This window comes from Sphingomonas sp. DG1-23, assembly GCF_030730875.1.
In the GTDB taxonomy this organism is placed as follows: domain Bacteria; phylum Pseudomonadota; class Alphaproteobacteria; order Sphingomonadales; family Sphingomonadaceae; genus Sphingomonas.
In genome coordinates, this window is the sequence record NZ_JAVAMA010000006.1 from 170,116 (window position 1) to 285,458 (window position 115,343).

A 115,343-nucleotide genomic window follows, 5' to 3' on the forward strand; every position below is an offset into this window, starting at 1 on the left:
GAAGCCGTCGAAGCCGACGACGCCGTCGCCGAGACCGATGGCGTCCGGCTCGCGGTCGATCCGATCAGCCTCGATCTGGTGCGCGGCGCGCAAGTCGATTTCGTCGACAATCTCGGCGGCGCGCATTTTGCGGTGACCAACCCGAATGCCGCCTCGGGCTGCGGCTGCGGCACCAGCTTTTCGGTCTGATCCCGACGCGCCGTCACGGCTGGCGCTGCGCCGCGCACGCCGCTAACCATCGCGCATGAAAATCGTCACCTACAACGTCAACGGGATCAAGGCGCGCATGGAGCGCCTGCTGGAATATCTCGACGAGCAGAAGCCCGATCTCGTGTGCCTGCAGGAGCTCAAGGGCGCCGACGAGACGCTGCCGGTCGGCGCTATCGAGAAAGCGGGCTATGGCGCGGTCTGGCACGGCCAGAAGGGCTTCAACGGCGTCGCGGTCCTCGCGCGCGGCGCCCAGCCGGTCGAGCGCCAGCGCGGCCTCGACGGCGATCCGGAGGATGCCCATAGCCGCTATATCGAAGTCGAGGCCGGCGATCTGGTGATCGCCTCGATCTATCTGCCCAATGGCAATCCGCAGCCCGGACCCAAATTCGATTACAAGCTGAAATGGATGGACCGGCTGGCCGATCGCGCGCGCGCGCTGCTCGCCGAGGAACGCCCGGTGGTACTCGCCGGCGACTTCAACGTCATTCCCAATGACGACGACACCTTTTCGGTGCGCGCGATGGCGAGCGACGCGCTGATGCAGCCCGAATCGCGGCAGCGCTATCGGAGCCTGCTCGCGCAGGGCTGGACCGACGCGCTGCGCACGCGCTTCCCGGGCGGCGGGATCTGGACCTTCTGGGACTATCAGGCCGGCTGCTGGCAGCGCGACGCCGGGTTCCGGATCGACCATCTGCTGCTCAGCCCGCAAGCGGCCGACCGGCTCGTCGGCGCCGGCGTCGACAAGGAATATCGCGGCCGCGAAAGGGCCAGCGATCATGCCCCGACCTGGGCGACGCTGCGCTGAGAACCTGTTTCGCGTCGCCGCGATCGTTCAGATGTCCGCTATCGCACAATCGACACTGTCCCTTTCCGGACACTGCCGCGCCTGAATTCCCAACTCTTGGCGTGTACTGCTGTGTTATGGCGGTGACTTGAATGTGTCACATCCATAACTATTTGAAATTAAACAACTCTGCTGTTTGGCACGGTCGATGCAAAGTATCGGGGGCAGGCGGAACGAGGGAGCGCCTGGTGTCTGAAAGCAGAGGAGTAAAGGGAATGATCACTCGTAACACTGGCCGCGTCACCAGCGTCGCCGCCGCCATGATCGCCGCCGTGGTTCTGGTCGCAGGCGCCACCGCGCCGGCCTATGCCGCCGATCCGACCACCGAAGCGCCCAAGGCGGCCGCCAAGGTGGAGAAAGCCGATCGCTACTGCGTCGTCGAGACCCCGACCGGCAGCCATCGTCGCCAGAAGGTTTGCCGCACCCGCGCCGAATGGATCGCGCGGTCGGGCATCGATCCCGCCGCCGAAGCGCGCAAGTAACTGTCAAAAAGGGCCCGCGGCGCCGGCGTTCCCGCCGCGGGCTCGATCTCAGATCGGCTTCTGGTAGATCACATATTCGCGGTTGATCCGGCTCTCGATCGTATCGGCGATCGCGATCATCCCCTGATTGTCGTCGAGGATCCAGCCGATCTCGCCACGTGCCGCGCCATAATTGGGAACGGCGGAGCGCCGAATATATTCGATCATCATAAAGGCCAGCTGACTTGCCATGCGCGAGCTCTGCAGCCTTTTGACCACGCCCATCAGCGGCACCCGCATCGTCGTCGCCCTGGGCTTGCGCAGCCAGAGCAGCAGCTTCGCCCAGCCGAACGGAAACAGCTTGCCCCTGAGCGGCTTCAGCGGCTCGTTGAAGTCGGGCAGGGTGATCATGAACGCCACCGGCTCGCCCTCGACTTCGGCGATCATGATCAGATCCTCGAAGACCAGCGGCTTCAATTTCTTGCCGACATCGTCGATCTCGGGCTGGGTGAGCGGCACGAACCCCCAATTGTCCGACCATGCATCGTTGAGGATCGCCAGGATGGTCGCGGCTTCCTCGTCGAAGCGCGCCTTGTTGACCCTGCGGATGCGAATCTTGGCGTTTTTCTCGCCGGCCGCGATGATGCGCTGGACCAGCGGGGGAAAGCCTTGGGTGATGTCGAGATCATAGGTCAGCAGCTTCTTGGCGGGGGCGTAGCCCAGCCCCTCGATCCAGCCCTGATAATGCGCCGGATGATGCCCCATCAGCACCGTGGGGGAATGATCATGGCCCTTCACCAGCAGCCCGGGCTCTTCCCAGATCGACAGGCTGACCGGGCCGAGCGCGCGCGTCATGCCCTTGCCCTTCAGCCAAGCCTCGGCCTGTGCGATCAGAGCGGCGGCGGTCTCGGCATCCTCGGCCTCGAACAGTCCCCAGAAGCCGGTACCGGGCCCGAAGCCCTGCTCCGGCGGCATTTCGAGGGCGAGCCGGTCGATGTGCGCCGAGATGCGGCCGACGATTTTGCCGTCACGCTCGGCGAGGAAAAGCTGCGCCTCGGCGTGGCTGAACCAGCCATTCTTCCTGGGATCGATCGTCGCCTTCACTTCGTCGCGGAGCGGCGCCACCCAATGCGGATCACTGCCGTTCAGGCGATAGGCTAGCTCGACGAAAGCATTGGTATCCGCCTTGGTGACGACGGGGCGGATGGCAGGTGCGGGCATGTAGGCAGGCCTTTGACAGAGGTGCGCCGAAGTCCCGCCTGAGGGCGGTGCTTGTCAAGCGGAACCTGCCCGAGCCACGCCAGCCCCCTGTTGTTGCCCATATTGAGCCACTATCTAGAGGCAATGGAAATACCCATGAACAGCTCTATCGCACTGGATTTGCGCGATGTCGCGGCGCCCGACGCCACGGCCGCGCGCGCCGCGGCGGGGCGCATCGCCGACGACAAGGCGATGCTGCGCGCCGCTGCCGAGATCGCACGCGACCTGCACAAGGCGCGCCCGGCCATCTATTGGGCCGATCTGACCGCATCGGCGGTGGTCGGCTATGGCGCGCTCGCGTTGGCGATCACCCTCGCCACGCCGGGCCTCGCCTTGCTTGCCGCCTTCGTGTCGGTGCTCGGGCTCTATCGGGCCGCGAGCTTCATCCACGAACTCACGCACATGAAGCATTCGACCGTCCCCGGCTTCCGCTTCGGCTGGAATGCGCTGATCGGGGTGCCGCTGATGGTGCCGTCGTTCATGTATGAGGGCGTTCACAACCTCCATCACGCCCGCACCCGCTACGGCACGGTCGAGGATCCCGAATATCTGCCGCTGGCGCTGATGAAGCCGTGGTCGCTGCCGATGTTCGTGCTGATTTCGGCGCTGGCGCCGATCGGGCTGCTGATCCGCTACGGCGTATTGGCGCCGTTGTCGCTGGCGGTGCCGGGGCTGCGCAAGATGGTGGTCGAGCGCTATTCGGGCCTGGTGATCAACCCCGCCTTCCGCCGCCGTCCGGCCGAGGGCGCCGCGCGCACCCATTGGCTGTGGCAGGAAGCCGCCACCAGCGTCTGGGCGATCGCCCTGATGGGGCTGACCGCCGCCGGCGTGATCCCGCTGCGGGCCTTCCTGATCTTCCTCGGCGTGGTTTCCGCGACGACCGTGATCAACCAGGTTCGCACCCTCGTCGCGCATCTCTGGGAGAATGAAGGCGAGGCGATGACGGTGACCGCGCAGTATCTCGACAGCGTCAACGTGCCGCCGCCGGCCTTGCTGCCCGCATTGTGGGCGCCGGTGGGCTTGCGCTATCACGCGCTGCACCATCTGCTGCCTAGCGTTCCCTATCACAATCTCGGCGTGGCGCATCGCCGTCTGACCGCGATGGTCGAGCCGGACTCGCCCTATCACAAAGCGAGCTATGCCGGTCTGCCTGGGCTGGTGGGCCAGTTGGCACGCAGCACCATGGGGATCCGCCGCTAGGGCGAGCGATCAGGCTGGAACACTACCGGGCCGGCCCCTTGCGGGGCCGGCCTTTCGTTTGAGGTGCCGGGCAAGAATGAAAAGAGGCGGCCCCGATGACGGAGTCCGCGGCGCCTTAGACCGGGACCGTGAACGCCTGCCGCGCGCGTGCGGCCTCTTCACGGACGACGCAGCCCTCGGCGTGATCGTTGATCAGGCCCATGGCCTGCATGAAGGCATAGACCGTGGTCGGACCGACAAATCTCCAGCCGCGCTTCTTGAGGTCCTTCGACAATGCAATCGATGCGGGCGAAGTCGAAGCGGTCTGCGGGGGTGTCAGTTCTCCGGGGCCGGGCTCGAAACCCCAGATATAGGCGGCGAAGGAGCCGCACTCCGACACGAGTTCCTTCAGGCGCTTCGCGTTGTTGATGACGGCGGCGATCTTGCCGCGATGACGAACGATACCGGCGTCGCCGAGCAGGCGCTCGACATCGGCTTCGGTAAAGGCAGCGATCCGCTCGAAATCGAACGCGTGAAAAGCCGCGCGAAAATTCTCGCGCTTGGCGAGGATGGTGCGCCAGCTCAGGCCGGACTGGAAACCTTCGAGACAGAGCTTCTCGAACAGCCGGCGATCCTCGCCGACCGGAAATCCCCATTCGCGGTCGTGATAGGCAAGGAACTCCGGCGCGGCCGCGCACCAGCCGCAGCGCGGCTGTCCGTCCGGGCCCGGGACCGTGGCGCTCATGAGAGCCCTATTCCTCGGTTCTGAGCAAAACCGCCTCGCCGATCATCAGGAACAGGAGGAAGGGGGCCCAGGCGGCGAGGAAGGGCGGGTAGGCTCCGAGATTGCCCATCGCCAGCGCGAAATTGTCGGCGACGAAATAGAGGAAGCCGAGCGCCATGCCGATCACCGCGCGCACGAACAATTTGCCCGACCGCGCGATGCCGAACGCCGCGACGGCGCCGAGCAATGGCATCAGCACCGACGAGAGCGGCCCCGAAAGCTTGTGCCACAGCGAGCCTTCGAGCGCCTTGGTGGGGCGGCCGGCGAGCTTGAGATCGTCGATCACTTCGCGCAGCGCGCCGAACGACAGCCCGTCGGCGTTGATGTGGCTGAGCGTGAACTGGTCGGGGCGCACCCCGTCGGCGATGCGCATCGGCGCAAGCGGCGCGATCGTCCCCGCCGCGACGTCGAAGCGCTGCACGCCGTCGATCCGCCAGCCCTTGCCGTCGCGGGCGCCATGTTTCGCCGTCAGGATCGCGCGAAGCGACTGGCCGCTGCGCTCGTAGACGGTGATGTTGTACAGCTGCGCCGCCTCGCCCTTGCCGCGGATCTGATCGACCGCGATCAGATTGCTGCCGTCCTTGACCCAGACGTTCGAACGATCGCCGCGATCGATCGGGAGAGGGCCGTAATCGACCTTCTTCCATTGCTCGAGCGTCGCGGTGGAGCGTGCGACGATGCGCTCGTTGAAGGCGAAGGACAAAGCGGCGACGCCGAACGCAGTGAGCAGCAACGGCGCGAGCACCTGGTGCGCCGAGAGCCCCGAGGCCTTCATCGCGATGACTTCGCTGTTCTGGTTGAGCTGCGAAAGCGCGAGGATCGTGCCGAGCAACACCGAGAAGGGCAGGAATCGCGCGATGATCTCGGGGGTGCGCAGCCCGACATAGCGCCAGATCTCGGCCTCGCCATTGCCGGCATAGGCCATGATCTTCCCCGATTCGCTGAGCAGGTCGAGCGCCTGGAGCACCAGCACCAGAGCCGCCAGAATGGCGAAAGTGCGCACGAGGAACATCTTGCCCATGTAGAGCGACATCGTGCGCGACGGGAAGAAATTGACCCAGTTCACGCCGGGATCTCCATGGTCTTGCGGCGGCGGCCGGGAAGGCGCCGGCGGATCACGGTCCAGATCTGGGCGAACGCCTTCTCGAGCGCGCCGATCGGCTGGCCGCCGGGGACATAGGCGACGGTGCGGTACATCCACAGCACCATCCCCGCGAAGATGGCGAACGGCACCCAGAGCGCGATGATCGGATCGATCCGGCCGAGGCTGCCGATCGCCTGCGCATATTCGTTCACCTTGTGATACGTGACGATCATCACGATCGACAGGAATACGCCGAGCGCCGAGGTCGAGCGCTTGGGCGGAATCCCCAGCGCCGCGGCGAGCATCGGCAGCAGGAACATCGACACGACTTCGGCGAGGCGGAAGTGGAAGGCGGCGCGGCTGGTGGCGCGCTGGGTCTCGGTCGCCTGCGGGCTCTTCCCGATCACTGCCAGCTCGGGCAAAGTGAGCTCGAGATTCTTGTCGCCGCGCTTGCGGAACTGTTCATATTTGGGAAGCGGGATCGGCAGATTGTGCGTGTCGAAAGTGAGCACGCGCGGCACCGGCGAGCCTTGCGCGGTGTGGACGAGGGTGCCCTTGGTCAGCCGGAAGATGATCGTGTCGGGATCGTCCGAGCGGAGGAACTGGCCCTTCTCGGCAGTCACCGCGAGCGGCCCCTCCTTCGTGGTCATCCGCACGAAAATGCCCGAGAGATCGCGTCCCTCATTGGCGCTGCCTTCGATGCGCAGCGTCATCTGGCGGCCGAAATTGGTGAACTCGCCGACCTTGATCGACGCGCCCAGCGCCCCCGACCGCAACTCGAAGCGGAGCTGCTCGTAATTGTAGCGCGCGCGCGGCTGAACGTAGCCGACGATCATCAGGTTGAGGATCGCCAGCGCAACCGCATACAGGAAGGGCACGTACAGCAGCCGGGTATAGCTGATCCCGACCGCGCGCAGCACGTCGAGCTCGGACGAAGTGGCGAGGCGGCGGAATGCGAGCAGGCAGCCGAGCATCAACCCGATCGGGATGCCGAGCCCGAGATATTCGGGAAGCAGATTGGCGAGCATCCGCCAGACGACGCTGACCGGCCCGCCTTCGGTCGCGACGAAGTCGAACAGCCGCAGCATGCGATCGAGCACGAGCAGCATCGCCGAGATCAACAGCGTCGAGATCAACGGGACTGCGATCAGCCGCGCCATGTAGCGATCGATGGACTTCATGCGTGGGCCGCGTGCCTGCTCCGTCGTGCCGACGCGAGACGCGCCGCTCGGCTAAAGTAAGAGCCTATACTCGCGGTTCCACCCGGCGCCACCCCGAAACGACGGATGGCCCGTCATGGGGTGACGGATCGGCGGCAACGTCTATATGACGGCCCATGCATTTTCTGGATCAGGCGAAGATTTTCGTGCGCTCGGGCGCCGGCGGCCCCGGCGCGGTGAGCTTCCGGCGCGAGAAGTTCATCGAATATGGCGGCCCCGACGGCGGCAATGGCGGCAAGGGCGGCGACATTATTTTCGAAGCGGTGGCGGGCCTCAACACGCTGATCGACTTCCGCTACACCCAGCATTTCCGTGCCCCGCGCGGGCATGGCGGCTCGGGCTCGAACCGCACCGGCGCGGGCGGTGACGATCTGGTGATCAAGGTGCCGGTGGGCACTCAGGTTCTCGCCGACGACGACGAGCGCACCCTGCTCGCCGATCTGACCAAAGAGGGCGAGCGGATCGTCTTCCTGCGCGGCGGCGACGGCGGACGGGGCAATGCCAGCTACAAGACCTCGACCAACCGCGCGCCGCGTCAGCACGGCACCGGCTGGCCCTATGAGGAAGCGTGGGTGTGGCTTCGCCTCAAGCTGCTCGCCGACGCGGGTCTGGTCGGGCTGCCCAATGCAGGCAAGTCGACCTTCATCAACGCGGTGACCAACGCACAGGCCAAGGTCGGTGCCTATGCCTTCACCACCACGCGTCCCCAACTTGGCGTGGTCCGCCACAAGCAGAACGAGTTCGTGGTGGCGGACATCCCCGGGCTGATCGAAGGCGCGGCGGAAGGCGCGGGGATCGGCGACCGCTTCCTCGGCCATATCGAGCGGTGCCGCGTGCTGCTCCATCTCGTCGACGCCAATGACCCCGATGTCGCCGAAAGCTATCGCATCGTCCGCGACGAGCTCGAGAATTACGGCGCGGGGCTGACCGACAAACAGGTGATCGTCGCGCTCAACAAGATCGACACGCTCGACGACGAACTGATCGCAGCGCTCTCGGCGGAGCTCGAAGAGGCGAGCGGCGCCGAAGTGATCCCGATTTCCGGCGTGAGCGGGGTCGGGGTCGACTGGGTGCTGGATAAGTTGCTCGAGGCGATCGGTCCCGAAGCCAGCGCGGTGAGCGAGGACGACGAGGGCGAGGACGCGATCGAGTGGTCGCCGGTCTGAGATGACCGGGGGGCTGTTTCCGCCTGCGTCGTGTCCGCGGCTGATCGTCAAGATCGGATCGGCGCTGCTCGTCGACCCTGAAGGAGGCGTGCGCCGGGCGTGGCTGGAGGCGATCGCCGGCGATATCGCCGAACGGACGCGGGCCGGGCAGCAGGTCGCGGTCGTCTCTTCGGGCGCCATCGCATTGGGTGCGCGGCGACTGAGGCTCGCCAGGGGCGGCCGCGCCAGTCTCGAGGATGCGCAGGCGGCCGCCGCTACCGGGCAGATCGCGCTGTCGCAGGTCTGGGCGGAGACGCTCGGCGCCAACGGCCTTACCGCCGCCCAGATGCTGGTGACGCTCGACGATCTCGAGCACCGGCGGCGCTATCTGAACGCCGCTGCGACGCTCGACCGGCTGCTCGGGCTCGGCGTGGTGCCGGTGCTCAACGAGAATGACAGCGTCGCTACCGAAGAGATCCGCTTCGGCGACAATGACCGGCTGGCGGCAAGGGTGGCGCAGGCGGCGGCAGCGCAGGGCGTCATCCTGCTATCCGACGTGGATGGGCTGTACGACCGCAACCCGGCGCTGCCGGGCGCGCAGCACATCGCGCGGGTCGAACGGATCGATGCCGCGGTGGAGGCGATGGCCGACAAGGGATCGGCGTCGGGCATGGGATCGGGCGGAATGGTCTCGAAGATCGCGGCGGCGCGTATCGCCAACGCCGCGGGCGCACATCTCGCGATCGCTTCGGGACGAGTCGAACGGCCGCTGTCTGCTGACGCCCGGCATACCTTGTTCGTCGCCGAGAAGGCGGCACCGGCGCGCAAGGCGTGGCTGGCGGGCGGGCTGACTGCGCGCGGTACGATCCATGTCGATGCGGGTGCGGCGACGGCGCTGGCGAGCGGAAAGAGCCTGCTTGCCGCCGGGGCGACGCGGGTCGAGGGCGATTTCGCGCGCGGCGATCTGGTGGTGATCGCCGGTCCCCAAGGCAAGCTGCTTGCGCGCGGATTGGCCGAGTATCCGGTCGAGGACGCAGCGCGGCTGGTCGGGCGACGCAATGACGAGCATGCCGAGATTCTCGGCTATGCGCCGCGTTCGGCGCTGGTGCACCGCAGTCATATGGCGCTGCTGTGAGCATCCTCGCCATCACCGGCGGCACCGGTTTCGTCGGATCGCGATTGATCGCGCTCGCCGCCGCAGCGGGCCATGCGGTGCGCGCGCTCACCCGGCGCGAGCAGGCGGCGCGCGCGCAAATCCACTGGGTCGCGGGTGACCTCGGCAACACTGCTGCGCTGGCGCGGCTCTGCGAGGGCGCCGACGCGGTGATCCACGTCGCGGGGGTGGTCAACGCGCCCGATCGCGACGGCTTTGCGGCCGGCAACATCCATGGCACGCAGAACATGCTAGCGGCCGCCGAGGGGGCGGGGGTGCAGCGCTTCGTCCATGTCTCGTCGCTCGCCGCACGCGAGCCCGGCATGTCCGATTATGGCTGGTCCAAGGCCGAAGCCGAGCGAGCGGTCGAGAATTCCCTGCTCGACACGGTCGTCGTCCGGCCTCCGGCGATCTATGGCCCGGGCGACATGGAGATGCTCGAACTGTTCAAGCTGGCCAGGAAGGGCATCGCGTTGCTGCCGCCGGGTGGGCGGCTCTCGGTGGTCGAGGTCGGTGATCTCGGACGATTGCTGCTCGCTTTGGCCAGCGGCGGCAATGGCGGGCGCTCCTACGATTGCGACGACGGGCGCGAGCAGGGCTGGAGCCACAGGGAGTTCGCGCTGGCGATCGGCACTGCGACTGGCAAGCGCGTGGCGGCGATCGCTTTGCCCCGCCCGCTGATGATGGCGGGGGCGCATCTCGACCGATTGGTGCGCGGCGCCGGCGCCAAGCTGACGCCCGATCGGGTCGCCTATTTCTGTCACGAGGATTGGGTAATCGATGCCGCGCGACGCCCGCCCGCAGCGCTGTGGCGGCCGCAGGTCGAGACGCAAGCCGGGCTCGCCGCTACCGCCGCCTGGTATCGCGAGCAGGGGCTGCTCTAGCGCTTTCCATCCTACAATGGAGGGATGTGGAACGCTCCGATCAAGCTCATCATCTGGGATCTCGACGAAACCTTGTGGCGGGGGACGCTCGCCGATGGCGACGCAGTCGCGCTCCACGCGCGTCGCGCCGAGATGGTACGGGCATTCAATGCGAAGGGCGTGATCTCGTCGATCTGCTCGAAGAACGATTTCGAGACTGCGCGCGCGACGCTCGTCGGGTTCGGCCTGTGGGACGAATTCGTCTTCCCGCACATCGCCTTCACGCCCAAGCCTGCGGCGATTGCAGCGATCATCGAGGACATGCAGCTTCGCCCGGCCAATGTGCTGTTCGTCGACGACAATGCGTTGAATCTCGCCGAGGTCCGCCACAGCCTGCCCGAGGTCCAGACGCTCGATATCACCCGCGTCGATGCCGACGATCAGCTCGCCGGACTGCTCGCGCTCCAGACCGGCGCGCGCAGCCGGGTCGAAGAATATCGCATGCTCGAACGCAAGCAGCGCGACCGGGCGGCCGCGACCTCGCTTTCCAACGAGGATTTCCTGCGATCTTGCGGCATCCGCGCCTGCGCGCCGCAGATGATGGACAATCTCGACTTCGCCGACCGCATCGCGGAGCTGATCAATCGATCGAACCAGCTCAATTACACCGGCTCGCGGGTCGAGCCGGAGAGGCTCGAGCGCGACATCATCGATCTGGTCGGATTCGACAGCTGGTCGATCTTCGCCTGGGACAATTACGGCCGCTACGGGCTGGTCGGTTTCGTCATGGTCGATCGCGCTGTGGAACGCCTCGTGCATTTCACCTTCTCGTGCCGGGTGATGCACATGGGGATCGAGGAATATGCGCTCGCCAAGGTGCGTGCCTTATGGCCGGAGATCGACAGCAGCGCGTGGGATGGCCGGTTCAGCCGCACCGCGCCCGACTGGATCGAGGATGTCAGCTTCCACGACGCCGAGGTGCGCAGCCAGCTCCTTACCGAGCAGTTGCCGGCCGTGGCGGCCGATCCGGCGATCCGGATCATGTTCGATTGCCAATCGGGCGGGATCGCGCATTTCAGCCGCTTTCGCCCTCTCGTCGAGTTCGACAATGCGCCGCGGCTGTTCGCGCTGCGGATGATGACCGACGACAGCCATCTGGAACAGCATTTCCCGCCTCTGCTCGTCTACGGCGCGACGGTCGATTATCTCGACGTGCGCTGGCCGGCGAAATGGCATCTGATCGACATCGGTCTTTACGAGACCTGCGTCATCCGCACCTGCATCTTCCTGATCGAGCGCGGCTTGCGCATGCTGGTGGTGCTGCCGCCCGAGGAAGCGCCGGACGACAAATGGCGCGTCGGGCTCAATCATACGCCCGAGCGCACCCGCCGGTTCAACGCATTATGGCGCAAGGCGGCGCGCGAGAATCCGGCGAATGTCTGGGTGCTCGATCTCGCGCATCTGATCGAACGCGACGACGAGATGGCCGATGTCACGCATTATCACGCTGGCCTGCTCAACAAGATCGCCGGACAGATGGATTGCTGGGTGGAGCAGGTGGCGCTGGGTGTCGGAGCCGAGGCCGAGGCCGCTTAATAAGTGCCGTGGGCGTTCCGCGGATACCACCAGGCGAAGCGCGTCCCGAGATCGCTGGTGCTGAACACGATGTTGCCGCGGTTGCGCTCGAAGCCCATTGCCGGCTTGCCGTTGAGCTGGCCGGCCCACCAGCCGCTATTGGCGCGGCCGACGAAGGTCACGCGGATTCCGGGACCGGTGAAGGTCATGCGGTGGCCGCCGCCCCGACTCGCCTGATCGGTGAAGACGCAGGTCCGCTCGGGACCGTCGTTGAGCGAGCAGCGCACGGTCTCGCGCGATGCGGTGCCTTGCGCGGCGGCGACGGCGGGGAGCAGCGTTGCTGCGCCGAGCAGGATCAGGATTCGCATGCTGGCCGAACGTCGGACGCGACGCCGCGTTCCCGGATCAGCGCGCCATCGCGGCGGCGCGGTCGCCACGGCGGGCCGCTTCGCCGGCGGTATCCGCCGGCCGTTCGTAGAGCCGCGTGACGATCTCCGCGGCCGAGCGCGCGTCGGTGGCGCCGCGCAGCGCGCGGCCGGCGCCGGCTTCGCTGTGGGTCAACTCGTACTGGACGAAGCGGAGCTGCTCGGCGAACGACGAGCCGTGGATGTCATGGCCGGCCCATGCGGCGAAGTCGCGCTGGCGGGGCCCTTCCCATTGCGCGAGGCCATAGCCCGGGCCGCCGCCGTGCTGGCGGACGCCGGCTTCCATGTTGCTCTCGGCATCGAGATTGGCGACGATGCCGATTGCCTGCGCGCGGCTCCAGCCCTGGCTCTCGAAATAGCGGATCGCCTGATCGATCCGCGCCTGCTGGCCGCCCTGACCGGTGGGGACCACCGCGCCACTGCTCTGGGTGCCCGTCGTCCCGGCACCGCCATTGCCGCCCGGCGCCCGCAGGATCACGCCGCCATGGCTCAGTGCCCAGCTGAGATTATTGTGCGAGATGCGTTGGCTGCCGTCCGCATTGACGTTGTTCGAGCCGATCATCTGGCCGGGCCCGGAGACGATCTCGGTGTGCGAGACGCCACCGCCCTGGATGATCACCACGTCGCCGGGTCTGGCCTCGGCGGCAGAAACCGGAGTCCAGCCGCGGTTGCGCAATGTGGTGTTGAGCTGCGCGACTGAATCGGTGTGAAGGTTGCCCGGCAGCTTGCCGGCCTCGGTCAGCACCGCCGAGACGAAGTTCGCGCAGCAGACGTTCGACGGCACGCCGGCGTTCATCGGCAACGCATCGTTGCGATTGACCTTGAGCGCGGAGGCGTTCTGGCCGAGATATTTCTCGGCGATTCGCGCGACGTCGCTCGATCCGCTGCCGGTGCCGCCGACCGGCGGTCCGCCCTCGACCCCGCCGCTGCCATTCGTGCCGCCGGTCCCGCCGGGAATCGTCAGCATCCGGTTGGGGAAGATCAAATCGGGATTGGCGATGTTGTTGGCTTGCGCCAGCGCCTGCCATGTCGTGCCGAAGCGTTCGGCGATCGCGGAGAGCGTGTCGCCGGGTTGGATCCTGTACTCGCGGGACGCCTCGACCGCACCCGAGCCGGCGGGGATGTTCAGATGCTGGCCGGTCCGGATCAGATCGGGGTGCACGATCTGCGGATTGGCGCTGATGAGCGCGCTCAGCGAGACGCCCTTATCGCGCGCGATTGCGCTCAGCGTGTCGCCCGTTTTGACGAAATAGCTGCCATCGCCGCTGCCGCCGGAGGAATTCGTCTGACTCTGCTGAACCGAGGAGACGCCCGTCATGGCTCTTACTCCGCCAAAACCGATTGTGCCGCAGCCTGATAGCCAGGCGCGGCAGTCGGGTCGCTAATCGGAACGCTTAGAGCGGAGGATCGAGTGCGATCCGATAGCGCATCTCGGCCGAGAAGCTGCGCGCGACGGCCTTGAGATTGGCGTCGGTATCGGGATCGCGCTGGATCGATTCGAGCGCCGCGAAAGCGGCAGCGCGGTGACGCTGGCTGCGGAACAACGGGGTCGCCAGCTCGGGCACGCGGCGCTCGCCGATCGGCCAGCTCGCCATGCAAGCGAGATCGGTGACCGCCCGCCGCATCTCGCTCTGTCCGATCTCGACTTTCTTGAGCGTGCCGGTGCGACGATATGCCTTGGGCCACTCGCGCTCGAACGCGTCGAGCGCATTGGTCTGCGCGGCAGGATCGACGGCGCTCGCGGCGCGGCAGGCCGAGGTCGCGACGGCGGGCGCAGATGCGATCGTGCCCGCGCCCTGAGTGATCGTAGCGGTGCGCGGAAGCATGCGGCCATTGGCGTAATGGTATTGGACCAGCGGGCCGCCATTCACCGCCGGCATCGCGACGGTGAAGACACCGCGCCGCAACTGGGGCCGCGCGGCGGCGCTGCACGTGCCAAAGCTTTGGGTGACCTGCGGCTCCTGGCCGGCGCGTGTGACGATCACGGCATAGCGCGCCTGGCATTCGGATCCGCCGTTGCCGCGGATCAGATGCAGGCGTGCGCCGGGCACCGCATAGCTGCCGACCACCGCAAGCCGATCGACCAGTTCGGCGCCGAATGGGCGCGAGATCACGGTCTTGCCGAGCTTGATTGCCTGCTCGCTGCCCGCGGAGATCACCACCGCCTTCTGGTCGGCGGCGAAAGCCGCTCCACCCGCCGACAACAACAAGGAAGCGGCGAGCAGCATCAACGGCCTGGGCATCGAGAACCTCTCAATAGCGGGAGTATAGCGCTAGCACGCACGAAACCGCGCGGGGTTCCGCTTCAGCTGCGATTTTGGGCGGAGAGGTCGGCGGTCGCGGCTTCGAAACGCGCGATGACGCCGTCGAGACCGGCGGGTGCATCGGCGCGCGAGGCGCCGTCGAGCGCGGCGCGGACCCCGCCCACCTGCTGGTCGCCGCTCGCGCCCGACAGGCCGGCGATCTGGATCACGGCTTGCCGGGTGAAATCATCGAGCGCGCGGCGCAGTTCGCCCTCCTGGGCGGGGCTGCCGCCGAAGCGCGACGAGAGTTCGCTGGTCAATGCGCCGAGGCCATAGACGTCGCCACGCCGGGCGAGTTCGCCCATGTCAGGAGCGAAGCCGCTGCCATTGCCGGCGGTCTGGCTCCATGCCTGCGCGCCGCCGCCATTGCCGCCGCTGGCGGCGTCCACCCAGGCGAGGACGCGGTGACCGATCTCGCCCATCGTCTCGATCGCCGCGCCGCGCGCATCGTTCGACGCGCCGAGGCCGGTGGGAGAGAGGGGCGAGAGCCCCGAGATGCGGTCGATGCTGGTCATGATCCTGTTTCCGTGAGCTGCGAACTGACTGTTCAGCGCTTGATGTCAGAGAAGCGATCGAGCGGCGACGGCGTGTCGAGCAATTGCTCGAGGGGGCCGTCCTGCAACAGCTGCGCAGGCCTGCCCGCGTCGCGAATGATGTCCCCGGTCAGCTCCTGCGTGGCTCCGGCTTCATCATTCTTCTGCTGGCGCGGCGAGACAAGCGTCGCGCCGATGTTCAGGTTTCCAAGCTTTGCGCCGATCTCGATCGACATGACTACCTCCGTTCGCAGCCTATTTGGGGGAGCGGGCGGGCACATGCCATAATCGCTATGACTAGCCGTGGCGGTCAGCGCCGGACTTGCGGCCGCGAGCCAGCCAGATGCCGCCGATCAGCCCCGCAGCCGCTGCCGCTGCTGCGGCATAGACGACGGTAGTGTCGCTGCCTTCCTCGCGCGCTGCGGCGACTTGAGCATTGCCTTCCGGACCCGCGGCGGCCTGCTGGTCCGCCTCGTTCTCTGCGGCGCCGACGCTCCCGCCGACAAAGCCATCATCGGTGAGATCCATCCCGTCGAGATTCAGGCCGGAGGCGCGCGCGCCCTGGCGAACAGCGCTCGCGATCTTCCGCAACAGCGCCCGATCGTTCTTCGCATGTTCGAGATAGGCGCCGATCAGCGCGGTTTGAATGAGGTTGGCCTCGGCCATCTCCTGCTTCACTGCATCGCTGGCATTCGCCATTTCCGGTAGAGAGGCCATCGCGCGCGCCGCCTGAGCGCGAACCGCGGCGATCTGCCGCGCGGGCGGCGTATCGGTGCGCTGGCGCGAGGCGAGCCAGGCGTTGAGCCACCACGCGGCATAGGCATCGGCGACATTGTCGGTCCGCATGCCATAAGCGGAAAGCGCCCGTCCCATCTTCGCGATCACGTCGGAAGAGGCGAGTTCCTTCTCGAGCAGCGCGGCGCCTTCGGGATCCTTCTTGCGCGTCTTCGCGACGAACTGGGCGAAATTGGCGCGGCGGCGCTCGATCGAGGGCTTGTAGGTCAGCCGCGCGGTCGGGGCCGGGGCGACGCGGACGCGGCCGCTGCCACGGCGGTTGACCGACACCGATTCCTGTGCCGCCTCGTCCATCGCGGTCCCATGCGCGATGCCCGACATCAGGCCACCCCAATCGACTCCGTCTTGTGCGGCTGCCGGTGCCGCCAGAGCGAGCGCCGAGGCGAGGACGAAGGTGCGGGCGAGGGGACCGGGGCGATGCATGAGCGGCTCCTGAAGTTACGCGTGCGGGAAAAGGGTAACGCCCCGGGATCTTGCGATCCCGAGGCGCATTTTCGCCAGAGGCGGGGGGTTACTGCTTGCGGGCACCTTGTCCGAGCGCCTCGCCGAGGGTCTTGATGACGGTGTTCGAAGCCGAGAAGAACTGGTTGAACTCCTGCGACTTCGCGCTGAACTTGAGATTTTCCGACGCCTTGTTCTCGCCCTCGCCGAGATTTTTGGACATCTTGTCCATCTCGTTGGCGAGCTTGTCGGCGGTCTTGCCCAGTGCTTCGGCGATCGCCATCAGCCAGCTGCGGCCGCCACCGGCCTTGGCTTCCTTGGCTTCCTTGCTCTCCGAGGCGCGGGTCGCGATGTCGGCGATCTCGTCGTTGATGTTGCGCTCGGCATCGGCGCGCTCGAACGGCGACGCGCCGGTGCGGTCGGCGATCTCGGAGACGACCTCGCCGATATTGCGAGTCGCGCCGCGGGTGTCACCCATCGAGGCGCAGAAGGCGCCCTGAGCGAGATCGATAGTCGACTGCGGCAGGCCGAGCTTGTCGCCGATCTGCTGAATGATCTGCTGGCCGACCGCCGACATCAGCGTGCGCGCCGCCATCGCGGCCCAGCCGCCGGGGCCCATTGCCAACATCGCCAGGTTGGTCGGGTTCACTACGCTGCTCAAAATGCCACCAAACATCGCCTTACTCCTACACGAGGGCGGCGCCGCCGCCGGATGGTTCAGGTGCCGATGCGCCTGATCGACCATCACCTTTCAGCATTTTTCCTCGGGCCTTGCTCTCCGCGAAACGATTAGGGACGGCTAGTCGATCCGATTAGGATCAGTCTGAAGGGTAGAAGAGCAGGCCTGCCAGCGCCGCGAGTTCGCGCATGCCGTCGAGTTCGAGCTTGCGCGCGACGTTGGACAAATGGACGCGCACGGTGTTCTCCGCCATCAGCAGCAAGGTCGCGATGTCGCCGTTCGAACGACCCCAGCCGAGAAAGCGGATGCAGGTGATCTCGGTCGGAGTGAGGCGAAGCAGCGCCTCGCGGTGTCGCCTGGGCACGCGGGCGGCCTCGATCATATGCTCGCCCAGGGCGACGCGTTCCGGCGCGCCGGGCATCGCGTCCGCCTTGCGCAGCAACTCGGCGATCGCGGCGAGGCGTTCGTCCTCGGTCATCGGCGCGGAGGCAGGGGCGGCGGCGTTCAATGGATCAGCCCGCGCAGGATGTTGAGGATCAGGTCCGGGCGGCTGAGGATGTCGCGGGTGATCGCCTCGATGAACGAGCCGACCAGCAGCAGCACGATCGCCGTGGCGGCGAAGGCCTTGATCGACATCGACAGCGTGAAGACGTTGAGTTGCTGGGCGAAGCGGTTGATCAGGCCCAGACCGAGATCGATCAGGAACAATACGGTCAGCACCGGCGCGGCGAACAAGGTCGCGAGCACCATCATCCGGCCGAACTCGGCCTCGAACAGCCCGAGCCCGCGGGCGTCGAGCGTCGGCATCGGTGCCGCGACCGGCCAAAGCGCATAGCTTTCCATCAGGACATGGACCAGCAGCGACAGTCCGCCCGAGAAGATGAAGACGATTCCGGCCAGCCGGCCGAGGAACGCGCCGTTGAGCGAGGTCTGGTGCCCCGACAGCGGATCGACGATCTGCGCCATCGTCGCGCCGACCTTGGTGTCGACGATCTGCCCGGCAGCCTCGAGCGCCCAGAGCACCGATCCGAAGAAGAAGCCGATGACCAGTCCGACGAACACTTCCTTGGCGAACATCGTCGCCCATTGGCCCGGGCCGAGCATCGAGACGTCGAGCGTCGGCTGGAGCGTCAAGGAGACGATGCCCAGCGAGACGAGGATCGAATTGCGCACCATTGCCGGGATCAGATCGGGCGAGAAGATCGGCATCAGCATGAAGGCGACCGCGATCCGCGCGGTCGCCACGCCGAGCAGGAGCATCGGATCGCTCCAGCCGGTCACCGCCGGATCATCGCCGGGAACTCGCTGAAGATGCGATCGCTATAGCGATAGAGCGAGGCGCCGATCAGCGACGCAGTCACGAACAGGGTGAGCACGATCGCGAAGAATTTGGCGGTATATTGCAGCGTCTGTTCCTGGATCTGCGTCGCCGCCTGGACGATCGCGACGAGCAGGCCCGCCACCGACGCGACGATGATCGGCGGCGCCGACAGGATCAGCACAAGCCACAGCGCGTCGTTGGTGAGGCTGATGAAGTCGCCGTTCATGCGGACACCTCAGGCATAGGACAGCACCAGTCCGTGGCTGAGCTTCACCCAGCCATCGACCAGCACGAACAAGAGCAGCTTGAACGGCAAGGATATCGTGGTGGGCGACAGCATCATCATCCCCATCGCGAGCAAGATGTTCGAGATGACGAGATCGATGACGAGGAAGGGCAGGAATATCAGGAAGCCGATCTGGAAGGCGAGGCTCAGTTCCTTCACGACGAAGGCGGGGATGACGATGATCAGATCGCGATCGGTCATCTCCCTGGCGTGCTCGGGATTGCCGACGCGCTGCGCGGTGCGCAGGAAAAAGGCGCGTTCGTTGGCGTCGCTGTGCTTGATCAGGAATTCGCGCAGCGGCTCCTTGCCGACGTCGACCGCGGTGCTGATCGACGTGGTGGACTGCATCACGCTGCCTTCGATCTGCCGCGCCGCGATCGCGTCCTGCATCTGCTGCCCGACCGGATACATGACGTAGATCGTCAGGATCAGCGACAGGCCGTTGAGGACGATATTGGGCGGCACCTGCTGGAGCCCGAGCGCATTGCGCAACAGGCTCAAAGTAACGACGATCTTGGTGAACGAAGTGACCATCACCGCGACGAAGGGCGCCAGCGCCAGCGCGACGACGACGATCAGCGCGGAGCCGGGCGTGAAGCTCGAGAGTTCCATCAATCTTCCCCGTCGGCCGAAACTCCGGTGATCAGAACGCCGAAACCTTCGCCGACTGCGACCAGCTCGCCCTCGGCGATGCATTGCTCGCCGGCGATGACCCGCACCGGCAAGGTCCCGCCGGCGGCGGGCAAGGGAAGCACGCTGCCCTTGCCGAGCGTCGCCAGTTCGGCGGCCGTCATCCCCGATCCGATGATCTCGATCGTCGTCGGCAGACGAACCTCGCTCCATCCGACTTCGCCGCCCGAACCGGCGGGCGCGGAGGCCTCGGGCGGTCCCTCCATAGCGGCATCATCCTGCAAAACGAGCACCCCCTCCTTGAATGCGATTCGTGCGCGTGGCGCATCGTTGCGGCCCGGCAATGACAACTTCGCGACCGGCACGGCGGTTCCCAAAAGCAAGAGGTCGCCGCGCGCGATCGAAGCGATGCTCGCGGCGCGGACCTCGGGGCCTTCGAACCGCGCGGTCCAGCGCAGCCTGAGCCCGCCGATCGCAGTGGCGGCGAGCTCGATCTCGGCGAGTGGTTCGACCGCCGTCTCGGGTGGAACCGCGAGCAGGAGCCGGTGCTGGATGACGCCATTGGCCGTAGTCGCGTCGAGCCGCAGCAACACCGGGTCGCCGGCATAGCTTCGGTGCAGGCCCGCGGGCTGGAGCTCGCAGCCGAGCACCAGCTCGAGCGCGCCGACCAGGGGCTCGATCCGTCCGAGCGTCGCGGCGGCGGCGGCGGCGTCGACGCTGCCCTGCGCGCCGGAAACGCGGGCGAGCGCGCCATCGACCAGCAAGGGCGCAATTTGCACGAGATGCTCGCCGCTGCGGAACTGGATCCACGCGATCGCCGCGCGTCGGTCGCGCTCGGTGGCCAGCCGCACGCTGGTCTGCAGGTCGTCGATCAGCCGCCGGTTAAGCGCGCCGATCAACGTGGTCTGCAGCTGCGCCCGGTTCTGATCGATCGTGCGCAGATTGGCGCGGAGCTGTTCGGGGCGCGCATTCACTGGATCGTCTCCGTGGACGGTGTCTCGACTTCCACCGGCGCAGCGGCCGTGCCGCTCCCCCAGTTGCGCAACAGCGAGATCGATCCCGGCGTGACGCCGACGAGCATCAACTCGCCCTCGGTCTCGATCAGCACCAGCCGTTCGCGTTGGCCGACCGGGAGCGCGCGGACGAAGCGGATCTGGCGTTCGGCGGTGCCGTCGCGCCCCCCGAGTCCCCGGTCCTGCCAGCGTCGCAGCGCGCGCAGGCTGACCCAGGCGAGCCCGAGCACCACCGCGAGCGCGATGATCGTCCCGAGCAGCCCGGAAAGCGCAGCGCCGATCGTCGAATCCATCAATGGGGCCTCATTCGTTCGCGTTTATCAGTTCGGGTTCGGTAAGATCGGGCGCGGCCTGGCCGTCGCGGACGCGCTTCGCCCACAGGATGATCTGGGCGATGGCGTCGAACATGTCGCGCGGGATCAGTTCGTCGGGCGCGCCGTCCTCGTAGAGCTTCCGGGCGACCTGGACGTGGCGGATGATCGGAATGCCGGCCTCTTCGGCAGCGGCGCGCATCGCCGCGGCGAGTGGACCTTCGCCCTTGGCGGTCATCATCGGGACCGGGCAACTCTCCTGATCGTAAGCGAGCGCGATGGCGATATGGGTCGGGTTGACGACGAGCACATTGGCGTCGCGCGTCGCGGCGACGGAATTCTGGCTGGCCCATTCTTCATGGAGCTGACGCCGGCTCGACTTGACGAGGGGGTTGCCCTCATTCTCCTTCGACTCCTCGCGGATGTCGCGCATGCTCATCCGTAGCTTCTTGGTGTAGCTGTGCTTTTGCCACGCCATGTCGAGCACGGCGACGAGCAGGAAGACGCCGAAGGTCCACAGCAACGCCGTTCGGACCAGCGAACCGGTGTAGAGCAGCACCGAGGCGGCGGCAGAGCGGCCATCGCTCTCGGCAACGGGAAGCAGCACCGGGCCGGTACGCTCGATGATCTCGGCGAGAGAGCCGCGCAGCACCAGCCAGACGACGAACACGATCAGCGCCACCTTGCCGAGGGTCTTGGCGAGTTCGACGAGGTTGTCGACGCTGAACATCCGCTTGAGGCCCTCGACCGGATTGAGCTTGTCGAGCGTGGGTTTCATCTTCTCGGTGGTGAACACGCCGCCGGCCTGGAGGAATTCGCTGAGCACACCGGTGACTGCAGCGGGGATCAGCGCAACCGCAGTTATGCCGACCAACGCCCAGAGCGCGCTCCAGCCGAGTTGCGACAGCGCCGTATGGAACGGCGCATTGCTGCCGATCAGTACGAAGCCGTCGTCGAACAAGGCGACGATTTGATTACTTGCATAGCCGGCGCCGAACATCAGTACGATCAGCCAGACGAACAAAGTCGCAGTGGCGGTAATGTCGCGCGATTTGGCGACGTCGCCCTTCTTGCGCGCGTCGGCCAGCCGCTTGGGCGTCGGCTTTTCAGTCTTGTCGCCGCCGTTGTTCTTCTCGGCCAATCGCGCCTCCAGCCATACTCGAGCCTCGCCCGAACCACGGACGAGAGGAGAAGCGCCAGATGCGTTTGCGCACCCGCCTGCGAGAGGCGCGGCAGCAAGACTTCAAAGGTTGGAGCGCAGGACCCTGTTGCGTACCAAACGGGGGCCTTTTCTCAAAAGGCTTCACACGGGTCAACTCTCACGGCTTGTACAGATCTGTCACTAAAGCGAAGTAAACTGGTAATTAAACCGCCCCGAATCATTTGGCTCACCACGGTGCTGCGCGGGTCGTTTCGGCATCGATACGGTCGCGGATCGAGCGGTGAACTGCCATGTGGCCGGGATGGGTCGGTCAAAATCCACGACGACCTGACAAAACTAAGGGGTGTTACGTAAGCGTTGATCGAGCTAGTTTTTATTGGCCGGATCAAAGTCCGGATCGCAGGACCCACGTGCGAGCCAAACGATCGTCAGCAAAGTCCAAAGCGGGCTTGCAGGGAGATCGTGTATGCGCTTTTCAAACTCTGTCCCGCTCGGCGCCGCATTGAAGTTGATTGCGGCCGGCGGCGCGATCGTAGCGGCTATTCCCGCGCATGCGGGCAATTGCGACGCTGCGGCGATCGGCACGCGCTATGTCGAGGCGCTGCGTTTCTGTGGTCCGCAGGTCTCGGAAGTTCAGCCCCAGCCTCAGCCCGATTCCGTGGTCCTTCCCGAACGAAGCTCGGTGAGCGTGAGCATGCCCGGATTTCAGAAGCGGCTGGTCCAGGCCACGCGGGCAGTGCGTTCGCGGCGCGGCGGCGCCAACGACGCCCTGATCGCCTCGGTCGCGTATCGCTATCGCATCAACCCGCATCTGCTCGCCTCGATGGTCAATGCCGAATCGGCCGGCCGCCAGCGCGCGGTATCGCACAAGGGTGCGCTGGGGCTGATGCAGGTGATGCCGGCGACCGCGCGGGGCCTTGGCGTCCGCGATCCGCGCGCATTGCTCGACGATCCGGTGCTCGCGATGCACACCGGCGCCAAATATCTGAAGCAGCTGCAGGGCCAGCTCGGCAATAATGTGCCGCTGGTGGTTGCCGCCTATAATGCCGGCCCGGGTGCGGTGATGAAGGCCGGCCGGAAAGTGCCGCGCTATCGCGAGACCCAGGCCTATGTGAAGAAAGTCGTCGGCCGCTATCAGGCCGCGCAAAGCGGCAGGGCGCGCTGAGGCTCCAATGAGCGTCGAGCGGTATCTCGCCAGCAGCAACGCAGCAAAGCCGCTGCCGCTGGCCGCGCGCATCGCGGATCTGTTTCTGGTCGTCGGCGTGATCGCGATCGTCGGGCTGATGATTCTGCCGTTGCCGACGCTGATCATCGACATGCTGGTGGGGGTGAACATCACTTTCGGGGTGATGCTGTTGCTCACCACGCTCTATATCCGCGGCCCGCTCGACTTCTCGTCCTTCCCGTCGATCCTGCTGATCTCGACGCTGTTCCGGCTGGCATTGTCGATCGCGACGACGCGGATGATCCTGGTCGAGGGGCATGCCGGGCACATCATCCAGACCTTCGGCACGATGGTCGCCGGCGGCAACATCGTCGTCGGGCTGGTGGTGTTCCTGATCATCACGATCGTCCAGTTCATCGTCATCGCCAAGGGCGCCGAGCGCGTCGCCGAAGTCGCAGCACGGTTCAGCCTCGATTCGATGCCGGGCAAGCAATTGTCGATCGACAGCGACCTGCGCTCGGGCCTGATCGACAAGGACGAGGCACGCCGCCGCCGCCGCACGCTCGAGCTCGAGAGCAAGCTCCACGGCAGCCTCGATGGCGCGATGAAGTTCGTGAAGGGCGACGCGATCGCCTCGGTCGTCATCGTCATCGTCAACCTGATCGGCGGTCTCGCCATCGGGGTGATGCAGCAGGGCATGGAGATCGGCGCGGCGACCTCCAAATATTCGATCCTGACGATCGGCGAGGGCCTGGTCGCGCAGATCCCGGCGCTGCTCGGGGCGATGGCCGCGGGCCTGATGGTGACGCGCTCGACCGACGAGGAAACCGACACCAATCTCGGCCAGGCGATGCACCGCCAGCTCGTCGCCAATCCGCGCGTGCTGCTGGCAGTAGGCGGGATCTGCTTCCTGATGGCGCTGATCCCCGGCTTCCCCGCCGCGGTGTTCATCGTGCTGGGCTTCGTGTCGATGTTCTCGGGCGCGGCGATGCATCCGCGGCTGAAGCCGCATATGGTCCGCCACGCTGGACCGATGCGCAAGCTGCTCACCGGCGGACGCGAGACGCCGCGGCCGGTTACCTTGCTCGCCCAGCCCGAGGCGCCCAAGGCCGTGGTGCCGCTGCTCCTCCAGATTTCGGGGCCGCAGCCGCCGGTCGACGAGGAGGCGGCGCTGTCCGCGGGGCTCACCGCGATGCTGGAACGGCTGCAATATCGCAGCGGCGTGCCCCTGCCGCGGCTGGCGATCCATTTCCTCGCCCCCGAAGGGCCGCGTGCCTGGCGATTGCTCGCCTTCGAGCTTTCGGTCGGCGCAGGCGAAGGCAGCGATTCCGAGACAGTGATTGCGGCGGTGGAGGCTTTGATCCGGCGCAACCTGCCGCGCTTCCTGGGCGTGCAGGAGGCCGTAGGGCTGCTCAATCGCGTCGGCGACGATTATCCCGAAGTGGTCAAGGAAGCGGTGCGCGCGGTGCCTGCCGCACGCATCGCCGAGGTGCTGCGCCGGCTCGCCGAGGAAGAGGTGCCGCTGCGCAACATGCGCGATGTGCTCGAAGGGCTTACCGACGCGGCGAACCAGGAACGCGAGATCGCGCGCATCGCCGATCTGACCCGGATTGCGCTCAAGCGCTATCTGCTCGATTCGGTCGCGCAAGGCGCGGGCATCCGCGCATTGGTGGTGACCCCCGAGCTGGAGACCCTGGTACGCGAGGCGACGCGTCTGGTGGACGGCGTCGAGCGGCTCGCGGTCAAGCCCGAAGTGGCGCGCGAGCTGGTCGCGACGATCGGGCGTACCGCAGCCGAGACGGGCGCCAACGCTCTCGTCACTTCGTTCGAAGTGCGGCGCTCGGTGCGCAAGCTGATCGAGCCCGATCTGTTCGAACTGCCCGTGCTCGCCTTCAACGAACTCTCGCCGACCACGTCCGTCGAAATGGTCGGCCAGATCGGTCTTCCGCCAGGGGCTTTGGCCGAAGACACGCACGCCGCGCTCGCGGCCGAATAACAACGGAGGGCTGATTGAAGCTGAACAAGAATCCGTCGATGCTGTTGGCTATGGCTGCCATATTGCCGGTGCCGCTCGCCACCAGCGCGCAGACGCCGCCGGCGCAGAACAGCAATCAGGTGTCGATCGTCGCGCGCGACCAGCCGATCGCGGCATTCCTGCGCGATCTGTTCGGTCGCGTCAGCCGTCCGGTGGTGCCGAGCGCGAAGCTGACCGGCACGGTCAACGGCGTGTTCCAGGGCAGCGTCGAGAAGATCTACGCCGACATCGCCAAGGCGTTCAATCTGATCTCTTATTATGACGGCGCCGCGGTCTATGTGTACGCGCCGAACGAGCTCGGCGTGCAGACGCTGCAGCTCGACCGCGCCGGCGCCGAACGCGTCGCCCGGCAAGCGCGGGCGCAGCGGCTGCCCGACCGGCGCAACCTGTTGCGGGTCACCACCGACGGTCTCGTCGTCAGCGGCACCCCGCGTTTCATCGAGCAAGTCGCCGGCATGGCGCGCGGCGAGGGCCTCGCCGACGGCGCACCGGCTGCGCCTGGCGGCGCATTGGGCGGGGGCCGCGGCGGCTATTACGACGCGCCGCGGATCCCGGCGAGCCAGCCGGTCGAATTCCGCGTCTTCTATCTGCGCTATGCGCGCGCCGAGGATACCGTGGTGACCGCCGGCGGCCGCGAGACCCGGGTGCCGGGGCTCGCCTCGATCCTGCAGAACCTCGTGCTCGACCAGAAGCCGGGGGGCAGTGCCGTCACGCCCGCGCTCGGCGCGCGGCTGGTGCGGCAGAGCCAGCCGCGGCTCAAGGGGCAGGGGCTCGACTCGGTGGCGCCCGACAGTTCGCAGGCCGGCAATTACGCCGCGACCGAAGTGCTGGGCGGCGGCGACGGCATGGGGCTGGCGGCACCCCTGACCCAGGACGTGGTCCGGATCGAGCCCAGTGCCTATCTCAATGCGATCATCGTCCGCGACGTGCCCGAGCGCATGGCCGCTTACGACTCGCTGATCCGCGCGCTCGACGTCGAGCCGCAGATCGTCGAGATCGAAGCGACGATCATCGATATCAACGTCGATCGGCTCCAGAAGCTCGGCATCAACTGGCGCTTCGGCAGCGGCGGCTTCGGCGCGCTGTTCGGCGACGGCACCTCGAACGACACGCGGCTGCTGCCGATCCCGGGCAGCAGTCGCCGCGACAACGTCACCAACATCACGCCGTCGGGACAGGGCGGCACGATCTCGACGATCATCGGCAGCCAGCGCGAATTCCTCGGCCGGGTGACCGCACTCGAGAACAAGGGGGCGGCACGCATCGTCTCGCGCCCGCAGATCATGACCTTGTCCAACGTCGAGGCGGTGTTCGATCGGACGCGCACTTTCTACGTCCGCGTCGCCGGGCGCGAGGAAGTCGATCTGTTCAACGTGACCGCGGGCACGGTGATGCGAGTCAATCCGCACGTGTTCCGCGATCACGACCAGACCCGGATCCGCGTGCTGGTCAACATCGAGGACGGCAGCATCAGCCCGAACTCGGCGGTGGAGAACATCCCGATCGTCGATCGGGCCAGCGTCGCGACGCAAGGCATGGTCCTCGATGGCGAGAGCTTGCTGCTCGGCGGCATGACGATCGACGCCGATCTCAACGACGAGACCAAGGTGCCGCTGCTGGGCGACATCCCGCTGCTCGGCGAATTGTTCAAGTTCCGCACCAAGCAGCGCGGCCATACCGAACGGCTGTTCCTGATCACCCCCCGGCTCGTGCCGCTCGCCTCGCGGGCGACGGCGATGGCGCCGGGCGCGCCGCCGCCGGTGGCCAACCAGCCGCCGGCCAAGATCCCCGTACCGGCCAGCGGAAGCCAGACGCAATGACATCGCCGTCCGTTCTTCGCGTGCTCAACGGCCGGCTCGCCGGCACCGAAAAGCAATTGCCGACGAGCGGAACCGTGTCGATCGGCCATCAGTTCTGGCAGGATGTCGTCATCCGCGATCCTGCGACCAAGGGCATCGCCGTCGATCTGCAGGTCGACGGTGAGGTCGGAGCCCGGATCACGGTGCTGACCGGGGAGGCGCTGTTGCTCGGCTCGCATGTGAGCGAAGGGCAGACGGCGATCCTTCCGGCCTATGTACCCTTTTCGGTCGGTGGCGTCGCGCTCGCCTGGGGCGACCCCGAGAGCGCGCGCTGGGCCGAGGCGAGCGACATCGCCGGCACCGCGCCGGCGCCTTCATTGCCGCCGCCTTCGCCGCAGGACGAGGCGATCGCCTTGTTGGGCAAGGCCGGCGAGCAGGTCAGCAGCTGGTTTACCCGGAAGCGGGCGATCGTGGTGGGCGCGGTGGCCACCGTGGCCGCCGGCGCGGCGCTGGCGGTGCCGACGATGGATGCGCTCGGGCTGCGCGGCGACGATGCGGCGCGGGCCGATCATGTTCTGGAGAGCGCGGGCCTTGCTCCGCTGACCACCGCCAACGACACCGCGACCGGCGGGGTGATCGTCAATGGCGTCGTCGCCAATGATGCCGAACGGCTCAAGGCGCAGGAGGCGTTGCGCGATCACGGCATCGAGGCGACGGTCAGTGTCCAGACCAGCGCCGAGCTGGCGCAAGCCGCGGCCGAAGTCGCGCGTATCCACGGGCTGCAGGCAATGGGGCGCCCGATCTCGCGCACCGGCGTCGAACTCCGCGTCACCCGGATGACCGACGATCAGCGCGGCAAGCTTGCCCAGGCGATCCGCACCGACGTCAAGCAGCTCGGCCGGCTGGTCTTCCGCGACGATCTGCCGCCGCGGGACGATACCCCCATCCGCACGGTCGCCGATGCCACCAAAAAGGTCTCGACCGTGGTCGCGGGTGACCCGGCCTACATCCAGACCGTCGATGGTGCGCGCTATTTTGCCGGCGCGATCATGCCGAGCGGGCATCGCCTGATCACCATCCAGGGAGACACGGTGTTCTTCGAGAAGAACGGCCGCGAGACGCAGTTGAAATTCTGACCATTTGTTGTGTGAAGGAGTAGAGTCATGTCGAACACGATCACCAGCGGACTTACCAACCTCTCGGTCTCGCCGCTCACCGGCAACCGGATGAGCAAGGGCAGCGCGCCCGGCACCTGGTTCGAGGCGCTCGCCGATTCCTGGGGCCAGACGCTCGACAAGCAGGCGACCCGCATCGAGGCGATGTCGAACGAGGTCGGCAACAACGGCAGCGACAATCCCTCGCAGATCACCAAGCTGACCGCAGAGTCGATGCGGATGTCCTTTATGGCGAACAGCTCGTCGAGCTCGATCGACAGCGTCGGCAAGGCGCTCGAGACGATGGCCCGCAAGAACTGACGGAGGCGATCATGTCGATCGAAGCCATTGCGGGGGCCATGGCGAGTTCCGCCTTCGTCCCCCCGCCGTCCGATATCGTCCAGGCCGGGCCGAACGCCTCGGTCGCCGACATCACCAGTTTCCAGGGCTCGCTGTCGGCGGTGGGAAGCGGGGGTATCGGCGGTGCCGACGCGCTCGGGCCGGCGATGCAGGCAATGTTCAGCCAGATCGAACGCGTCAACGGCGAAGCCAGGAGCGTGTCCGAATATGCCAAGGCGGCGCAGGCCAGCGGTTCGGAAATGACTCCGGGAGAAGTCGTGGATCTCACGATGAAGTGCCACGAATTCATGTTCCACTGCCAGCTGACCTCGAACATCGCCAACCGCACCTCGGACGGCATCCAGCAGCTGTTCCGGCAGCAATCGTAAGGTCCGTCCTGCCCGGACCGACGGAGAACTGACATGGGCAACCTTGCCCGAAACCTGCGTCCGGCACTGATCGGACTGTGCCTGCTGCTCGCCGCATGCGGTCAGGAGGAGCTATATTCGAAGCTCACCGAGACTCAGGCCAACGAGATGATCGCGGTGCTGCAGAGCGCCGGGATCGGCGCGACCAAGAAGGAGAATGGCGAGGCGGGATGGACGCTGCAGACCGACAAGGGCGATTTCAGCCGTGCGGTCGAGGTGCTTCATTCGCAAGGCTATCCGCGCGAGGAATTCGCCTCGCTCGGAACGGTGTTCAAGCGCGAAGGCCTCGTCTCTTCGCCCACCGAGGAGAAGGCGCGGCTGGTCTATGGGATGAGCCAGGAGCTGTCGCACACCATCTCCGAGATCGACGGCGTCGTGCAGGCGCGCGTCCATCTGGTGTTGCCCGACAATCAGCCGCTGGCGGAGACCGGGCAACCGGCATCGGCGTCGGTGTTCATCAAATATCGCCCGGGCACCAATATCGAGACCCAGATCGGCAAGGTGAAGGCGCTGATCGTCAATTCGGTGCAGGGGCTCAAATATGAGAATGTCTCGGTCGAGACCTTCGCCGCCCAGCCGCTGCCGACCGTTGCGCGCAAGGATGGCGGGGATGTGCTCAACGCCAATCTGGTCGGGGTCGCGATAGCGGGGCTGCTGCTGCTGATTGCGGCGCTGGGCTATCCGGGCCTGCGGCGGTGGCAGCAGCGTCGCGCTGCAATAGCCCGGCGCGAGGGTAGCGCGTGAGGGCGGCCGAACAACGCGCCACGCTCGCCGCGATCGGCAACGATCTGGTCGCGGTGGAGGGCGGGCCCGGCCATCGCCGCGCCGCCTTGCTCCTCAAGCATTTGAACGGCTGCGACGATCCGGTGGCGTGCTTCACCGATCTGCCCAGCGCCCCGGCATGGCTCCGGCTCCCGGCAGCGGCACAGCGCAAGCTCGCCTTGCGCGTCGCCTTGCTGTGGATGGGCGACGCGCTCGCCGGATCGATCGACGGCGCATGGCTGGGCGGTCTGGCCGAGGTCGCCGGCGAGGATCTGCTCGATTGGGCGATCGAGACGATTCCGGCGCTGCCGGCCGCGCCTGCACGTCGCCTCGAGGCGGGCGAACTCGAGATCTATGGTTTCTCGCTGCTGCGCGAGCAATTGCCGATGCCGCTCCGTGGCTATCTGCCATGGCGCGCGGATCATCTGGCGCTTTCCTGTCCGCGCGAGGCGCTCGACGCCTTCGTGACCGCGGCGGTCGCGGCGGCGGTACGCGCATGACCTTCCTCGTGCTCCATGCCGACCGCCTGGCGACGGCGCTTGCCGATGACCCATTGGTGCCTGCGGCCGATGTCGGCCGGGTACAGGACGCGCTCGCCTTGCTCGCCGAGGCCGGCGATTTGCGGCGGGGGGCGGAGGCGACGATCGACGCCGCCCGCGAAGCCGCGCGGATAGAGGGCTTCGCTGCGGGGCGGGCCGAAGGGCTGGCGGCGGCAGAGGCCGAGCGGCAGGCCGAACTCTTTCGCATCGCGCTGCGCGACAGCGAATTGCAACGCGAGCGGCAGAAGGACATTGCGCGGCTCGCGCTGGAAGTGGTCCGGCGGATCGCCGGCGAACTCGACGCGGGCGCAATGGTGGCGGGACTCGCAGAACGCGCGGCGGCGCAGCTGACTCCGGACAGCGTCGCAATGGTCCGCGTGGCGCCGGCCGCGGTCGCGGCGGTGCGGGCGCGGCTGGACGGGCGCGTCGGGCTGAGCGTCGAGGCGGACCCTTCGCTCGAAGGGCAGGATTGCGTGATCGAGACGGCGCTGGGACGCACCCATGCCGGGCTCGACACCCAGCTCGCGCAAATCGAGCGGATGTGGGGCGAGGCGCTCAATGGCTGAGGGGCCCGCCAGCACCGTCGATCAATTGCTCGCCGGGTTGCAGCGCAGCCCGACGGTCGAGCGGCGCGGCCGGCTGGTCGAGGTGCTCGGCACGACGCTCAAGGTGACCGGGATCGCGCCGCGGGTCGGGGATTTCTGCGAAGTGGTCGAGCCATCTACGGGGCGGGTGGTGCCGGTCGAGGTGGTCGGCATTGCCGGGCAGGCGACGATCCTGACTCCGCTCGGCGACGTACGCGGGCTCTCGGTCGACGCCGAAGTGATCGTACGCAGCGGCGAGGATTCGGTGCCTTGGGGTGACGGACTGCTCGGCCGCGTGCTCGACGGGCGCGGGCGGCCGATCGACGGCAAGGGCGATCTCCCGCCGGATTTGAAGCGCAGGCCGCTCCACGCGCCCGCGCCGCAGCCGATGGAACGCGCGCTGATCGACGCGGCGCTGCCGACCGGCGTGCGCGCGATCGATACGCTGCTGACCTTGGGTCAGGGCCAGCGGCTCGGCGTGTTCGCCGCGGCTGGCGGGGGCAAATCGACCTTGCTCGGCATGCTCGCGCGCTTCGCCCAAGCCGATGTGATCGTCATCGCGCTGATCGGCGAACGCGGTCGCGAAGTCCGCGAGTTCATCGAGGATTCGCTTGGCGACGCCGGGCTGGCGCGCTCGGTGATCGTCTGCGCGACTTCCGATCGCGCGGCGATGGAACGGGTGCGCGCCGCGCACCACGCCACTGCCGTCGCCGAGGGTTTTCGCAGCGAAGGCCGCAACGTGCTGCTGCTGATGGATTCGGTCACGCGCTTCGCCCGCGCGCTGCGCGAGATCGGGCTGGCGGCGGGGGAGCCGCCGGTGCGCCGCGGTTTCCCGCCCTCGGTGTTCGCCGAACTGCCGCGATTGTTCGAGCGCGCCGGGAACGACGCCGTCGGATCGATCACCGGAATCTACACCGTTCTGCTCGAGGACGAGGAAGGCGACGATCCGATCGGCGAGGAAGTCCGTTCGATCCTCGACGGCCATGTCATCCTTTCGCGCAAGCTGGGGGCCGCGGGCCATTATCCGGCGATCGACGTGCTCGGCAGTCTCAGCCGGTTGTTCCCCCGGCTCGCCGAGCCGGCGCATCGCGACGCAGCGACGCGGGTGCGCGCGTTGCTCGCCAAGCATGCCGAGATCGAGTTTCTCGTCCAGGTCGGCGAATATCGCGCAGGCGCCGATCCGCTCGCCGATCGCGCGATCGCCGCCAAGCCCGAGATCGATACGTTGCTGCGGCAGGATGCCAACCGGGCCGAGGATTTCCAGACGTCGCTGATGCTGCTGCGTGGAGTCGCCGGCTGATGCGCGCGCGCGATCAGCAGCGGCAGGCGAAGGCGCTGGTCCGGCTGCGCGCGGTGCGAATGCAGAGCGCGGCGGTTGCGCTCGCCGAGGCGCGCGCGGCAACCGCGGCAGCGGAGCGAGAGCGCGCCGCCGCCGATGCCGCTGCCGACTCGGCAGATGCTGCCATGGACGAGGCGCGGGGCGACCTCGCGACCGATCCGGCCGAGGCCGAGCGCTTGCTCGCGGTGGTCGATCGCAGCCATTTCCGGCGCTCGGTGGCGCGCAGCGCGCTCAACGACGCGCGCGAAGGCGAGCGGCTGTGCGCCGAGGCCGAGGCCGAAAGACGCAAGGCGATGATCCTCGCCCGCGCCCGGCACGACCGGCTGGTCGAGCATGCCGGACAGGCGGTACGCCGCTGGGCGCGCCGGCACGAAGAGCGGACCGCGCTCGATAATATGGAGGCAAGGAGGCGATCATGACCCGCGTCAACTCCAATCCGCAGCCGGTTCGCCAGCCCGCGCAGGGCCAGGTGCAGGGCCGCGCGCAACCCGCGCCGGCCGACGTCCGGGCGATGAACGAGGCGTTGGGGATGGCCAAGGCACGGCTCGAGGCGAAGGAGCAGCCGGGAGTGCCGATCCAGCCCAAGGGCGCGAAGGGGCTGGTTCAGGCCGAGCGCCGCGGTGAGGTGCCGGTCCAGCAGCGCGAGGCGTTCGACGATTCTCGCGAGACCGCGCTTCGGCAGGAACGCGAGGCGCGCGAACGGCAGGACGGGCTGTTCGGTTTCGCCGGCCATGCCCAGCCGCAACCGACCGCGATGCCGGCGATGCCTGCCGCGCATGTCGATCCGGGCGCGTTCGCCCAGATGCTCGCCGATCTGTGGACGCGCGAGAACGGCAAGGGGACCAGGGAAGTCACCGTCACCTTCGGCGATCGGGCATGGCCGGCAACCGGCGCCCGGCTGATACGCAACGCCGCGGGAACGCTCGACGTCGCGCTGTTGCTCGGCAATCGGGCACCACCCTATGACGCCACGCTGCGCGAACTCGAGGCGCAGTTGCAGGGGGCAGGAGTGGCATTGGGCAGCCTTTCGACCGAGGCCGCGTTCGGCTGAGCGCCTCGTTCAATTTCAGCTTTTGATCACCCCGAGATCCATCGGGATGACGGATGCAAGCTAGCGCGTCGTCTTCATATTGGCCTTGATCAGCGCGAGCACCGCAGGCGGCACCGGCGCCGCGCCCGCGGCGCGGGCCGCTGCTGGAGGCCAATTGCCGCTCGCCGCCGCGGCGCGCACGTCGCGGAACGAGGGTACCGGTTCCGGCCAGCCCAGCTTCTTGAGCCGCTCGGCCAGCCGGCGCTGCGCTTCGCCTTCCTCGGCCGAATCGGTCAGCATCTTCGTCGTCGCGGCGGTCCCCAGATTGGCCCCGCCGCCGTCGATCGCCCAAGCATCGGCGCCCCGATCGAGCAGCAGCTCGGCGATACGGAAATGCTCCATGTCGAGCGCGGTGTGGAGCGGGCGGTTGCCGGTCGCCTCCATCACGTTGGGATCGGCGCGAAAATCGAGCAGCATGCGCACCGCGCCGAGCGAGTTGAGCGTGATCGCGGTGCGCAAGGGGCCGCTGGGGCTTCCCGCCGGATTGGGGCTGGCGCCGGCGGTGAGCAGGCGATGCGCGAACTCCGGGTCCTTCGCCCGCAGCGCGAGCCGAAGCGGCAGGCCTTTGTCGTCGACGCCGTCGAGCGGGGCACCGCCGCGGACGACGAGATCGACCGAGTCGGCGCGGCACGTGGCGAGCGCGACCGACAGCATGTCGTAATGCGTACCCACCCGGCGGCGGGCGAGGCCGGGGTCGCCGCGCAGCAGCTGGCCGGCGCGCTCGATATTGCCGTCGAACAATGCTTCGGCGAAGTCGCGCGCGGCGGCACCCAGCCGCTGATCGGTCAGCGTGTCGCGGCGGGTGGGAAGTTCGGTGCCCTGCACGAAGCAATCGGCACGCGCGTCACTTTCGCAACCCATCGTCATGAGCGCGAGTGCGGGGCTGAGCAGGCGGAATCTGTGCACACGCCGCACCCTCTGCCTATTGCGGGCAGCGCGTCAACCGCTCAGCGGCCGGCCTGCGCCGCGGTGCCGGCGAGGACCCAATCCATGCTGTGGCGATCGACCGGATTGATCGAATCCCACCAATGCGCGCCCTCGGGACGGACATTGGGAAGCGTGTGCTGCGCGCCATAGGCTTCGGGCAGATCGGTCACCGCCGCGCCGACGATCGCGCCGCCGCCGCTGATCAGGCTGCCCAATCCGGCGCCGATCGCGCGGTCGCCGCCTTCCTGCAGCGTGGTGAGGATCTCGCCGGGGACGCGATAATTGTTGATCGAGGATGCGCCGCGATCGTTCGCCTGCGCCACGGCTTGCGCCTTTTCGATAGTGTTCTGGTGGAGGCCGGCGGCGTTGAAGGTGTCGGCGGGGCGGCCCGAGGCGATCGCCGCTTCGGCCGCGAGACCGCCGCCGAGCGAATGCCCGACGAGCGTGACGTCGGCATCGGTGCGGGCGAGCTTCTTCCCGATCTCGAGCGCATTGGCATAGTGAGTCGAGTTGAAGCCGAGCCCCTGCTGGGCGTTGCTCTTCCAATCGTCGCCGGACTGGCTGCCGCGGAAGACGACGGTGTAATGCTCCTGGCCGGCCTCGCCGCTGACATAGACGCGGGCGCGGAAACTGCTCTCGCCGGGTTGCTCGAGCATGTCGGGCGTGAGGCCGAGGCGTGCGAGATCGGCGTCGCTGGCGGCGCGATAGCCCGCGGGCGGGCTGGGCACGTCGTTATAGACGTCCTTGGCGAGCAGCGCGTTGGTGTGGACCTGCTGCAGGTCGGGCGCGTCGTTCGCGGCGAGACGCGCCTGCGCGGGCGCGACCGGGGCGGTGACCGGCGAAAGCGTGGCGAATTGCGCCGGCTGCACGCCCTGCGCTGCGGGGGAGAACGGTACGACGACCGCGTCGCGATCATTGGCGGCGCGCTGCTGGGATGAATCGGCGCCATCGGCTCGGGGGGGACTGAGTGCCGATGGCGCCGATTGCAGCGCCGGAGTTACGCGCGACGGCTGCCAGTCCGAACGATAGGCCTCGGCATCTCGGGACGATGCGGAAGGCGGGGTCGACGGGGGAGTCGACGCCGTGGAAGCCGGGGCTGCCCTGTTTACTTGCATCACGCCATCCTCACGATCGGACGGTCTCCAGATGGAGCGGATGGATGCCGTGCACCATAATCGATCCGATTATCGCGGCGCGCGCGTGAGGGGCGCATAGGCTTGCGTAAAGAATGGGAGAGTCCGCATGCTCGAGGCCGCCGCAGGCGTTGCAACCCACTTCAATCTGGATTCGCTGCTCGCGGGTAGCGCGGTATCGGTTCCTGGATTCCGCGTGCCTGTCGACGGTGGCGGTGCGGTGGGGAAGGCGGCCGAGGTCCGTTTCGACGCTGCCGATCTCTACGGCGCAAAGGGGCCGCAGGCGGCGGATATTCGGCAGGACGCGCTCGGCGACTGCTATTTCGTCGCGACGCTCGGCGCGCTCGCACAGCAGCAGCCGGATGCGGTTCGCAACATGATCAGCTTCGACGCGAATACCGGCAACTTCACCGTCCGGCTGCACGACGGCGACGGCAATCCTCAGTCGGTGCAGGTGACGCAGGCCGAAGTCGAAGACAATCTCGCGCGGCAGGGGGGCTCGACGGCGGACAATAGCGGCCTCGACGGTCCGATCTGGCCGGCAGTGGCCGAGACCGCTTATGCCAAGATGCACGACAGCAATCCGGCCGACGGGCTGACCGAGGGGTATAACGCGATCGCCAATGGCGGCTGGCCGCAAGATGCGATGCAGGCGATCACCGGCGATCGCGGCGACGAGATCCGCTATTCGGAAGGTTTTTTCGAGAGCGAAAATTCGGCGCTCGACCGGATGGCGGGGCAGGTCGACGCGGCACTTTCCAACGGCCGCCCGGTGACCTTGTGGACCGTTCCCGAGAATCGCAGTTTCTGGGACACCATCCGCGGCAACGAGGGCACGCAGGACGGCCTTGTCGACAATCATGTCTACACCGTCGAAGGCATTCACAAGAACGCCGATGGAGAATGGATGGTGAGCGTCCGCAACCCGTGGAGCACCAACATGAACGTGGGCGAAGGACACGACACCCAATCTCCGACGATGGAAGTGCCGCTGCGCACGCTCGCCGATACCGGCGGAGCCGAGGCCTTCACCGCCGGGCCGGCACCGCGCTGAGCTTCGTGCGTTCAGGGTTGAGCGGCCCGCGACAAGCGGGCAAGCTCGGCACGAAGGACATCCCTTGCTGAAAGCGGCGCTCTTGAGTCTGTTAGCCTTTCTCGGCCTCGTCCGCGGGTTCGACCTTGCGTCGCTGCCGGCGCCTGCCGGCGCGCAACCGGGTGCAAGTGCAGCCGAACGGCAGGCGCTGCACGCGCTGGCCAGCGATGTCTCCCGCGGCGGCGCGACGATCACCGGCGAACGGCTGTTCACGGTGAGCAAGGCGGTTCCATGGGTGGCGATCGCCAAGCGTATCGACAATCTCGCCCGCCAGCGCGGCGCTACGTCGGTAGCTCTCCCCGGCGCCGATCCCGGCAAGAAACTGGCCCAGGCGTGGCGCGGCCGCGACGGCAGCGGGGTAATGGCTGCGATGGTGCCTTCCCCGGCTGGCGGGACCGTCGCCTATTTTGCAGTCAAATTCGCGCAGTGATCGGCTTCGCTATCGCGCGTTCTTTCGCAGGATCGCGAAGAGGATGATCAGGAACGCGACCAGGCGGACCAGATAGACCCAGCTGCGCTGCTCGTCGGGTATCCCACCGAGCGCGAGGATCGCCTGACCCACTCCCAGCAGGAGAAAGGCGGCCGAGAAGGCGAGGAACAGCTCGTCGCGGGTGTCGCGCCAGAAACGCAGGAAGAACAAGGCTGCAGTGGCGAAGCCGAGCGTGACTGCGCCGGACAGGAAGGCGAGCAACGTCATGCGTCTTCCATGTCCCAGACGAAGCCGAACAGCAGGACTGCCACCGCGCCCAGCGACAGCAGCAAACGGAGCAGTCCGAAGTCGATATCGCGAATCAATAGCAGGTCAACGATCACGAACAGGTTGTTCGTTGCGAGCAGTCCGAAGCACAATGCGCTCCACAGCAACAATCGCATCCCGCTGCGCCGATAGGAACGCCCGAGCAGCAGCGCGCAGGCAGCGCTGGTGGCGAAGCACAGCAGATAGACGATCGCGGGGAACCAGGCGCTCATCTCAGTCCCTCCACAACTTGAAGGCGTCTGCGAAGCTGCTGAGGCCCGACGAGGCGGGTGCGACGATGATCCGTCGCACGGCGTCGGGGCGGCTGGCATAGAGCGATTCTGCGGCGCTCGCGAGGCTGTCGACTGCATCCGAGGTCGGCTGGTAGCGGACGAGCTGACCCTCCTCGACCACGACGAGCCCCGCGGCGAGCAACGATTCGACGCTTTGGGACACCACGAGCTCGCTGCCGCGCAGGGCGACGACCAGGTCGGACTGCGGCCATGCCCGGTCGCGATGCTTCTTGAGGAAGCACAGCAACTCGAGCGCCCAGACCGAACGAAAGGTCGAGCGAATGAAGCTGGAGAGCTCTTGTCTGGCCGGCATCCCGGGCGCCGTCTCCCATGCCTGTGTGTCCCCCGCGTTTCGCCGCCCTTCCTAACGGCTGAGAAAAATGCTGCAACCAGCCGCAAATACGTGCGCGCGTTCACTTTTCCTACAGTACAGCTGTTGCTATGCATGTTCCGGGCCGGGGGGTCCGTTCAGCGTTTCAGGGGCGGGGGAATTCATACCAGGAGTGCCAGGTGAACGCCGAACTTACGCTCGACCGCCGTCAACTCGTCGCCGCACTCCGCAGCTTTCGCCGCGGTGATTTCAGCGTCCGCCTGCCCGAGGACCTCCCGGGCACCGATGGCGAGATAGCTGCATTGTTCAACGAAGTCGTCGCCATGGAAGAGGCGATGACCGCCGAATATGAGCGGCTGTCGCGCGTCGTCGGCAAGGAAGGCAAGATTACCCAGCGCGGTCACGTTCGCGGTGCTACCGGCGGCTGGGAGGCCAAGCTCCGCTCGGTCAACGAGCTGATCGAGGACATGGTCCAGCCGACCGCCGAAGTCGCGCGCGTCATCGGCGCGGTGGCCAAGGGCGACCTCTCGCAATCGATGACCGTCGAGATCGACGGCCGTCCGCTGCGCGGCGAATTCCTGCGCATCGGCAAGGTGGTGAACACGATGGTCGAGCAGCTCGCCTCGTTCGCGTCGGAAGTGACGCGCGTGGCGCGCGAAGTGGGCACCGAAGGCAAATTGGGCGGGCAGGCGCGCGTGAAGGGCGTCGCCGGCACGTGGAAGGATCTCACCGACAACGTCAACGCGATGGCGACCAACCTCACCGGTCAGGTGCGCAACATCGCCGAAGTGACCACCGCGGTGGCGTCGGGCGATCTTTCCAAGAAGATCACCGTCGAGGTGAAGGGCGAGATCCTCGAGCTGAAGAACACCATCAACACGATGGTGGATCAGCTCAATTCGTTCGCTTCGGAAGTGACGCGCGTCGCCCGCGAGGTCGGTACCGAAGGCAAGCTTGGCGGGCAGGCGCGGGTGGAAGGCGTCGCCGGCACGTGGAAGGATCTTACCGACAACGTGAACCTGATGGCCGACAATCTCACCGGTCAGGTCCGCAACATCGCCGAAGTGACGACCGCAGTGGCATCGGGCGATCTTTCCAAGAAAATCACCGTCGACGTGAAGGGCGAGATCCTCGAGCTCAAGAACACCATCAACGTGATGGTCGATCAGCTCAACGGCTTCGCCTCGGAAGTGACGCGCGTGGCGCGCGAAGTGGGCACCGAGGGCAAATTGGGTGGACAGGCCCAGGTGCCCGGCGTCGCGGGTACCTGGAAGGATCTCACCGACAACGTGAACCTGATGGCCGACAACCTGACCGGCCAGGTGCGCAACATCGCCGAGGTTACCACCGCGGTGGCATCGGGCGATCTCTCGAAGAAGATCACCGTCGACGTGAAGGGCGAGATCCTCGAGCTGAAGAACACCATCAACGTGATGGTCGATCAGCTCAATTCATTCGCGTCGGAAGTGACGCGCGTGGCGCGCGAGGTGGGTACCGAGGGCAAGCTCGGCGGGCAGGCGCAGGTGCCGGGGGTTGGCGGCACGTGGAAGGATCTCACCGACAACGTGAACCTGATGGCGGCGAACCTCACCGGTCAGGTGCGCAACATCGCCGACGTGACGACCGCGGTGGCCAAGGGCGACCTTTCCAAGAAGATCACCGTGGAAGTGAAGGGCGAAATCCTCGCGCTCAAGGACACCATCAACGTGATGGTCGATCAGCTCAACGGCTTTGCCTCGGAAGTGACGCGCGTGGCGCGCGAAGTGGGTTCGGAAGGCAAGCTCGGCGGGCAGGCGCAGGTCGAGGGCGTCGCCGGCACGTGGAAGGACTTGACCGACAACGTCAACCTGATGGCGGGCAATCTGACCGGCCAGGTGCGCAACATCGCCGAAGTGACCACCGCAGTGGCGCGCGGCGATTTGTCCAAGAAGATCACCGTCGACGTGAAGGGCGAGATTCTCGAGCTCAAGAACACGATCAACACGATGGTGGACCAGCTCAACGGCTTCGCTTCGGAAGTGACGCGCGTGGCGCGCGAGGTGGGTTCGGAAGGCAAGCTCGGCGGACAGGCGCAGGTGCCCGGCGTCGGCGGGACGTGGAAGGATCTCACCGACAATGTGAACGCGATGGCCGCGAACCTCACCGGCCAGGTCCGCAACATCGCCGACGTGACCACTGCCGTGGCGCTGGGCGATCTTTCCAAGAAGATCACCGTCGACGTGAAGGGCGAGATTCTGGAGCTGAAGAACACCATCAACACGATGGTGGACCAGCTCAACGGCTTCGCATCGGAAGTGACGCGCGTGGCGCGCGAAGTGGGCACCGAGGGCAAATTGGGCGGGCAGGCGCAGGTGCGCGGCGTCGCCGGTACCTGGGCGGATCTCACCGACAATGTGAATCTGATGGCGGCGAACCTCACCGGTCAGGTGCGCAACATCGCCGACGTGACCACCGCGGTGGCGCGTGGCGACTTGTCCAAGAAGATCACCGTCGACGTGAAAGGCGAGATCCTCGAACTCAAGGACACCATCAACACGATGGTGGACCAGCTCAACGGCTTCGCCTCGGAGGTGACGCGCGTGGCCCGCGAGGTCGGCACCGAAGGCAAGCTCGGCGGGCAGGCGCAGGTGCCCGGCGTGGGCGGGACGTGGAAGGACCTCACCGACAACGTCAATCTGATGGCGACCAACCTGACCAACCAGGTCCGCGGCATCGCCGACGTCGTCACCGCGGTGGCGCAGGGCAACCTCAAGCGCAAGCTGACCGTGGATGCCAAGGGCGAGATCGCCGCGCTGGCCGAGACGATCAACTTCATGATCGAGACGCTCGCCACCTTCGCCGATCAGGTGACCAACATGGCCCGCGAGGTGGGCATCGAAGGCAAGCTCGGCGGGCAGGCGCGCGTTCCGGGCGCTGCCGGCCTGTGGCGCGATCTCACCGATAACGTGAACCAGCTGGCGGCGAATCTCACCAATCAGGTTCGTTCGATCGCCGACGTGGCGACGGCGGTGACCAAGGGCGATCTCACCCGCTCGATCGCGGTGGAAGCCTCGGGCGAGATGGCGGCGCTCAAGGACAACATCAACGAGATGATCCGCAACCTCAAGGACCAGACCTTGAAGAATGCGGAGCAGGACTGGCTCAAGACCAACCTCGCGCGGTTCAGCCGCATGTTGCAGGGCGAGCGCGATCTCACCACCGTCTCGAACCTGATCATGTCCGAACTCGCGCCGCTGGTGAACGCGCAATATGGCGTGTTCTACGTCACCACGCGCGAGGCCGACGATACCGTGCTCGAACTCGCGGCGAGCTATGGCGCGGAGAACAAGGAGGCACTCAAGGCCAAGTTCGCGTTGCGCGAGGGGCTGGTCGGGCAGGCCGCGGCGGACAAACGCGCGATCGTGCTGGAAAACGTCCCCGGCGACTTCCTGCGCATCGGCTCGGGCCTCGGCCATTCGGCGCCGGCCAATGTCGCGATCCTGCCGGCCTTGTTCGAAGACGACGTCAAGGCAGTGATCGAGCTCGCTTCGTTCGGCGAGTTCAATGAAACCCATCAGAGCTTCCTCGACCAGCTGATGGAATCGGTCGGCATCGTGCTCAACACGATCGCCGCGACGATGCGTACCGAAGGGCTGCTCAAGCAGTCGCAGCTGCTGACCCAGGAGCTGCAGGCGCGCCAGACCGAACTGACCACCAAGCAGGAAGAGCTCCACAACACCAACGAGGAGCTGCAGGAAAAGGCGCAGCTGCTCGAGAACGAGAAGAAGCAGGTCGAGGCCAAGAATCTCGAGATCGAGATGGCGCGCCGCGCGCTCGAGGAAAAGGCCGAGCAGCTCGCGCTCACCTCGAAATACAAGTCCGAGTTCCTCGCCAACATGTCGCACGAGCTGCGCACGCCGCTCAATTCGCTGCTGATCCTGTCGAAGCTGCTTTCGGACAATCCGCAGGGCAATCTCAACGACAAGCAGGTCGAATTCGCGCGGACGATCAACGGCGCGGGATCGGATCTGCTCAACCTGATCAACGACATCCTCGATCTCTCGAAGATCGAATCGGGCACCGTCTCGATCGAGATCGGCGAGATGCCGATGGCGGGGCTCAAACAGCATATGGAGCGGACCTTCCGACAGCTCGCGGCGGACAAGAGCCTGGATTTCAACGTCGAGTTCGATCGTGGTCTGCCCGCGGCGATCAAGACCGACGAGAAGAGGCTCCAGCAGGTCGTACTCAATCTGCTGTCGAACGCGTTCAAGTTCACCGCGCAGGGCAGCGTCACGCTGGCGGTGCGGCCGGCGACCAAGGGGTGGAGCACCAATCATCCGGTGCTGCGCGGAGTCGATACCGCGATCGAGATCGCCGTCACCGATACCGGCATCGGCATCCCGCAGGACAAGCAGAAGCTGATCTTCGAGGCGTTCCAACAGGCCGACGGCACCACCAGCCGCAAATATGGCGGCACCGGGCTAGGCCTGTCGATCAGCCGCGAGATCGCCCGCCTGCTGGGCGGCGAGCTGCAGGTCCGCTCGAAGCCGGGCGAGGGCTCGACTTTCACGCTGTTCGTGCCGCTCCAGGCGATCGCCCCTGCGCAAATCGGCCAGCCAGGAACGCCGGCGCGCTACGACAATAGCGGCGCTACGGTGCCGAGCGCCTTGCCGGGGCCGTTCGACCTGAGCGACGACCGCGACAATCTTGCCGGCGACCGGTTCGTGCTGATCGTCGAGGACGATCCCACCTTTGCTTCGATCCTGCTCGACATCGCGCGCGGGGCCGGGCTCAAGGGTGTGGTCTCGGGGGCAGGCGCCGGCACGCTGGCGATGGTGCGCAAGCTCCAGCCGCATGCAATCACGCTCGATCTCGGCCTTTCCGACATCGACGGCTTCGTGCTGCTCGATCTGCTCAAGCACGACCCGCAGACCCGGCACGTGCCGATCCACGTGATCTCGGGCGCCGACAAGGTCGCCAAGGCGATCGATCTGGGCGCGTTCGGAGTGACCGAGAAGCCAGCCGAACGCGAGGCACTGGTGAAGGTGTTCGAGGATCTCGCCGATCGGGTGACCGCCGGGCCCCAGATCGTCGAACTGGTTCCCGAAGCGGATCAGGTCGTCCAGACGGCGCGCGGCGTGCCCGAACTCGCCGATACGCGGATCCTGATCGTCGACGACGACATCCGCAACATCTACTCGTTGACCAGCGTGCTCGAGAGCTATGGCGTCGAAGTGCTCCATGCCGAGGGCGGCAGGGACGGCATCGTGATCCTCGAGCAGACGCCCGGGATAGACATCGCTCTGATCGACATCATGATGCCGGAGATGGACGGCTATGAGACGATGCAGCAGATCCGCCAGCGCCCCGAACTCGCCGATCTGCCGCTGATCGCAGTGACGGCGAAGGCGATGAAGGGCGATCGGCAGAAATGCCTCGACGCGGGCGCATCCGATTATATCGCCAAGCCCGTCGACATCGATTTGCTGCTGGCCTTGTTGCGGGTATGGATAGCCCGGTCGCGCGACGCGGCGGTGAGCAACGGCTTGATCGTGGCAGAGCGGAGCTGAGGTGCGGATGCGCGCAAAGATACCGCCGACCCGTACCGCAACGATCGCCGAGGCCGTTCTGGTGACTGACTCCGAAGCCATCGAAGATCGTGCCAAGGTGCTGGTCGTCGACGACGACGAACGCAATCTGCTCGCGATCACCCATGTGCTCGAGGACGTCGCCGACGTCGTGGTGGCGACTTCGGGCGAGGAGGCGCTGCGCCAGCTCCTCAAGACCGAGTTCGCGGTCATTCTGCTCGATGTCTACATGCCCGGTATCGACGGCTACGAGACCGCGCAGATCATCCGCTCGCGCGAGCAGACCAAGCGCGTGCCGATCGTCTTCCTGTCGGCGGTCAACAAGGAAAGCGAGCACCTGCGGCGCGGCTATTCGATGGGCGCGGTGGATTACGTGTTCAAGCCGGTCGAGCCGCTCGTCATCCGATCGAAGGTGGCGGTGTTCGTCGATCTGTTCCTGATGACTCGCGAGATCCAGCGCAAGGCGCGGCAGGAACAGGCGCTGCTCGATGCCAATCTGCGCGCCAATGCCGAGCGGCTGCGGGTCGAGCAGGAGCTGCGCCTCGCCGAGCAGCGTCAGGCGGCGATCATCGAATCGCTGCCGATCATCCTTTATCTCGAGGAGATCGACGCCGATCCGCGCATCCCCAAGTTCGTCAGCGGCAATTTTCAGGCGCTGACCGGCTATGCCTTCGAAGACATCCAGCGCACACCGACCTTGTGGGTCGAGCGGCTGCATCCGGCGGATCGCGAACGGGCGGTCGAAGCGCTGGGCGCGCGCCGCTCGGGCCAGTCGCTATCGGTCGAGTATCGCTGGCAATGCGCCGATGGGGAGTACAAGCATTTCCTCGATCAGGCGGTGCTGCTGCGCGATTCCTTCGGCAATCCGGTCGAGTTCGCCGGGACGTTGCTCGATGTCACCGATCGCAAGGACCTCGAGAGCCAGCTCACCCAGGCGCGCAAGATGGACGCGATCGGCCAGCTGACCGGCGGCATCGCGCACGATTTCAACAATCTGCTCGCCGCGGTGCTCGGCGGGCTGGGCATGATCGAGCGGCGCGTGCCGCTGAGCGAGGATCAGGCGAAGATCGTCGGCATGACCCGGCATGCGGCCGAACAGGGCGCCGAACTGGTCAAGCATCTGCTCGCCTTTGCGCGCCGCCAGAAGCTCGAGCCGGCCTCGATCCGGATCCCGCGCCTCGCCCAGACGGTGACCAGCCTGCTCGCGCATACGCTGGGCGGGATGGTCGAGCTCAAATGGGAACTCTCCGACCCGCTTTCGCCGGTCTATGCCGATGCCGCGCAACTCGAACTGGCGGTAATGAACCTGATCATCAACGCGCGCGATGCGATGCCCGAGGGCGGCGTGGTGACCGTCGCGGCCGAGGATCGCGAGATCGTCGAGCAGATCGGCCGCACCGGACTCAAGCCCGGCCATTATGTCGTGATCGGCGTCGGCGACACAGGCTGCGGGATCGCGCCCGAGATGATTCAGCAGGTGCTCGAGCCCTTCTTCACCACCAAGCCGGTAGGCAAGGGGACCGGACTCGGCCTCAGCATGGTCTATGGCTTCGCCCAGCAATCGGGCGGCGAGGTCCGCGTCGACAGCGAGCTCGGCAAGGGCACCTGCGTCGAGATCTGGCTCCCGCGTGCGCCCGAGACCGCGACCGAGATGGTTCTCGCGATCGCGGATGAGGCCATGGATGCGGCCGCCGTGGCCATGAAAATCCTGCTGGTCGACGATCATGACGGGGTCCGCGCAACCACGGCGGCGTTGCTCGAGGACCTCGGTCATCAGGTGATCCATGTCACCGAAGGCGCGCATGCGCTCGACGCTTTCCGGCAGGATCCCGCCGCCTTCGATCTGCTGATCACCGATTATGCCATGCCACGCATGTCCGGGGCGGAGCTGGTTCGGCAGATTCGCGGTGAAAGCGCCGATTTTCCGGCGCTGATCATCACGGGCTATGCGCAGGCCGACCTCGATGCTTCCGAAAATACCGACCTGCGGTTCCTCACCAAGCCCTTCACCGCCGAGCAGCTCAAGGCGGCGCTGCGCGAGCGGCGCTGATCGCGGACAGGCGTCGAGGCCTCAGCGTCCCGCGATAGCAAGCGGTGCGGGCTGGCCCGCCCGGCTGTCGACCCCGGCGATCCAGGTCTCGACGACGCTATATGCCGCGTCGACCGCAACGAGATCGGCGCGATAGCCCGGTGCGATCGCGCCGAGGCCGTCGGCAAGACCGAGAAAGGCGGCGGGTGCATGCGCCGCCATGCAGGCGGCTGCCTCGATCGAGGCTCCGAGCATCTTCACGGTGTTAGCGAGCGCGGAGACCATGTCGAGATGCGAGCCGGCGATCGTGCCGTCGACGTCCCTGCAGATCCCGTCGATCACGCGGATCGTGCGCCCCTGGAGCACGAATTCGGCCGAATCGCTGCCCACCGTGGGCATCGCATCGGTCACCAGCATCAATTGTTCCGGCGGCTTGCAGCGCAGCGCGATGCCGAGCGTCGTCGGGCTGACGTGATGCCCGTCCACGATGATCCCGCAGATGAGTTCCGAACGCTCGAGCGCGGCGCCGGTCAGCCCCGGCGCACGCGACGTGAGCGGCGACATCGCGTTGAACAAATGGGTGATGCCGGTGACTCCGGCTTCGACCGCGGCAACCGACTGTTCGTACGTGGCGTTGCTGTGCCCGGCCGCGACGATCACGCCGGCATCGGTCAGGCGACGGATCGTCGCAGGATCGGTCTTCTCGGGGGCAAGCGTCACCAAAGTGCGTCCGCGCTTGAGCGAGGTCAGTGCGGCGAAGCCCTCTTCGTCGAGCGCGCGGATCTTGTCGGGGCGATGGATGCCCCGGCGCTCGACGTTGAGGAACGGGCCCTCGATATGAATGCCCAGCACCCCTGGCACGCCCTGTTCGATCGCCACCTCGACTGCCGCCACGCCGCGGCGGATCACGTCTATATCGTCGCTGATCAAGGTCGGCAGGAAGCCGGTGGTGCCGAAGCGCCGGTGTGCCGCGCCGATCGCGGCGATACCTTCTACGGTCGGCGAATCGTTGAACAGCACGCCCCCGCCGCCATTGACCTGCGTGTCGATGAAGCCGGGAAGCAGCATCGCGCCGTCGAGATCGTGGCGCACCGCGTCGGCGGGAATTTCGTCCGCCGGAACCACGGCGGCGATTCGATCGCCATCGACCAGCACGGCTTCGCCGTCGCGGAGTGCGCCCGCGCGGAGCACGCGGCCATTGACCAGAGCAGTGACCATCAGACGGTTTCGGTGACCTTGGCGAGCAGGGGAGGGCGATCGGGGTCGAGCCCGCGACGCAGCGAAAGCGCGTTGACCGCGCGGTAGAATGCCTGGACCTGGAGCATCGGCTCGATCGCCGGGTGCGCGGCCGGATGCGGCAGCTGGATCGCACCGCGCACGTCGCCGCCGCTGACCATTACTTCACCGCCCCGTGCGAGCACCTCGGCGACGAGTTCGTCGACGCCGTCGGCGGTCTCGTCCCCCTGGCGGAAGACCAGCAACGGGAAATCGGGGCCGACCAGCGCCATCGGGCCATGGCGGACCTCGGCGGCGCTGAACGCCTCGGCATGGAGGCCGCAGGTCTCCTTGAACTTGAGCGCGGCTTCCTGCGCGATGCCGAAGCCGAGACCGCGGCCGATGACATAGAGGCCTTGTGCCCGTTCGAGCCGCTCGACCATCGGCGACCAGTCGACCGCCCATGCCCGTTCGAGCAGGGCAGGTGCCGCATGGAGTGCCTCGAGCAATTCGCCGTCACCGGCCCATTCGCCGACGAGATGCAGCAAGGCGGCGAGGCTGGCGATGTAGGACTTCGTCGCGGCGACGCTGATTTCGCTGCCCGCATGGAGCGGGAGGAAGGTGTCGGCATCGTCCGCCAGCGGCGAATCGGCGGTGTTGACCAGCGCCGCGGTGCGAGCGCCGCCCTGCTTCGCGGCGCGCATCGCCGAGAGGATGTCGGGGCTCTTGCCCGATTGCGAGATGCCGATCGCCAGCATGCCGGCAAGATTCGCCGAGGCGCCGTACACCGACGAGATCGAGGGTGCCGCGGAAGTGGTCAGCACGCCCAGCCGGGTCTCGATCAGATATTTGCCGAAGGTCGCGGCATGGTCCGAACTGCCGCGCGCGCAGGTGAGCACGCCGCGGGGCGGGCTTGCACGAAGCTGGGCAGCCAATGCAGTCACCGCAGTCTGGTTGGCCGCCAGCTGGCGGCGCACGACGGCGGCGGCTTCACCCGCCTCCTGGAACATCTTCGTCATTTCTGGGCTCGTCACTGCATCAACCCCGCGTGTCGAGTTCGGCGACGAAGTCATAGGCGTCGCCACGGTACCAACTGCGCGTCGCCTCGATCACCCGCCCATCGGCCAGAAACCCGCGACGTTCGATATAAAGCCCCGGCGCACCTGCTTCGATCCCGAGCAATTGGGCCTGCGCGGCATCGAACAGCACTGCGCGAAGCCGCTGGAGCGCGCGCACCGGACGGTTTCCAGTGAGTTCGAGCGCGGCGTAAAGCGATGCGCCGACGACGTCCTCGCTGTCGAGCCCGAAGCCGGGAATCGTCGAATATTCGATCGCCATCGGCGTATCGTCGGCGAAGCGGATGCGATTGAACCGATAGACCGGCGTGCCAGGGCTCAGGCCCAATGTCAGCGCCTCGTCCGGCGTCACCGCGCCAGAGGCGCGACCGACCCACTCGCTGCGCACCATGCGCCCGCGCGCGGCCATATCCTCGGAGAAGGACGAGAGCTTGGCGAACTGTTTCTCAACGCGACCGGCGACGAAAGTGCCCGCGCCCTGGCGGCGGATCAGCAGGCCTTCGTTGACCAAGGTGTCGAGCGCCTTTCGCAGCGTGATCCGCGATACCGACAGGTCGGCGGCGAGATCGCGCTCGGCCGGCAGCGCCTCGTTGGGCTTGAGCACCTGATCGCGCAGCGCATCCCGCAGGGCGTCTTCGAGCCGCCGGTAAAGCGGGCCGCCACCGGTTCCATCGAGAGGACGTATCTTTTCGGCCAGCAGCGGCATTGCGATTCCATCATTGGGCGTCAGCGGGTTCGAGAGCAATAGTAATACCAATGCAAGACCACATGCTACCCTGAAAATGCGATTGGACGTAACATTAGTGAAAGAATCCCTCTTGACGCCTGCATTGGTCTGACGGATGGTCTGCTTAATGGTATGCAACTGGTACAAAAAAGACATGCCACTTGAGAGACTGTCAAAGGGGATGAGACATGGAGATTCGGACTCTACTGGTCGGCACCGCCAGCGCGCTCGCACTGGTTTCGAGTGCCGCTTATGCGCAAACCGCTGACGGGCCGCCGGCTGCCGCCGAGACGCAGGATGGCGAGGAGATCGTCGTCACCGGTTATCGCGCTGCACTTGCCGCTGCGATCGAAACCAAACGCAATGCAGGTTCGATCATCGACTCGATTTCGGCCGAGGACGTCGGCAAATTTCCCAACACCAATGTCGCCGAAGCGCTGACGCTGGTTCCGGGCGTGACCGTCGACCGTCAGTTCGGCCAAGGTGAGAAGGTCTCGATCCTCGGCACCGATCCGGCGCTCAACCGCACCCTGCTCAACGGCCAGACGGTTGCGTCGGCCGACTGGTTCATCCTCGATTCGCCGGGTCGTACCTTCAATTACGCGCTGCTCGCGCCGCAGCTGGTCAGTCGGGTCGACGTGTTCAAGTCGCCCGAGGCGCGGATCGACGAAGGGTCGATCGGCGGGACCGTCAACGTCGTCACCCGCAAGCCGCTCGACCTCAAGCCGTTCACGGTCGCCGGCACGCTCGGCTATCTCTACAATGATCGCTCCGAAAAGGGCGATGTGCAGGGTTCGGCGCTGGTCAGCTGGCGCAACGAGGCCGGCACGATCGGCCTGCTCGCCTCGTTCCAGCGCGCCAAGGACCGGCTTCGCCGCGACGGCGTCGAAGCCTATGGCACGATCACCGCCGATTTCTGGTCGGGCCGCAATGATGCCGGCACCGATTCGCGTCTGCCGACCTTCAATCCGGACGGCAGCGTCGCCACGCCGGCCGATTGCACCGGCGCCTGCGCGACGACGCTGACGGCCAATCCCAAGGCGGTGTTCCCCAACGCCTTCGGCACTTCCTATTTCGAGCAGGGCCGCGAGCGCCTGACCTATTCGGCGGCGGCGCAGTGGAAGCCGGTGCCCGAGCTGACGATCGGCGTCGACTATCTCCGCATCGATGCGACGTACGACAATCTCAATCAGTCGATGTACGCCTTCCCGGGCAACGTCTGGAACAGCGCCGGCCAGCTCAACGCGCTGCAGGTGGAGGACGGGATCGTCACCCAGGCCTCGTTCACCAACGCATTGTCGGTGCTCGACGCGCAATATCGCACCGCCGAGATGCATTCCGAGACATGGCACGGCCAGATCGGCTGGGAGGGCGTCAACTGGAACCTGAACGTCGAAGGCGGCATGTCCGACGCCGATGGCGGCACCAAGAAGCAGGTGTTCCTCGAATTCCTCAACTGGGCGAACTATACCGTCGACATCAGCGGCGCGCCCGGCAGCCCGGGGTCGATCAGCTACAGCACCGACGTGCTCGGCAATCCTGCCGCATTCCGGACCGATCCGGGCTGGAGCGGCAACCTTGTCGAGAAGCCGACCTCCGACAAGGAGCGCTATGGCCAGGCGGATCTCAAGTTCAACTTCGACGGCAGCGTCAAGAGCTTGCAGATCGGCTATAAATATCGGCGCCACGAAACCGGCCAGCGCTATGCCGGCGTGACCGTCGCGGGGGTCAACGTGCCGGCTTCGCAATTCGATGCCAGCCAGGTCAGCGACAATTATCTGCGCGGCTTCAACGGCGTGAACGACCAGATGACCGGCCGCTTCAAGATCGACGGCAATTCGATGGTCGATTATGTCGAGGGCGGCAGCTGGGTGCCCGGGGGCGGTGCTGTCCCGACGCCGTCGCCGTTCGCCGCAATCGAGTTCGCCGCCGGCAATTGGGATGTGACCGAAGACATCCACGCCGCCTACGCGCAGATCGATTTCGCGCAAGGCGCGCTGCACGGCAATATCGGTGCCCGCTACGTCAACACCAGCAGCGAGAGCGCGGGCTATGTCTGCACCCCGGGCACGCTGTGCAACGCCGCGGCGAACTGGACATGGCAGACCACCAGCAAGAAATATGAGAAGGTCCTGCCGACGATCAATATCGCGATCGACCTGAAGCAGGATCTGATCTTCCGCTTCGCGGCGACGCAGGTGATCGCGCGGCCGAACTATGCCGACATGACCAATGCCTTTTGGCTGTCGGACCAGATCCTCACCGGTGCTGGCGGTAACCCCGATCTCGATCCGTACGAGTCCGACAATTTCAATGCCTCGCTCGAATGGTATTTCGCGCCCCGCGCGATCCTCGCCGCCGAGCTGTTTTACAAGAACATCACCAATTACATCCTTCAGCAGACCGCGCCGGAGGCCCATTTCAACACAGCCCAGGGCGTCGTCACGACCTATGATATCAGCCGTCCGTTCAACGCGGGCTCGGCGCAGGTGAAGGGCTTTGCGCTCGCCTATCAGCAGAATCTGCCCTGGGGCTTCGGCGTGCTCGCCAACTACACCTATTCGGATGGACAGGGTCGGGACGGTGCCGATCTGCCGTACAATTCACGGCATCAGGTGAGCTTCAGCCCGTTCTTCGAGAGCGGCCCGTTCTCGATCCGGGGTACCTATACCTGGCGGTCGAAATATTTCACCGGGATCGATCGTGGCGACCAGATGTACGTCCGCGACACGGCGAACGTCGATCTTTCGGCGACGTACAACGTCACCGAAAATATCGGCCTCACCATCTCGGGCATGAACCTGACCGACAGCGAATATTACGCCTATGCCAATACGCCGCGCTTGCCGCGCGGGGTCTATCGCACCGGCCGGAGGGCGCTCGCATCGGTCAACGTCAACTTCTAACCGGGCATCGGCGCATCGAAGGGCGGCGGGATTCTTCCCGCTGCCCTTCTTTGCCGCTCGCCCGGACCGCAGCGAGATTGAGCGGCGCGCGAAACCGCTTAAGCTCGCTTTGCATCATCGTCGGGAGCCTGGTTTGATCTATCTTTCTCGATTGCTGCTCGGGCTGGGTGCCGCGCTGGCCTCCACCCCGGTCGCAGCGCAGGCGCCGAAGCTGTTGCCGTTGCCGGCCGAGTTGCACGCCGGACAGGGCGCGCTCGCCGTGAGCGCGAAGACCGTTCTGCTGGTGCCGGCCGAAGACGCGGGTGCCCGCATTGCCGCCGAACGCCTCGCCGCCTTGATCGCTGGGTCGCGCGGGTTGAAGCTCGCCATCGGCACGCGCAGCGCCGGTGCACCGATCCGCTTCGTCCGCGCCGCGACCGGCAAGGCCGAAAGCTACCGGCTCGAAGTGACGCCGCGCGGTGCTGTGATTACCGCGGGCGACGATGCCGGCCTGCTCTATGGCGCGGTCACCCTGTGGCAGGCGATGACCCAGGCGCCGGGCAAAGGCGCGGTGTCGATCCCGGCCTTCGGCGTGGCAGACGCACCGCGGTTCGGCTGGCGCGGGCTGATGCTCGACAGCGCCCGCCACTTCCAGTCGCCGGCCTATGTCCGGCAGCTGATCGACTGGATGGCGGTCAACAAGCTCAACACGCTGCACTGGCATCTGGTCGACGATCAGGGCTGGCGGATCGAGATCAAGAAATATCCCAAGCTCACCGAGATTTCGGGCTGGCGCCATCCTGCGACTGCGCCGGGCGCGCCGCAACTGCCGAAGATCGGCGGCTTCTACTCGCAGGACGAGATCAAGGCGATAATCGCCTATGCGGCGCAGCGCAACATCACGATCATTCCCGAAATCGAGATGCCGGGCCATGCTCTCGCGGCGATCCGGGCCTATCCCGAGCTGGGCACCGGGGTGCCGATCCCGCCGGGCACCGAGAGCGACTGGGGGGTCTTCCCATGGCTCTACAATCTCGACGACAAGACCTTCAATTTCCTAGAGAATGTGCTCGACGAGGTGATCGCTCTGTTCCCGTCGCGTTATGTCCATGTCGGCGGCGACGAGGCGACCAAGGAGCAGTGGAAGGGCTCGGCCGAAATCCAGGCGCGGATGAAGGCGCTGGGCATCAAGGACGAGACCGCGCTCCAGGCCGCGTTCATGCACCAGATCGGCGAGCATCTGACCAGGCGCGGGCGCAAGCTGATCGGCTGGGACGAGATTCTCGAAGGCGACGACGTGCCGCCCGATGCGACGATCACGTCATGGCGCGGCGTCGAGGGCGCGATCACCGCGGCCAAGGCGGGGCATGACGCCGTGCTCAGCCCGTCGCCGACGCTCTATTTCGACAACCGCCAGGGCTTTAGCGACAGCGAGCCGCCCGGGCGCGGAAACCTGATCGACCTGAAGACGGTCTACGGCTTCGAGCCCGTGTCCGCCGAGATACCGGCGGCGCAACAGCATCACGTCCTCGGCGTGCAGGCCAATCTGTGGGCCGAGCATGTCCGCACCGAAGCGCGTTCGATGTGGATGCTGTTTCCGCGCGCTTCCGCGGTGGCCGAGATCGGCTGGTCGGCCAAAGCGGCGCGCAACTATGACGGTTTCGTCGACCGCCTGATTCCGCAGATGGAGCGGATGCGCGCCTTGAAGCTGGAACCCGCGTCGAGCGCGTTCGCGGTGACGCCGGATTATGGCTATGCGGCGGGAAGCGACGGCGCGACCGTGGCACTCGCCAACCAGTCGGGGCTGGAGATGCGCTACACCCTCGACGGCAGCGCGGTGACGGCCACGTCGCCGGTCTATCGCAGTCCGGTGACGGTGCGTTTTCCGACCCAATTCAAGGCCGCGTCGTTCCACAACGGCCGCGCCTTGCCCGGCGCTCTCGCGGAGACCGTCACCGCGCAGCGGATGCGCTGGCGCAGCGACGAGATGCTCAAGACCTGCACCAGGAAGGTCGTTCTCGCGCTCGAGGACGATTATCCGGCCACGGGCAAGCGCGCGACCTTCGTCACCGACATCTTCAATCCGTGCTGGCTGTGGGAGAAGGCGCCGGTGGGCGACGCGAGGCAGATCGCGATCACCGTCGGGCAAGTGCCGTTCAACTTCCAGATCGGCAAGGACATCGACGGCATCAAATTCGCGGCGCCGGCGACGCCCGAAGGCGAGTTCGAAGTCCGTGCCGGTGGTTGCGAGGGGCCGCGCGTGGCGACCTTGCCGCTGGCGCCTGCGGCGGGCAATCCGGGGCTGACCCGGCTGACCGGCGCGCTCGTGCCGCGCGCCGGCAACGACACTCTGTGCGTTACCTATACCGCCAAAGGGGTCGAGCCAATGTGGGCGGTCGACGCGATCGAGCTGATTCCGTGAGTGGTATGATGGTTGAAATGGTTACGTTGACTGCCCCCTTTGCCGGCTGGCTCGCGCCGCTGGAGGCCGTCCCCGACGCGGTGTTCGCCGAACGGATGATGGGAGACGGCTTCGCGATCGATCCGATCGAAGGCTTGCTGCGCGCGCCCGCGGCGGGCGAGGTGCTGTCGGTTCCGGAGAGCGCGCACGCCGTGACGCTGCGGCTCGACAACGGGGCCGAGCTGCTGCTGCATATCGGGCTCGAGACCGTCGCGCTGGGCGGCACGGGCTTCTCGGCCAAGGTTATCGCGGGGCAGCGCGTCGCGGCGGGCGATGTGCTGATCGAATTCGACATGGACACCGTCGTGGAAGCGGCGAAGGCGCTGATCACCCCGGTGGTGCTCGCCAATGACGGCTATGTCCTGACGCTCGAGGCGACCGATCGTCTCGTCCAAGCAGGCGCGAGCGTCGCCCGGATCGCGCGCACCGCGTCGCGCGAAACGATCCGTAGCGCGGCGGCCGAAGAGCGTTTCGAGCGCGACGTGACCGTCGATGCCACGCATGGAATCCATGCGCGCCCGGCCGCGCGGATCGCGGCGGCGCTGCGGCCGTTCGTCGCCGAAGTCACGCTGGGCGCCGGAGACAAGAGCGCGAACGCGCGCAGCACCGTGGCCTTGCTCGGGCTCGGCGTGGGTTCGGGTGCGACGGTGCGGATCGCCGGCACGGGCGCAGATGCGCGTGCCGCGGTCGACGCGGTCGCCGAGCTGATCCTGTCAGGGCTGGGCGAGCACGGCGCCGCGACTCCCGCAACGCCGGCGATCCGTTCGCAAGGTCCGGTCTGTGCATCGCCGGGCCTCGCGATCGGACAAGCGCTGCAGCTCAGGGCCGCCGATCAGGCGGTGCCGCAGGACGGCGTGGATGCCGCGGCGGAACGCGCTGCGCTGGACGCTGCGCTCGCGCAGATCACCGGGGAGCTGGCCGGCGCCCGCGGCGCCGCGGCCGAGATCGCCGAGGCGCATCGCGCATTGCTCGACGATCCCGAGCTGATCCGCGCCGCCGACGAACAGGTCGCTGCCGGACGCAGCGCCGGCTTTGCGTGGCGCGCGGCAACCGGGCAGGCCGCCGACGCGATCCGCGCGACCGGCGACGCGCTGCTGATGGAGCGTGTCGCCGATCTCAAGGATCTCGAGCGGCAGGTCGTCGCGGCCCTGCTCGGCACACCGGGTACGAGCGTTCCGGCGCTGCGGCCCGATACGATCCTGATCGCCGAGGACCTGCTGCCTTCGCAATTCCTCGCGCTCGATACCGCGAACCTCGCTGGAATCTGCACCGCGGCGGGCGGCCCGACCTCGCATGTCGCGATCCTCGCCGCTTCGGCTGGCATTCCGATGCTGGTTGCGGCGGGCGAGGGGGTGCTGGCGATCGCCGAAGGCACACCGATCATCCTCGATGCGGATATCGCTACGATCGTGGTCGACCCGGCCCCCGAAGCGCTGGCGGAAGCGAGCGAGCGGCTTGCCACAGCGCGCGAACGCCGGGCACGCGACGCCGCCGAGGCGCACCAGCCTTGCCGCATGGCCGACGGCACGCGGATCGAGATCTTCGCCAATCTGGGGTCGGTGACCGACGCCGCGGCTGCGGTGGCCGCCGGCGCCGAAGGCTGCGGACTGCTGCGCACCGAATTCCTGTTCCTCGATCGCGAGACCGCGCCCGATGAAGAGGAGCAACGCGAGACCTTTTCGCGGATCGCCGCCACGCTCGGCGAGCGGCCGCTGATCGTCCGCACGCTCGACATCGGCGGCGACAAGCCGGTGCCCTATCTGCCTTCGGCGCACGAGGAGAATCCGGCGCTCGGCCTGCGCGGGGTGCGGCTGAGCCTCGCCCGGCCCGATCTGATGCGGCTCCAGCTCCGCGCGATCCTGCGCGGGGTGCCCGCGGCGCAATGCCGGATCATGCTGCCGATGGTCGCCGATCTGGGCGATTACCGGCCGGTCCGGGCACTGCTCGCCGAGGTCCAGACCGAACTGGGCGTGGTCGAGCCCGTGCAGCTCGGCGTGATGATCGAGACGCCCGCCGCCGCAATGCTCGCCGGCCAGATCGCGCGCGAGGCCGATTTCCTCTCGATCGGGACCAACGACCTGACTCAATATACTCTCGCCGCCGATCGCGGAAACGCCGCGGTTTCGCAGCGGATCGACGCGTTGCACCCCGCAGTGCTCCGGCTGATCCGCGAAGTGGGCAAGGGCGCGAAGGCGGCCGGGCGCTGGGCCGGGGTCTGCGGCGGGCTCGCTTCCGATCCACTCGCCGCACCGATCCTGATCGGGCTTGGCATTACGGAGCTTTCGGCGACCTCGGCAGCGATCCCCGGGCTCAAGGCAGTGGTCCGCAAGCTTGATTTGAACAATTGCGCCGCATTGGCGGAAAGGGCGTGCGATGCCACGTCCGCTGCCGAGGTGCGCGCGCTCGCCCGTGAGGCACTGGCATGAGTTTCCGACCCGCAACCCTGCTCGCCAAGGCGCAGCCGCTCGGCCGTGCGCTGATGCTGCCGATCGCCGTGCTGCCGATCGCCGCTTTGCTGCTCCGGCTGGGCCAGGCCGACATGCTCGGCATTCCCTTCGTGGCCGCGGCGGGCGAGGCGATCTTCTCCAATCTCGGCCTGTTGTTCGCAGCCGGCGTGTCGGTCGGGCTGGCGCGCGAGAATCACGGTGCCGCCTCGCTGGCGGGCGTGGTCGCCTATCTGGTCGCGGTCGAGGGCGCGAAGGTGCTGCTCCGTCTGCCGCCGGAAATCGCCTCCGCCGCCGCGCTGGAACAGGCTGCGTGGCGCGCCAAGGAAATCAGCAAATTGAGCGTCGCCGCCGGCATTCTCGCCGGGATCACCGCAGGCGTGCTCTATAATCGCTTCTCCGACATCAAGCTGCCCGACTATCTCGCATTCTTCGCCGGCCGTCGCTTCGTGCCGATCGTCGCGGGCCTCGCCGGACTGGTCGGCGCGGTGCTGTTCGGCGTGGGCTTTCCTTGGTTCGAGACCGGCATCAACACGCTCAGCCGCTGGGTACTCGGCGCAGGGCCGATCGGACTATTCCTGTTCGGGCTGCTCAACCGGCTGCTGTTGGTCACCGGGCTGCATCACATCCTCAACAACATCCCGTGGTTCATCCTCGGCGATTTCAACGGCGCGACCGGCGACATCAAGCGCTTCTTCGCCGGCGATCCGAGCGCGGGCGCCTTCATGGCGGGCTTCTTCCCCGTGATGATGTTCGGGCTGCCCGCCGCGTGCCTGGCGATGTACCGCAACGCGCTGCCGGGGCGCCGCAAGGCAGTGGGCGGACTGTTGCTCAGCCTCGCGCTCACCTCGTTCCTGACCGGCGTCACCGAGCCGATCGAGTTCAGCTTCATGTTCCTGGCACCCGTGCTCTACGTCATCCATGCGGTGCTGACCGGCATTTCGATGGTGCTGATGGACGCGCTCGGAGTAAAACTCGGCTTCGGCTTTTCGGCAGGGCTGATCGATTACGTGCTCAATTTCGGGCTCGCCACCCAGCCGCTGCTGCTGCTCCCGGTCGGCGCGGCCTATTTCGCGATCTATTATTTCGCGTTCAGCTGGAGCATCCGGCGCTGGGACCTCAAGACCCCTGGTCGCGATATGGAGGTGACGCTTGCGGCGCAGCAGGCGGCGGTGGGCGCGCGCGGACCCGCGGTGCTCGGTGCGCTGGGCGGCACCGCCAATGTTCGCAGCGTCGATGCCTGCACCACCAGGCTGCGGCTGGTGGTCGGCGATTTCGCGGCGATCGACGAAAATGCCCTGCGCGCCCTGGGCGCACGCGGCGTGCTCAAGCTCGACAATGGCGCGCTGCAGGTCGTGTTCGGACCGATTGCGGATCAGGTGGCGGGCGAAGTGCGCGCGGCGATGGCGGCAGGCCCGGTTGCGGCGCCCACGACGCCTGTCGCCATACCTGCGATGCCGGCCGCCGCGGCGGCTCCCGTGGCTCCGGCGGTGCCTGCTTTCGACGCTGAAGTCATTGCGCGTGCGCTGGGGGAAGGGAATATCCGCGCGGTTCGCGCCCGGGGTACGCGGTTGCTCGTCGAGTTGGCGGATCTTGCGAAGATCGACCGTTCGGCGCTGGCGCGCGGCGGGATTCTCGCGGCGTTGGTCCCCGACGATGCCGCACGGCCGGTGCATTTGATCGCCGGCGGCGCGACTGCCGCGCTGGCGCAGGCGCTTCAGCCGGTCAGGTAGCGCGCCGGATCAGTCCGGCGCGGTCCGCCTCGACGACGTCGGCGTAGGAGACCCGTCCGGTCTCGCTCTCGATCCAGCATTCGGCATCGCCGTACCCGCCCTGCCGCACCAATACGAAGGCGCAGTCGCCGAACGGGCCGAACAACGCCGTGACCGGGCCGCCGCGCGCGGAGGGCCGGTTGACATAGACTTCGGCAAAGGCGCTCATCGGCGGCAGATTGACGGCAGCAGCGCCGCACATCGTGTCCATAACCCCTCCAGGTCCCCGTCCCTTTCTTCCGATTTCCGCGGCTTCTGTGGCTGCGTGCTGAATCGGTTGGACAGGTTTGGAGTATGCCGTGCCATTTCGGCGCGTCAATCGGCAAATCTGCGGCCAGATCGTATAATCTGTCTAACCAATAGGTCTTACACGACTTGGCAGGCCGCTGCGTTTGGGACTATTTTCCGACGAGGGAAGGGGAGGGCCGATTGGCACAGGGAATTGCGCATCCGGGCGAGGGGAGGCTTGCCGATCGCGCCTATGCGCAGATCGTCGAGATCATCAACGGCGGCGATCTCCAGATCGGCGACCGGTTGCCCTCCGAACCGCGGCTCGCCGAGAGGTTCGGCATGTCGCGCACGGTGGTGCGCGAGGCGCTGGTGCGGCTCGCCGCCGACGGCATCACCGAGGCACGGCGCGGCGCGGGCTCGTACATCATGCGGCGCCCCTCCGAGCGGCTCGGCGCGCATATGCCGATGGCCGAATTGTCGGCGACGCTCGGCACCTATGAAGTGCGTTTCGTGCTCGAGGCCGAGGCCTGCCGGCTCGCGGCGATGCGCCGCTCGCCCGAGCAGATGGAGACGATCCAGCGGGCGATGGACGCGCTGCGCGACGCCCTGCATTCGAACGGGCCGGCGCACGAAGAGGATTGGGTGCTCCATCGGTCGATCTTCGAGGCGACCGCCAATCCGGCGTTCGTCGCGGCATTCGATCATCTCGAAGAGGGAATCTACCGGATCCTGCGCGCCGGGGTCGACATCTCGCGGGCAAGGCCCCCGGAAGCGATCGGGGCGATGATCACCGAGCACGAGATGGTGGTCGAGGCGATCCGTGCGCAGGACGCCGACGCCGCCGCACTGGCGATGCGCTGGCATTTGTCGCAGGGGCGGAAGCGGTTGATGCCCTGAGCGGCGGCTAGCGCCAGCCCCCGCCGAGCGCCTTGTAGAGCGCGATCGCCGCCTGACCCTTGGCCGCCTTTGCCTGATCGGCGCGCCGCTCCGCACCGAGCAGCGACTGGCGCGCGCGGGCGAGGGTCAACCGGTCGTCCTCGCCGCTGGTGGCGCGCTTGTCGGCCAGCGCAAAGGCTGCGCGTTCGCGTTCCGCTGCTGCGCCAGCCTCGGCTTCGGCGGTGCGGGCGTTGAGGAAGCGGTTGATCGCCGCCTCGCTGTCCGACAGCGCGCCGAGCACGGCCTTTTCGTAGCGCGCGGCGGCGCCTTGGGCGCGCGCGTCGGCGGCACGGATCTGCGCGCGGATCGTCCCGCCCGAGAAGATCGGCCAGGAGAAGCTCGGACCGATCTGAAGCCGGGTGCTGTCCCCCGAGAAGAGATCGCCTGGCGTCCGCGCCTGCTGGCCGAGGCTGCCGATCAGGCTGAAGCGCGGGAACAGGTCCGCGGTGGCGACGCCGATATCGGCGGTCGCGGCGGCGAGCTCGCGCTCGGCGCGGCGGATGTCGGGGCGGCGCTCGAGCAACTCGGAGCGCACGCCGATCAGGATGCGGTCGGGGCTGGCCGGCAGCGGCGCGGGCTTGCGCAGCGCGGGGGCGATTTCCTCGGGCGGCGCGCCGACCAGGGCCGCGATCCGGTACGCTGCTGCCGCCCCGCGGGCCTCGGCATCGGGCACCGCCGCGGCGCTGGTCCGTGCGGCGCCCTCGGCGCGTTCGAGGTCGAGCCGCGATGCCTCGCCGGCGTCGAGGCGCAGCCGGGTCAGCCGCGCGAGTTCGGCGTCCGAGCCCGCGAGCGCCTGTGCGCTGGCCGCGTCCGCCTGTGCGGCGCGCAGATCGAAATAGCTCCGCGCGACTTCGCCGATCAGGGTCAGCATCACGTCGCGCCGGCCGAACAAGGCCGCCTCGGCGCGCGCGTTCGCGGCTTCGGTCTGGCGGGTGCGGCGGCCCCAGAAATCGAGTTCCCAGCTGGCGTCGAAGCCGAGGTCGAACAGGCGGAACTCGCGGTCGACGCCGGGGATGTTGCCGATCGGCAGCTGGCCGTTCTCGCTCAGCCGGTTCTCGGTGACCGAGCCCTTGGCCTCGAGGCTTGGCAGCCGTCCGCCCGCCACGGCGTCGCGATTGGCGCGAGCTTCGGCGAGGCGTGCTTCGGCTTCGCGCAGGTCGGGGGCGCTGGCCAGCGCACGGTCGACCAGCGCCGCGAGCTGGGGGTCGCCGAACCCGTCCCACCAGGCGAGGTCGACCGCGCCGGGAGTGCCGGGCTCGAGCCACGGCGCCTGGCTCGCCGCGGTGGGCGCGGGGCGCTGATAGTCGGGGCCGACGGTGCAGCCGGCGAGGACGAGGGCGAGCAGGGGCAGGCGGGGCATTCGGGTCACTCCATGCGCGCGCGGAACAGCCAGGCCGATGCGGAGAGCGTCGCGCAGGCGATCAGCGCGAGCGGCCAGAGCTGGTGGAACACGGCGGCGGCGGGCATCGCCTTGAGGAACAACCCCTGGACGATGACGAGGAAATAGCGGGCAGGATCGAGATAGGTCACGACCTGGAGCCAGCCGGGCATGTTGTCGATCGGGCTGGCATAGCCCGAGAGCAAGATCAGCGGCGTGGTGATCAGGAACACCCCGAGAAACGCCTGTTGCTGGGTCCTGGCGATCGCCGAGACGAGCATGCCGAGCCCGATCAATGCGAGCATGTACATCGCGAGGCTGAGGAAGAAGAGCAGGAGCGATCCGGTGAACGGCACCCCGAACACCAAAGGCGCGATCACCAGATAGAGGCTGCCGTTGATCATCCCGATGACGAAGGGCGGGACCATCTTGCCGATCAATATTTCGTGGACCCGCAAGGGCGAGACCATCAGCTGGTCGAACGTCCCCAATTCGCGTTCGCGCGCCACCGATTGCGAAGTGATCGCGAGGCCCGCGACCGAGGTGATGATCGCCACCAGCGACGGCAAGGTGAACCAGATATAATCGAGCGCGGGATTGTACCAATTGGTGATCACGCTCCCCGGCGGCGCCGACGGACCCGGCCGGGCGACGAGATCCGCACCGACGCTGCCGACGATCTGGGTGAGATAGCCGTTGACGATCTGCGCGGCGTTCGACCGGCGGCCGTCGAGCACCACGCCGACCGTCGCCGGCTTGCCTGCGGCGACCCGCCGATCGAAATCCTCGTCGATCACCAGCGCGGCGATGACCTTCTGGTTGTCGATCGCCTCGCGCAATTCGTGCGGGCTGCGCAGCGGCACGATCTTGCGGAAATTGGGGCTGCCGGCGATGCGGCTGACGATCTCCGCCGAATGCGCCCCCGAGCTGCGGTCGAAGATCGCGACGTCGACATTCTTGACGTCGAGCGTGGTCGCGAAGGTGAAGATGAACAGCTGCATCAACGGCGGCACGAACAATACGATGCGCGACTTGGGATCGCGCAGCACCGCCCACATCTCCTTGACGATCATGGCCAAGAGCCGGCGCATCTAGTCGAGACTCCGGCGAGTGACGCGGAACGAGAGCAGGAAGAAGACCAGCCCGAAGCCGAGCATGATACCGATATTGGGTAGCAACAGCGCCCATTGGTCGCCGGCGAGGAACACCGATTCGAGACAGGGAATCAGGTAGCGCGCGGGGACCAGATAGGTCAGCGCCTGGATCGGCCATGGCATCGAACTGATCTCGTAGATGAAGCCCGAGAGCAGGAAGGTCGGCAGGAATGCGGAGAGCAAGGCGATCTGGCTCGCGACGAACTGGTTCTTGGTCGCCGAGGAAATGAACAGCCCGAGCCCCAATGCGGGCATCAGGAATGCCGATCCGACGATGAACAATGCGAACACCGATCCGCGGAACGGCACGCCGAACACGAACACACCAATGACGGTGCACAGCGCCATCGAGGCGAGCGCGAGCAGGTAATAGGGGATCACCTTGCTGGCGATGAACTCGGCCATCGAGATCGGGGTGGCCATCATCGCCTCCATCGTGCCGCGCTCCCATTCGCGCGCGACGACCAGCGCCGTGAGCAAGGTGCCAATCATCGTCATGACGTTGGCGATCGATCCGGGGACGAGGAAATAGCGGCTCTTGAGCTCGGGATTGTACCAGAAGCGCGCCGACAGGCTGACCGGCGGTCCGGCGGCGGCGGGGTTGCGCTCGAGCCCTTCGGCCGCCGCCCATTGCGCCCGCACCCCCTCGGCATAGGCCGCGGCGAAATTGGCGGTGTTGGGCTGCGATCCATCGGCGATGATCTGGATCGCGGGCGCGCGGCCGCGCTTGACGCCCTCGCCGAAATCCTGCGGGATGACGATGATCGCGCGCAGGTCGCCGGCGACCATCGCCTCGCGCACCGGCTGGATCGTCCGCGCCATGCGGACCTCGAAATAGCGCGAGGTCTGATAGGCCTGCGCCAATCGCAGCGCCGGCGCGCTCGAATCCTGCAGCACCACGCCGATCCGCGTCCGGCTGCTGTCGAGCGACACCGCATAGCCGAACAGGAACAACAGGATCATCGGCAGCACGAAGGCGATCAGGAAGGTCGAAGGATCGCGCAAGATCTGCGCGGCTTCCTTGCGGACGAGCGCGGCGAGGCGGCGGGCGGAGAAGGTGCTCATCCCGATCTCACAATAGTGCTCCTGCTTTCGCAGGAGCACGCGCGAGGAGACGTGATGGCTTCTCACGCCGCCTCCCTTTCGCCGCGGTTGCGATCGAATTCCTCGATCAGGGCGATGAAGGCGTCTTCCATCGTCGGATCGTCGAGGCCTGCCAGCTTGCCGGCCTGCGCCTTGAGCTCGTCGGGGGTGCCGGTGGCGATCTGTTCGGCGCGGTAGATCAAGGTGACGCGGTCGCAATATTCGGCCTCGTCCATGAAATGGGTGGTGACCAATACGGTCACCCCCTTCTCGACCAGCCCGTTGATATGGGTCCAGAACTCGCGGCGAGTCACCGGATCGACGCCCGAAGTCGGCTCGTCGAGGAACAGGACCGGCGGCTCGTGCATCACCGCACAGGCCAGCGCGAGGCGCTGCTTGAAGCCGAGCGGCAGGGTGCCGGCATTGACGTCGAGCTTGCCCTTCAGCTCGAAGATCTCGATCATCGCCTCGATCGCGCGCTTCGCCTTGTCTCGGTCGAGATCGTAGGCGCCGGCGAAGAAGTCGAGATTCTGGCGGACGCTGAGATCGCCGTAGAGCGAGAATTTCTGGGCCATGTACCCGAGTGAGGCGCGGGCATCGGCGCGCGAGCGGCGCAGATCGTGCCCGGCCACCGCGCCGCTGCCGCTGGTCGGGGTCAGCAATCCGCAGAGCATCTTGAAGGTGGTCGACTTGCCCGCGCCATTGGGCCCGAGCAGCCCGAAGATCTGCCCGCGCGGAATCTGGAAATGCATGTCGCTCGCCGCAACGAAATCGCCGAAGCGTCGCGTCAGCCCCTTCGCCTCGATCGCGCATTCGCTGCTGTCGGGGATCGTCCGATAGCGTTCGGCGAGCGCGCTGGTGCCCTTGGGTCCGCCGCCCAGCCGCTCGATAAAGCCGTCCTCGAAGCGGGGCGGGGCGGCCTCCACCGCGCCGTCCACGGCGTCGAGCGATTGCGGGGTGGGAGCGGGGGCGCCCTCCGCCATCAGCAGCCGCACCGATCGCCCCTGGATCGTCCCGTCGATCACTTCGCCGCGATCGAGCTTGCGCGTCAGAAAGTGGCGGCGCCGATCCTTGAAGCCGGTGACGCGGAACACCCGATCGGCGACCTTGCCGGTGAGATCGGCCGGCGGGCCATCGAACAGCAATTTGCCTTCGTTGAGCAGATAGACGTGATCGCACTTCTCGGCTTCATCGAGATAGGCGGTAGACCACAGGACTCCGATCCCCTGATCGGTCAGGTCGCCGACCATCGCCCAGAGTTCGCGCCGCGAGATCGGATCGACGCCGACCCCGGGCTCGTCGAGCAGCAGAACTTTCGGGGTCTTGACCAATGCGCAGGCGAGACCGAGCTTCTGCTTCATGCCGCCGGAGAGCTTGCCGGCGAGACGGTCCTGAAAGCGCGCGAGGTCGGTGAAATCGAGCAGCCGGTCGAAACTCTCCTTGTGCTCGGATGCGGGAAGGCCGCGGACTTCGGCATAGAGGGTGAGATTCTCGAGGACGGTGAGGTCTTCGTACAATCCGAAACGCTGCGGCATGTAACCGAGATCGTCGAGCCGCTGTCCCGGAATGGCGCCGAGCATTTCGACTTTGCCTTCGGTCGGCGCCATCAGCCCGGCGAGGATGCGGATCAGCGTGGTCTTGCCCGCGCCATCGGGGCCAACGAGGCCGGTGACCTTGCCCGGTGCGATCGCCATCGAGACGCCGTCGAGCGCAGCGAGGGCGTCGAAGCGTTTGACGAGGTCGGTGGTGCGGGCGATGGTCTCGGTCACGATTCCAGTGCTCCTGAGAAAGCAGGAGCCCAGAGGCGCAAGCGAGCCACTCCGGACCCTGGGCTCCTGCTTTTGCAGGAGCACTGCTTCAGGAGTCTCGTCGTCACTTTTCGACTCGCATCCGCGCGCCGATCACCTGCACCGTCACCGGCTGACCCTGGCGCAGCGCGTCGTCGGGATCGTCGACGATCACGCGGACCTGATAGACGAGGTCGGTGCGCAGATTCTCGGTCTCGACCGACTTGGGCGTGAATTCGGCGCGCGGCGCGATATAGCCGATCGTCCCGCGATAGGCCTTGGGGTTGCCGTCGGCGCGCACCTGCACCTTCATCCCCGGACTGATCCGGCTGAGATCGGTCTCGGCGACATAAGCGCGCACTCGCATCGGCCGATCGATCGACAAGGTCAGCACCGTCTCGCCCGGCTGGACGATCGCACCGGGCTCGCGAGCGCGGGTGACGATCGTACCCGCGCTCGCCGCCGCCAGCCGCGTATCCGAACGATCGGTCGCCACACTTGCCCGCGCCGCCTGTGCGGATCGGAACTCGGCGGCGGCGGCGGCTACATCTTCGCGTCGCGTTCCCGCCTGGAGCAGCGAAAGCCCCTGCCGCGCCTCGGCGAGCTGGGCGGCGGCACGATCGCGATCGGCGCGGGTCTGTTCCCACAGGTCGCGGCTGATCGCGCCGGGGCCGACCAGCGTCTCGCGTCGCGCGTAATCGCGCCGGGCATTGTCGTAGACCGCCTCCGCCGCCGCGACCCGCGCCCGCGCCTGTGCCACGTCCTGCGCCCGCGCGCCGTTTCGCGCCTTGTCGTAATTGGCCTGGGCCTGCGCCACGCGCGCATCGGATTCGGCGATGCGGCTGTCGATCGTGGCGGTGTCGAGCGCCGCCAGGAGCTGGCCCTGCGTTACCTTGGCGCCTTCGTCGACGCCGATCGCGGCAATCCGCCCGCCGACGCGAAAGCCCATATCGACTTCGCGGATGTCGACATTGCCATAGAGGCTGAGCTCGGTCTGGGGCCGAGCGGGCATCAGCCCGAAGCCGCGGGTGAAGATCGCCGCCACGACGAGCACCACGACGATTGCGAGCACGATCAGGCGACGGCGGTTCATTGCGGCTTCTCCGAAAGAATGCAGAGCACGTTGGCGCGAAGGCGCGCGCGCAGCAGTGCGGCGGTGCCGTCGTCGATCTGGTCGACCTGCAGCGCCCGGCACACTGCAGCACGGCCCGCGCGCAGCACCATCGCCTGGCCGAACAGCAGAATCGCCATCGCGACCGCGTCCCGCCGGGCGAGGTCGGGCCGCGCGCGGCCGATCAGCTCGATGAACGCGTCGAGAATCGGCTGCATCGCTTTGGCGAACAATATGTCGAACGCCTCGGTCGGGAATTGCTGCTCGCGGATGATGAAGCGCGACCAGGCTTCGGTCTCGGGCCGGAGCATCATCTGGGCGAGGCCGTCGAGGATCGCGGCGAGCGCTTCGGTGGCCGCGCCGCCCGATTCGCGCCCCGCCGCCACTGCGCGTGCGACCGACTCGCTCTGAAGGGCGCGAATCGCGGCGGCGATATGCTCGGCAGCGGCGAGGTAGAGGCCCTGCTTCCCGCCGAAATGATAGGTGATCGACGACATCGCGGTGCCCGAGGCGCGCGCGATGTCGCGGGTGCTGGCGCCTTCGAAGCCGAGTCTGCCGAACTGGTCGATCGCCGTATCGAGGAGCGTAGCAGAGACCATGGACCCCTTCGTTCGTTCGAACGAACAGTGCATATGCTTGCATCTTTGGCCGGGCAAGGCCCTTGTGCGCCAGTGGCTTGCACCCGATTGACCGGCTACGCGTTAATACTAGTGTATTTTCCACAGTTTGCGATTATGTACCGATCATTATGAAACTTGATATCTGTTCTGCCGCCAAAGGGCGCCCGCGCGAATTCTGCGTCGACGAGGCGCTCGCCCAAGCCCTGCGCGTGTTCTGGAGCAAGGGCTATGAGGGCGCCTCGCTCACCGACCTGACCGATGCGATGGGGATCACCCGGCCCAGCCTCTATGCCGCGTTCGGCAACAAGGAGGCGCTGTTCCGCAAGGCGCTCGACCTCTACGAGCGCGAGAAGCTCTGCTACATGTCGCAGGCGCTCGACGCGCCGACGGCACGCGACGTGGCCGAGCGGCTGCTGCGCGGGGCGCTGGAGATGCAGACCAGCGATTGCGAGCCGCGCGGCTGCCTGCGCGTGATCAGCTCGGTCGCCTGCGGAGTCGAGGCCGAATCGATCCGCGAAGAAGTCATCGCCCGGCGCAAATCTTCGTCGGACGCGCTGATCGCGCGATTCGAGAAGGCCGAAGCGGCGGGCGAGCTCCCCGAGCATATGAACGCCGAGGGGCTTTCCGGCTATCTGGTGGCGCTGCTGCAAGGGCTCGCCCTGCAGGCCGGGGCAGGGGCCAGCCGCGAAGAACTCGAGCGGCTGGTCGAGACCAGCCTCGCGGTATGGCCGACGAAATAGGCAGCGCCAGCGTTTGAGCAGTCGGATTTCGCCGCGTAGCGGCGCTGGGCGCCTCTCGCCCTCGAAATTTTGCGCTTTCCCCCTCTCGACAATAAAAATACCGGCCAGTATAGAAAGCCCTTGACGCAACGCAGCACGATTTCTATACCAGTCGGTATGGAAGTGAGAAGTCACCTTCGACAACGGGACCAGACGAAGGAACTGCCTATGCGTCAGCCTTGCAAACAGCGAGATCGGGCCACGGCCTGAACCATCGGCGCCCTGCGCGCCGATCCATTTTTTCCAGGCCATGCCTGCCCGGCGCGCGAGCGAGTTCGAGCGCGGGAGGCTTGCGCCTTCGCGACAATATTCGCCGGTGATCCCGTGGTCAGGTGCCGCGGGCGAGGAAGCGGTGCGTCCGCCGCCGGCCAGAAGGGAGAAGAATTATGGCCTATCTCAACTTTTCCGCGCTCGAAGGCAGCCCGGTCGCGGCGCCTGCCGACGTCGCCGCCGCGCCGCGTACCCAGACCGGCTTTTCCGCGCTCGAATGGCAAGTCGTGGCGATCGCGCAGCACGACCGGCTCTCGTCGCTCGAAAAACCGGGCAAGCTGGCGACGGCGCTCACCATGATCTTCGGCGGCCAGCGGCCCAATCCCGAACTCGCCGATACGCGGCTCGAGGCGCTTCGCCGCCTCGCGGTCCACGCCTGGCATCGCGGCTATACGGTGCCGCGCGCCGCGATCCGCGCCTTCCACGAGGCGGGCTTCTCTCTCGAACAATATGAAACGCTGCTCGCCAGCATCAGCCGGGGCCGGGCAGCCCTCAACCAGGGAAATCGTGCATGAACATGGTCACGCGTATCGAGTCCGTAGAACCCGGGCAGAGCGAGCCGGCGGCGCCGTCGAAGGGCCGACCGCTCTGGCAGAAGGGCGCGTTCGTCGCGCTGCCGGTCCTGCTGGTCGCCGGCGGCATGGGGCTCGCCAACCGCCAGGCCCCGGCGCTCGCCGCACCGCCGCCGCCGACCGTCACCGTCGCCCAGCCTTTGGTCCGTCAGGTCAACGAATGGGACGATTATGTCGGCCGCTTCGAGGCGAGCCGCAGCGTCGAGGTGCGTCCGCGCGTCTCGGGGCAGGTCGTCGGCATCCACTTCACCGACGGCGCGATCGTCCAGAAGGGCCAGTTGCTGTTCACGCTCGACGCGCGTCCGCTCGCCGCGGCGCTGGCCGAGGCCCGTGCGGGGCTCGCCACTGCCCAGAGCGACCTCGCGCTCGCCCGGTCCGATCTCGGCCGCGCCGAACGGCTGGTCGCGGCGGAGGCGGTGTCGAAGAGCGATGTCGAGCGCCTCCAGGCGCGCGTCCGTGCGGCCAACGCCTCGGTCGCGGCGGCGCAGGCGCGGGTTCGCGCCCGCGCGCTCGACGTCGAGTTCACGCAGGTCCGCGCCCCGATCGCCGGCCGCATCTCGGACCGCAAGGTCGATGCCGGCAATCTGGTCGCGGCCGGGGAAGGGGCGGGCGGTTCGCTGCTCACCACGATCAACGCGCTCGACCCGATCTATTTCAGCTTCGACGGATCGGAGGCCTTGTTCCTCAAGGCCAAGCGCGCCGCCGCCGCGGGCGGGGCCCAGTCGCCGGTCGAGATCCGCCTCCAGGACGAGACCGATTATCGCTGGAAGGGCGGGCTCGACTTCACCGACAACGGGCTCGATCCGCGGTCGGGGACGATCCGCGGCCGCGCCGTGCTGCGCAATCCGGAGATGTTCCTCACGCCCGGCATGTTCGGCAATATGCGGCTCTCGGCGGGCGGCACCACGCAGGCGCTGCTGATCCCCGATTCGGCGCTGTCGACCGATCAGGCGCGCAAGATCGTGATGACGGTGGGCAAGGACGGGACGCTTCAGCCCAGGCCGGTGACGGTCGGGCCGGTGGTCGACGGGCTGCGCATCGTCCGCGCGGGGCTCACCCCGCAGGACCGCGTCGTCCTCGCCGGTGCGCAGGTCGTGCCGCCGGGGACCAAGGTTCAGGTCAAGCCGGGCAAGATCGAGCCCCAGGCTGCGGCCGCAGCGCCGGTCGTATCGGCTCCGGTCACGGGCGAAGCCACTTTCGCTCGCTGACCGACCTGCCGCCGGGCGGTCCCCAAGAGCCCGGCGGCAGGACCCAATCTCACCACCGTTCGGCCTGAACTCGTCGAAGGGCGGCCCGCCACCTGCGCGCCGCCCGCGGCCAGCCGGCCTTCGGCAGGCTCAGGCCGAACGGATTGAATCGAACCCCTCCAACGAGGAGTAGGCCCATGCGCCTCTCACGTTTCTTCATCACGCGCCCGATCTTCGCGGCGGTCATCTCGGTCGTCATCACGATCATCGGCGCGATCGCCTATCTGGCGCTGCCGATCTCGCAATATCCCGACATCGTCCCGCCGACGGTGACGGTCACCGCCGCCTATCCCGGCGCTTCGGCCGAGACGGTTGCCGAAACCGTCGCCGCGCCGATCGAGCAGGAAATCAACGGCGTCGACGACATGCTCTACCAGTCGTCGCAATCGACCGGCGACGGCAACGTCACGATCACCGTGACCTTCAAGTCGGGCACCGATCTCGATGCCGCGCAGGTGCTGGTGCAGAACCGCGTCGCGGTCGCGATCCCGCGCCTCCCCGAAGAGGTGCAGCGGCTCGGCGTGGTCACGCGCAAGACCACCCCGGACTTCCTGATGGTGGTCAATCTGATCTCTCCCGACAATTCGGTCGACCGCAGCTACATCTCGAATTACGCGCTGACCCAGGTCAAGGACCGGCTGGCGCGTATCGAGGGCGTCGGCGACGTCCGCATGTTCGGCGCGCGCGACTATGCGATGCGCGTGTGGATCGATCCGGGCCGTGCCGCCGCGCTCGACCTGACCGCGGGCGACATCGTCCAGGCGCTGCGCGGCCAGAATATCCAGGTTGCCGCCGGCTCGCTCGGCCAGCCGGGCTCCACGCCGAGCGGCAATGCGTTCCAGCTCAACATCGAGACGCACGGCCGCCTCAAGGATCCGGCCGAATTCGGCCAGGTCGTGATCCGCACCGACGCCAGCGGGCGCCAGGTCCGGGTGAGCGACGTCGCGCGGGTCGAACTGGGCGCCGCGGACTATTCGTCGAACACCTATCTCTCCAACCAGCCCACCGTGATCCTCGGCGTCTTCCAGCGCCCGGGCTCGAACGCGCTCGCCTCGGCGCAGGCGATCGAGCACGAGCTCGAGACGATGTCCAAGAACTTCCCCAAGGGCCTCGAATATCGCGTCATCTACAACCCGACCGAGTTCATCGCCCAGTCGATCGACGCGGTCTATCACACGCTGGCCGAGGCGATCCTGCTCGTCGTGCTGGTGGTGATCGTCTTCCTTCAGAAATGGCGTGCGGCGATCATCCCGGTGGTGGCGATCCCGGTCTCGCTGATCGGCACCATGGCGGTGCTGCTGCCGCTCGGTTACTCGCTCAACAACCTCTCGCTGTTCGGCCTCGTGCTGGCGATCGGCATCGTCGTCGACGACGCGATCGTCGTGGTCGAGAATGTCGAGCGCAACCTCGCCCGGGGCATGTCCTCGCTCGAGGCGGCGAAGACCTCGATGGACGAAGTGTCGGGCGCGCTCGTCGCGATCGTCCTCGTGCTGCTCGCAGTGTTCCTGCCGACCCTGTTCCTCAACGGTCTGTCGGGCGCCTTCTACAAGCAGTTTGCCGTGACCATCTCGGCGGCGACCGCGATCTCGCTGCTCGTCTCGCTGACGCTGTCGCCCGCGCTCGCCGCCTTGCTGCTCAAGGGACATGAGGGCGAACCGAAAGGACCGATCTCGCGGCTCGTCAATCGCGGCGCCGACTTGTTCAACCGCGGTTTCGAGCGGCTGAGCGACGGCTATTCGCGGCTGACGCGTGCGCTGGTCACCCGGCCCAAGCGGATGATGGTTACCTATGCCGGTCTGATCGCAGCGACGATCGGCATGTTCTGGGTGACCCCGGTCGGCTTCATCCCGGCGCAGGACCAAGGCTATTTCCTGACCGTGATCCAGCTGCCGCCGGGCTCGTCGCTCGAACGCACCGACGAAGTGATGCGCAAGGTCGTCGCGCGCATCCTGCCGATCAAGGGCGTCAAGGGCTCGGTGATGCTCGCGGGCTTCGACGGCCCGTCGCAGACCCTCGCGCCAAACTCGGCCGCGGCCTATGTGCCCCTGCTTTCCTTCGAGGAGCGCAAGAAGCTCGGCGTCAATTACGCCGGCATCATGAACGAGGCGCGCACGCGCACCGCCGACATCAACGAGGCGATGCTGCTCGTCGTCCCGCCGCCGCTCATTCAGGGCATCGGCTCGGCCGGTGGTTTCCGGCTGATGGTCCAGGATCGTGGCGAGCACGGCTATGACCAACTCGGCAAGACCGCGTTCGGGCTGATCGGCCAGGCCAATCAGACTGCGGGCCTCCAGCAGATCTACACCTTCTTCAACACCGCCACGCCGCGCGTCTTCGCCGATATCGACCGGCGCAAGGCCAATCTGCTCGGCGTCCCGCCCGAGCGGGTATTCGAGGCGCTCAACGTCTATCTCGGTTCGACCTTCGTGAACGACTTCAACATGCTCGGGCGCACCTATCGGGTCACCGCGCAGGCAGATGCGCCGTTCCGTGCCACCGAAGCCGACATCGCCAACCTCAAGACTCGCTCGAATTCGGGCGCGATGGTGCCGATCGGCTCGGTGTCGACCTTCGAGAACAAGACCGGACCGTATCGGGTGACGCGCTACAATCTGTTCCCCGCGGTCGAGGTCGATGGCGACACCGCACCGGGCTACAGCTCGGGCGCCTCGCTCGACTCGATGGAGAAGCTCGCGAGCCAGCTGCCTCCCGGCTACGGCGCCGAATGGACCGGCATCGCCTATCAGCAGAAGATGGCGGGAAGCACCGCGGGTCTCGTGTTCGCACTGGCGGTGCTGTTCGTCTTCCTCGTGCTCGCGGCGCAATATGAGAGCCTGACGATGCCGCTGGCGATCATCCTGATCGTGCCGATGTGTCTGCTCGCGGCCATGGCCGGGGTAAACCTGCGGGGAATGGACAATAATGTCCTCACGCAGATCGGCCTCGTCGTGCTGATCGCGCTCGCCGCCAAGAACGCGATCCTCGTGGTCGAGTTCGCCAAGCAGGCCGAGGACGAGGACGGGCTTTCGCCGGTGGAAGCCGCGATCCGTGCCGCGCGCGATCGCCTGCGGCCGATCCTGATGACGTCGTTCGCGTTCATCCTCGGCGCGGTGCCGCTGCTGATCGCGAGCGGGGCAGGGGCGGAGCTCCGTCAGGCGCTGGGCACGGCGGTGTTCTTCGGAATGATGGGCGTGACCGCGTTCGGTCTGCTCTTCACGCCAACCTTCTACGTCGTCTGCCGCGGGCTTGGACAGCGTCTCGCGCGCAGACGGCGTGGATCGGGCGGGCATGCCGAACCCGTGCTCCAGCCGGCAGAGTAACCAATGACGTCACCCTCACCCTTCCGGCGCCTATGGCGCCTCCCTCCCTCTCCCGACGGGAGAGGGAAGGAGCCCGCCGCCGCAGGCGGTGGAAAGGGTGAGGGCGATTATCAAGGATAACGAAATATGCGCACCCTCTTCGCCACTGCCTCCGCACTCGCGCTCGCCGCGTGCGCCGCCGGCCCCGATTATGTCGCCCCGGTTCACCCGCAGACCGCTGCGGGAAACTTCGTCGCGGCCAGCCCCGCGGTCACCCCCGAGCCCGTCAAGGGCGACTGGTGGCGGCTCTACAACGATCCGGTGCTCGATCAGCTCGTCACCGACGCGCTCGCCGCGAACACCGATGTCCGTGTCGCGGTCGCCCGGATCGCCCGCGCCCGCGCGGTGCTGCGCGGCGCGCGTGCCGATCGGCTGCCGCAGGCGGGCGTGAGCGCCGGCGCCAATTACACCCGCTTGCCCGAGGGCCAGCGCCCGCCCGGCGCCGCGCGGGAAGATTGGCAGATCGATGCCGGGCTGGACGTCTCGTACGAAGTCGATCTGTTCGGCCGCGTCTCGCGCAACATCGAGGCCGGCCGTGGCGACCTTGCCGCCGCCGAGGCCGATGCCGACGCCGTCCGGGTGATCGTCGCCGCCGAGACGGCGCGGGCCTATGCTGATGCCGCCTCCGCCGCCGAGCGGCTCGCGGTGGCCGAGCGTATCGTCAAATTGCTCGATCAGTCGATCGACCTGACCGAGCGCCGCCGCAATGTCGGGCTCGCGACAAGGCTCGATACCGCCCGTATCGGCGCGCTGCGCAACCAGCGTCAGGCCGAAGTCCCTGCGCTCGCCGCCCAGCGCGACGCGGCCTTGTTCCGGCTCGCCACGCTCACCGGCCGCACGCCTGCCGATCTTCCGGACACTGCTCGTGTGCGTACCGAGACGCTCCGCCTCAACCAGCCTATCCCGGTCGGCGACGGGGCGGCGTTGCTCGCCCGCCGCCCCGACATCCGCGCCGCCGAGCGGCGCCTCGCGGCGAACACCGCGCGGATCGGCGTGGCGACCGCCGATCTCTATCCGAAGATCTCGCTGGGCGGCTCGGTCGGGTCGACCGGCAACAATGTCGGCGACATCTTCACCGGCGGGCCGCTGCGCTGGCTGCTCGGCGGGCTGATCAACTGGGCAGTCAATCCCGAACCCGCTCGCGCGCGCATCGCCGCGGCGGAAGCCGATACCCAGGCATCGCTCGCCACCTTCGACGGCGTCGTGCTCGGGGCGCTGCAGGAGACCGAGACCGCGCTTTCGGCCTATGCCCATGCGCTCGAACGGCGCAGCGCGCTGCAGGCGGCGCAGACCGAGGCGCTGGCCGCGGTCAATATCGCCCGCGCCCGCCAACGCGAGGGCGATATCGACTCGCTGGCACTGCTCGATGCCGAACGCACCTTCGCCGATGCCGAGGCGGCGCTGGCGACCGCGGACGCGCAGATCGCCGATACGCAGGTCGATCTGTTCAAGGCGCTCGGTGGAGGATGGCAGACGCCACAAGCATAACCGTGCTCCTGCGAAGGCAGGAGCCCAGGATTACGGACGGGTCGCTTCGTAACTCTGGGCTCCTGCTTTCGCAGGAGCACTGAATTGCTTACCGCCCCTTGCGCTCGTCCGCGATGCGCACCAGCCGGAGTACGTTTCCGCTCCACATCTTCTCGATGTCCGCGGCCGAATAGCCCGCCTGCCGCAGCCGCGCAGTGACCTTGGGCAGCGCATCGATATCCTCGAATCCGGGCACCCCGCCACCGCCGTCCCAATCGGCGCCGAAGCAGACATGGTCGACGCCGGCCACCTCGATCAAATGGAGTACCAGCCGCATATAGGTCTCGAAATCGGCCTGTTGCGACGGCGCGGTCTTCTCGATCTCCCGCAGCCGACGGGTGAGCGTCGCGACTTCCGCGGCGGACAGCCCGAGCTTCCCCGCATCCTCGAGCTTGTCCGAGATTTCCGAGCGTTCGGCATTGGGATTCGATTTGCCGAGATAGGCGGCGTTGGCGCAGATCGCGCCGCCCGAGGCGGCGAGCTTGCGGAGACGCGCATCGTCGAGGTTGCGCGCATGATCGAAGATCGCCTTCGAGCCCGAGTGCGACAGGATCACCGGCGTTTTGGATAGCGCTATCATCTGATCGAGCACCGCGTCCGAAGCGTGGCTCGCGTCGAGCACCATGCCGAGCCGGTTCATCTCGGCGACCCATCGCTTGCCCAGCGGGCTGAGGCCGTTCCATCTGGGCGTGTCGGTCGCCGAATCGGCGAACTGATTGTTGCGGAAATGCACCGGCGACGCCATCCGCACCCCGCGCTTGTAGAATTCGCCGAGCAGCGAGAGGTCCTCGCCCAGCGGGTAGCTGTTCTCGATGCTGATGAAGCCGAAGCGCTTGCCGGCCTTGTCGAGCCGCGCGGGGTCGCTGGCATTGGTCGCCAACCCGATCCGGTCGGGGAATTTGGCGAGAGTCGCATGGATTTCGTCCGAGCGACCGAGCGCGAACGCCTTGGCGGCAGCATAGCCTTCGGGCGTCAGCGGTCCCGATGCGGTATAGATCACGAAGAACCCGCCATCGAGATCGCCTGCGTCCATCCGCCCGAGATCGACCTGTACCGGATCGGTCTCGCGATCGTGGCGCGCGCCGAAATCCCAGCCGGGGCGGCTGAAATGGATCGGGGTGTCAAGGTGCGTGTCGAGCGTCAGCAGCCTCTTGTGCAGGTCTCCATCCTTGCCCGGCGCGGCGCGCGAACTGGCGCAGGCAGTGGTGGCGAGCAGGGCAAGCAGGACGAGCTTCTTCATCGGGCACCTCGGATCAGCGATTTCCCCCTAGGTATGGCGCCGGTGCCGGCACCCGTACAAGCCCACCCGAAAGCGCCCCACCATAGCCCTTCTGCATATTGCAATAGCTACTTGTATATGAAAAATGTTAGCGCTAATAAATATGACGGTCACCCCGCCCATCAGAGGCCGGGGGGCGCTACGGAGGGGTTTCGCGCGGTATCGGGCCGTGCGCTTCCTTTCCGTGAACGAGGAGGGGGAGAGTGATGGTTGAGGTTCGTTCCGGGCTTCGCGGGTCGCGCGCAAAGCGGATCCGCTGCGGTGTTTCCACGCTGGCGCTTGCCGCGACCGGCTGGGTCGCTCCCGCCTTCGCCGCCGACGACCCGCCGGCGATGCCGCCGCAGGAGCAGGCCGCGCCCGCGGCGGGGCAGGAAGAGATCATCGTCACCGGCATCCGCGCCTCGCTGACCAGCGCGCGCAACATCAAGCGCAATGCCGACCAGATCGTCGATTCGGTGACGGCGCAGGACATCGGCGCGCTTCCCGACCGCTCGGTTTCCGAGGCGCTCCAGCGCATTCCGGGGATCACGCTTCAGCGCACCAACGAGAATCGCGATCCGGCACGGCTCGCGGCCGAGGGCGGCGGGGTGTTCGTCCGCGGGCTCTCGTCGGTCCGCTCGGAGACCAATGGCCGCGACGTCTTCTCGGCGAACAATGGCCGCGGGCTGAGCTTCGAGGATGTCTCGCCCGATCTCTATGCCGGCATCGACGTCTACAAGAATCCGTCGGCCGAGATGATCGAAGGCGGCATCGGCGGGATCGTCGATCTGCGCACGCGCAAGCCGTTCGACAGCGAAGGCCAGGTCATCGCCTTGTCGGGCGACTATAACTACGCCGACATGCGCGACAAAGGCTATTGGTCGGGCAACGCGCTGTACAGCAATCGCTGGGATGTCGGGCTCGGCGAGGTGGGCATCCTGCTCTCGGCCAGCGTCAACAATATCGGCAACCGTACCGACAGCATCCAGCTCGGCACCTATACCGTACGCGCGAATGGCGGCGCGCCTTCGGGCTTCCAGAACATCCTCGTTCCCTCTTCGCTGGGCTGGCGCCGGATCGACTGGGAGCAGAAGCGCACCGCGTTCAACGGGTCGGTCCAGTTCCGCCCGGATCCCGACATGACCTTCACCTTCGAAGGCTTCATCGCCTCGGCGGATCCGAAGGACATAGAGCATGCCGAAGGCGTCTATCAGCTGCCCGATTACGACAGCACGTATCAGGTCAATGACACCGGTGTTCTCGAGGTCGGCACCTATCGCAACGCCAATATGGACCTCGACACCCGCTACGGCGAATCGCACAAGGTCACCCGCGATTTCTCGATCAACTGGAAGTGGACGCCGGGCGATCATTGGGCGTTCAGCGCCGACGTCCAGCGCATCTCCTCGACTTCGGACGTGCTCAGCTTCACGGCGTTCACCGAATTCGGCGTCGCCGGCGCCGATCTGACCAATCCCGGCTTCGATCCGCGCCGTCCCAACATCGCCTTCGATCTGCGCGGCAATTCGCCGAGCGTCACGGTCACCGAGAACGGCGCCTCGCTGGCCAGCGCCAATAATTATTGGTGGGCGGCGGCGATGGATCATCTCGAGGACAATAGCGCCGGCTCCTGGGCCGAGCGCGCCGACGTCGAGTACAAGTTCGACGACGACAGCTTCCTCCGCTCGTTCCGCGCCGGCATCCGCGCGACCGACCGGCAGGCCGTCACCCGGCAGACGGGCTACAATTGGGGCCTGTTGTCGATGCAATATTGGATGGCCGGGGGGAATCCGGTCTATATCAACCAGACCGGCTCGCCGGCCAATTCGGGGCTGCCCAACCAGACCGAGCAATTCAATTACGACGATTTCTTTCGCGGCAGTATCGGCGTCCCCGGGGTCGGCTGGTTCCCCACCGCCGATCTGCTGACCAACGGCACCGCCAATGCCTACAGCTATCTGCGCTCGACCCAGACCGCGGGCTGGGGCTGGGCACCGCTCACCGAGGATAGCTACGCAAATGCCAATCCGGGGGCGGACAATGTCCTCGGCGGGGTGGCGACCCAGCGCGAGAAGACGCTCGCCGGCTATGGCATGCTGCGCTTCGGCACGGGCGCGCTGGACGGCAATATCGGCGTCCGCGTCGTCCGCACCCGCAACGAGGCGGTCGGCTATCTGAGCATCGGCACGATCACCTCGCCGTGCATCGCCTTGCCGTCGACACCCGGCTGCTCGGGCCTCGCCGGGGTGCTCGCATTCGCGAACAACGGCGCCGGCGGACGGCTGTCGAACGCGACCTATCGCAACAGCTATACCGACGTGCTGCCGACGCTCAATCTGCGCTACAAGGTGACCGACCAGCTGCAACTGCGCTTCGCCGCCGGCAAGGCGATGGTGCGGCCCAATTTCTCGCAGCTGCGGCCCTATGCCTCGCTGGGCTTTACGCTCAATGCCGCGGGTACCGCCTTGCTGCCGCAGCCGCTGGGGCTGACCGGGCTGGCGGGAAATCCCTACCTCAAACCGACCAAGTCGACCCAGTTCGATTTCAGCGCCGAATATTATTTCGGCCGCTCGAACAGCCTGACCTTCGCGGCCTTTTACAAGGACATCAAGGACTACATCATCACCGGCAATGCCGATGAGACCTTCACCAGCAACGGCCAGACGCTGACCTTCAACGTCGCACGCGCGGTCAATGGCGAACATGGCAAGATCAAGGGCGTCGAGCTCGCCTACACCCAATTCTTCGACATGCTGCCGGGGGCGCTCGGCGGGCTCGGTTTTCAGGGCAACGTCACCTGGATCGACAGCAGCGGCGGCGCCAACCAGCCGGTCAACACGCTCGACCCCAACCAGACCAACAACGCCCGCGACACCACCCTGCCGCTCGAGGGACTGTCGAAATGGAGCTACAATCTTGCCGCGATCTACGAAAAATACGGCGTTTCGGCGCGGGTCGCCTATAATTGGCGCTCCGAATATCTGCTGACCACATCGGCGGCCAACCTCAACGCGCCGGTCTGGTCGGAGGATTACGGCCAGCTCGACGCCTCGCTCCTCTTCAGCATCACGGACAATATCAAGATCGGCGTGCAAGGCACCAATCTGCTCAACACGCGCACGTTCCTGGACGTCGGAGGTGCGGTCCTCCATCCGCGCTACAGCTGGACCGATACCGACAGGCGCATCGCCGGTATTATTCGGGCCAGCTTCTGATCCCAGAAACTCGGCGGCGCTCTCTCGGGGGCGCCGCCGCTCTTTTCTGGCCGCCGCGTCCCGCCTAGTCTCGAGAGCCATGTCCGATCAGGCCATCAGATCGATCCTCATCGTAGGCGGCGGAACCGCCGGCTGGATCAGTGCGGCGGTGCTGTCGCGCTTTCTCGATCCGACGCGCTGCAATATCACCCTGATCGAGTCCGAAGAGATCGGCACGATCGGCGTCGGCGAGGCGACCGTGCCGCTGATGCAGCACCTCAACGGCCTGCTCGGCGTGGACGAGCGCGAATTCGTCAAGGCGACGCAAGGCTCGTTCAAGCTCGGCATCGCATTTCGCGACTGGGGCCGGATCGGCGACACCTTTTTCCACGGTTTCGGCGATTATGGCGATGCGATCGAAGGCGTCGCCCCGCACCACCATTGGCTCAAGCTGCGCGGCGAAGGCGATCCGACGCCGATCGACGACTACAGCCTGCCCTACGCGATGGCACGTCGCGGACGCTTCGCGCCACCGTCGCCCGATCCGGCGAGCCAGCAGCATTTCTATCGCTACGCCTTCCACTTCGACGCCTTGCTCTACGCCCGGTTTCTGCGTCGCTATGCCGAAGCGCGGGGCGTCCGCCGGATCGAGGGCAGGGTGGTCGACACCGAGATCGACGCCGGGAGCGGCCGCATCGCCGCAGTCGTCGCTGCCGACGGCCAGCGTCACGCCGCCGATCTGTTCATCGATTGTTCGGGGTTTCGCGGACTGCTGATCGAGGAGGCGCTGAACACCGGCTATGACGACTGGCGCCACTGGCTGCCCTGCGACAGCGCCGTCGTCGCGCCGAGCGCGCTGACCGGTCCGCCGGCACCCTATACGCTTTCCACCGCGCGCGAGGCGGGCTGGCAATGGCGGATCCCGCTCCAGCACCGGATGGGCAATGGCTATGTCTATTCGACCCGGTTCACCGACGACGCACGCGCGCGCGAGCTTTTCACTGCGAATGTCGAAGGCGAGCTCCTCTCCGATCCGCGCGTGCTGCGCTTCACCACCGGACGGCGGCGGCAATTCTGGAGCCGCAATTGCGTCGCGATCGGGCTGGCCGGCGGCTTCATGGAGCCGCTCGAATCGACCAGCATCCAGCTGATCCAGACCGGGATCGCGCGACTGATCGAGTATTTCCCCGACCGCAACTGGGATCCGCGCATCGCCGAGGAATATAATCGCGTCACCGCCAGCGAGTTCGAGCGGATCCGCGACTTCCTGATCCTGCATTATTGCCTGACCCGCCGCGACGACGCACCGCTCTGGGAGCATTGCCGGACGATGGAGCTGCCCGACACGCTCCGCCACAAGATCGAGATATTCCGCGCGACAGGCCGGGTGCCGTTGCTCGCCGAGGAATCCTATCAGGAGCCGAGCTGGGTCGCGATCCTTGCGGGCAATGGCTTTCTGCCGGATCGCTATGACCCGCTGGTCGATCGGCTCGATCCCGAACGGCTTCGTGCCGGGCTCGCGCACCGCCGCCAGAGCCTCGCGCGCGCTGCCGAGGCGATGCCGCCGCACGAACTGTTCATCGAGCGCTGTTGCCGGGCCGCGGCGTGAGCGACCACCCCATCCGCTCGATCCTGATCGCCGGCGGCGGCACAGCGGGCTGGATGGCGGCGGCGGCCCTGTCGGTGGCGTTCAAGCCGCATCAGTGCCGGATCGTTCTGGTCGAATCCGACGAGATCGGCACGATCGGCGTCGGCGAGGCGACGATCCCGCCGATCCAGCTGTTCAACAAGCTGCTCGGCGTGGACGAACGCGAGTTCGTGCGCGAGACCCAAGGCACCTTCAAGCTCGGCATCGAGTTCGCCGGCTGGCTGCGCGAGGGGCACCGCTATTTCCATCCGTTCGGCCGCTATGGCGACGATTTCGGCCTCGCGCCCTTCCACCAGCATTGGCAGCGCGCCCGTACATTGGGCAGCACCACGCCGGTCGACGCGTGGTCGCTCAACCATCAGGCGGCGTATCGCGGCAGGTTCGAGATCCCGACGCCGGGGTCGGGCGGGGTCTTCTCCACTTTCTCCTGGGCCTATCATTTCGATGCCGCGCTTTATGCGCGCTATTTGCGCAGGCTGGCCGAGGGACGCGGCGTCGAGCGGCTCGAAGGCAAGATCGCCGATGTGGCGTTGCGCCCGGAAAACGGCTTCGTCGATCGCCTGGTGCTCGCCGACGGCCGCGCACTCGCCGCCGATCTGTTTATCGACTGTACCGGTTTTCGTGGGCTGATCACCGAAGCGCTCGATACCGGGTACGAGGATTGGACGCATTGGCTGCCCTGCGATCGCGCGCTCGCGGTGCCCTGCGCGCGGGTTGCGGACCCGATCCCCTATACGCGGGCGACTGCGCGGCCGGCGGGCTGGCAATGGCGCATCCCGCTCCAGCACCGCACCGGCAACGGTCAGGTCTATTGCAGCGGCGCGATCTCCGACGACGACGTCCATGCCAGTCTGCTCGCCAATCTCGACGGCGCGCCCGAGGCCGATCCGCGCCAGCTCCGCTTCACCACCGGGCGTCGTCGTCGCGCGTGGAATCGCAATTGCATCGCGCTCGGGCTGGCATCGGGCTTTCTCGAGCCGCTCGAATCGACCAGCATCCATTTGATTCAGACCGGCATCTCGAAGCTGCTGGCATGGTTCCCAGATCGCAATTTCGATCCGATGGTGGCGCAGGAATATAATCGTCTGGTCGATGCCGAGATGGAGTCGATCCGCGACTTCCTCGTGCTGCATTATCACGCGAACGAACGCGCGGAGCCGTTCTGGCGACAATGCCGCGACATGCCTATTCCCGATACGCTCGCCGCGAAAATGGCGATGTTCCGCGCCAATGGCCGGCTGATCGAGCGCCCGCATGATCTTTTCCATCCCCCGAGCTGGCTTGCGGTGTTGCTGGGGCAGGGCGTGCACCCCGCGACGCACGATCCGCTTGCCGACACCGTCGCGCCGCAGGAGCTTGCCGCGATTCTGGGCGGGATGCGGCAAGTGATCGACCAGACCGCCCAACGCATGCCCACGCACCAGCAATTCATCGATCGCCATTGCCGCGCCGCTGCGCGCACGCCGATCCCGCTCGCATCCTGAGGAGCCCCTGACATGAAGATGTGCTTCCTGATCCCACTGCTGGTGGCCGGCGCCGCAGCGCCGCGCGCGGCCGCAATGCCGCAGGAAATCGCCAAGGGGATCGAATCCGCCAAGGCGACCGGCGCGGTCAGCATCAGCGCCGATTCTGCGCTGTCGGACGGGCGGCTCGTGCTGCGCGTCGCCGCACAGAACCGGACCCGGGTGCCGGCCGCCTTCGGTCCGGCCTCGATCCGTATCGCAACGGCGTCGGGCGAGGTCGTGGCGGTGCAGTCGCTCGCGTCGCTGATCGCCGAGGCGCGCGCGGCTGCCGGAATGGAAATCGAGGCACTTCCCGCGGCGCCGGCGGGGCCGGCGATCCTGACCAACAATAGCGGCCAGAAGGACGTCAGCGGCTATACCGGGGGAATGGGCGCGCCGGTCGCGCAGCCGTCTCGAAAGCGTAAGCCCAAGGCAGCCGAGGTCGCGGCTGCCGAGGCGCGGATCGCAGCGTTGAAGGCCAGCATCCTCGCCGACACCGTCATCGCCCCGGGCCAGCTGGCGGCCGGGCAGTTGGTCACCGAGAAGATCAGGTTTCCCAACAAGCGCGAGCGCGGGCTGGTGGTGACGGTCACGCTCGCCGGCGAGGAGCACCGCTTCACGTTCGACGCACCCCGGTGAAATCCTCTCCCACTTGCGCGAGGGAGGATTGATCAGCGCCAAGACTACTCCGCCGCGAGCGCCGGGTCCTTGCGATACTGATATTTCGCGAGGCTGGACGCCTTCATCTCGATCGAGAAGCCGGGTGCGGCCGGCGCGCGATAGGCGCCCTGCTCGATGACGCATGGGTCGACGAAATGCTCGTGGAGATGATCGACATATTCGATCACCCGCCCGTCGGTCGTCCCCGCGAAAGCGAGATAGTCGATCATCGCGAGGTGCTGGACATATTCGCACAAGCCCACGCCGCCGGCGTGCGGGCACACCGGCAGATCGTATTTCGCCGCCATCAGCAGCACGGCGAGCACTTCGTTGACGCCGCCGAGCCGACACGCGTCGATCTGCACCACGTCGATCGCGCCGCGCATGATGAACTGTTTGAACACCACCCGATTCTGGCACATCTCGCCGGTCGCCACGCGCATCGGCGCCACCGCCTCGCGGATCTGGCGATGCCCCTCGACATCGTCGGGGCTGGTCGGCTCCTCGATGAACCACGGGTTCGCGAAAGCGAGCGCGCCGAGATGCGCGATCGCCTGACCGACTTCCCACACCTGATTGGCGTCGATCATCAGCTTGCGGTCGGGACCGAGCACGGCGCGCGCGATCCCCACGCGGCGGATGTCGTCCTCGACCGAGCGGCCGACCTTCAGTTTCACATGGTCGAAGCCTCCGGCCACCGCCTCGCGGCACAGCCGTTCGAGCTTTTCGTCCGAATAGCCGAGCCATCCGGCGGAGGTGGTGTAGGCCGGATAGCCCCTCGCGCGCAGCGTCGCGATCCGCTCGGCCTTGCCGGGGGCGCGGGCCTCGAGCAGCGCGAGGCCTTCCTCGGGTGTGATGCAATCGGTGATGTAGCGGAAGTCGATCAGTCCGATCAGCTCGGCGGGGGACATCTCCCCGATCAGCTGCCACAACGGCTTGCCTGCGGCCTTGGCGAGCAGGTCCCAGACGGCATTGACCACGGCGCCGGTGGCGAGGTGGATCACGCCCTTTTCGGGGCCGATCCAGCGCAACTGGCTGTCGCCGGTGATGTGCCCCCAGAAGCGCGCGCCGTCTGCGCGGATCCAGTCGAGGTCGAGTCCTTCGACCAATGGCGCCAGCGCCTCGATCGCCGCGCAGACCACGTCGTTGCCGCGGCCGATGGTGAAGGTGAGGCCATGCCCTTCGAGCCCGGCCTCGTCGGTCTCGAGGACGCAATAGGCGGCCGAATAATCGGGATCGGGATTCATCGCGTCCGAACCGTCGAGCATCTGCGAGGTCGGGAAGCGCACGTCCAATACGCGTAGTTTACGGATGATGGTCATCGTGCTGCGCCCCGGGCCTCCCGATCCGCATATCGGCTTCTCGCGCGCACGTCTTTCGCCATCGGTCGCTGCCCCTCCCTGCACGGCCAGATTGCACCGCGGTTATGTTTGCAGATGATTGTGATTTTCATAGGTGGGAATTGACGGGGGCGCAAGTTTCCTGTTGGGCACAACTGACGGAACGCGAGGGGAAATGCGGATGGCACGGCGGCTTTGCTCTGCGCTCGATCTGGTCGACGATGCGGCGCTCATCGCCGAGTATGAGGCGCGGCATGCGCCCGGCGCAGTTTGGCCGGCGGTGCTCGCACATCTCGGGGCGCAGGGCGTCGAGGCGATGGAGATCTGGCGCACCGGTGACCGGATGGTGATGATCGCCGAGGTCGCCGACGACTATCCCCGCGCGGTCGCGGCGCCCGCCGAGATCGATCAATGGGAGACCTTGATGTGGCGCTTCCAGCGCGCGCTGCCGCATGCCGCGCCGGGCGAGAAATGGGTCCCGATGCAGCGCATCTTCGCGTTCGGCGAAACCCGGTGATCCCGGTCCGCCGCTCGCCCGGTGGCCTCGCGCTGCCCGAACTGGGGTTCGGCACCGCGCCGCTCGGCAACCTCTATCGCACCGTTTCCGACGCGGATGCGGCCGCCACGGTCGCCGCGGCGCTCGCCGCCGGCATGGGCTACGCCGACACTGCGCCTTATTATGGCTTCGGCCTCGCCGAGAAGCGGCTGGGGGCCGGGCTGGTCGGCGAACAGGCGATCGTTTCGACCAAGGTCGGCCGGCTGCTCGAACCCGCCGACGGACCGTTCGCCGACGAGCGACACGGCTTCCGCTCCGCCGAACCGTTCGAGCCTGTCTATGATTATTCGTATGACGGCGTGCTGCGTTCGCACGAAACGAGCCTTGTCCGGCTCGGGGTCGAACGGGTCGACATCCTGCTCGTCCACGATATCGGCCGGACGACCCATGGCGTGCGCCACGCCGAGCGGATGGCCGAGCTGGCCGGCGGGCTCCGCGCGCTGGAACGGCTGAAGGACGAGGGCGCGATCACGGCATTCGGGATCGGCGTCAACGAATGCGACGTCGCGCTCGAACTGCTCGATCGCGGCCCGCTCGATCTGATCCTGCTCGCCGGCCGCTACACGTTGCTCGAGCAGGACGCGCTCGATACCCTGCTGCCGCGCTGCGCTGCGTCGGGCACCGGGATCGTCATCGGCGGGCCCTATAACAGCGGCATCCTCGCGAGCGCGCTGCGCACCGACGCGCGCTACAATTACGAAGCCGTGCCGACGCCGGTGCTCGAAAAGGCGCGGCGGATCGATGCGGTGTGCGCGCGGCATCAGGTCAACCTTGGTGCGGCGGCGTTGCAATTCGTCCTCGGTCATCCCGGTGTGGTCAGCGTGGTCCCCGGCCTTGCGAGCGCGAAGGAGGTCGCCGAGACCGTCGATCGCTACATCGCGCCGATCCCGGCCCAGCTCTGGGCCGAACTCAAGCACGAGGGGTTGTTGCGCGCCGACGCGCCGGTCCCGATCGAAACCCATAACGCGGAGATTCATACGGCATGACTGGCAGGCTCGCGGGCAAGACGGCGCTGATCACCGGCGCTGCGCACGGCATCGGCCGCGCCACCGCCGAACGTTTCGTCCGCGAGGGCGCGACGCTCTGGGCAATCGACCGCGACGCCGAAGCGCTCGCCACGCTCGATGGCTGCGTGACTCGCTGCGTCGATATTTGCGACGCGGGGGCGATCGCGGCACTGGTCGCCGAGGCGCCTGCGCTCGACGTGCTGTTCAACTGCGCCGGCATGGTCGCCGCCGGTACGATCCTCGACTGCAGCGAGGAGGACTGGCAGCGGTCGTTCGATCTCAATGCCACCGCGATGTACCGCCTCGTCCGCGCGGCGCTGCCGGCTATGATCGCAAATGGCGGCGGCTCGATCGTCAACATGGCGTCGGTGGCGAGCTCGATCACCGGCGTGCCCAATCGCTTCGCTTATGGCGCCTCGAAGGCGGCGGTGATCGGCCTCACCAAGGCGGTGGCGGCCGATTTCGTTGGCCAGGGCATTCGCTGCAACGCGATCTGCCCGGGCACCGTCGACACCCCCGCGCTCCACCAGCGGCTGCGCGAAACCGGCGATTACGCGAACGCGCTCGTCGCCTTCAACGCACGGCAGCCGATGGGGCGGCTCGGCCAGGCCGAGGAGATCGCCGCGTTGGCGCTCTATCTCGGCTCGGACGAATCGGCTTTCACCACCGGCCAGATTCACGTGATCGACGGCGGCTGGACGGTCTGAACTTCAGATCCGGCTGTCACCCTCGACGAGCTGATCGGAGATCTGCGCGGCGGCGAGACGGACCAGTTCGGCGGTTTCCTTGGCGGAGACCGAGGGCTGGAGCTTTTTGAGGTATGGCACGGTCAGCGCCGCCGCGGCCATGCCGCCGCGCATCACCGGCGCCGATACGTCGGTCACTCCGGCGACGAACTTGCTCGGCGTCAGCTCGACCTGCCGCTCGCGGATCTCGTCGGCATGCTCGCGGAATGCCGCCAGCTCGGCTTCGGGCAATTGCGGGTCGAGCAGGCGCTCCCAGCGCCGGCGGACATCCTCGGGCTGGAAGGCGTAGAGGATCACGCCAGACGCCGCCTGGTGCAGCGGCCGACGATAGCCGACGCGCACCGAGAAGCCGAGCTGCTCGCTCGATTCCATTCGCGCCACCACGACCATCTCGCCCTGGGTGTGCAAGGCGAGGTGGCACGATTGGCCGACGCTGAACGCGAGGTGGCGCATCACCGGCAGCGCGGCCTCGATCAGATTGCGGGTGCGCGGCTGCTGCATGCCGAGCGAAAACAGCCGGTCGGTCAGTCGATAGCCCTCATTCGAAGGATCCTGCTCGATATAGCCGCGGAACTCGAGCACCTGGACCATGCGGAACAGCTCGCCGTGCGAGCGCTCCAGCCGGTTGACGATTGCGGTCAAGGTCATCGGCCGCGCCTCGATCGCCAGCAGCTCGAGAATATCGAGTCCCTTTTCGAGCGCGGGCGCCCGATAGCGCGAGTCGATCTCGCTCCTGTCCTCAGCGACCTTCTTCACGGCACCCCCTCATGGCGTTCTTGTCGGCACCGTGTATCTGTTGCGAGCCCCGGATTGAAGATGGGAGCGTTGCGGATTGTTGCATTCGCATGTGAAGAATGTTTTTATATGCGGAAGTCCCCGAGAGGGCTGCGACCGGGGAGAATGAGCGTGGAAGCAAAAGCATCGTCGGCCATGCAAGGATCGCCCCCGGGCCGCATCGCTTCGGCGGCGCTGCCGGTGGTACTGATCGTCGCCCTATTCTTCCTGTGGGGGGTGGCGAACAACCTCAACGACGTGCTGATCGCGCACTTCAAGAAGCTGTTCACGCTGAGCGACCTGCAGGCCGGCCTCGTCCAGTCGGCTTTCTATCTCGGCTATTTCTGCCTGGCGATCCCCGCAGCCCTGTTCATGCGCGCATACGGCTATCGTGCGGCGGTGCTCGCCGGGCTGGGATTCTATGGGCTCGGCGCATTGCTGTTCTGGCCCGCGGCGGGCGCGCAGAGCTATCCCTTCTTCCTCGCGGCCCTGTTCGTGATCGCCGGCGGACTCGCCTTTCTCGAGACTTCCGCCAATCCGCTGATCGCGCGGCTCGGACCCGAGGCGACCGCCGCACGCCGGCTCAACCTCGCCCAGGCCTTCAATCCGCTCGGGTCGATGACCGGAGTGGTGCTCGGCAGCCAGTTCATCCTCTCGGGCGTCGCGGTCTCGCCCGCTCAGCTCGCGGCAATGGATCCGGCTGCGCGCGCGGCGTGGCGCGCGAGCGAGGCCGCGTCGGTGCAACTCCCCTATCTGCTGATCGCGCTCGTCGTCATCGGCTGGGCAGTGTTGATCCGGGTCGTTCGCTTCCCGCCGGTGGCAACCGAGCGCGACGTCGACGAGGGCGTCGGCGCGCTCGACGATTTCCGCGCCTTGCTGCGCGAGCGCAGACTGCTGTTCGGAGTGATCGCGCAATTCTTCTATGTCGGCGCGCAGGTCGGGGTGTGGAGCTATCTGATCCGCTACGCGCAGGTCGCGGTGCCGGGGACGGGCGAGCATCAGGCCGCGGGCTGGCTCACGCTTTCGCTGGCGCTGTTCATGGTCGGGCGCTTCGCCGGCGCCGCTCTGATGGGCCGGATCGCCGCACTGCCGCTGCTCGCGGGCTTCGCCGGAATCGCCGCTTCGCTCTGCGCGATCGCCGCTATGGTCGGCGGCGCGATCGGCATTGCCGCGCTCGTCGCGACGAGCTTCTTCATGTCGATCATGTTCCCGACGATCTTCGCCGAATCGGTGGCGGGGCTGGGCGCGCGCACCAAGTCGGCCGCGGCATTGCTGGTGATGGCGATCATCGGCGGCGCGATCCTGACCGCGCTGATGGGCTATGTCTCGGACAGGAGCGGTTCGATCCTGTGGGCGATGCTGGTCCCGGCGGGCTGTTTCATGGTGGTGCTGGCGTTCGCGTTGCGAGCGAGGGTCCGCCGGGCCTGAGCCACGTCGCCAGGCGATATCGGGCGGCGCTGCGTGACGAATCGGTCAACCAGCGCGATCTGGACGACCGGACGGCGGAAAAGGGAGTTAAACGCCGCCCGGCCGCACCCCTTAGGGGGGAACCCTGCGGAGCTTCACCTTCATACTCCTGAATACGTCTTTCGGCCAGTACGCAATATCCCCGTAGTGGCACAATTCATGGTAAAGGACGGATCCCTTCGGTGCGCACTTTCCAACCCCGGCGGGGAAACCCGGGCGCGGTTCCGCTTGACCCTTCCCAACCCTTCGCCATCATCCCGACCGCCAGCAGCAGCGAACCGTTGGACGGGAAATAGGTCTCTGCCGCCCGGGCATAGCCGGGTCCGTCAGGTCCCGGACCGGAATTGCCGGCGGCTGGGCCGACCAATTGCTTCTCCGCCTCCAGATGCACGCGCGGAGTCATCCCGCTAACGCCCCAACGATTGTTGGGCACGTCGCGGAACAGCCACGCGACGGCCTCTTCCGGATCGCCTAGCCGCGCCGCGGTCATCGCGACCACCGGGAAATCCCACCCCCAGGTCTGACGCAGGTCCCAATGCTTTTCGGTTTCGGCCAAGGTGCGGCGCATCGTCGCAAGATCGACCCGGCTGCCCGGAATCAGCCCGTACGCCATCAGGAAAGAAGGGTGGTCGCGATTGAGGCAGCGCGGCGGCTCGGCGTGGCGGCTGCATCCGGGCGCGGTGGCGGTGCGCCAGAAATCGGGCGCGCTCTCGACCGGCAGATACAGGCCGTCGCGTTCGGGCGGCGGCGCGAGCCCGGCGATCACCCGGTCCCATTCGGGATCGCGCGCTAGCCCGCGCCGCTCGCGCCAGCGCTGCGCGGTGCCCAGCGCCCAGCGGAAATATTCGAGCTCGAATGCGGGGTTGATCGTCGTCAGCGGCGGGTGATTTTCCTGCACCGGGATGATCGGCGGCCCGAGCACATAGCGGTCGCCGTCGCGCCGCGGCCAACTGGCGAGCAATTGCGCGGTTTGCTCGACCATCTCGCCATAACGCTTCAGCGTCGCCCGATCGCCACGTGCCCGATAGACGAGCTCGGCCAGATAGATCGGGTGCGGCTGCTGCCACATGATGAAGGGGTTGACCGCGCTCGGGCTGTTCCAGCCATTGGGCCCGGTCATCTTGCTCCACCAGGCGCCTTGCACGCCGTGGCGGTTTGCGACCTGGCGCGCGTATGGCAATATCTCGAGGTACCAACCGAGGCTGCGCTCGAGCAGCTCGGGCCGGCCCCAGCTCGCCCAATGGCCGGCGTGGAAGATCGGCATTTCGAGATGGAACTTGCCGTTCCAGCTGTTCGAGAACAGCCCTTCCTCCTGCGGCGGATATTCCCCTGCCTGGTTGATTGCGGCGAGGTATTGCGAGAGCACCACGCGGCGTTCGAGCTCCGCGGCGCGCGGGTCGCTACTGCCACTGAAGTCGATCGCGCCGCCGTGGGTCCAGTAATCGCGCCAATGCCGTGCGACGGCGCCGATGTCCCAGGCGCCGGGCTGGCGCCGCTCGCGATCGAAGCTGACGGTGACGTCCAGCCGCGCGACGCCGTGGCCAAGCGCGCGAAAACCGTGCGGTCCGGTGCGCGCGACGGCGCCGCCCAGCGCGTAGATCGCCGAATAATAATGCGTGTCGTCGAGCTTGCGCTCCGCCACCAGCCGGTCGGGACGCTGTTCGACGATGCGCGTGCTGTGCGTCTCGTCTCGCGTCCAGTCCGACGGATCGGGGTTGAGCTTCGCGCCGATCCCCGGATAGCGCACATCGACGCCGATGCGGCCGAGCGCGACCAGCGGCGAGCGGATCGATACCATCACCATGTCGCGGGTCGGATGCACCCGTGTCTCGACCGTCACCGGCTGGCCGTCGAACACGAAGCTGCTCGTCAGCGATCCCGACCACAGGTCCAGCCGTTGACGGGTCGCCGTGATGTCCGCGAAGCGTGCCTGCGTGCCGTCGGCCCGGAGCAGGGCCAGTCCGATGCGCCCGAGCGAGAAGCGATGCGGATTCTCGCGCAGCCATTGCAGCGCCGGCCTCTTCTCGATCTCGGACCAGTCGCGGATCCACGGATAAGGCTGTTCGCCGCGGCCGGGCACCGGCACCCTGACCAGACCGTCGCTTTCCTTATAGCCCTTGGGGTTGGGGAAGCTGTGCCATGCCCATTGCGCCATCGTCAGCAGCGGCGCGATCGGCGAATATTGCTCTGGAAAGGTCTGCAGCCCGGTGATGTCGGCGGTGAAGCCGAGATTGCCGTTGCCCAGCATCAGCGGCGCGTGGGGATCGACTCGGGTGAGCGTGACGTTGTGGCGCGTCACCAGCGCATGACGGTCGATCGGCTGGGCGGGAGCGGGGGAGGGGCTGAGCGTCGTCCCCAAACACATCGTCACCCCCGCGAAAACGGGCCACCATCTCCCGAGCGTGCCGCGAAACGCGCGGGCGCGTTTGTAGATATTCCGGGAAATGGGCCCCCGCTTTCGCGGGGGTGACGAAATAGAGAGCCTAGGCAAAAGCTGTCTTACGCCCGCTGCATCCGCGGCGGTTGCGCCACGCGATCCTTGTGTCCCGGCATCTTCGGATAATCGGGCCAGTCGAGCCCGGCGATCAACTCGCCGATCTTCACCGGCTGGCCGGTCTCGAAGCAGCGATTGGCGGCGACTCCGATCAGGATCGACGCGGCCCCGCTGCGTTCGTCGGCAGAGCGCAGCAAAGGGTCCTTGGGCGCGTTCGGATCGAAGATGTCGGCGAGCATCACTGCGTCGCCGCCGCCATGCCCGCCCGCGCCGGTGGCGGGGACGATGTCGCGCGGATTGCCGCGCATCGGCACGATCCGGGTCTTGATCCGATCGCCCTCGTCCTGGCCGCTCGCGCCGGCGACTCCGGCCTGTTCGACCACGCTATGCTCGAGCCGGCCCCGGGTCCCGTTGAAGGCGATGTGATAGCCTTCCCATGCATTGAACGCATTGAGGCTGTAGCTGAGCGTCGTGCCGCCCGAATAGCCGACGATCACGTTCATCGTGTCCTCGATGCTGATCTCGGGACGCCACACGCACTGGTCGCGGAAATAGCCGTCATATTTCTCGTTATCGAGATAGAGCGCCTTCAGCCCCGGATCGGCCGCCATGTCGAAGAAGAAGCTGCAATCAGCCTTTTCCGGGCAGGTATGGCAGCGCTGGTGGGGGCCATCCAGCCCGAAGCGGCGCGCCATTTCGGGGGTGTAGAATTCGCGCTTGCCGGTGGCGGCGACGCTGACCGGCAGGTCGGAGAGCCACCAATTGACCAGGTCGAAATGGTGCGTCGCCTTGTGCACCATCAGCCCGCCCGAGATCGCCCTGTTCGAATGCCAGCGACGGAAATAATCGGCGCCGTGGACGGTGTTGAGCAGCCACTGGAAATCGACCGACAGCACGTCGCCTATCTCGCCCGACATCAGCAGCTCCTTCACCTGGCTGCGGAACGGCGAATAGCGATAGTTGAACGTGACCCGGATGTGCCGGCCGCTGCGCTTGACCGCATCGAGGATGCGCTGCGCCTTGGCAGCGGTGGTGGTCATCGGCTTTTCGGTGATGACGTCGCAGCCCGCTTCGAGCGCGCGGACGACATAATCGTCGTGGAACGCGTCGGGTGTGGTGACGATTACCGCGTCGGGCTTGAGCTCGCGCAGCATCTTGTCGAAATCGGCCGCGAGATAGGGCTTGGGCGGTCGCGCGCCGGCCTTGGTCGCGCGGGCAGAGATGTGATCGAGCCGGCCGGGATTGGTGTCGCAGGCGGCGATCAGCTCGCCATGCGCCTTGTGCGGCCCCCACAAGGCTTCCTGATACATGCGGTTGCGGCTGCCGACTCCGACCGAGACATAGCGCTTGCGCTTGTCGGCCGCGACTCGCGCCGCATTGGCGTCGAGCGCGGTCGCCAGCGCAGTGCCTGCCGCGAGCCCGCCGAGAACGTCACGCCGCCGGACGGCGGTTCCTTCGGGTCGATCCATTCCCAATCCTCTCCTGCCGGACTTTGCGCCCGTCCATGGTGTCGAACTTCAGCGGTGGGTCGTCTCCACCAATGCGTCGCGGCTGATATGGTCCACGCTGGTGCAGCCGGTGAGCGCCATCGCGACGCGCATCTCGGCCTCGACCAGCTTGAGCATGTGGCTGACGCCCGCCTCGCCGCGCGCTGCCAGCGCAAATGCCCAGGCGCGGCCGAGCAGCACCCCTTTCGCACCGAGCGCCAGCATGCGGACGACATCGAGCCCGGAGCGCACGCCACCGTCGGCGAGCACAGTCAATTTGTCGCCCACCGCCTCGGCGATCTCGGGAAGCGCGTGCGCCGTCGAGGGAACCCCGTCGAGCTGGCGGCCGCCATGGTTCGAGACGACGATCCCGTCGGCGCCGAGCTCGGCGGCGGAACGCGCGTCTTCGGCGTCGAGGATGCCCTTGATGATCAACGGGCCGTTCCAGCGCTCGCGGATGAAATCCAGATCGCGCCAGCTCACCGTCGGATCGAAATTGCCTCGCATCCACGCGAAGAAGTCTTCGAGCCCGGTATTCTTGCCGAGTACCGGCGCGACATTGCCGAGCTGGTGCGGGCGGCCGTGCACCCCGACATCCCATGCCCAGCCCGGGCGCTGCACTGCCTGCCACATGCGGCGCAGGCCGCCGGACATGCCGGTGGCGCCGGCGAGGCCCGAGCGATAGTCGCGATAGCGCGATCCCGGCACCGGCATGTCGACGGTGAACACCAGAGCGTTGCATCCGGCCGCGGTCGCCTGATCGAGCAATTCGCGCATGAAGCCGCGGTCGCGGATCATGTAGAGCTGGAACCAGAAAGGGGCCGTGGTGCCCCGCGCCACTTCGCCGAGCGGGCAGGCCGAGACGGTGGACAGGCAGAAGGGTATGCCGGCTTTCTCGGCGGCGCGCGCCGCCTGGACCTCGCCGCGCCGCGCGCTCATTCCGGCCAGCCCGATCGGTGCCAGCGCGACCGGCATCTTGAGATTCTGGCCGAACAAGGTGGTCGACAGATCGAGCGTCGATACGTCGCGCAATATCCGCTGGCGCAGCGCAATCGCCGAGAGATCGTCGACATTCCGCCTGAGCGTCACTTCGGCATAGGAGCCCCCGTCGATATATTCGAACAGGAAATGCGGGAGGCGCCGGCGAGCAAGCTCGCGATAATCAAGGGTTGAAGCTGCTCGTCTCATTGCCTGATATGCTGTGCCACAAAATGGAACCCACTGTCGAGCCAGCTTCGGCCGTCGCCACGATGCGCGCAAGGCTTGGCGCTGGCCAGCGGTAAATGATAGCGCTCCCATAAATCGGGTTGGGAGACGGATATGTGGAAGTTGGCGACCATTGGTCTGGCGCTCGCAACGCCCGTCGCGGCGCATGCGCAGGCGACCTACACCAATCCGATCCTCTACGCCGATTATTCCGACCCCGACGTCATTCGCGTCGGGCGGGACTATTTCATGGTCGCCTCGAGCTTCCATTTCTCGCCCGGAATCCCGGTGCTCAAGTCGCGAGACCTCGTCCATTGGACGATCATCGGCCATGTCCTCCCGAAACTCCCCTTCGGCCCGCTCTACGACATGCCGGGCCCGCATACCCTTACCGACAAGATCTCGAAGCCGATCGGCGGCACCAAATATGCCAGCGGAGTCTGGGCGCCGAGCATCCGGCATCACGCGGGAAAATTCTGGGTCTATTGGGCGACTCCCGACGAAGGGGTGTTCATGTCGACCGCGACCGACCCGACCGGTCCATGGACCGCACCGGTCGCGGTGATCGCGAAGGCCGGGCTCGAGGACCCATGCCCGTTCTGGGACGCGGATGGCAGCGCGTGGCTGGTCCATGGCAAGGTGGGGGCCGGTCCGCTGATCCTCCACCGCATGCGCCCCGACGGCGCCGGCGTCCTCGACGAGGGCAAGGTGATCGCCGAGGACAAGGAGAAGCTTCCCGTCCTCGAAGGCCCCAAGCTCTACAAGAGGAACGGCTATTATTACATCTGGGCACCGATCGGCGGGGTCGGCACCGGCCCGCAGGCAGTCGGCCGCGCCCGCGACATCAGCGGGCCCTATGAATGGCGAGTCGTGCTTGAGCCGGGGACCACGCCGGTACAGGGGCCGCACCAGGGCGGCTATGTCGAGACGCCGTCGGGCGAAGGCTGGTTCGCGCATTTCAACTCGACCGGGGCGTTCGGCCGCATCGTCCATCTCCAGCCGGTCCACTGGATCGACGATTGGCCGCTGGTCGGTCAGCCTGTCCCTGACAAGCAGTCCGGCCAGCCGGTGCTCCGCTATCGGATGCCGGACACCGGCGCCGCGCCGATCACCGACCGGCTTCAGGATTCGGACGAATTCAGCGCCCGCGTGCTCGGGCTGCAATGGTCGTGGAACCATAATCCCGCCGATTCCGCGTGGAGCCTCGCCCAGCGTCCCGGTTGGCTGCGGCTCACCGCGCTGCCCGCCGAGCATCTCGTCACTGCGCGCAATACGCTCACCCAGATTCTGCAAGGCCCGCGCGTGCGGATCACCACGCGCTTCGATGTCGGCCGAATGACCGAAGGCCAGCGCGCCGGGCTCAGCCTGTTCGGCGTGCGGCCGAGCTGGATCGGCGTGGTGCGCAGCGCCGGCGTGAATCACATCACGGTTGCGTCCGAAGGAGAAGAGCATCTCGGGCCACGACTCGCGGGCGCGACGATCGTGTTCGCTGCCGAGGTGGGCGAGGGGCAGACGGTGCAATATTCGTACAGCCTCGATGGCGGCCAAAGCTTCGTGCAATTCGGCCCGCCGCTCTGGCTGGCCCGTTTCTCATGGTGGAAGGGCTCGCGGCCCAGCATCTTCACCTTCACCCGCGGGCCGGCGGCCGCGGGCGCGGTCGACATAGACTGGTTTCGGGTCGCGCACGGCAACCCTTGAACGGCTGATCGCCGCCGCAAGAGCCGATCGACATGTGGCATTTTTGCCGCAAGCCAAAGGTTTCGTTTGCGCGCCGCCGCAATGAAAGCGCGACCATTCAGTAAGTAATGGAGATCACTGAGAAAACTATCGTGCACAGTAGACGTGTTCGACGGTTGACAACGTAAGACAACTTGGTAGCGTTAACATCAGGGCGGCGACCATGCCGGCTCGCATAAAAAACCATGCGGCATGCTTCGGCATGCTGACGAGGAGGGGACAGATGAAAAGCATTAGGCTCACGCCTGCGCTTGCGCGCACGGCTTCCACGATCGCCATCACCGCTTGCCTGATGATGCCCGGCATCGCCGCGGCGCAGGACGCCCCTGCGGCACAGGCGGACCAGACCGCGTCGCAGGACGAGGGCACCGGCGACGACATCGTCGTTACCGGTATCCGCGCCTCGCTGGATCGCGCGATCGACATCAAGCGCAATTCGAGCGGCGTCGTCGACGCGATCTCGGCCGAGGATATCGGCAAGTTCCCAGACACCAACCTCGCCGAGTCGCTGCAGCGCATTCCCGGCGTGTCGATCAATCGCGTCAACGGCGAAGGCTCGGAAGTCACCGCGCGCGGCTTCGGCGGCGCGTTCAATCTCGTCACCTTGAACGGCCGCACGCTGCCCGCCGCCAACGTCGTCTCGGTCGGCGGCGACCAGAGCGTCGATTTCGGCCGCGCGACCAGCCGCTCGTTCGATTTCTCCAACCTCGCCTCCGAAGGCGTCAGCCGGCTCGAGGTCTACAAGACCGGCCGTGCGGCGATCCCCTCGGGCGGCATCGGCGCATCGATCAACGTCGTCACCCGCAAGCCGCTCGACGGCGGCGAGCGCGGTTTCCGCGGCAGCATCGGCGCCAAGGCAGTGATCGATTCGAGCGTCGATCGCGGCGACAAGGTCACGCCGGAGGTCTCCGGCCTCGTCAGCTGGTCGAACGAAGCCGACAGCATCGGCGTCTCGCTGTTCGGTTCGTATCAAAAGCGCGACAGCGCCGCCGCCAGCGCGACCTCGAACGCGTGGAACATCATGCGCGGCAGCACCTTCCTCGCGCCGGGCACCTATGTCCGCACCGACGGGACGACGCAGGTCACCAATCCGCCCGCTGCCGACGATCTGATCGCGGTGCCCAACGACAGCCGCTATCACTTCTCCGAATCCGAGCGTGAACGCATCAATTTCTCGGGCGTGCTGCAATTCCGGCCGGTCGAAGGCTTCACCATCAGCGGCGACGCGCTGTGGGTGCAGAACAAGAGCAACGAAGCCCGTTCGGATCAGGGCAACTGGTTCAACCGGCCGTTCAACCAGGTCCGCTTCAACGGCAACGATGTCGTCTCGACCACCGAATTCCTTCAGGAGACGATCGCCGGGGTGAAGGACGCCGGCTTCGAGCAGCAATATCGCGCGACCAAGGACAAGCTCGAATCCTATGGCCTCAACCTCGCCTGGGAAGCGACCGACACCTTCTCGGTCAAGCTCGACGGCCACATCTCGACTGCGCGAAGCGATCCCGATGCGCCCAACGGCACCAGCGCGACTCTGGTCAGCATCGGCGCGCCGGTCATCGCGTCGCACTCGGTCGATTTCAGCGGCGAGATTCCGGTGCAGTCGATCGTGATCAACGACGCGCTGCGCGGCAACAATAACGGCCAGCTCGATCTCGGCGATCTCGGTAGTCAGGTCGCGCGCACCAATGCGTCGTCGCAGCGCCAGAAGGTCAAGGAAGCGCGCCTCGAGATGGGCTGGGACGCCGGTGGCGGCAGCCGTTTCGATTTCGGCGGCAGCTATATCGATTCGGAGATGACCAGTGCGCGCATCCAGACCCAGCAGACGCTGGGCGACTGGGGCATCACCTATCCCGGCGACGTCAATCTGCTCGCGTCCGGGCTGGTCGAGCAATTCTGCCTGACCTGCAAGTTCGACAAGTTCAATCCGGGGACGAGCGGCGCCTCGCTGATCGGCTTCCGCGGCAATGCCGTCGATTTGTACAACGCCTTGTCGCCGGCTTATGCCGCCGACAGCAATCCGGTGCTCGCCGGGGTCCAGGCGGGCCGCCCGGTCGAAGTCAACGGCAACGATTATGACCGCGTCCGGGAAAAGACCTGGTCGGTGTTCGGTCAGGTCACCTGGGAAGGTGAGATCGGCGGCATGAAGTCGAACATGGTCGCCGGCGTCCGCTACGAGAAGACCGACGTCGACTCCTACGCGCTGGTGGTGCCACCCTCGGCGATCCGCTGGACGGCGGACAACGACTTCACGCGCGTCCTGAACTTCTCGACGCCGCCGGTCGAACGCAACGGCACGGGTTCCTATTCGAACTTCCTGCCCGCGCTCGATTTCTCGATCGAGCCGTTCGAGAATTTCAAGGCGCGCGCGTCGTTCAGCCGCACCCTGGCGCGTCCCGAATATGGCAATCTGTTCGTCTCGGAAGTCGCCAACGCGCCTGGTCGGCCGACCTCGCTCGGCGGCGAAGGCACCGGCACGCGCGGCAATCCCAATCTGCAGCCGCTGCTGTCGGACAATCTCGATCTGTCGCTGGAATGGTATTTCGCGCCGTCCAGCTATGTGTCGGCCGGCTTCTTCCACAAGAGCGTCCGCAATTTCGTCGGCAGCGGCCAGTCGCGCGGCGAATTGTTCGGCCTGCGCGACCCGACCGCGGCCACGCCGGGGAGCCGTTCGGGCGCCGCGGCGACCGCATTGGCCGGGATCGGAGCCAATCGCAGCGACGTCAATCTGTTCACGATGACCGCGTTGATCATCCAGAACGGCGGCAGCGTTGCCGCGGCGACGACGCAGTTCCAGGCCAATCGCGGGCCGAGCGGCGATCTCAACCAGGGCTTTGTCGACTCGGTGCTCGCGGCGATCGACATCTCGGCCGATGCCAACGATCCGCTGTTCAACTTCGTGATCACTTCGCCGATCAACAATCGCGAGGCGAAGATCCACGGCTTCGAGCTGGCCGGTGCCTATTTCTTCGGCCAGACGGGGTTCGGCATCGCGGGTTCGTACACGATCGTGCGCGGCGACGTGAACATCGATCCGGGCGCGGATCCGGCGATCGACCAGTTCGCTTTGCTCGGGTTGAGCGACAGCTTCAACGTCACGGCGATGTACGACAAGGGCGGGATCTCCGCGCGCCTGACCTATAATTGGCGCGACAAATATCTGTCCCAGACCAACCGCGACGGATCGAACCGCAATCCGACCTTCATCGCGCCGTTCGGCACGCTCGATGCCAATATCAGCCTCGACGTGACGCAGAACATCGCGCTGTCGTTCGAAGCGATCAACATCACGAGCGAGCCGGTGCGGACCTATGGCCGTACCGAGACCAACCTGTACTTCGCGCAGGAATTGAAGCCGCGTTACCTGCTCGGCGCGCGCTTCCGCTTCTGACGATCCGGCGCGAGCCGGAAAAGGGGGAGGGCCGCTGTTCGCAGCGGCCCTTTGCCTGCCGGTTGAGTGCGCAGGCGCTTTGTTTCATCATCGGGCAGCGTGGCCCGGAGCTTCCAGATGACGACCGTTCAGCTCAACAATGTCGATCACCACGATATGCGGGTGATCACGCGCCACGCCGCCGAGTTCGGCGACGCGATCAATCAGGTGTTGGTCTTCCCGACCGAATTCGAAGACATCCAGCGCGAATATCCGATCTTCTTCACACCCGATGCGAACGGAGATCTTCAAGCGGTGGCGCTGCTCGGGCTCGATCGCGACGAGAATCTGTTCCTCGACGATACCGGTTGGCAGGCGCGCTACGTACCCGCCGCGCAGCAGCGCGGCCCCTTCGTGATCGGGATGGCCGAGAGTGGCGGCGATCCGATGATCCATGTCGATCCCGAACATCCGCGCATCGGCCGCGGGATGGGCGAGGGCATGCCGCTGTTCCTGCCGCATGGCGGCAACGCGCCTTATCTCGAACATATCTCGGGCGTGCTGCGTACGATCTATACCGGGCTCGACCTGATCCGGCCGATGTTCGATGCGTTCGGCGATGCCGGGCTGATCGAGCCGGTGGCGGTGCAGGTCCAGCTCAGCGACACCGAGCAATATGATTTGCCCGATTACAGTACGATCTCGGGCGAGCGGCTGGGCGCGCTCGACGGTGCGGCTTTGGAGCGGCTCCACCGCGCCGGCTTTCTCTACGCGGCGTTCCTCGTCGTGGCGTCGACGGCGAACGTGAACCGCTTGATCGAACGCAAGCTCGCCCGGAGCGCGGCGGGGTGATCGACATCGCCCGCAGGACGAAGACCGTCGCTGGCGTGGCGCCCGACGCCATTCCCTATGCTGCATTGCTGGCGGCGCAGGAACCGGTGATCCTCACCGGCGTCGCGCGCGATTGGCCGCTGGTCCGGCGCGGTCGCGAAGGTCCCGAAGCGGCGATGGCCTATCTCGCCGGCTTCGACGGGGGCAAGCCGATCACCGGCTTCACCGGACCGCCCGAGATCGGCGGCCGGTTCGGCTATGACGAAGCAGGGACCGGGCTCAATTTCGCCAGCGAGCGGCTGGCTCTCGGCGATTTCCTCGATCGTGTCTGCGCGCATCTCGGTGAGGAGCGGGCGCCGTCTTGCTATGCCGGCTCGACCGATCTCGACCTCTATTTGCCGGGGCTGCGCGCGGAGAACGGGCTGATCCTGAACGATCCGATGTTCGCGGCCCATCCGCCGCTGGTCAGCATCTGGCTCGGCAATCGCACCACCGCCGCGGCGCATTACGACATGTCGAACAACCTCGCCTGTTGCATGGTCGGGCGACGGCGCTTCACTTTGTTCCCGCCCGATCAGGTCGCCAATCTCTATCCGGGCCCGCTCGAGCCCACGCCGGGCGGGCAGGTGGTGACGATGGTCGATTTTCGCGATCCGGATTTCGAGCGTTACCCGCGTTTCCGCGCGGCACTCGACGCCGCGCAGGTCGCCGAACTCGAGCCGGGCGACCTGCTGTTCTACCCTGCCTTGTGGTGGCATCAGGTCGACGCGCTGGACGGGTTCAACGCGATGATCAACTATTGGTGGAACATGTCCCCCGCCTTCATGGACACCCCGCAGAATGTGCTGCTCCATGCTTTGCTGAGCCTGCGCGACCGGCCCGAACCCGAGAAGAAGGGCTGGCGGGCGCTGTTCGATTATTATGTCTTCGGCGAGCCCGAACGCGCCGGTGCGCATTTGCCCGAAGCGGCGCGTGGCGCGCTGGGGCCGCTCGACGAGATGAAGGCGCGACGGCTCCGCGCGCAACTCCTGAACAGGCTGAACCGATGACCGAGCAAGTCGTGAAGCGGGTGGTCATCGCGGGTGGCGGCACGGCGGGCTGGGTCGCCGCGGCCGCCCTGGTCAAGCAACTCGGGCCGCTGCTCGACATCACGCTCGTCGAATCCGACGAGATCGGCACGGTGGGGGTGGGGGAATCGACGATCCCGACCTCGCGCAGCTTCCACGACCTGCTCGGGATCAGCGAGCCGGCGTTCATGCGCGCCACCCAGGCGACCTTCAAGCTGGGCATCGCCTTCGAGAATTGGGGGCGGATCGGCGACCGCTTCATCCACAGCTTCGGCGAGATCGGCAGGCGCTCGACGTGGATGGCCGATTTCCACCATTTCTGGATGGCGGCGCGCGAACAGGGCTTCGGCGGCAGCCTCGCGGACTATTGCTTCGAACTCCGGGCATCCGAGGCGGGCAAGTTCGGCAAGGTCGAGGGCGTGAACATCAACTATGCCTATCATCTCGACGCGACGCTCTATGCGCGCTTCCTGCGCGGGCTGGCCGAGCCGGCGGGGGTGCGGCGGGTCGAGGGCAAGATCGCGCGGGTCGAGCAGCATCCCGAAACCGGCTTCATCGCGGGACTGGTGCTCGAATCGGGCACGCGGATCGAAGGCGATCTGTTCATCGACTGCACCGGGTTCCGCGCGCTGCTGATCGAGCAGACGCTTCACACCGGATTCGAGGATTGGGCGCGATGGATCTCCACCGACAGCGCTTTCGCAGTCCAGACGCGCTCGACCGGCCCGGCGATCCCGCTGACCCGGGCGATCGCGCACGAAGCGGGGTGGCGCTGGCGCATCCCGTTGCAGCACCGCGTCGGCAACGGCCTCGTCTATTGCAGCGAGTTCATGACGGACGAGGATGCCAGGGCCAAGCTTCTCAATGATATAGAGGGAGAGCCTCTGATCGAACCTCGCTTGATCCGCTATCGGACGGGATGTCGCCGGCAGGTCTGGAACAAGAACTGCGTCGCGCTCGGCCTCGCCAGCGGCTTTATCGAACCCCTCGAATCGACGAGCATCCATCTGGTCAAGGTCGCGGTGACGCGGCTGATCCAGGAGTTTCCATTCGGCGGCTGCGACGCGGCGCTGGCGGAGCGCTTCAACGCGCAGTCACGCTACGAACTCGAAGGCATACGCGACTTCATCATCCTGCATTATCACCTCACCGAGCGCGAGGATTCGCCCTTCTGGCGGCGCTGCCGGACGATGGAGATTCCCGCGTCGCTGGCGCAGCGGATGGCGGTGTTCCGCGCGCATGCGCATGCGTGGCAAGACGGCGGCGATCTGTTTCGGGTGGATTCGTGGGTTCAGGTGCTGCTCGGGCAGCGGCTCGCGCCGCGCAGCTATCATCGACTGGCCAGAATGATGGGGGCGGCCGAATTGCGCGACGCCCTGCAGGGGCTCAAGACCAACATCGATGCCGCAGTGGCGCGGCTGCCTTCGCAGCAGGAGTTTCTGGCCAGCTATTGCGCCGCCGGAGAGAGCTGACCTCCCTCCGGCGGGTGTAGCTCATTCGGCGGGCTGGCCTTCGTTGCCGCCTTCGTCGCGCGAGACCCGTGCGGTCATGCCGGTCGCGTCGGCATCGTCCTGAGTCTGTTCGTCCGAAGTGAGCGCAGAGGGGGGCGTTTCCGTCTCGACCGGCGTGGTGACGTTGTCGATCCGCGTCGCAGGGGGCGCTTCGGTCGGCACCGCAGTAGCGGTGTTCTCGACTTCGATCGGCGTCATCGTGCCTGCATTGCTGGTGGGCGCTTCGGCCTCGTCCTTGCCTCCGCATGCGGCAAGGGCGAGCGTGCCGGCGGTCAGCAAGGCGATACGCTTGAGGTTCATTCGATATTCCCCTTTTCTCAACGTGCGGCGACGGCAGTGATCGCCGAGCGCCTCTCGATCTTGGCGGCCAGCGTCTTGTCCCAGCCATAAGGGTCGCCGCGGAAGTTCATCTGGCCGTTCGCGCTGGCATAAGCGGTCCAGTAGAGCAGATAGACCTGCACCTTGTCCTGCTCCTGGAGCTGGACGCGCAGCGTCTTGCCCTTGCCCAGCGCTTCCTCGATCTGCTCGGGCTGCCAGTTGGGATCGTTGCGCAGCAGCAATTGCGCGAGCGGGCCGGGCTTCTCCAGCCGCACACAGCCATGGCTGTCGAGCCGGTCGAAGCTAGCGAACTTCGCCTGCGCCGGCGTATCGTGGAGATACACCGCATAGGGGTTGTCGAAGTCGAACTTGTACAGGCCGAGTGCGCTCTTCGGCCCCGGCTGCTGCTGGATCCGGCGGCCGGCGCCGGTGCCGATAATCTTGTAATTGTTACGCGCCAGATACGCCGCGCCCTTGGGGAACAGTTCCTTGGCGGCGATCCCGGCGGGGACGTTCCATGGCGGGTTGAGCACGATGGAATGGATCCGCGATTGCAACATCGGCGTCTCGTTGCCCGGACGCCCGGTGACCGCCTTCATCGACGCGATCGGGGCATCGCCTTCGAACACCGTCAGCACCGCCGCGGCGATGTTGACCTGGATCCTTTTGGCGGGCAGCTCGGCGGGCAGCCAGCGCCAGCGCTCCATGTTCGCCATGATCTGGCGCACGCGATCGGCGGCGGGCACGTTGAGTGCGCGGAGCGTGCCGGTCGAGACCAGCCCGGTAGGGTTGAGCCCGTACCGCCGCTGCGCGCGGACCACCGCTTCCTTGAGCGACGCGTCGAACTTGTCGCCGCCGGCGGCGACTTCGCTATCCTCGACCGCGAGCCGTTTGCGCAGCGCCGCGACGCGCGGGCCGCTCGCGCCGACCCCCATGTCCGGACCGGCGGGCAAGGTCGCCCAGCCGCCATTCGCCTCGATCTTGCGATAGACGGCGAGCCCCTTTTGCAGCCCGTCATAGCCGGCATAGGGCGGCGGCAGCGAACGGAACCACGCGGCGATCCGGTCGCGCTTCACTGCGTCGGCAAAAGCGGGGACGGGATCGTAGGCGGCGGGACGAAGGCCCCAATCCTGCTGAAAGTCGCTGATGTCGAGCCGGCCCGAATGGACCGCGCGGGCATAATCGAGCGCGGCGCGGACGACCGCGTCATTTCCGTCGATCCGCGGCTTCGCGGTGCCGTCATGGCGAAGTCCGTGCGCGAACCCGGCATCGCCGAGCAATTGCGCGAGTTGCGTGGCTTGCGCCGCGGAAATCGTCGGCAGCGGTACGATCTGAACCGGCGCGACCGGCGGCACGGGCTGCACCATCGGCGCGGTGACGGGCGGGGTCTGCTGCGCAAGACCGGGCGCGCTCACCAGCCCGATGGCGCTCGCCATAACGGCACCCAGCTGCACGGATCGGCCCAAACTCGCTCGCAATATCACTATTATCTACTCCTGTCCGGCTGCTCACCCCCCGGCAAATCAGCTGAATCGCGCTGCTAATAGGCGAATTTAGGGTGAGAGTGCGAGCAACTATTGACCCGCGACCGAGATAACCCGGCCGCGGGCCAAAACAGGGGCGCGGATCGCTGTCCGAACCCGAGCCCGGAACCGCGCCCAACCGGGCTCCTTCTCAAGAACGACCGACATCGGCCGAGCTTGCCAGCTTTCTTCCGGCCGCTAAGCTCGTTCCGAAATACCGGGAGGGCAGCCCACCCGCTGAGACAGGAGAGATCATGATCGTCCGCCGCGGTTTCCTCGCCGGTGCGCTGTCGCTGCCGCTCGTCGCCAGCGCCCAGACCCAGGAAAGCTGGGAAGAGAAACGCCAGAGCCAGCTCAGGGACGACTGGCCGTGGCTCGGACGCTATGCCGAGGAGAACCGCCAGCTGCTCGCTTCGGGCAAGAAGACCAACATCGTCTTCATGGGCGATTCGATCACCGAGGGCTGGCGGCGTCAGCGGCAGGACTTCTTCAAGCCGGGCCGCGTCGGGCGCGGGATCAGCGGCCAGACCACCCCGCAAATGGTGTTGCGGATGATGGCCGACGTGGTCGCGCTGAAGCCGCGCTACGTCCACATCATGGCCGCGACCAACGATGTCGCGGGCAATACCGGAAAGATCACGCTCGCCCAGACCTGCGACAATTTCCGGATGATGACCGCGATCGCCCAGGCCCATCGCATTCAGGTGGTGCTCGCCTCGGTGCCGCCCGCCGATCATTTCCCGTGGCGGCAGGGGCTCGAGACGGTGAAGCCGATCCGGGCGATCAACGTCTGGCTCAAGAATTACGCCAAGACCGCGGGCGCGACCTGGATCGACTATTGGCCGGTGCTCGCGGACGACAAGGGAGCGATGAAACCCGGGCTCGCGACCGACGGGGTCCACCCGACCGATCAGGGCTATGACCTGATGGCCACGGTGATCGAACCGTTCCTGAGAGCGCGGAAAATATGAAGTTCCGCTTTTTCCCCTCCCGGCAAGGGAGGGGCGTGCTTTGGGCGGCGCTCCTCGCGCTACCGACAGCGGCACTCGCCCAGCCGCTCGACGTCATCTCACCCGACGGCACCAATCAGATCACGCTCCAGCTGAGCACCACGGGCACGCCGATCTACACCGTCGCCCGCCGCGGCACCCCCGTGCTTTCCCCATCGCCGATCCTGCTCGATCTCGACACCGACACCCTCGGCTATGGTCTCACCATCATCGGCTCCGAAGCGGCCAATGGCGATGCGCGTTATCCGATCGTCGCGGGCAAGGCCGCCGAGGGGCGCGACCGCTACAATCAGCGCACCGTCCATCTGCAGGAAAAGAGCGGCAGAAAGCGCAGGCTCGATCTTGTGCTGCGCGCTTATGACGACGGAGTCGCGTTCCGCAGCGTGATCCCGGTCCAGCCCGCCACCGCTGCGGCGATCGTCCGCTACGAGCGCACCGGTTTCTATTTTCCGCAGGCGTATAAATGCTGGGGGTTCAACGTCGGCAAGTTCGGATCGAGCCATGAAGGCGAGTTCGATCCGGTCGATACCATGCGGACCCGCGACCATAATCTCTTCGACCTGCCCTTCGCCTGCGAGACAGGCGGCGCCGCCTTCGCGCTCGCTGAGGCCGATCTGATCGACTTTGCCGGCATGTACCTCACCGGGCGCGGCGACGGCGGGCTCGGGCTCCAGCTCAAGCTCTCGCCCTCGCTCGACGATTCCCGGATCGCGGTACATACTCGCATCGGCAGCCCGATCGTCACGCCGTGGCGTGTGGTGATGCTCGCCGACCAGCTCGGCAAGCTCAACGAGTCGACTCTGCTCACCAATCTCTCAAGCCCGAGCCGAATCGACGACACCAGCTGGATCAAGCCCGGCATCGCCAGCTGGGACTGGTGGAACGGCCCGGTGATCGCCGGCCTGCCGGGACAGCGCACCAGCACCGCCGTCGCCAAGGCATTCATCGACTTTTCCGCCGCCAACGGTCTGCCCTACGCGATGATCGACGAGGGCTGGTATGCCGGCGCCGGCGGGGGCGGGGTGCGCCGGCCCGGCGTCGACGTCACGCGTTGGTCCGATGCGATCAATCTACAGGAAGTCGTCGATTACGCGAAGGCGAAGAAGGTCCGGCTGTGGCTATGGACCCATTGGCAGGCACTCGACGAGCAGATGGAAGACGCGCTTTCGCTGTACGAAAAGCTCGGCATCGCCGGCATCAAGGTCGATTTCATGGACCGCGACGATCAATGGATGGTCAATTGGTACGCCAAATTCCTCGGCGCGGCGGCGCGACACCATCTGATGGTCGATCTGCACGGCGCCTATCCGCCACGCGGGACGACCCGGACCTGGCCCAATTTCGTGACGCAGGAAGGGGTGATGGGCGCCGAATACAATAAATGGAGCCGACGGGTCACCGCGCGCCAGAACGTGATGCTCGGCTTCACGCGCGGATTGCTCGGGCCGATGGACTATACCCCCGGCGGTTTCCGCAACGTCACCCCTGCCGAGTTCCGGATCCGCAACGACCTGCCTTTCGTCCAGACGACGCGCGCGCATGGCCTGTCGATGTACGTCATTTTCCTCAGCCCGCTGGGCAGCGTTGCCGACAGCCCCGATACCTATGCCGAGAGCCCGGCAGGGTTCGACTTCATCAAGCAGGTTCCTGCGGCGTGGGACGAGACGCGCTATCTCGCGGGCGAGACCGGCGACTATATCGTCCTTGCCCGCCGCAAGGGCGGCCATTGGTATCTCGGCGCGATGAATGGCGAGACCGCGCGAACGGTGCGGGTGCCCCTCGGCTTCCTGTCGAGAAAGGCAGTCGCGCGGATCTGGGCCGATGGCGACAAGGCCGATGCCGTGGTGCTCACGACGCGGAAAGTCGCGAGCGCCGATACGATCGAGCTGCGGCTCGCGGCGAGCGGCGGGGCTGTGGCAATATTCTCAGACAAATAGGGTTCACGGCGCGATCGTTTTGGGTAAGCTGGGCAAGACCGGAATCGTGCTCCTGCGAGAAGCATGGCGAGGGGAGAGGTGCGATGCGAATTACAAAGCGAGATGCTGCGGTTGCGGGAATCGCCATGCTGGTTGGCTGGGCAGTCGCAGCCGGTGCTCAAGCGACATCGGCGAAGCTCGGCCCCACGGTGTTCGACTGGGCGAAGATGGAAGTGAAGGCCACCGATGTCGGTGCGCTTCGCAGCCTCGTCCGCCAGCCTACCGCGACGCTCGACGAACTCGAGATGCACGTTACCACGCTCAATCCCGGGCTCGCCTCGCATCCGCCGCACACCCATCCCAACGAAGAGCTGGTGATCGTCCGCGAAGGCACGGTCGAGGTGCTGAACGGTGGCATCTGGAAGCGGCTCGGCCCCGGTTCGGTGATCTTCAACGCGTCCAATTCGCCGCACGCGCTGCGCAATGTCGGCGAAACACCCGCGACCTATCACGTGATCAACTGGAAAACGCCGGCCACGGCGAACTGAGGAGAAGACATGCACCGCCGCACGATGCTCACCGGCGCCGGATTGGCCGGAATTACCGCCGCGCTGCCCGCCGAGCTGCTCGCCGCCCAGTCGCAGACGCAGGGCAACGCGGTCTCCGCCGATGCCGCGCCCGCCGCGCCCGAGCCGACGGCGAAGCATCGCATCAAGTTCGGGGTGATCGGCCTCGATCACGCACATATTTACGGCATGACCGACGCGATGATCCGCGGCGGCGGCACCCCGGTCGCCTTCTTCGCGACCGACCCGAAGCAGATCGAGATGTTCGCCAGGCGCTACGGCAACGGCGTCAAGCTGGCGAAGAGCGAGGACGAGATCCTCGGCGACAGGGCGATCCAGCTGATCATCGGCGCGCCGATCCCCGATCTGCGCGCGCCGCTCGGCATCCGCGCGATGCGCGCCGGCAAGGACTATCTCGGCGACAAGCCCGCGATCACCAGCCTCGAGCAACTCGCGGACGTCCGCCGCGCGGTGAGGGAGACGGGGCGCAAGTTCGCGATCATGTATTCCGAGCGGCTCGAGGTGCGCTCGGCAGTCCATGCCGGCGAGCTGGTTGCGCAGGGGGCGATCGGCAAGGTGATCCAGACCGTCAATCTCGCACCGCACCGGGTCAGCGCGCCGAGCCGGCCCGACTGGTTCTGGGACAAGGCGCGGTATGGCGGCATCCTCACCGATATCGGGAGTCACCAGGCCGATCAGTTCCTGTTCTATACCGGCTCTACCTCGGCGCAGGTCGTCGCCTCGCAGACCGGCAATTTCCATTGGCCCGACAAGCCGAAGTTCGAGGATTTCGGCGACATGATCGCCACCGGCAACGGGGGAACGGGCTATATCCGCGTCGACTGGTTCACGCCCGACGGACTGCCGACCTGGGGCGACGGCCGGCTGTTCCTCGTCGGCACCGAAGGCTCGATCGAACTTCGCAAATATGTCGACGTCGCCGGCCGGCCGGGCGGCAACCACCTCTTCCTCACCGACAAGAAAGGCGTGCGCTATATCGACTGCTCGAAGGTGCCTTTGCCCTTCGGCCCGCAATTCGTCACCGACGTGGTCGAGCGGAGTTCGATCGCCCAGGATCAGGATCAGGCGCTGCTCGCCGCCGAACTTGTGCTGACCGCGCAGAAGAACGCCACGCGGCCCAAGCTGGCCTGAAGGGAGACCGAGCATGCATTTGTCCAGACGCGGCATCCTCAAAACCAGCGCGGCGCTCGCCGCTCCGACGATCGTCCCCGCCAGCGTGTTCGGCCAGAACGCCCCGTCGAACCGCGTCGTGATCGGCGCGATCGGCGTGGGGCGCATCTCGCGCGGCCACGACATGAAGGAGATCCACAAGCACAAGGACGCCCAGATCGTCGCGGTGTGCGACGTCGACACCGTCCGTCTCGGCGCAGGCAAGGAATTGGTCGATGCCCGATACACCGCCAGCACCGGCAAGCCCTATTCGGGCACGCGGATGTACCATGAGTATCAGGAGCTGCTGGCCAACAAGGACATCGACGCCGTCCTGATCTCGACCCCCGATCATCAGCACGCGCCCCAGGCGGTCCACGCGGTGCGCGCGGGCAAGCACGTCTATCTCCAGAAGCCAGCCGCACTGACCATTTCCGAAGGCCGGAGGATGGCCGATGCCGTGAAAGCGAGCGGGCGCATCGTCCAGATCGGCTCGCAGCAGCGCGCGCAGGAGCCGTGGCCGCAATTCCATCGCGCCTGCGAGCTGGTGCGCAATGGCCGCATCGGCAAGCTCCGCCATGTCGAGGTCGGGCTGCCGGGCGATCCCTCCGGCCCCGAGGCGCCGCCGATGCCGGTGCCGAGCAACCTCAATTACGACGCATGGCTCGGCACCACGCCCGAAGTGCCCTACACCGAGATCGGGGTGCACCCGCAGAACTCGTTCGAGGACCGTCCCGGCTGGCTGCGCATCGAGCAATATGGCGCGGGGATGATCACCGGCTGGGGCTCGCACCATATCGACACCGCCCATTGGGGCATGGACATGGAGCATTCGGGCCCGGTCGAGATCTGGGGCAAGGCCGAATTCCCGAAGAGCGGCCTGTGGAACGTCCATGGCGCCTTCGAGACTCATGCGCTCTATGCCAATGGCGTGACGATGAAGGTGTCGGGGGCGCTTCCGAATGGCGTGAAGTTCATCGGCGACAAAGGCTGGATCTTCGTCACGCGCAGCGGCGCGGTCACTGCCAGTGATCCCGGCGGTCCGCAGATCGACCCGCTCCAGGCGAGCGACCCCAAGATCCTGACCAGCGTGATCGGTCCGAACGAAGTCCATCTGCTCAAGGTCCCCGAGCAGCATCGCAACTGGCTCGATGCGATCCTCACCGGAGTACCGGTCAGTGCGCCGGCGGAAGTCGGCCACCGCGCATGCTCGACTTGCCTGCTTCACTGGACCGCGATGAAGACCGGACGGCGGCTCAAATGGGATCCCAAGGCCGAACGCTTCCTCGGCGACGACGAGGCGAATGCGATGCTCAGCCGGCCGCAACGGGCGAAATACGCGATCTAGCGTTCCGTCCGGGGGCGGCTTCGGTTTGGAAAGTCCGCTTGCAGCGCATAGAGCGGCGCCCGGACCGACCAAGGAGTTTCGCATGATCCGCACTGGACTGATCGGCTACGGCCTCGGCGGTATGGCATTCCACGCCCCGTTGATCGACGCGGTCCCCGAGCTCGAGCTCGCGGCGATCGTCACGTCGCGCGTCGGGCCGGTGCAGGAGCGTTATCCGCAGGCACAGGTGGTGTCCGACGTCGCGACGTTGCTCGCCGACCCGGGCATCGGGCTGGTAGTGGTCTCGACGCCGAACGACACGCATTTCCCGCTGGCCAGGGCGGCGCTGGAGGCAGGCAAGCACGTCGTGATCGACAAGCCGTTCGCCAACGCCGTGGCCGAAGCCGAGTCGCTGATCGGCTTGGCCGAAGCGCGCGGTACGCTGCTCAGCGTGTTCCACAACCGCCGCTGGGATGGCGATTTTCTCACGCTGCGCAATCTGATTGATCAGGGAAAGCTCGGGGAGATAACGCTCTATGAGGCGCGCTGGGACCGCTTCCGGCCCGGATTGCGCGACAGCTGGCACGAGACCGCAGGCCCCGGTGGTGGCAATCTGATCGATCTCGGCCCGCATCTGATCGACCAGGCGCTCACTTTGTTCGGCGATCCCGAGAAGGTGGCCGGGGACATCATCGCCCAGCGCGAGGGCTCGCTGGTCGACGATTATTTCGAACTCACGCTGCATTATGGCGGGATGCGCGCGATCCTCTCCTCGGCGTCGATCGTCCCCGCGCCGCGGCCGCGCTTCGCCGTGCACGGCACGCAGGCGAGCTTCGTCAAGTACGGGATCGATCCGCAGGAAGCCCGGCTGCGCGCCGGCGGCCGTGCCGACGATCCCGGCCACGGCGTCGAGGACCCGGCGCACTATGGCGTGCTGGTCTCGAGCGACGGGTCGAAACAGCCAGTCCCGTCCGAACGCGGCGACTATCGCCGCTTCTATGCGGGCGTTGCACAGGCGATCGAGACGCAGGCGCCGCCACCGGTGCCGCCGGTCGATGCGCTTGCCGGGCTCCGCATCATCGAGCTTGCCCGGCAGAGCGCGGCGGAGGGCCGAACCTTACCGTTCCGATAGGATCGGGCTCGGGCATTTCCCTTAGGTGGGCGGGCGTTGCGATGGGTTTATACCAAGTCGTTTCCGCGTCGCGTTCGCAATAGGGATCTTGCATGCTGAGCCTATTGGCCGGGTTGTCCAACGGCACCTATACGCCGCATGGGGCTTCCATGGCCTGGCGCGATGACCTGCTATGGTCGCATGTCGCCGCCGACGCGATTCTCGCGCTGGCCTATCTTTCCATCTCGCTGGGTCTCGCGGTGCTGATCCGGCGCCGCCGCGATTTCGCTTTTGGCTGGATGTTCCGGTGCTTCGCGCTGTTTCTGATGGCAGGTGGGCTCGTCCATCTGATGAGCATCGTGACTTTGTGGCACCCTTTCTATGGCTTGGAAGCGATAATTAAGGCGTTGACCGCCGCCGCATCGATCGCCACGGCGATTGCGCTCTGGCCTCTCGTCTCAAAGGTGATTTCGATGCCCTCGCGTGCGCAGCTCACGTCCGCAAATGCGGAACTGGAAGCTATGGTAAAGGAGCGCGACGCCGCACTCGACGAGCTTCGCGAGCAGATGGCGCACCGGCGCGATCTCGAGGCGGCCTTGCTCCAGTCGCAAAAGCTCGAGGCGATCGGACAATTGACCGGGGGTATCGCGCACGATTTCAACAATCTGTTGCAGGCGGTCGCCGGCAATCTCGAACTGATCGCGCGCAAGCCCGACGACATAGACCGGGTGGTCGGCTGGAGCGCGAGCGCACTCAATGCCGTGGAGCGCGGACGGCTGCTTACCGGCCAGCTCCTTGCCTTTTCGAGCAAGCAGCACGTGGATCTGCATTCGGTGCGGCTCGTCGAACTGATCGGGGGAGTGAAGGATCTGATCGAGCGCGCCGTGGCGCCACTCGGCCAGGTGCGGGTCGAGCGGATCGATCCCGGCCTCAACGTGGAGGTGGACGCGCTCCAGCTCGAGCTGGCGCTGCTGAACCTCGCGTTCAACGCGCGGGATGCGATGCCCGAAGGCGGCATTTTGACGATCTCCGCCGAGCAGCGCAGCGGCGAAGTGTCGCCCGAGCTGGCAGCGGGCGATTATGTCGCGCTCACTTTGTCGGACACCGGCGGCGGCATGTCGCCGGAAGTGCGCGCGCGCGCGGCGGAGCCGTTCTTCACCACCAAGGCGCCGGGGAAGGGCACCGGCATGGGACTGTCGATGGCCCTTGGCGTGGCGCGTCGATCGGGCGGATCGCTGGCGATCGAAAGCGAAGAGGGGCGGGGAACCGCGATCACGCTGTTCTTGCGCATCGCCGCCGGTCAGCCGCGACGAATCGTCGGGGACGATGCCCGATCCGATGCGCGGATCGACCTTTCCGGCTGCACCATCGCGCTCGTCGACGACGATGCGCAGGTCCGCGGCTCGCTGGCGGACACGCTGACCTCGGCGGGCGCGACCGTGCGCGAGGCGGCCGACGGCACCGCCGGGGTCGAACTTGTAAATAGCACCCGGCCCGATCTGCTGGTGGTCGATTTCGCGATGCCGGGGATGACCGGCGCCGACGTCGTCGTGCAGGTGCGCGAGGCGCATCCCAACCTGCCGGTCGTGCTCGTCACCGGCTTTGCCGACACCGCGAAACTCAATGCCGTTTCCGACGCGAGCGTCGCGGTGCTGTGGAAGCCCTTCGAAGCGCAGGAATTGCTGCGCAAGGTGGCCGGGCTGCTCCGTCGCTAGGGCAAAGCGCGGCGCAGCTCCTCGATCCACGTCGTCGCGACGCTGTCCGAAGGCGCGCGCCAGTCGCCGCGCGGGCTGAGTGCGCCGCCGGCCGAGACCTTTGGGCCGTTGGGCAGCGCCGAACGCTTGAACTGGCTGGTCTGGAAAAAGCGGAACAGGAAGGTCTCGAGCCATTTGGCGATGGTTTCGAGATCATATTCGTTGCGCCCGGCCTCGAAGCCGATCGGCCAAAGCCCGGCTTCGCGGTCGCGCCAGGCGTGCCAGGCGAGGAAGGCGATCTTCGAGGGGCGGAGGCCGTGGCGGACGACGTAGTGGAGGAAGAAATCGTGGAGCTCATAGGGCCCGATGCGGTCCTGCGTGCTCTGCATCTTGCCTTCCGCGTCGGCAGGGACGAGCTCGGGCGAGATCTCGGTATTTAATATCTCGTCCAGCGTGGCGGCCGCCGCGCCTTCGAATTGGCCGGTCTGCAGGGTCCAGCGGATCAGATACTGGATCAGCGTCTTGGGCACCCCCGCATTGACTCCATAATGGCTCATCTGGTCGCCGACGCCGTAGGTGCACCAGCCAAGCGCGAGTTCGGAGAGGTCGCCGGTGCCGACGACGAAGCCCTGCCGCTGGTTGGCGAGCCGGAAGAGATAATCGGTGCGCAAGCCCGCCTGGACGTTCTCGAAGGTCACGTCATAGACCGGCTGTCCCTCCGCGAAAGGATGGCCGAGATCGGCGAGCATCTGCCTCGCGGTGGGGCGGATGTCGATCTCCTCGCCGGTCACGCCCAGCGCGCGCATCAGCGCCCAGGCGTTGGATTTGGTCGCCTCACCGGTCGCGAAGCCCGGCATGGTGAAACCGAGTATCTCCGAACGCGGCCGACCCAGCCGGTCCATCGCCTTGCACGCGACGATCAGCGCGTGAGTCGAATCGAGCCCGCCCGACACGCCGATGACGAGATGCTTGCTGCCGGTCGATTCGAGCCGCTTGCGGAGTCCTTCCACCTGGATGTTGAATGCTTCGTAGCAATCCTCTTCGAGCCGCGACGGCGTGTTGGGCACGAAGGGAAAGCGACGCAACGGGCGGATGAGGCCGCGATCGGCCATGTCCGTCTGATGCTCGAACGGGATGCGGCGGAAGCGCATCTCTGGATGGTCGGCGTAGCGCGTGCTGTCGTTGAAGGTGCCGTCGCGCATCCGCTCGAGCCGCAGCCGCTCGAGATCGAGATCGGCATGGACGATCCCGGTGCTGAGCTCGAACCGCTCGGAGCGCGCGAGCAACTCGCCGAACTCGTAGATCAGACCTTGGCCGTCCCAGGCGAGATCGGTGGTGCTCTCGCCGGGCCCCGAGGCGGAGTAAAGATAGGCCGCGATCGCGCGGGAGGATTGCGATGCGCAGAGCAACTCGCGCTCGCGCCCCTTGCCGATCACGATGTTCGAGGCCGACAGGTTGCACAGCACCAGCGCACCAGCGAGCGCGCCGTTGGTCGAGGGCGGTGTGGGCGCCCAATAATCCTCGCAGATCTCGATATGGAAGACGAAGTCCTCAAGATCGGACGCCGCAAAGATCAGATCGGCGCCGAAGGGCACGGTCTGCCCCGCGACGGTGATGTCGAGCTCCGCGAGACCGAGCCCCGAGGCGAACCAGCGTTTCTCGTAATATTCGCGGTAATTGGGCAGGAACTGCTTGGGCACCACGCCAAGAATGCGGCCGCGCGCGATCGCCACCGCGCAATTGTACAGTCGGCCGTTGCGGCGGAGCGCCGCGCCGATCAGCAGCACCGGCTTCAGCCTGGCGCTCGCCTCGACGATCGCCGCCACGCCGGCCCCGGTCGCGTCGAGGATCGCATCCTGCAGATGCAGGTCGTCGATCGCATAGGTAGTGACATTCAGTTCGGGGAAGACGAGCAGATCGGCGCCCTCGGCATCACCCTTCTGCGCCAGCTCGATCGTCGCGGCGGCATTGGCGGCGGGATCGCCGACCACCACCGAGGGCGTGCACACCCCGGCGCGGATCATCCCCTGGCGGTGGAGCGAGAAAAACGGGTGGGGCTTCGCCATCACAGCGCCTCCGATAACATTTCGAGCGCGACGCGCAGGCAGTGGATCCGGACCGGCCCACGGCCGATATCGCCGAAATGCTCCTCGCGGTGCACGGTAGGACGGCCGTCGCGCGCGCTGGCGAAATGGACCAGCCCGGCCTCGTCGCCGGGCGCGCCCGCTCCGGCGAACCCGGTCACCGCCAGCGCGACCTGGGCCTTGCTGAAGCGTAGCGCGCCCTCCGCCATCCGGCGCGCGACGGCTTCGCTGACCGCGCCTTCGGCTTCGATCAGTTCGAGAGGCACGCCGAGCATCTCGGCCTTGGCTTCCTTGGTATAGACGACGAAGCCGCGCTCAAAGGCGTGGCTGGCGCCTTCGACGTCGGTGAGCAGCGAAGCGAGCAGCCCGCCGGTGCAGCTTTCGGCAGTGGCGATCGCCAGGTTTCTGTCGCAGGCGCGTTCGAGCAACTTGCGCGCGGCGGCGTCGACCTCGTCGGGGAGGACCGGCGAAAGCGTTTCGGTCATGCAATGGTCCTAGTCCGGGGCATGGGGAAATGCCAACCCGGCGCGGCGCGGAAGGTTGCTTCCGGGGGACCTGCACCGCCGAACGCGGTGTTACACCTTGGCGGAATAGATCATCCGGCCGGGACCGAGGCGTTCGAAAACCTTGGCGAGTTCGTTCTCGCCGACGGCGAAACAGCCTTGGCTGCGGCCCAGCTTGCCGTGCTTCGCGACCATGTCGCTGTTCGAATACCAGGCCGAATGGACCACGATCGCGCGATCGAAAGCGTTGTTGTTGGTCGGATCGAGCCCGAGCAGACGCTGCGAATCGCCGTGCTTGCCGATATAATAATCGGCGGTGAGGAACGCGCCCTCGCTGGTCGCTTCCGAATTGATCGCGTTCGAGAAGCTGTGAAGCAGCCCGGTATGCTCGGGATCCGAGCCGATGCCGTGCGCGACGAGATAGCTCTGCACTTCGCCGCTGCCCAGATTCACGATGTGGAAGCGCGGGCGATACGACGGCGTCGCGAAGTCGGCGATGGCGATGCGATCGTGCGAAGGCACGCGGATCGAATGCCGGTCGAGCGCGGCGACCGCGCGCTTGAATAATTCGGGACGGATGTTGCCGGGAGCCGTACGCGTCGCCTTCGCCAC

At 66.7% G+C, this 115,343-nt stretch carries 98 protein-coding genes (2 of these 98 only partly in view); 54 read left to right on the top strand and 44 right to left on the bottom strand.

Features of this window, described 5'->3' with window-relative positions; genetic code table 11:
* The 3 genes from erpA to Q9Q95_RS11780 all read left to right on the top strand — a co-directional run.
* Positions 1-189 carry the 3' portion of an iron-sulfur cluster insertion protein ErpA gene (erpA, locus tag Q9Q95_RS11770; protein WP_306097205.1) on the top strand. 153 nt of this gene lie to the left of the window's left edge, so 189 of the gene's 342 nt are visible here — the last part of the coding sequence; its start codon lies beyond the left edge, outside the window; it ends in the stop codon at positions 187-189.
* A gap of 55 nt (positions 190-244) precedes the next feature.
* Positions 245-1,015 carry an exodeoxyribonuclease III gene (gene xth, locus Q9Q95_RS11775; RefSeq protein WP_306097207.1) on the top strand — a complete coding sequence of 257 codons (771 nt, stop codon included), beginning with the start codon at positions 245-247 and terminating at the stop codon, positions 1,013-1,015.
* 254 nt (positions 1,016-1,269) lie between these two features.
* Positions 1,270-1,536 (top strand): hypothetical protein, encoded by a 267-nt coding sequence (locus tag Q9Q95_RS11780; protein ID WP_306097209.1) that lies wholly within the window; start codon positions 1,270-1,272, stop codon positions 1,534-1,536.
* A gap of 48 nt (positions 1,537-1,584) precedes the next feature.
* Here Q9Q95_RS11780 and Q9Q95_RS11785 read toward each other — a convergent pair whose 3' ends face one another.
* Positions 1,585-2,736 (bottom strand): N-acetyltransferase, encoded by a 1,152-nt coding sequence (locus tag Q9Q95_RS11785; protein ID WP_306097211.1) that lies wholly within the window; start codon positions 2,734-2,736, stop codon positions 1,585-1,587.
* A gap of 135 nt (positions 2,737-2,871) precedes the next feature.
* Here Q9Q95_RS11785 and Q9Q95_RS11790 point away from each other — a divergent pair, with 135 nt between their 5' ends.
* Entirely contained in the window at positions 2,872-3,975 is a 1,104-nt protein-coding gene (locus tag Q9Q95_RS11790; protein ID WP_306097212.1) for a fatty acid desaturase, read from the top strand.
* Between the two features lie 115 nt (positions 3,976-4,090).
* On the opposite strand, the gene Q9Q95_RS11795 is transcribed toward Q9Q95_RS11790, so the two are convergent.
* Genes Q9Q95_RS11795 through lptF form a run of 3 tightly spaced genes read right to left on the bottom strand, consistent with a single transcriptional unit; the run spans position 4,091 to position 7,003 of the window.
* Positions 4,091-4,699, bottom strand: a complete 609-nt coding sequence (locus tag Q9Q95_RS11795) for a DNA-3-methyladenine glycosylase I (protein WP_306097214.1) — start codon at positions 4,697-4,699, stop codon at positions 4,091-4,093.
* Positions 4,700-4,706: 7 nt separating this feature from the next.
* Entirely contained in the window at positions 4,707-5,771 is a 1,065-nt protein-coding gene (gene lptG, locus Q9Q95_RS11800) for an LPS export ABC transporter permease LptG (RefSeq protein ID WP_306097423.1), read from the bottom strand.
* 29 nt (positions 5,772-5,800) lie between these two features.
* Positions 5,801-7,003, bottom strand: coding sequence for an LPS export ABC transporter permease LptF (gene lptF, locus Q9Q95_RS11805; protein ID WP_306097215.1), 1,203 nt, complete (start codon positions 7,001-7,003; stop codon positions 5,801-5,803).
* 155 nt (positions 7,004-7,158) lie between these two features.
* On the opposite strand from lptF, the gene obgE reads away from it, so the two are divergent.
* From obgE to Q9Q95_RS11825, 4 genes are read left to right on the top strand one after another with little or no spacing between them, the layout of a single operon-like run.
* A complete protein-coding gene (obgE, locus tag Q9Q95_RS11810; protein ID WP_306097217.1) occupies positions 7,159-8,208 on the top strand; it encodes a GTPase ObgE in 1,050 nt (349 codons plus the stop codon).
* Position 8,209: 1 nt separating this feature from the next.
* On the top strand, positions 8,210-9,322 hold the full coding sequence (gene proB / locus Q9Q95_RS11815; protein ID WP_306097219.1) for a glutamate 5-kinase: 1,113 nt from the start codon (positions 8,210-8,212) through the stop codon (positions 9,320-9,322).
* Complete coding sequence (locus Q9Q95_RS11820; protein WP_306097221.1) at positions 9,319-10,224, top strand: NAD(P)-dependent oxidoreductase; 906 nt, start codon at positions 9,319-9,321, stop codon at positions 10,222-10,224. The genes proB and Q9Q95_RS11820 overlap by 4 nt, the downstream gene beginning before the upstream one ends.
* Before the next feature lie 24 nt (positions 10,225-10,248).
* On the top strand, positions 10,249-11,799 hold the full coding sequence (locus Q9Q95_RS11825) for a hypothetical protein (RefSeq protein WP_306097223.1): 1,551 nt from the start codon (positions 10,249-10,251) through the stop codon (positions 11,797-11,799).
* Here Q9Q95_RS11825 and Q9Q95_RS11830 read toward each other — a convergent pair.
* The 14 genes from Q9Q95_RS11830 to Q9Q95_RS11895 form a co-directional block, all read right to left on the bottom strand.
* Positions 11,796-12,146 carry a hypothetical protein gene (locus Q9Q95_RS11830; protein ID WP_306097224.1) on the bottom strand — a complete coding sequence of 117 codons (351 nt, stop codon included), beginning with the start codon at positions 12,144-12,146 and terminating at the stop codon, positions 11,796-11,798. The genes Q9Q95_RS11825 and Q9Q95_RS11830 overlap by 4 nt on opposite strands.
* Positions 12,147-12,183: 37 nt before the next feature.
* Positions 12,184-13,521 carry a phage tail tip lysozyme gene (locus Q9Q95_RS11835; RefSeq protein WP_306097226.1) on the bottom strand — a complete coding sequence of 446 codons (1,338 nt, stop codon included), beginning with the start codon at positions 13,519-13,521 and terminating at the stop codon, positions 12,184-12,186.
* Positions 13,522-13,597: 76 nt separating this feature from the next.
* Positions 13,598-14,446: a hypothetical protein gene (locus Q9Q95_RS11840; RefSeq protein WP_306097228.1), complete on the bottom strand. Its 849-nt coding sequence runs from the start codon at positions 14,444-14,446 to the stop codon at positions 13,598-13,600.
* 62 nt (positions 14,447-14,508) lie between these two features.
* Positions 14,509-15,021: a hypothetical protein gene (locus Q9Q95_RS11845; protein ID WP_306097230.1), complete on the bottom strand. Its 513-nt coding sequence runs from the start codon at positions 15,019-15,021 to the stop codon at positions 14,509-14,511.
* Positions 15,022-15,053: 32 nt separating this feature from the next.
* A complete protein-coding gene (locus Q9Q95_RS11850) occupies positions 15,054-15,275 on the bottom strand; it encodes a hypothetical protein (RefSeq protein ID WP_306097231.1) in 222 nt (73 codons plus the stop codon).
* A gap of 61 nt (positions 15,276-15,336) precedes the next feature.
* Complete coding sequence (locus tag Q9Q95_RS11855) at positions 15,337-16,257, bottom strand: DUF6683 family protein (RefSeq protein WP_306097232.1); 921 nt, start codon at positions 16,255-16,257, stop codon at positions 15,337-15,339.
* Positions 16,258-16,345: 88 nt separating this feature from the next.
* A complete protein-coding gene (locus tag Q9Q95_RS11860; protein ID WP_306097233.1) occupies positions 16,346-16,951 on the bottom strand; it encodes a hypothetical protein in 606 nt (201 codons plus the stop codon).
* A 142-nt stretch (positions 16,952-17,093) separates the two neighbouring features.
* A complete protein-coding gene (locus Q9Q95_RS11865) occupies positions 17,094-17,462 on the bottom strand; it encodes a helix-turn-helix transcriptional regulator (protein WP_306097234.1) in 369 nt (122 codons plus the stop codon).
* Entirely contained in the window at positions 17,459-18,235 is a 777-nt protein-coding gene (gene sctT, locus Q9Q95_RS11870) for a type III secretion system export apparatus subunit SctT (RefSeq protein ID WP_306097236.1), read from the bottom strand. Before sctT ends, Q9Q95_RS11865 begins: the two co-directional genes overlap by 4 nt.
* Complete coding sequence (gene sctS, locus Q9Q95_RS11875; protein ID WP_297386658.1) at positions 18,232-18,501, bottom strand: type III secretion system export apparatus subunit SctS; 270 nt, start codon at positions 18,499-18,501, stop codon at positions 18,232-18,234. Before sctS ends, sctT begins: the two co-directional genes overlap by 4 nt.
* Positions 18,502-18,510: 9 nt before the next feature.
* Positions 18,511-19,173 carry a type III secretion system export apparatus subunit SctR gene (gene sctR / locus Q9Q95_RS11880; protein WP_306097239.1) on the bottom strand — a complete coding sequence of 221 codons (663 nt, stop codon included), beginning with the start codon at positions 19,171-19,173 and terminating at the stop codon, positions 18,511-18,513.
* Entirely contained in the window at positions 19,173-20,165 is a 993-nt protein-coding gene (locus Q9Q95_RS11885; RefSeq protein ID WP_306097243.1) for a FliM/FliN family flagellar motor switch protein, read from the bottom strand. The genes sctR and Q9Q95_RS11885 overlap by 1 nt, the downstream gene beginning before the upstream one ends.
* On the bottom strand, positions 20,162-20,497 hold the full coding sequence (gene fliO / locus Q9Q95_RS11890) for a flagellar biosynthetic protein FliO (protein WP_306097245.1): 336 nt from the start codon (positions 20,495-20,497) through the stop codon (positions 20,162-20,164). Before fliO ends, Q9Q95_RS11885 begins: the two co-directional genes overlap by 4 nt.
* A 10-nt stretch (positions 20,498-20,507) precedes the next feature.
* On the bottom strand, positions 20,508-21,656 hold the full coding sequence (locus Q9Q95_RS11895; protein ID WP_306097247.1) for a flagellar biosynthesis protein FlhB: 1,149 nt from the start codon (positions 21,654-21,656) through the stop codon (positions 20,508-20,510).
* A gap of 523 nt (positions 21,657-22,179) precedes the next feature.
* Here Q9Q95_RS11895 and Q9Q95_RS11900 point away from each other — a divergent pair.
* From Q9Q95_RS11900 to Q9Q95_RS11955, 12 genes are read left to right on the top strand one after another with little or no spacing between them, the layout of a single operon-like run.
* Positions 22,180-22,842 (top strand): lytic transglycosylase domain-containing protein, encoded by a 663-nt coding sequence (locus Q9Q95_RS11900; RefSeq protein ID WP_306097249.1) that lies wholly within the window; start codon positions 22,180-22,182, stop codon positions 22,840-22,842.
* A gap of 7 nt (positions 22,843-22,849) precedes the next feature.
* A complete protein-coding gene (locus tag Q9Q95_RS11905) occupies positions 22,850-24,838 on the top strand; it encodes a flagellar biosynthesis protein FlhA (RefSeq protein WP_306097252.1) in 1,989 nt (662 codons plus the stop codon).
* Between the two features lie 14 nt (positions 24,839-24,852).
* Positions 24,853-26,697, top strand: a complete 1,845-nt coding sequence (gene sctC, locus Q9Q95_RS11910) for a type III secretion system outer membrane ring subunit SctC (RefSeq protein WP_306097254.1) — start codon at positions 24,853-24,855, stop codon at positions 26,695-26,697.
* Positions 26,694-27,812 carry a hypothetical protein gene (locus tag Q9Q95_RS11915; RefSeq protein ID WP_306097256.1) on the top strand — a complete coding sequence of 373 codons (1,119 nt, stop codon included), beginning with the start codon at positions 26,694-26,696 and terminating at the stop codon, positions 27,810-27,812. The genes sctC and Q9Q95_RS11915 overlap by 4 nt, the downstream gene beginning before the upstream one ends.
* A gap of 27 nt (positions 27,813-27,839) precedes the next feature.
* Positions 27,840-28,151, top strand: coding sequence for a hypothetical protein (locus tag Q9Q95_RS11920; RefSeq protein ID WP_306097258.1), 312 nt, complete (start codon positions 27,840-27,842; stop codon positions 28,149-28,151).
* A gap of 11 nt (positions 28,152-28,162) precedes the next feature.
* Positions 28,163-28,558 (top strand): hypothetical protein, encoded by a 396-nt coding sequence (locus Q9Q95_RS11925; protein ID WP_306097260.1) that lies wholly within the window; start codon positions 28,163-28,165, stop codon positions 28,556-28,558.
* A 33-nt stretch (positions 28,559-28,591) separates the two neighbouring features.
* On the top strand, positions 28,592-29,341 hold the full coding sequence (sctJ, locus tag Q9Q95_RS11930) for a type III secretion system inner membrane ring lipoprotein SctJ (RefSeq protein WP_306097262.1): 750 nt from the start codon (positions 28,592-28,594) through the stop codon (positions 29,339-29,341).
* A complete protein-coding gene (locus Q9Q95_RS11935) occupies positions 29,338-29,859 on the top strand; it encodes a hypothetical protein (RefSeq protein ID WP_306097264.1) in 522 nt (173 codons plus the stop codon). The genes sctJ and Q9Q95_RS11935 overlap by 4 nt, the downstream gene beginning before the upstream one ends.
* Complete coding sequence (locus Q9Q95_RS11940; RefSeq protein WP_306097266.1) at positions 29,856-30,464, top strand: FliH/SctL family protein; 609 nt, start codon at positions 29,856-29,858, stop codon at positions 30,462-30,464. Before Q9Q95_RS11935 ends, Q9Q95_RS11940 begins: the two co-directional genes overlap by 4 nt.
* Positions 30,457-31,782, top strand: coding sequence for a FliI/YscN family ATPase (locus tag Q9Q95_RS11945; RefSeq protein WP_306097268.1), 1,326 nt, complete (start codon positions 30,457-30,459; stop codon positions 31,780-31,782). Before Q9Q95_RS11940 ends, Q9Q95_RS11945 begins: the two co-directional genes overlap by 8 nt.
* A complete protein-coding gene (locus tag Q9Q95_RS11950; RefSeq protein WP_306097270.1) occupies positions 31,782-32,240 on the top strand; it encodes a hypothetical protein in 459 nt (152 codons plus the stop codon). The genes Q9Q95_RS11945 and Q9Q95_RS11950 overlap by 1 nt, the downstream gene beginning before the upstream one ends.
* Positions 32,237-32,872 (top strand): hypothetical protein, encoded by a 636-nt coding sequence (locus tag Q9Q95_RS11955; RefSeq protein WP_306097271.1) that lies wholly within the window; start codon positions 32,237-32,239, stop codon positions 32,870-32,872. Before Q9Q95_RS11950 ends, Q9Q95_RS11955 begins: the two co-directional genes overlap by 4 nt.
* 60 nt (positions 32,873-32,932) lie before the next feature.
* Here Q9Q95_RS11955 and Q9Q95_RS11960 read toward each other — a convergent pair whose 3' ends face one another.
* Both Q9Q95_RS11960 and Q9Q95_RS11965 read right to left on the bottom strand, forming a co-directional pair.
* Complete coding sequence (locus Q9Q95_RS11960; protein ID WP_306097273.1) at positions 32,933-33,817, bottom strand: ankyrin repeat domain-containing protein; 885 nt, start codon at positions 33,815-33,817, stop codon at positions 32,933-32,935.
* Between the two features lie 41 nt (positions 33,818-33,858).
* Positions 33,859-34,953: a hypothetical protein gene (locus Q9Q95_RS11965; protein ID WP_306097276.1), complete on the bottom strand. Its 1,095-nt coding sequence runs from the start codon at positions 34,951-34,953 to the stop codon at positions 33,859-33,861.
* A 127-nt stretch (positions 34,954-35,080) separates the two neighbouring features.
* Here Q9Q95_RS11965 and Q9Q95_RS11970 point away from each other — a divergent pair, with 127 nt between their 5' ends.
* Both Q9Q95_RS11970 and Q9Q95_RS11975 read left to right on the top strand, forming a co-directional pair.
* Positions 35,081-36,025, top strand: a complete 945-nt coding sequence (locus tag Q9Q95_RS11970; protein ID WP_306097278.1) for a C2 family cysteine protease — start codon at positions 35,081-35,083, stop codon at positions 36,023-36,025.
* Between the two features lie 82 nt (positions 36,026-36,107).
* Positions 36,108-36,494, top strand: a complete 387-nt coding sequence (locus Q9Q95_RS11975; protein WP_306097280.1) for a hypothetical protein — start codon at positions 36,108-36,110, stop codon at positions 36,492-36,494.
* Positions 36,495-36,503: 9 nt separating this feature from the next.
* Here Q9Q95_RS11975 and Q9Q95_RS11980 read toward each other — a convergent pair whose 3' ends face one another.
* Genes Q9Q95_RS11980 through Q9Q95_RS11990 form a run of 3 tightly spaced genes read right to left on the bottom strand, consistent with a single transcriptional unit; the run spans position 36,504 to position 37,406 of the window.
* Complete coding sequence (locus Q9Q95_RS11980) at positions 36,504-36,761, bottom strand: DUF5985 family protein (protein ID WP_306097281.1); 258 nt, start codon at positions 36,759-36,761, stop codon at positions 36,504-36,506.
* On the bottom strand, positions 36,758-37,033 hold the full coding sequence (locus tag Q9Q95_RS11985; protein ID WP_306097282.1) for a DUF5985 family protein: 276 nt from the start codon (positions 37,031-37,033) through the stop codon (positions 36,758-36,760). The genes Q9Q95_RS11980 and Q9Q95_RS11985 overlap by 4 nt, the downstream gene beginning before the upstream one ends.
* A gap of 1 nt (position 37,034) precedes the next feature.
* A complete protein-coding gene (locus Q9Q95_RS11990) occupies positions 37,035-37,406 on the bottom strand; it encodes a hypothetical protein (RefSeq protein ID WP_306097284.1) in 372 nt (123 codons plus the stop codon).
* Positions 37,407-37,603: 197 nt separating this feature from the next.
* On the opposite strand from Q9Q95_RS11990, the gene Q9Q95_RS11995 reads away from it, so the two are divergent.
* Positions 37,604-42,976 carry a HAMP domain-containing protein gene (locus tag Q9Q95_RS11995; RefSeq protein WP_306097286.1) on the top strand — a complete coding sequence of 1,791 codons (5,373 nt, stop codon included), beginning with the start codon at positions 37,604-37,606 and terminating at the stop codon, positions 42,974-42,976.
* A gap of 61 nt (positions 42,977-43,037) precedes the next feature.
* Positions 43,038-45,044, top strand: coding sequence for a response regulator (locus tag Q9Q95_RS12000; protein WP_306097288.1), 2,007 nt, complete (start codon positions 43,038-43,040; stop codon positions 45,042-45,044).
* 21 nt (positions 45,045-45,065) lie between these two features.
* Here the strand turns inward: Q9Q95_RS12000 and nagA are convergent, their stop codons facing one another.
* The 3 genes from nagA to Q9Q95_RS12015 are packed head-to-tail and all read right to left on the bottom strand — an operon-like array spanning position 45,066 to position 48,020.
* Complete coding sequence (gene nagA / locus Q9Q95_RS12005; RefSeq protein WP_306097290.1) at positions 45,066-46,241, bottom strand: N-acetylglucosamine-6-phosphate deacetylase; 1,176 nt, start codon at positions 46,239-46,241, stop codon at positions 45,066-45,068.
* Positions 46,241-47,257: an SIS domain-containing protein gene (locus Q9Q95_RS12010; RefSeq protein WP_306097293.1), complete on the bottom strand. Its 1,017-nt coding sequence runs from the start codon at positions 47,255-47,257 to the stop codon at positions 46,241-46,243. The genes nagA and Q9Q95_RS12010 overlap by 1 nt, the downstream gene beginning before the upstream one ends.
* 19 nt (positions 47,258-47,276) lie before the next feature.
* Positions 47,277-48,020 carry a GntR family transcriptional regulator gene (locus tag Q9Q95_RS12015; RefSeq protein ID WP_306097296.1) on the bottom strand — a complete coding sequence of 248 codons (744 nt, stop codon included), beginning with the start codon at positions 48,018-48,020 and terminating at the stop codon, positions 47,277-47,279.
* A 209-nt stretch (positions 48,021-48,229) separates the two neighbouring features.
* On the opposite strand from Q9Q95_RS12015, the gene Q9Q95_RS12020 reads away from it, so the two are divergent.
* The 4 genes from Q9Q95_RS12020 (at position 48,230) to nagE (ending at position 57,564) form a co-directional block, all read left to right on the top strand.
* Positions 48,230-50,947, top strand: coding sequence for a TonB-dependent receptor (locus Q9Q95_RS12020; RefSeq protein WP_306097298.1), 2,718 nt, complete (start codon positions 48,230-48,232; stop codon positions 50,945-50,947).
* 133 nt (positions 50,948-51,080) lie between these two features.
* Entirely contained in the window at positions 51,081-53,348 is a 2,268-nt protein-coding gene (locus tag Q9Q95_RS12025) for a beta-N-acetylhexosaminidase (protein WP_306097300.1), read from the top strand.
* A gap of 17 nt (positions 53,349-53,365) precedes the next feature.
* The gene (gene ptsP, locus Q9Q95_RS12030) at positions 53,366-55,813 is read left to right on the top strand and encodes a phosphoenolpyruvate--protein phosphotransferase (protein ID WP_306097302.1); all 2,448 of its coding nucleotides are present in this window, start codon (positions 53,366-53,368) and stop codon (positions 55,811-55,813) included.
* On the top strand, positions 55,810-57,564 hold the full coding sequence (gene nagE / locus Q9Q95_RS12035; RefSeq protein ID WP_306097305.1) for an N-acetylglucosamine-specific PTS transporter subunit IIBC: 1,755 nt from the start codon (positions 55,810-55,812) through the stop codon (positions 57,562-57,564). The genes ptsP and nagE overlap by 4 nt, the downstream gene beginning before the upstream one ends.
* Here the strand turns inward: nagE and Q9Q95_RS12040 are convergent.
* On the bottom strand, positions 57,557-57,814 hold the full coding sequence (locus tag Q9Q95_RS12040; protein WP_306097307.1) for a hypothetical protein: 258 nt from the start codon (positions 57,812-57,814) through the stop codon (positions 57,557-57,559). The genes nagE and Q9Q95_RS12040 overlap by 8 nt on opposite strands.
* Before the next feature lie 218 nt (positions 57,815-58,032).
* On the opposite strand from Q9Q95_RS12040, the gene Q9Q95_RS12045 reads away from it, so the two are divergent.
* Positions 58,033-58,731, top strand: a complete 699-nt coding sequence (locus Q9Q95_RS12045) for a FadR/GntR family transcriptional regulator (protein WP_306097310.1) — start codon at positions 58,033-58,035, stop codon at positions 58,729-58,731.
* A gap of 7 nt (positions 58,732-58,738) precedes the next feature.
* Here the strand turns inward: Q9Q95_RS12045 and Q9Q95_RS12050 are convergent, their stop codons facing one another.
* From Q9Q95_RS12050 to Q9Q95_RS12075, 6 genes are all read right to left on the bottom strand, one after another.
* Positions 58,739-60,130, bottom strand: a complete 1,392-nt coding sequence (locus Q9Q95_RS12050; RefSeq protein ID WP_306097313.1) for an efflux transporter outer membrane subunit — start codon at positions 60,128-60,130, stop codon at positions 58,739-58,741.
* Between the two features lie 5 nt (positions 60,131-60,135).
* Complete coding sequence (locus tag Q9Q95_RS12055; protein ID WP_306097315.1) at positions 60,136-61,239, bottom strand: ABC transporter permease; 1,104 nt, start codon at positions 61,237-61,239, stop codon at positions 60,136-60,138.
* The gene (locus Q9Q95_RS12060) at positions 61,240-62,367 is read right to left on the bottom strand and encodes an ABC transporter permease (protein ID WP_306097317.1); all 1,128 of its coding nucleotides are present in this window, start codon (positions 62,365-62,367) and stop codon (positions 61,240-61,242) included. It lies immediately after the preceding gene.
* A 62-nt stretch (positions 62,368-62,429) separates the two neighbouring features.
* On the bottom strand, positions 62,430-64,154 hold the full coding sequence (locus tag Q9Q95_RS12065) for an ATP-binding cassette domain-containing protein (protein WP_306097319.1): 1,725 nt from the start codon (positions 64,152-64,154) through the stop codon (positions 62,430-62,432).
* A 103-nt stretch (positions 64,155-64,257) separates the two neighbouring features.
* Positions 64,258-65,265: an HlyD family efflux transporter periplasmic adaptor subunit gene (locus tag Q9Q95_RS12070; RefSeq protein WP_306097321.1), complete on the bottom strand. Its 1,008-nt coding sequence runs from the start codon at positions 65,263-65,265 to the stop codon at positions 64,258-64,260.
* Positions 65,262-65,882, bottom strand: coding sequence for a CerR family C-terminal domain-containing protein (locus Q9Q95_RS12075; RefSeq protein ID WP_306097322.1), 621 nt, complete (start codon positions 65,880-65,882; stop codon positions 65,262-65,264). Before Q9Q95_RS12075 ends, Q9Q95_RS12070 begins: the two co-directional genes overlap by 4 nt.
* Before the next feature lie 149 nt (positions 65,883-66,031).
* Here Q9Q95_RS12075 and Q9Q95_RS12080 point away from each other — a divergent pair, with 149 nt between their 5' ends.
* The 5 genes from Q9Q95_RS12080 (at position 66,032) to Q9Q95_RS12100 (ending at position 73,618) form a co-directional block, all read left to right on the top strand.
* A complete protein-coding gene (locus tag Q9Q95_RS12080) occupies positions 66,032-66,643 on the top strand; it encodes a TetR/AcrR family transcriptional regulator (RefSeq protein WP_306097324.1) in 612 nt (203 codons plus the stop codon).
* Between the two features lie 425 nt (positions 66,644-67,068).
* Positions 67,069-67,467: a hypothetical protein gene (locus Q9Q95_RS12085; protein ID WP_306097327.1), complete on the top strand. Its 399-nt coding sequence runs from the start codon at positions 67,069-67,071 to the stop codon at positions 67,465-67,467.
* Positions 67,464-68,732 carry an efflux RND transporter periplasmic adaptor subunit gene (locus Q9Q95_RS12090; RefSeq protein ID WP_306097329.1) on the top strand — a complete coding sequence of 423 codons (1,269 nt, stop codon included), beginning with the start codon at positions 67,464-67,466 and terminating at the stop codon, positions 68,730-68,732. The genes Q9Q95_RS12085 and Q9Q95_RS12090 overlap by 4 nt, the downstream gene beginning before the upstream one ends.
* A gap of 176 nt (positions 68,733-68,908) precedes the next feature.
* A complete protein-coding gene (locus Q9Q95_RS12095) occupies positions 68,909-72,091 on the top strand; it encodes an efflux RND transporter permease subunit (RefSeq protein ID WP_306097331.1) in 3,183 nt (1,060 codons plus the stop codon).
* 126 nt (positions 72,092-72,217) lie between these two features.
* Positions 72,218-73,618, top strand: a complete 1,401-nt coding sequence (locus Q9Q95_RS12100; RefSeq protein WP_306097334.1) for an efflux transporter outer membrane subunit — start codon at positions 72,218-72,220, stop codon at positions 73,616-73,618.
* An 88-nt stretch (positions 73,619-73,706) separates the two neighbouring features.
* Here Q9Q95_RS12100 and Q9Q95_RS12105 read toward each other — a convergent pair whose 3' ends face one another.
* Positions 73,707-74,897: a dipeptidase gene (locus Q9Q95_RS12105; protein ID WP_306097336.1), complete on the bottom strand. Its 1,191-nt coding sequence runs from the start codon at positions 74,895-74,897 to the stop codon at positions 73,707-73,709.
* Between the two features lie 245 nt (positions 74,898-75,142).
* Here Q9Q95_RS12105 and Q9Q95_RS12110 point away from each other — a divergent pair, with 245 nt between their 5' ends.
* The 4 genes from Q9Q95_RS12110 to Q9Q95_RS12125 all read left to right on the top strand — a co-directional run bounded on the left by Q9Q95_RS12110 (position 75,143) and on the right by Q9Q95_RS12125 (position 81,898).
* Positions 75,143-78,130: a TonB-dependent receptor gene (locus Q9Q95_RS12110; RefSeq protein ID WP_306097339.1), complete on the top strand. Its 2,988-nt coding sequence runs from the start codon at positions 75,143-75,145 to the stop codon at positions 78,128-78,130.
* Between the two features lie 79 nt (positions 78,131-78,209).
* Positions 78,210-79,718, top strand: a complete 1,509-nt coding sequence (locus Q9Q95_RS12115; protein ID WP_306097342.1) for a tryptophan halogenase family protein — start codon at positions 78,210-78,212, stop codon at positions 79,716-79,718.
* Positions 79,715-81,241 carry a tryptophan halogenase family protein gene (locus Q9Q95_RS12120; protein WP_306097344.1) on the top strand — a complete coding sequence of 509 codons (1,527 nt, stop codon included), beginning with the start codon at positions 79,715-79,717 and terminating at the stop codon, positions 81,239-81,241. Before Q9Q95_RS12115 ends, Q9Q95_RS12120 begins: the two co-directional genes overlap by 4 nt.
* A gap of 12 nt (positions 81,242-81,253) precedes the next feature.
* Positions 81,254-81,898, top strand: a complete 645-nt coding sequence (locus tag Q9Q95_RS12125; RefSeq protein WP_306097346.1) for a hypothetical protein — start codon at positions 81,254-81,256, stop codon at positions 81,896-81,898.
* A 44-nt stretch (positions 81,899-81,942) separates the two neighbouring features.
* On the opposite strand, the gene Q9Q95_RS12130 is transcribed toward Q9Q95_RS12125, so the two are convergent.
* A complete protein-coding gene (locus Q9Q95_RS12130; RefSeq protein WP_306097347.1) occupies positions 81,943-83,241 on the bottom strand; it encodes an L-fuconate dehydratase in 1,299 nt (432 codons plus the stop codon).
* 199 nt (positions 83,242-83,440) lie between these two features.
* Here Q9Q95_RS12130 and Q9Q95_RS12135 point away from each other — a divergent pair, with 199 nt between their 5' ends.
* The 3 genes from Q9Q95_RS12135 to Q9Q95_RS12145 are packed head-to-tail and all read left to right on the top strand — an operon-like array spanning position 83,441 to position 85,529.
* On the top strand, positions 83,441-83,776 hold the full coding sequence (locus tag Q9Q95_RS12135; RefSeq protein ID WP_306097349.1) for an L-rhamnose mutarotase: 336 nt from the start codon (positions 83,441-83,443) through the stop codon (positions 83,774-83,776).
* Complete coding sequence (locus Q9Q95_RS12140; RefSeq protein WP_306097351.1) at positions 83,773-84,801, top strand: aldo/keto reductase; 1,029 nt, start codon at positions 83,773-83,775, stop codon at positions 84,799-84,801. The genes Q9Q95_RS12135 and Q9Q95_RS12140 overlap by 4 nt, the downstream gene beginning before the upstream one ends.
* Positions 84,798-85,529: an SDR family oxidoreductase gene (locus tag Q9Q95_RS12145; protein WP_306097352.1), complete on the top strand. Its 732-nt coding sequence runs from the start codon at positions 84,798-84,800 to the stop codon at positions 85,527-85,529. Before Q9Q95_RS12140 ends, Q9Q95_RS12145 begins: the two co-directional genes overlap by 4 nt.
* A 3-nt stretch (positions 85,530-85,532) precedes the next feature.
* Here Q9Q95_RS12145 and Q9Q95_RS12150 read toward each other — a convergent pair whose 3' ends face one another.
* Complete coding sequence (locus Q9Q95_RS12150) at positions 85,533-86,324, bottom strand: IclR family transcriptional regulator (RefSeq protein ID WP_306097354.1); 792 nt, start codon at positions 86,322-86,324, stop codon at positions 85,533-85,535.
* Positions 86,325-86,498: 174 nt separating this feature from the next.
* Here Q9Q95_RS12150 and fucP point away from each other — a divergent pair, with 174 nt between their 5' ends.
* Complete coding sequence (gene fucP / locus Q9Q95_RS12155; RefSeq protein WP_306097357.1) at positions 86,499-87,770, top strand: L-fucose:H+ symporter permease; 1,272 nt, start codon at positions 86,499-86,501, stop codon at positions 87,768-87,770.
* Between the two features lie 196 nt (positions 87,771-87,966).
* On the opposite strand, the gene Q9Q95_RS12160 is transcribed toward fucP, so the two are convergent.
* From Q9Q95_RS12160 to lldD, 3 genes are all read right to left on the bottom strand, one after another.
* Entirely contained in the window at positions 87,967-90,174 is a 2,208-nt protein-coding gene (locus tag Q9Q95_RS12160; protein ID WP_306097359.1) for a hypothetical protein, read from the bottom strand.
* Between the two features lie 134 nt (positions 90,175-90,308).
* The gene (locus Q9Q95_RS12165; RefSeq protein WP_306097361.1) at positions 90,309-91,772 is read right to left on the bottom strand and encodes a Gfo/Idh/MocA family protein; all 1,464 of its coding nucleotides are present in this window, start codon (positions 91,770-91,772) and stop codon (positions 90,309-90,311) included.
* A 48-nt stretch (positions 91,773-91,820) separates the two neighbouring features.
* Positions 91,821-92,978, bottom strand: a complete 1,158-nt coding sequence (gene lldD / locus Q9Q95_RS12170) for an FMN-dependent L-lactate dehydrogenase LldD (protein WP_306097395.1) — start codon at positions 92,976-92,978, stop codon at positions 91,821-91,823.
* 132 nt (positions 92,979-93,110) lie between these two features.
* On the opposite strand from lldD, the gene Q9Q95_RS12175 reads away from it, so the two are divergent.
* The 5 genes from Q9Q95_RS12175 to Q9Q95_RS12195 all read left to right on the top strand — a co-directional run bounded on the left by Q9Q95_RS12175 (position 93,111) and on the right by Q9Q95_RS12195 (position 101,470).
* Positions 93,111-94,694 carry a glycoside hydrolase 43 family protein gene (locus Q9Q95_RS12175; RefSeq protein ID WP_306097396.1) on the top strand — a complete coding sequence of 528 codons (1,584 nt, stop codon included), beginning with the start codon at positions 93,111-93,113 and terminating at the stop codon, positions 94,692-94,694.
* Between the two features lie 262 nt (positions 94,695-94,956).
* Positions 94,957-98,121 (top strand): TonB-dependent receptor, encoded by a 3,165-nt coding sequence (locus Q9Q95_RS12180; protein WP_306097397.1) that lies wholly within the window; start codon positions 94,957-94,959, stop codon positions 98,119-98,121.
* A gap of 117 nt (positions 98,122-98,238) precedes the next feature.
* A complete protein-coding gene (locus Q9Q95_RS12185) occupies positions 98,239-98,952 on the top strand; it encodes a SapC family protein (RefSeq protein ID WP_306097398.1) in 714 nt (237 codons plus the stop codon).
* Positions 98,953-98,957: 5 nt separating this feature from the next.
* Complete coding sequence (locus Q9Q95_RS12190; RefSeq protein WP_306097424.1) at positions 98,958-99,980, top strand: cupin-like domain-containing protein; 1,023 nt, start codon at positions 98,958-98,960, stop codon at positions 99,978-99,980.
* The gene (locus Q9Q95_RS12195) at positions 99,977-101,470 is read left to right on the top strand and encodes a tryptophan halogenase family protein (protein ID WP_306097399.1); all 1,494 of its coding nucleotides are present in this window, start codon (positions 99,977-99,979) and stop codon (positions 101,468-101,470) included. Before Q9Q95_RS12190 ends, Q9Q95_RS12195 begins: the two co-directional genes overlap by 4 nt.
* A 21-nt stretch (positions 101,471-101,491) precedes the next feature.
* Here Q9Q95_RS12195 and Q9Q95_RS12200 read toward each other — a convergent pair whose 3' ends face one another.
* Both Q9Q95_RS12200 and Q9Q95_RS12205 read right to left on the bottom strand, forming a co-directional pair.
* Positions 101,492-101,809 carry a hypothetical protein gene (locus tag Q9Q95_RS12200; RefSeq protein ID WP_306097400.1) on the bottom strand — a complete coding sequence of 106 codons (318 nt, stop codon included), beginning with the start codon at positions 101,807-101,809 and terminating at the stop codon, positions 101,492-101,494.
* A gap of 17 nt (positions 101,810-101,826) precedes the next feature.
* Complete coding sequence (locus Q9Q95_RS12205; protein WP_306097401.1) at positions 101,827-103,263, bottom strand: murein L,D-transpeptidase; 1,437 nt, start codon at positions 103,261-103,263, stop codon at positions 101,827-101,829.
* Positions 103,264-103,604: 341 nt separating this feature from the next.
* Between Q9Q95_RS12205 and Q9Q95_RS12210 the strand changes: the two genes are divergently transcribed.
* From Q9Q95_RS12210 to Q9Q95_RS12240, 7 genes are all read left to right on the top strand, one after another.
* The gene (locus Q9Q95_RS12210; protein ID WP_306097402.1) at positions 103,605-104,321 is read left to right on the top strand and encodes a GDSL-type esterase/lipase family protein; all 717 of its coding nucleotides are present in this window, start codon (positions 103,605-103,607) and stop codon (positions 104,319-104,321) included.
* Between the two features lie 35 nt (positions 104,322-104,356).
* Positions 104,357-106,297 (top strand): glycoside hydrolase family 97 protein, encoded by a 1,941-nt coding sequence (locus Q9Q95_RS12215; RefSeq protein WP_306097403.1) that lies wholly within the window; start codon positions 104,357-104,359, stop codon positions 106,295-106,297.
* A 125-nt stretch (positions 106,298-106,422) separates the two neighbouring features.
* Entirely contained in the window at positions 106,423-106,824 is a 402-nt protein-coding gene (locus Q9Q95_RS12220; RefSeq protein WP_306097404.1) for a cupin domain-containing protein, read from the top strand.
* Between the two features lie 9 nt (positions 106,825-106,833).
* On the top strand, positions 106,834-107,994 hold the full coding sequence (locus Q9Q95_RS12225; protein WP_306097405.1) for a Gfo/Idh/MocA family protein: 1,161 nt from the start codon (positions 106,834-106,836) through the stop codon (positions 107,992-107,994).
* A gap of 13 nt (positions 107,995-108,007) precedes the next feature.
* Positions 108,008-109,360, top strand: coding sequence for a Gfo/Idh/MocA family protein (locus Q9Q95_RS12230; protein ID WP_306097406.1), 1,353 nt, complete (start codon positions 108,008-108,010; stop codon positions 109,358-109,360).
* An 82-nt stretch (positions 109,361-109,442) separates the two neighbouring features.
* Positions 109,443-110,471 (top strand): oxidoreductase, encoded by a 1,029-nt coding sequence (locus Q9Q95_RS12235; RefSeq protein ID WP_306097407.1) that lies wholly within the window; start codon positions 109,443-109,445, stop codon positions 110,469-110,471.
* 92 nt (positions 110,472-110,563) lie between these two features.
* A complete protein-coding gene (locus Q9Q95_RS12240; RefSeq protein WP_306097408.1) occupies positions 110,564-112,165 on the top strand; it encodes a response regulator in 1,602 nt (533 codons plus the stop codon).
* On the opposite strand, the gene Q9Q95_RS12245 is transcribed toward Q9Q95_RS12240, so the two are convergent.
* From Q9Q95_RS12245 to Q9Q95_RS12255, 3 genes are all read right to left on the bottom strand, one after another.
* Positions 112,162-114,210 carry an NAD(+) synthase gene (locus tag Q9Q95_RS12245; protein WP_306097409.1) on the bottom strand — a complete coding sequence of 683 codons (2,049 nt, stop codon included), beginning with the start codon at positions 114,208-114,210 and terminating at the stop codon, positions 112,162-112,164. The genes Q9Q95_RS12240 and Q9Q95_RS12245 overlap by 4 nt on opposite strands.
* Complete coding sequence (locus Q9Q95_RS12250) at positions 114,210-114,713, bottom strand: CinA family protein (protein WP_306097410.1); 504 nt, start codon at positions 114,711-114,713, stop codon at positions 114,210-114,212. Before Q9Q95_RS12250 ends, Q9Q95_RS12245 begins: the two co-directional genes overlap by 1 nt.
* Before the next feature lie 90 nt (positions 114,714-114,803).
* On the bottom strand, positions 114,804-115,343 hold the 3' portion of the coding sequence (locus Q9Q95_RS12255) for a murein L,D-transpeptidase catalytic domain family protein (protein ID WP_371876750.1). Its footprint extends 114 nt past the window's final position; 540 of the gene's 654 nt are visible here — the last part of the coding sequence; its start codon lies beyond the right edge, outside the window; its stop codon occupies positions 114,804-114,806.

Coding starts and splice junctions, on each gene's coding strand:
- xth (WP_306097207.1), top strand. CDS start 245: ATGAAAATCGTCACCTACAACGTCAACGGGATCAAGGCGCGCATGGAG.
- Q9Q95_RS11780 (WP_306097209.1), top strand. CDS start 1,270: ATGATCACTCGTAACACTGGCCGCGTCACCAGCGTCGCCGCCGCCATG.
- Q9Q95_RS11785 (WP_306097211.1), bottom strand. CDS start 2,736: ATGCCCGCACCTGCCATCCGCCCCGTCGTCACCAAGGCGGATACCAAT.
- Q9Q95_RS11790 (WP_306097212.1), top strand. CDS start 2,872: ATGAACAGCTCTATCGCACTGGATTTGCGCGATGTCGCGGCGCCCGAC.
- Q9Q95_RS11795 (WP_306097214.1), bottom strand. CDS start 4,699: ATGAGCGCCACGGTCCCGGGCCCGGACGGACAGCCGCGCTGCGGCTGG.
- lptG (WP_306097423.1), bottom strand. CDS start 5,771: ATGTCGCTCTACATGGGCAAGATGTTCCTCGTGCGCACTTTCGCCATT.
- lptF (WP_306097215.1), bottom strand. CDS start 7,003: ATGAAGTCCATCGATCGCTACATGGCGCGGCTGATCGCAGTCCCGTTG.
- obgE (WP_306097217.1), top strand. CDS start 7,159: ATGCATTTTCTGGATCAGGCGAAGATTTTCGTGCGCTCGGGCGCCGGC.
- proB (WP_306097219.1), top strand. CDS start 8,210: ATGACCGGGGGGCTGTTTCCGCCTGCGTCGTGTCCGCGGCTGATCGTC.
- Q9Q95_RS11825 (WP_306097223.1), top strand. CDS start 10,249: ATGTGGAACGCTCCGATCAAGCTCATCATCTGGGATCTCGACGAAACC.
- Q9Q95_RS11830 (WP_306097224.1), bottom strand. CDS start 12,146: ATGCGAATCCTGATCCTGCTCGGCGCAGCAACGCTGCTCCCCGCCGTC.
- Q9Q95_RS11835 (WP_306097226.1), bottom strand. CDS start 13,521: ATGACGGGCGTCTCCTCGGTTCAGCAGAGTCAGACGAATTCCTCCGGC.
- Q9Q95_RS11840 (WP_306097228.1), bottom strand. CDS start 14,446: ATGCCCAGGCCGTTGATGCTGCTCGCCGCTTCCTTGTTGTTGTCGGCG.
- Q9Q95_RS11845 (WP_306097230.1), bottom strand. CDS start 15,021: ATGACCAGCATCGACCGCATCTCGGGGCTCTCGCCCCTCTCTCCCACC.
- Q9Q95_RS11850 (WP_306097231.1), bottom strand. CDS start 15,275: ATGTCGATCGAGATCGGCGCAAAGCTTGGAAACCTGAACATCGGCGCG.
- Q9Q95_RS11855 (WP_306097232.1), bottom strand. CDS start 16,257: ATGCATCGCCCCGGTCCCCTCGCCCGCACCTTCGTCCTCGCCTCGGCG.
- Q9Q95_RS11860 (WP_306097233.1), bottom strand. CDS start 16,951: ATGTTTGGTGGCATTTTGAGCAGCGTAGTGAACCCGACCAACCTGGCG.
- sctS (WP_297386658.1), bottom strand. CDS start 18,501: ATGAACGGCGACTTCATCAGCCTCACCAACGACGCGCTGTGGCTTGTG.
- sctR (WP_306097239.1), bottom strand. CDS start 19,173: ATGGAACTCTCGAGCTTCACGCCCGGCTCCGCGCTGATCGTCGTCGTC.
- fliO (WP_306097245.1), bottom strand. CDS start 20,497: ATGGATTCGACGATCGGCGCTGCGCTTTCCGGGCTGCTCGGGACGATC.
- Q9Q95_RS11905 (WP_306097252.1), top strand. CDS start 22,850: ATGAGCGTCGAGCGGTATCTCGCCAGCAGCAACGCAGCAAAGCCGCTG.
- Q9Q95_RS11915 (WP_306097256.1), top strand. CDS start 26,694: ATGACATCGCCGTCCGTTCTTCGCGTGCTCAACGGCCGGCTCGCCGGC.
- Q9Q95_RS11920 (WP_306097258.1), top strand. CDS start 27,840: ATGTCGAACACGATCACCAGCGGACTTACCAACCTCTCGGTCTCGCCG.
- Q9Q95_RS11925 (WP_306097260.1), top strand. CDS start 28,163: ATGTCGATCGAAGCCATTGCGGGGGCCATGGCGAGTTCCGCCTTCGTC.
- sctJ (WP_306097262.1), top strand. CDS start 28,592: ATGGGCAACCTTGCCCGAAACCTGCGTCCGGCACTGATCGGACTGTGC.
- Q9Q95_RS11940 (WP_306097266.1), top strand. CDS start 29,856: ATGACCTTCCTCGTGCTCCATGCCGACCGCCTGGCGACGGCGCTTGCC.
- Q9Q95_RS11945 (WP_306097268.1), top strand. CDS start 30,457: ATGGCTGAGGGGCCCGCCAGCACCGTCGATCAATTGCTCGCCGGGTTG.
- Q9Q95_RS11950 (WP_306097270.1), top strand. CDS start 31,782: ATGCGCGCGCGCGATCAGCAGCGGCAGGCGAAGGCGCTGGTCCGGCTG.
- Q9Q95_RS11955 (WP_306097271.1), top strand. CDS start 32,237: ATGACCCGCGTCAACTCCAATCCGCAGCCGGTTCGCCAGCCCGCGCAG.
- Q9Q95_RS11965 (WP_306097276.1), bottom strand. CDS start 34,953: ATGCAAGTAAACAGGGCAGCCCCGGCTTCCACGGCGTCGACTCCCCCG.
- Q9Q95_RS11970 (WP_306097278.1), top strand. CDS start 35,081: ATGCTCGAGGCCGCCGCAGGCGTTGCAACCCACTTCAATCTGGATTCG.
- Q9Q95_RS11980 (WP_306097281.1), bottom strand. CDS start 36,761: ATGACGTTGCTCGCCTTCCTGTCCGGCGCAGTCACGCTCGGCTTCGCC.
- Q9Q95_RS11985 (WP_306097282.1), bottom strand. CDS start 37,033: ATGAGCGCCTGGTTCCCCGCGATCGTCTATCTGCTGTGCTTCGCCACC.
- Q9Q95_RS11990 (WP_306097284.1), bottom strand. CDS start 37,406: ATGCCGGCCAGACAAGAGCTCTCCAGCTTCATTCGCTCGACCTTTCGT.
- nagA (WP_306097290.1), bottom strand. CDS start 46,241: ATGGTCACTGCTCTGGTCAATGGCCGCGTGCTCCGCGCGGGCGCACTC.
- Q9Q95_RS12010 (WP_306097293.1), bottom strand. CDS start 47,257: ATGACGAAGATGTTCCAGGAGGCGGGTGAAGCCGCCGCCGTCGTGCGC.
- Q9Q95_RS12015 (WP_306097296.1), bottom strand. CDS start 48,020: ATGCCGCTGCTGGCCGAAAAGATACGTCCTCTCGATGGAACCGGTGGC.
- Q9Q95_RS12020 (WP_306097298.1), top strand. CDS start 48,230: ATGGAGATTCGGACTCTACTGGTCGGCACCGCCAGCGCGCTCGCACTG.
- ptsP (WP_306097302.1), top strand. CDS start 53,366: ATGGTTACGTTGACTGCCCCCTTTGCCGGCTGGCTCGCGCCGCTGGAG.
- nagE (WP_306097305.1), top strand. CDS start 55,810: ATGAGTTTCCGACCCGCAACCCTGCTCGCCAAGGCGCAGCCGCTCGGC.
- Q9Q95_RS12040 (WP_306097307.1), bottom strand. CDS start 57,814: ATGGACACGATGTGCGGCGCTGCTGCCGTCAATCTGCCGCCGATGAGC.
- Q9Q95_RS12050 (WP_306097313.1), bottom strand. CDS start 60,130: ATGCCCCGCCTGCCCCTGCTCGCCCTCGTCCTCGCCGGCTGCACCGTC.
- Q9Q95_RS12055 (WP_306097315.1), bottom strand. CDS start 61,239: ATGCGCCGGCTCTTGGCCATGATCGTCAAGGAGATGTGGGCGGTGCTG.
- Q9Q95_RS12060 (WP_306097317.1), bottom strand. CDS start 62,367: ATGAGCACCTTCTCCGCCCGCCGCCTCGCCGCGCTCGTCCGCAAGGAA.
- Q9Q95_RS12070 (WP_306097321.1), bottom strand. CDS start 65,265: ATGAACCGCCGTCGCCTGATCGTGCTCGCAATCGTCGTGGTGCTCGTC.
- Q9Q95_RS12075 (WP_306097322.1), bottom strand. CDS start 65,882: ATGGTCTCTGCTACGCTCCTCGATACGGCGATCGACCAGTTCGGCAGA.
- Q9Q95_RS12080 (WP_306097324.1), top strand. CDS start 66,032: ATGAAACTTGATATCTGTTCTGCCGCCAAAGGGCGCCCGCGCGAATTC.
- Q9Q95_RS12085 (WP_306097327.1), top strand. CDS start 67,069: ATGGCCTATCTCAACTTTTCCGCGCTCGAAGGCAGCCCGGTCGCGGCG.
- Q9Q95_RS12090 (WP_306097329.1), top strand. CDS start 67,464: ATGAACATGGTCACGCGTATCGAGTCCGTAGAACCCGGGCAGAGCGAG.
- Q9Q95_RS12095 (WP_306097331.1), top strand. CDS start 68,909: ATGCGCCTCTCACGTTTCTTCATCACGCGCCCGATCTTCGCGGCGGTC.
- Q9Q95_RS12100 (WP_306097334.1), top strand. CDS start 72,218: ATGCGCACCCTCTTCGCCACTGCCTCCGCACTCGCGCTCGCCGCGTGC.
- Q9Q95_RS12105 (WP_306097336.1), bottom strand. CDS start 74,897: ATGAAGAAGCTCGTCCTGCTTGCCCTGCTCGCCACCACTGCCTGCGCC.
- Q9Q95_RS12110 (WP_306097339.1), top strand. CDS start 75,143: ATGGTTGAGGTTCGTTCCGGGCTTCGCGGGTCGCGCGCAAAGCGGATC.
- Q9Q95_RS12115 (WP_306097342.1), top strand. CDS start 78,210: ATGTCCGATCAGGCCATCAGATCGATCCTCATCGTAGGCGGCGGAACC.
- Q9Q95_RS12125 (WP_306097346.1), top strand. CDS start 81,254: ATGAAGATGTGCTTCCTGATCCCACTGCTGGTGGCCGGCGCCGCAGCG.
- Q9Q95_RS12130 (WP_306097347.1), bottom strand. CDS start 83,241: ATGACCATCATCCGTAAACTACGCGTATTGGACGTGCGCTTCCCGACC.
- Q9Q95_RS12135 (WP_306097349.1), top strand. CDS start 83,441: ATGGCACGGCGGCTTTGCTCTGCGCTCGATCTGGTCGACGATGCGGCG.
- Q9Q95_RS12145 (WP_306097352.1), top strand. CDS start 84,798: ATGACTGGCAGGCTCGCGGGCAAGACGGCGCTGATCACCGGCGCTGCG.
- fucP (WP_306097357.1), top strand. CDS start 86,499: ATGCAAGGATCGCCCCCGGGCCGCATCGCTTCGGCGGCGCTGCCGGTG.
- Q9Q95_RS12160 (WP_306097359.1), bottom strand. CDS start 90,174: ATGTGTTTGGGGACGACGCTCAGCCCCTCCCCCGCTCCCGCCCAGCCG.
- Q9Q95_RS12165 (WP_306097361.1), bottom strand. CDS start 91,772: ATGGATCGACCCGAAGGAACCGCCGTCCGGCGGCGTGACGTTCTCGGC.
- lldD (WP_306097395.1), bottom strand. CDS start 92,978: ATGAGACGAGCAGCTTCAACCCTTGATTATCGCGAGCTTGCTCGCCGG.
- Q9Q95_RS12175 (WP_306097396.1), top strand. CDS start 93,111: ATGTGGAAGTTGGCGACCATTGGTCTGGCGCTCGCAACGCCCGTCGCG.
- Q9Q95_RS12180 (WP_306097397.1), top strand. CDS start 94,957: ATGAAAAGCATTAGGCTCACGCCTGCGCTTGCGCGCACGGCTTCCACG.
- Q9Q95_RS12185 (WP_306097398.1), top strand. CDS start 98,239: ATGACGACCGTTCAGCTCAACAATGTCGATCACCACGATATGCGGGTG.
- Q9Q95_RS12195 (WP_306097399.1), top strand. CDS start 99,977: ATGACCGAGCAAGTCGTGAAGCGGGTGGTCATCGCGGGTGGCGGCACG.
- Q9Q95_RS12200 (WP_306097400.1), bottom strand. CDS start 101,809: ATGAACCTCAAGCGTATCGCCTTGCTGACCGCCGGCACGCTCGCCCTT.
- Q9Q95_RS12205 (WP_306097401.1), bottom strand. CDS start 103,263: ATGGCGAGCGCCATCGGGCTGGTGAGCGCGCCCGGTCTTGCGCAGCAG.
- Q9Q95_RS12210 (WP_306097402.1), top strand. CDS start 103,605: ATGATCGTCCGCCGCGGTTTCCTCGCCGGTGCGCTGTCGCTGCCGCTC.
- Q9Q95_RS12220 (WP_306097404.1), top strand. CDS start 106,423: ATGCTGGTTGGCTGGGCAGTCGCAGCCGGTGCTCAAGCGACATCGGCG.
- Q9Q95_RS12225 (WP_306097405.1), top strand. CDS start 106,834: ATGCACCGCCGCACGATGCTCACCGGCGCCGGATTGGCCGGAATTACC.
- Q9Q95_RS12230 (WP_306097406.1), top strand. CDS start 108,008: ATGCATTTGTCCAGACGCGGCATCCTCAAAACCAGCGCGGCGCTCGCC.
- Q9Q95_RS12235 (WP_306097407.1), top strand. CDS start 109,443: ATGATCCGCACTGGACTGATCGGCTACGGCCTCGGCGGTATGGCATTC.
- Q9Q95_RS12240 (WP_306097408.1), top strand. CDS start 110,564: ATGCTGAGCCTATTGGCCGGGTTGTCCAACGGCACCTATACGCCGCAT.
- Q9Q95_RS12245 (WP_306097409.1), bottom strand. CDS start 114,210: ATGGCGAAGCCCCACCCGTTTTTCTCGCTCCACCGCCAGGGGATGATC.
- Q9Q95_RS12250 (WP_306097410.1), bottom strand. CDS start 114,713: ATGACCGAAACGCTTTCGCCGGTCCTCCCCGACGAGGTCGACGCCGCC.